A 113,437-nucleotide genomic window follows, 5' to 3' on the forward strand; every position below is an offset into this window, starting at 1 on the left:
GGCAACCTTGGGCTGCGGTTCTCCACCATCCGGATTCACCGCCGGAGTGGGCGTGTTGGGATCGGGCGGATTGGGATCGCCGACTTCGCACGACATGTTGGCGACGCGGCAGACCACGCCTTGTTCTTCGGAGCGGATGTAGTCCTTGCCGTTGTCGAGGCTGGTGCGGCTGTCGAAGCCGATGTCCTCCAGCCTAGGATCGCCGATATCGCGGCTCGGCCCGCTGTTCGCCTGGTCGGCTTCCGCTCGCCGTTCAGCCGGACTCAGGTCCGCCAACGGCTTGCTGGCAGCGGCTTCGCGCAGGGCAGTCGGGTTCTCGCTGTCGGGACGTGGAGCATTGGGGTCGGCGCTGTCCTGCGGCCGTGCGCCATCGCCTTCGGCATCGGGGCGAAGTGTTGCCCCACCATCTTCGCTGCCGCGCTGGTTTGGGCCATCGCCATCCGGGCGCGGCGCATCGGCATCGCCTTGCTGGCGTGAGCCGCCCTCCGCATCGGCATCGGCCTTGGGCACTTGCGGCGAAGTGTCGGGCCGTTCGACCGAGCCACCTCCATCGATGGTCGGCTCTCCGCCGGCCGGGGGCTGGTCGGCCCCGGGCTCGTCCGTACGGGCGCTGGCATCGGCATCGCTGGTGGCATCCGATTGCGGCTGGGGTGGTTCGGGCGGAGCCGTATCCATGTCGCGGCTGGGGGCAGGGGTATCGCCTTCGACAAGGTTGGGGCTGGGTCCTTCGGTGGCGGGAAGCTGGTTGTTGGGCGTTGGGGCATCCTGAGTTGGGGCATCAGACGGCGGCGGCCCTGCATCCTCGCGTGGCGGGGCAGGGGTCGAGGCGTCGGCATCGGGCCGCACGTCGCCGCCACCGGCGTCGGGCGCAGGGGTCGAGGTATCCGCATCGGCCGGGCGCGGCGCGCTGCCGTCGTCGGCTCTGGGTGCGTCTCCGCCCCCTCCACCCCCGCTTGTGGCATGCGCATGCGCTCCGTGGGCCATGCGCGCGACGCCGACCACACCGGATATGTCCTCTCCGGCCACCACTTCGATCGCGGCATCCTGCAGCCCTTGCACCACCTCCTGCCGCGCGACAGTGCGCACGCCATTGGTGGCAATGTCGTCGATCATGCCGGGGCCGCCCTTGGCCCCGAGGTAGGCGGTGCCCATCTGCATGGCGATATTGCCGGTCTGGCTGAAATCGTCGCTCAGCTGCTCTGTGTTCTGGACAAGATCCTCGGCAGTCTCTGCGGTCATCACATCGACGATGTTCTTGATGATCAGCAGCCCCTGGAAGTAGAGCGCCAGCAAGCCGACCGAGATCGTCCAGCCCCCGACGGTGATCCCCGCGCTGGCACACCAGGTCATCACCGAGGCGGCGGCAGCAGCGACCGGCGGGACCCAGAACATCAGAACGGCGATGGCGGCGGAGATCGCCGTGACCACGCCCAGCAGCGCGACGATGGAGCCGAGGATCACGGTGATGCCGGTCGCGATGTCGGCAGCTGACTTGAGCAGGTTACCGAGCGGATCGCGCGACCACTGATCCATGTCGAACAGGTTGAGCCCGCCTGAGGCGATCATCGACAGCCCGCCGATGATCCCGTTGAGTGGCCCGCGCGGATCGATGATGTTGAGCAACGCCTTGCCGACGCTGCCGGCCGACCAGTCGGGCCATTTGATGTTGGACGCGCTGGCAAACGCGTCCTGCATCATGAAGTCGAGCGCCAACCCGGCTTTGTCGAGCCCGTCCATCTCGTCGAAATTGCCGTAGGCGCCATCCTGGATGGCGCGGATGCGGGCGCGCCGGCGCTCTTCGGCCCGGGCGGCGGCTTCAGCCTGCTGCTGGCGCTGCTCTTCGGTCAGCGGCGGCCCCATCTGGAAAGTAGGCAGTTCAACCTTGCGCCGCCCTTCGTAGCCGCGCGGAGCGAAGGCTTGCGGGGCTTCGCCCGAACCGGCGGCGGGCGCAGCCGGGTCCTCGGTCCGCTGGATCTGGCCCTCGTTCTCTTCGGCGAGTGTCTCGGATCCCGGCACGCGGCCCATGTCGGCGACGAATTGCGATTGCGCGTCGCGCAGCTGGCCGGCCATGGTCTCGACGCGCTGGTCGGCGACAGCTGCCGCATCATCGAGCCGCTGCGCTTCGGCCTCGGCAGCATCGGGAGTTCCGGTCAGCGGTTCCAGCTCGCCGCGGGCCTGCGCGGTCTGGCCATCCATTTCGACCAGCTTGGCATCGATCTGGTCGGCCGAGCCCTTGGCCCCTTCGATCGCGGCCTTGGCGGTGGTGTTCTTCTCCTTGGCTTGCGCCGCATCGGCCTGCAACTGGACGGCCCTTTGCTTGGTGGCGCTGGCGGCCTGGTCCATCGACGCGGAGTCACCCGCGACCGAGCCCATCTGACCACTGGTTTCGCCTGATTTCTCTGCAGCTTCCGGATCGTCGGGCGTGTTGGCCTGGGCTTGCGAGGCGGAATCCGATGCTTCCGACGCCATCGGGCCGCTTTCGCCTTCGGCTTCGCCAGCCTCGGCTTCGATCCCGGGAGCTTCCTGGGCGACGGTATCGGCCTTCTGCTCCGAGGTTGCATGCGCGTTGTCGGCCTCGGCAAGCGCTTCTCGGCGCACTTCCATGTGACCGTGCGAGGTCGTGAGCCCGGCTTCGGACTCGGCAATGTGCTGGTCCGCAAGCGCCAGGTTGCCGCGCAACAGGATGGCATTGGCGCGCTGCTGCTTGGCCTTGCGCCGCAGCGCATAGGCTGCCTCGCGCGAGACCTGCAATTGCGCTGCCACGGCCTGCACCATGGCTTCGTTCTGCGCTTCCGGCGGCAGGGGTTGGCCATCGCCATCGACAGGTTGGGCGATTGGTGGGGCTTCGATCGGCTGGGGCGCTTCGGGTTCCGGCAGGCTCGAAATCTGCGCCATTGCATCGCCGATCGGATCAGCGGCGGCGGGTGGCTCTTCGGTTTCGGCACCCTCGGCATCGGGTTGTTCGCTTTGCCCGTCGACCATGTCTTCGGTCGGGCTGTCGGCTTCCTGCTTGACCTCGTTGGCGGCCTGCTCGACCTTGGGACCTTCCTGCGCAGGCCGGTCGGTATCGGGTTTGGCCTTGCTGACCAGCGGGCCCGCCTTAGATTGCTTCGCCGACTGGTCGACTTGCGGGACCGGATCGCCTTCTTCCCAGTCGCCACCGTCGTCCTCGTCGACATTGGCGATTTCCGCATCCATCCGCGCCTTGGGGGCGCTACCATCTTCTGGGTGCTGGTGATCGGCCGGGGCGCGCTGGACCAGGGCGGGACCCGACGAGCCACCTGCCTGCTGGACAGTGTGCGTGGCTTCATGCGCCATCAGCGCGGTGTCGTCGGCGCTCTGACCCGGGCCGAGCCAGATGTGGTTCTGGTGTGTGAACGCCTTGGCACCGATCGAGCTCGCCGCGTCGGCCGCGTCGCTGTCCTGGTGCACGCGGACATGGCCCAGGTCTTGCCCCAGCTCCTGCTCGATCGGCCCACGCGTGCCATCGGGGATGGGTTGCCCGGAGCCGGGCTTTGCCACCGCCTGCGCAACGCTGGCTGTCGGCCTGGGAGTCGAGCCTCCGCCTTCCTTGCGCTGGACCTTGGCAGCGCAGGCGGGGCAAGTCCCGCCGTCCTCGGATTCGCCACCGCAGCTGGCGCATTTGCGTTGGACAGATGGAGCGCCCGAGGTGTTCGAAACCGGCCCGGATTGGCCACCCGACGTCACTGCATCGGCGACCCGGTCCGCCTCTTTCTCATAGGCATCGCCGGGTGTGTTGATTTGCAGCTTGGCCTGGATCGCTGCCGCAGCGTCGTCCTGTTCCTCGTCGTCCACGGCATCGGGGAACGGATCCTGCGGCAAGCGCTGGATGGAGCCGTCGGGGAGGGCTTCCTCGTCTTCGATTTCCGGCGTGCCATCGACCGGCGCGCGCTGGAGGAAAGCCGGAGTCCCGCCTCCACCGGCCACGCCGCCAAGGAAGGCCGGAACCCCAACCTCGGCTTGCGGATCTGTTGCTTGCCGCCCTGTCTTGTGGGTCGCGTCTCCCTGGTCGGACGGCTTTTTCCGGAGCGCGGCGGATGCACTCATGGCGGCATGCTCGCGGTGTTCTCGAAGGTCAGCGTGACCCGGCGATTGGCCTGGTAGCTACCCTCGGTGTCGCGGAAGGCCGGATCGCTGCTCCCCTGCGCGCGCGAGGCGCTGGCGTTGGCCTCATCCCTGATGATCCGGTCTTCGGAGATTCCCAGCTGCAGCAGGTAAGTATGGACCGCGTTCATCCGGTCAAGCGCGAGCTGGCGGTTTCCGGGCCCATCGCCGCCTTGCATGTCGGCAGAGGCCGCCAGGCGGATTTGTGCTTCGGGATTCTCTGTCATGAAGCTGGCGACATCGCCCATTTTGCCGAACTCGCTGTCGGTCGGCATCGACTCATTGTACCCGAAGTAGATGATGATCGGTTCGTGCGTGTAAAATTCACGGAATTCCGACAATGCATCGTCGAACACGTCAGACCGATAGTCCTCTTCCGATCCCGATTGGAAGACGCGGGTGACGTCGAACCATTCGTTGCTGGTCCCGGTCGCTCCGTCGGTCTCGAACCCCCAGCGGACAGCGCCATATGCGGTCTGGTTGTCCCGCCCGAGGGCCACAGTTTCGAAAGTGTAGCGCAGCGGGAAGCTCGATTTCGGAAAGTCGTAAAGATGCGCCGAATGCCGATCGGTTGGAGAGCGGTTCCAGCCGAAGCGCTGATCGTTCGCAGGATCCTCGGGGTCCTCGGTCGGAAAGCCAGTCCAGTACCAAGGCTCCGAATTGCGTTCTGCAGGGAGCTCACCGTGCAGCATGTCGACGTTCGTGCCTTCCGGTGTCTTCACATGTTCACGATTGGATTCGTCTCCTGTCCAGACATAGTCGGGCTGGCCGGGCTGATTGACCCGTTCCATATCAACGGTTTGCACCAGTCCGATGCGGTTCGAATAAGGCGCTTCGGCATGGGGCATGAAGCCGAATTGCGCTTCCATCCCGTGGCTGGTTACGCCGCCTCTGGTCCGGGAGCCGGTCGTTAGAGAGACATCGAACAGGCCAAGACCGGTGTCTTCGCCAGGCGCATTGATGCTCATATCGAACTGCGCCGCACTGGCACCAAACTGGCGCTGTTGGGCGACGTGGGTCAGCTCGTGATCGGCAAGGTCTGCTGTCAGGCTTCGGCCCGGCGCAAGGTGGATGGCGTTGCCGTAAGTCATGGCATTGGCGCCGAAGGCGCCGGCCAGCGGGCTGTCCTCCGTCACCCGGACATCGGAGAAATCCTCCCCCAGTCGACCTTCGGTCTTTGAACGCTCGCGCGCTCCCAGCGGGCGACCGGCGTCGGGGCTGGCTTGCATCGCTTGCGCGGCCGCTGTCCCAAGGGGCGTCGCAACCGGCGCTTCGCTCACCTCATGCCCATGCCCTGCGCGGGCTTCCTTTTCCGACGCCGACGACACGTCCGCTTCGCTGGCACGGGGCTTGGCAAGGTAACGCGGCATTCCCTTGCCGACGCCCACCTGCGGGGCGACGCCTTCAGTGTTGCGTCCGCGCCGCCCCTTCTTGCGACGACCGGTGTGTCGCGCGGGGGAGTGCGGGCGAGCGCTCACGCGACCTTCCTCGCCACCGCCAGCTCCGACGGGACAGTCAGCCCGAGCTTGCGGTATTCGGAGCGCAATGCCTCGAGGATCAGCAGGTAGTCGATCACGCCGTCCTTGGCGCGGGCCAGCACAGCCGCCATCAGCACGACATTGCGGATGTGTCCGCCCGTAAGATCGGCGAAGGCGGCAAGGCGGCTGAGTTCCGAGCCGCTCAGCGCATGGGCGCTGCCCAGATGCGCCAGCCACAGGGCATAGCGCTCTTCCACTTCGGGCTGGTTGAAGTCCACAATGGCGTCGATCCGGCGAGTAAAGGCCTCGTCGAACCGGTTCTTGGCATTGGAGGTAAGGATCACGATCCCGCTGAAGGTTTCGATCCGTTGCAGCAGGTAGTTGGTCTGCGCATTGGCAAAGCGGTCGTTGCTGTCGGAGATGTCGGTGCGCTTGCCGAACAGCGAATCCGCTTCGTCGAACAGCAGCACCAGGTCCTGCTCCTCCGCCTTGGCGAGCAGTGCGGCGAGGTTTTTCTCCGTCTCGCCGATGTATTTGGAACTCACTGCGGCAAGGTCGACGCGGTAGATCGGCAGCATTAGCTTGCCCGCCAGCCAGCTGGCGGCGAGCGTCTTGCCGGTGCCGGAAGGTCCCGCGAAGAGCGACCGGACCCCGGTCTTGTAGCGCGCCTGCAGCGCCCCGCCGAGATTGTCGGTCAGTTTCTCGCGCGCACGGCAGCGGGCCACCAAGTGGCTGAGTTCGCGTTCGAGCGCGGGTGTAGTGATCATGCTGTCATCGGCGATGACATCGGTGATCGGCTGCGCCAGCGAACCCAGTCCGGCCCCTTCGGACGACCAGATCGCCGCTCGCAATGCTGCCTTGTCCGGCTTCTCCAGCCCGCGAATGACGGCCTCGGTCCGGGCATAGCGGCAGATTTCCGCGATCCGGCCGGCACTTTGCAGATGCTCGCGGCCTAGCTCGACGCACAGCGCTTCGTCGCTGAAGCCTTCGCGCCATAACCTGGCCCGCTCCTCCGGCTGTGGAAGTGGCAGGTGCCATTCGTTTGTCGCTCGCGCGTTGTCCCCGACAGAGCCTTCAGGGCCCATGCAGACCAGAACCGGTCCAGCATATCCCGCCAGCGTCGGCAGGGCGCGGAATTCGCCCGGCGGCACATCGGTTTCGAACACGGGCAGCAGGTTGGCGGCAACGAGAAAGGGTCCGAGGCCCGCCGTGTCGGTGCTGTCGAGATCGAACAGGGCGGCGGTCTTGCCGGTGGAGTTTGCCAGTCGGGCGGCGACTTCGCGGCGGTCCCCTCGTGACAGGCTGCGCAGGACCAGCAGAGTGCCGGGTTGCTCCTCGATCCCGCGGGCAACCGGCTCGAGCGCATCAGCCAGGCTCTGCGGCCAGGCAGGATTGATGGCCTGCGCCTGCTCAGTCAATCCTGGCCACTGCACTGCGGCGCTCGACAGGCAGGCGACCATCGGATCGCTCAGCCAGATGGCGCGCTCCGGGATGGGTCCGGCGTCATCCATCCGCAGCAGGCCGGCACGGATAGCAGGACCGGTGGCTAGTGCAGCGAGATCGGATTGCCCCCCAGCAAGCGGGGCAAGGATGCTGGCCAACAGGCCATGGGTCGGACGCGAGCCGCCGACCGGCGACTGGAGATAGGTGACGCAGCGCCCGGCCATGGGATCGCATTCGACGGCAAGCGCGAGCCCGATCGCCGCGCGTTCCTGCGGCGACAGGCCCAGCGCTGAGGCAACCCGTCCAAGCGGGCCGTCGGCTTCGCGGGCATTGGCAGCCGCGAAGCTGGCGGCATGGTTGCCGCCGATTCGGGCGCGAGCGCGCTTCAGATAGGTCGTTTCAGGAGAATCCTCGCTCCCGTCGGGCAAGGCGGCACCAAGCAGGCCCAGCGCCAGTTCGGCCATGGTCGGCGCCAATTGCGCCTGGATGGGGGCCGGATCAGTCGCCATCCTGCTCTCCAAAATCGTAGTGGATCGTCACCACCCGCCACAGCCAGGCGCACCAGCCCGGACTGACATCGAGCGCCCAGCGCCGGATGGTGAGGTCGATCACGCCGGCATCGAAGGCGATGTCGAGATGCGTTGGCGAATGCGCTAGCGTGCCATGGCGGCGCAACAACTGGGCTATCCGCAAGTGCGGACCGTTGCGGAGGAGACGGCGCAGTCCGAGCTCGCAGCTGGCGAGCATGGCTTCCTGTGAGAAGGCGCGGGGCGATCCGCGTTCGACCCGGTGCCTGCCGGCAAGAAGCGAGCGTGTTGCCGGGCCTGCGCGCCCGTGCCAGGCGGCAAGGATCAGCCGCCCCTGCATCGCCACGCGCCAGCCGGGATGGCCGGTGACTGGGTGGATGCGGATCGCCTGGGCGGTGTCCAGCAGCATCGAGGGCAAGAGCTGGAAGGCGCATGGCGTATCGGCGCTCTCGGGAGCTTCTCCCAGCGCGTCGAGAAAACACAGCGCGGGATCCTCGACATGCGGATCGAGCCGTTCGAGCATGCGCCGCAGCAACATTTGCCCGGTCGCTTGGGCGAGATGCTCGGGCCGGTTGAGCCAGCTGCCGAACACTCGCTCGATTAGTGCGATGGCATAACCGATCCCGGCGTGGCGGGTCGGCTCGAAGCCGGTGATCGGGGCGGGTTCGGGGTCCGCAGCGATCTCTGCCTGAGACTGCGCCCGGGCCGGTCTTTCGGCATCGGCTTGGCGCGACGGCATGCTTGCCGGGCGGGCCGTGCCAGAACCGGGAGCGGGCTCGACAGAGGCATCGGCAACCACCTTGGCGATTAGAGCTTCGAGGGTCGTTGCGCCGGTTCGGGCGTCGGCGGGTGCGTCCGGCGAGGCGGGCCTTGCTGCCATCGCGCCCAAATGGGCGGCAAGGCGTGCGAGCGGCAGCGGCGGGAAGGTGCTGCTGCGACCGGCCTCGGCCCAGTATCGCACGAGGTCCGTGACCGCTGCGACCCGTTCAGGGCTGGCGGCGCGCCCGCACTCGCTCAGCGCCAGTGCGAAGAGGATCGCCAGGGTCTGATGGTCGGGCAGGTCTGCGGGCCTGGCGCTCGTCATGGAAAGCGCGCTGACAGGATCTCGCAGCACAAGTGCGAGATCGCTTGCGAGCGCTTCGAGCTTCGGCAGAGTGGATGGATGAGCCACCCGGCCCAATCCCGCTGCGCCGTTCGTCAAGGCCCAGAGGATGGCGGCAGCTGTGGCGGCGGGAAGCCGGCGCAGATAGGCGGGCAGCTGTGCGCCCAGTTCCGGCAGCAGCCTGCGCAGCGCCGGGCCGGCCTGCGCCATGGCCAGTTGCCCCGTGACGATGGCTTCGAAAATGCGCTCGGGCCGGGCAAACAGCGTTTCCCCCAGAACAGCGCGATAGGGCCAGGATCGGGGAACCGGCTTGTCCCGGGCCATCGCCCTGAACACCGCCAGATGGGGGTCGAGCGGGTCAGGGAACAGGACAGCTTCCTGCTGTACCTCGCCATTCTCCGGCGGGATCACGGCATGGCGGGCCGCGTCGCGCAGGATCGCGGCGAGCCTGCGCTTGATCGCCAGCTGGTCCTGCCGCGACCCGATCGGGCCGAAATCGATATGGCGAATGACCAGCAGCCCGCGGCGCACCGCCGGGCCTGCGGCCGACAGCTCGGTCCGGAACGCATCCTCGATCGCGCTTTGCACCATCGGGATGCCGCGCCGCCCGTGCGCCTTCACGCGCAAGTGTTCGATGCGCGCGCCCTCATGCATCATTTGAACCCGACATCGGCCAGCTGGATGGCGACGGGTGCGGAGAAGGCAATCGGCTCGCTGGCTGAAAGGGCGACACGCGGCCCTTTGACTTCCGTCAGCCGCACCCGGCAGCGGGTGCCGACGATGTCTTCGATAATCCCGCGGCTCAGCGTAGGCCCGGTTCCGATAGTGGCAATCATCCCGATCTGCGGTCGCCCGAGCCCGACATCGACATCGAAGCTTTCGCCCGGACCGACATTCTTGGTCTCGACCACGGCTCCTTCGACGATCGAGCTGACCGGGGCGTGGCTCGCCATCAGCAGGCAGACCCGCACCAGCGTCGACATCATCGCTCGCGCCTGCTCGTTGTCGATGTCGATCCGGCCGAACAGCCAGCCATGCATGACTTCAAGCTCACGCCGCTGCTCCAGCGGGATGGCGGACCAGGCCGGGATGGCGACGAGATTGGCAAGGTCGATCGCCTGGTCATGCTCGCTGAGCTTGTCGGCCCAGGTGAGGCGGATTTGACCCGGCACTTCTCGCAGTCCGGCGAGGAAGCAGTTGGCGACTGCGCCGACCTGCTGCAGCATGCGTGCGCCCTTGCGTGCCACTTCGCGCCCCGCCTTGCCACCCTGTTCGAGGTCTTCGATCGACAGTTCGTCCATTGCGGCGCGGTGCAGCCCGCTCCAGCTCACGCCATTGAGGCTGTCCATGGTGCGCTGCGTGCGCAGCTGCAGCAGGCTCCGCCGCTGTGCGAGCAGTCCAGAGATTGCGCGATATACTCCGGTCGAGGCCTTGCCTGCTACCCGAGCTTGCGTCCCTGCATAGGCAAACCGCGGGGTCGGTTGGGCATTGCGTGCAAGCCACAACCCGGCGCGATCGATCCCGCGCTGCCATGCCCGGACATAGTGTTGCGGCCGGCGCAGCTTGGAAAGCTCCTTGGCGATATCGGGGTACCAGCCGACCGGCACGTCGGCCATCGCTTCGAGAATTTCCTCCAGCTCGTCGGGCAGGTCGGCGTCGCTTTCCAGGCAGGCCGGCAGGATCTCCGTCAGTGGGCGGTACAGCTTCATCCCCGGGGCCGGGCGCAGCCGGTCGGCGGTCATGGGCCGGGCAAAGGCGATGATATCTACATGTTTGTCGAGAATGTCGCGGCGTTCCTGGTTGATACTATCCAGCCGCGCCTGCTCTTCGACCTTCAACGCGAGCGCTACCGCACTGTCATGCACGGCCTCGTCGATTTCGGCCTGGGTGTCATCGACAATACCTTGCCACTTTTCCGCCAGTTCGATGGCCTGGAGCAAGGCCTTGCGGGCAAGGTCGAGGAAGCTGGCATAGGATTGCACCCGCCCTTCGAAAAGGCGCAGCATCGAGACTGCGGATTCCAGCGCGTCGACAGCGGCAGCGAAGAAAGCGGCCTCGTCGGCATCTTCGGGATCGGGGTCGAGCCGGTCAGCCAGGATCTGCCCGGCAAGGTTGGGATGCGCCAGGCTGATACGCTCGTTGTAGAACCGCGCTGCCACCGATTTGACCGCAGCGTAGATCTGCTTGTTGCCGACGGCATTGTCACCTTCATGCGGGAATTGCAGCAAGGTGTTCTTGAGCAAGTGCTTGTCGCTCAGCAGCACCAGCCCGTCTTCTTCGGGCATGGCATTTGGGTCGGCGAGGATGCCGGCAACCGAATCGTTTCCTTGCCCGCCCTGGTCGCGCAGCCGTGCCACTTCGGCATCGCGCACGGCCTTGGGAATGAGCGTGACCCGCGATGCCGAGACTGGCAGCAGGAGCCCTTCGAGATTGAGTCCCAGTTCCTGGATCCCGCGCACGATTTCGGCCTTGGTCGCGACCGAAGAATTCTTCGCTTCCTGCGCTGGCGAGGGCCGCAGGCGTTCTGCGACGGTTGCGGTGCGGATCGGGCTGCTCTTGCCGTAGATCAGGCTTTGCCACGCGATATCGCTGGCCTTGATGATGCTGTCCTGCAGGTTCACCTTGATCCCGGCGAGTCCCATGTCGGTGAACTTGGTCGGTGACTTCTCGAGATACTTGGTCTCGACTGGCTCGACCGGTGTGATGGACTTGCCGAACGACCCTGCGAGCTGTTCGGTATAGCCCTTGGTTTCGACCCGCGGCGCGATCGAGGTTTTTACGAAATCATTGGCGAACCCGATCGTGCCGGGCAGCCGCGAAGCATCGACCGACATCAGGGCCGACGTAACCATCATCAGTTGCGGCGCAGCGGCAAGCGCAGCTTCGCTCAATTGCAGTTGCGACTTTGGCTGGGGGTCTTCCTTGACGATTTTGCTGAACAGCTTGCTCGATTCGAGCCCGGTCGTGGTCTCGGCCAGGTTCGCGAGCACCGGCGATATCGCCAACCTTGTGGCATCGGATTCGCCCACCATTTGCTTGCGCAGGCGGAATATGTCCGATTGCAGCCGCAGGAAGCCCATGTCGGCGTGATCGTTTGATGTATCGAGCGTCTTGGCGAGCTGCTCGACATAGGGTCTGAGCCCGATGAACCCGCTTTCCGGCTCTTCCCCATTCTGTATGCCGATGACGGCTTCCTCGAACGAAGACGGAGAGATCTGCTGCGCCTCATCGTCCGCCAAGGGGACCGATGCGTTGTTCCTGGCGAGGTCGGCGAGGATTTCGATGGACCGCCCGGCGATGGCCGAAGCATCGCTTTCTTCGGGTACCGTAGTGATGGCCTTGCCGGTCGCTGTCGCCACATCGACTAGGGTCGTTACATGCGCTTCGACCGAATGCAGTTCCGCCAGTTCGTCGCGATACTGGGTCTCGCGCAGTTGCGCCTCATTGATGGCTTGCTGGAACAGTGGGGAGATTTCTTCCTGGATCAGCAAGCGCGGGTGGAACAGGTGATCGGGAACAGGGACCAGGATCTGCACATAGTCGCGCAAGGCGAGGTCGAACGGAGCCAGGCTGGCCCGCCGGGCAAGGATCGATTCCATCTGCGCCAGCTGGATCGGGGCCGCTTCGATCACATAGTTGTGCGGGAAGAAGCTGCAGGTGAGATTCACGCGATCGAGCTGGGCAGCCGGCAAGACGCCGACCGGCGGCAACTGGCGGAAGAAATTGGTCGCCGGTGCGAGTTCGGCTCCTTCCCCGCGCAAGGCCTGGATGTGATCGAGAAACTGGTCAAACCGGGCCCGCCGCAAGGATGTTGGCGTGCCGAGGCTTGAGCCGACTTCTGCTTCACGCACAGCCCCGCCGTCGCGTGAAATGGCGAAACGGTCTGCAAACAGCACTGCGCCGTCTTCCGTCACCTGGAGAATGCCGAGCGGCAAGCCATGTATCGACCAGTGCGGCCTTACTCCACTGCGAATATTGCTCTCTTCTTCCTTGATAAGCCGGTCGGCGACAATGCCGCGATAGATGCTGGTCGGCAGCGGCCACGGGTCGGGGTGGCCCAGCAGGGGTTCGGGAGGCATGAGCACATTGCTACTGCTGACCGGGCCGAGCACGGCGCGTTCGTCTGGCGCACCACCGATGGGTCGGACTGGACGAGTTGCTGCCGAAGGACTGGGTCGCTGTACCAGGTCGCCGGTGTCGAGCCGAGCCCACACCAGCATCACCGAGTCCTGCGTAACCAGGTCCTGGTAGGCATAAGCATCGGGATCGACCGGGCAGGGATCGGTAGGATCGAACAGGTTGGCAGTCTTCGCCTGCGCTGGCTTCAGGAACAGCCCGATGGTTCCGATCGGGACAATCGAATCCTCCAGCAGCTCTTCCGATACAGGGATATCCTGCAGGCGTGCAGTAAGGGTATGGGGCAGTTCGATCGGGTGACCAAGGTCGGTTATGCCTCTTCCCGCCGTAACTCTCACCCGGGCGCTACCGGGGGAGCCATCAAGCAGCTCGAGCTCCAAACCTTCGATGATGCCGGGATTGACTGCACGCCCAAGCAAAGCGGTTTGCGTGTGCCAGAACCGCCGTTCGAGATTGAGCGCATCCGCTGTCAGCGAACGCCCGGCGACGAAGTTCAGCCGCCTGACGAAGGGCTCGCCTACGCGGGAACTGAACCGTGGAGAGACCTCCACAATGCGTTCGTCGGGCACAAAGTCCTGAGTGGACGAATGAACCATCATCCGTTCCTTTCGAGCGATTTCCTGATGACGCTATCGACGCTCGCCGCTGTCGCACCGGACTTGTCGAGCGCAGGGACGACATCCTTGGCAAAGGCATTGAGCTTCGCTGCCTTGGCGCGATTCTTGTTGCCGTATTTGGCAACCGCCGGGAGCGACGAGGCTTGTGACAGCAGCGACACCCGCTTGTCGACGGTCGATGCCTGCACGCCGGCAAGGATACGGGCAGTCGCGGCCGGATCCCGACGCGCCTCGAAGACGCGGGCACCCGCTCCCCGGTTGATATTCAGGCCTGCCAGGCCACCGATGGCACCGCCGCGAATGCCGCCGCTGGGGCGCGGCGCAGGCGCGGGTGCGGGCCTTGGTGCCGGGGCTGGAGCCTCTTCGACCTTGAGTAACCGGTCCTCGAGTGCGTTGATACCCTTGACGAAAGTACTGTTGATCGCCCGCACGCGCTGGATGTGCGTGTTGGTGAGGTTGCCGCCGGAGGTCAGGGCGTTAAGCGCTGCACCGGTGGCAATGCGCGAGGTCGAGACCTTGGCATTGTCGAGCAACTTCACGAGTTCCTCACGCTGCGGCGTGGTTGCCTTGTTGAGCGCGGTCTTCATCCGTGCCTGGTCGCCGGAATGCGGCAGCGAGGCGATCAGGCGATCGGCAGCCTTGCGGGATTCGGCTTCGCGCCGGGCATTCTCCTCGGCAACAGGGTCGCGGCTTGGTTCGGGCGTCGGAGTGGGCGTGGGTGTAGGCGATGGAGTGGGTGCCGGACGATCGGCCTCTTCCCCTTGCTTTTCGATTTCCTTCACGAGCTCAGCGACAGCATCGTTTTCCTGGGCCTTGACCAGCTCTGCCAGTTTCAGCGTGAGTTCGCGTTGCAGTTCCGGCTTCAGCTTGGGCAGGGCGTTGGCCGTCCGCTCGAGCTGCGCGTCTTCCACCAGGAAGAATTGCAGCAGCTTGAAGCGCTCGGCGCTGACTTCGGTCACGCCTTGCCCGATCAGCCCGCTTGATAGCAGCGACCGGCCCTTCACGTCGGATTTGAGGATGGATTCCACCTGTTCGTCGAGCTTGGCCCTCGCATTAGCGGCGCTCTCGCTCATCCGTGCCACCAGAGCGGTAGTCGAGATGGTGTCTTCGACTAACGGGGTCTCCAGCACTGCCTTGGCAAATACTTCGGCAACGGACTTGTTGACCCGGCGCAGCTGGACTTCGGCGATCTTGGTGAGTTCGCCAAAGCCCGCCAGCTTGAGCAGCGCCGCACGCGCTTCGTCAAACAACGGATCCGGTGTCGGGGTCGGGGTGGGTTCCGGGGTCGGCTCGGGCACGGGGTCGACCGGCGACGGCACATCGGTGTCGTCAGCCGGATCGGTATTGCCAATGGCGACCAGCACGCTTTCGAGGTCGGCGCTCCGGCGCAACGTGCGGCGGCGCATGTACCACAAGGTCCGCCGGCCAGCGTCGCCTTCCAGCTTGAAATTGGTCAGTTCGGCAACGACGCTGGCCCATTCCTCTGCGGCAACGCTCTCGCTGGGGGCTCGATGGGCGGCAGCATCGGCCAGGCTGATCTTCATGGTCCCTAGCCGGTCCAGCGGCTTCTGCGGACCCTTGCCCAGCATGCTGAGCGGCCGCAGCGGCTTGCTGAGTTCCTGCAGGCTGACCAGCTTGCTCCGCAAGGCATGGCGCGGCATGGGCGCGACGATCATGACGGACAGGCTGTCGCGTTCTTCGACCGGACGGGTCAGGTCGATCGGCGGCAGGTCGAAGCTCTCCTCGATAAGCGCAGGAAGCTCGTCGTCGGGTATGACGGAAAGCTCGACTTCGACCTCGCCCGGGAAGAAGACCTGAGCCATCGCCGCCGGATCGACGGCGTCGGCCGGCATCGGGCCAGCCGGGGGCAGCAGCTTGAAATGCTGTTCAGCCGGGAACCGGGCCGGCTGGTTGCTGGCCTCGTAATGGTCCATCACATCCGACAGCGCGGTGCGGTACTGCTGGAAATGGGCTAGCCGCAGCTGGTCCTGTGCCAGGCCGAGGCCGAGGAAAGACCGCTTGGAAGTTACCAGGTCGCGCCGGACCAGGTCGATATCGATCCATTCGATCGCGCCATAGCGCAGCGACAACATGGCCAGCGGCAAGGCATAGCCTGGCAGCCCGTCAATCTTGCCCGTGGCAAAGATCCGGTGCGCCGCATCGGCGCGGGCATCGAGGCTGTTGGCAGCGAGGTCGGTCGGGGCAAACGGGGTAAGGGTTGCAGCAACCGCTTCCACCTTGTCGCCCATGTGGACCGTGCGCTCTCCGGTCACAGTGGTGGGGAAGCTGGTGGTCTGGTTGGCGGTGTATTCGACCGGGCGCAGCGACAGGACAAACAGGCCGCTGCGCGAATTCAGCGGCGGTGATGGATGAGCCGACAACCCCAGCTGCGCGTTGAGCGCACCTTGCACGGACAGGTCGGCCAGGTTGATGGTCATCTCGCTGGGCAAGTGAATGTGGGCACCGTCGAAGGCGAGGCCTTGCCCGGCGGCGATGCGGATGGTGTCCTGCAAACCGCTGCCTTCCCCAAGCCTGACTTCGAGGCCTTCGATGACACCGTTGCCGATCGATCGCCCGAGCGAGCCATGGCGAGACAGGAAATAGGATTGCTGGCGGTTCAGATCGCGTGCGGTCAGGAAACGGCCATCGAACCACAAGGGCAGGGTCCGGTCCGGGTTCATGGCGATGACGCCCAGTCGCTGCAGGTCCGAGGCGTCCTGCTCGCTGAGCTCCTGCAGCTCATCCGGTTTCACGAATCCATTCATCGGACCTCTCCTTTCAGCGGCTCAGCGCGATGAGGTCGGCGGTGGAATAGACCATCCGCCTCCCTTCGTTCTCGATGACCGGGGCAATGGTGGCGTTGAGCGTTGGCGGGTTGCCGCTCACTGCCGGGATCTTGATACGGGCAAGGAAGATATCGGCGGCCAGACCAGGGTCGGGATGTTCAATATCGGCGCGTAGCTCGCTGTCGAAATCGTCCCACCAGATGTCCTCGAGCCAACCGTCCTCGCGCTTGCTGGCGTCGAGGTTCCTGCGCCGGGCATTGAAATTCCCCCCGGTGACGTCGGGCACGGAAGGGCGCGGCAATGCGGGATTGTCCTCCGTTCGCAAGACGAGTGTCGCTTCGACGGCGTCGCGCAGGCGCAGCGGCGCGATTGAGCCCAAGGCATCGAACTCGCCGCCTTCGAAGGCGGGCCGCTTGGCGGTCTCGCATTCGCGGAAACCCAGGAAGATATCGGCCAGGATGTGGTCGGGATCGCCGCCAGAGCCGGTGTTGAAGGCGCGCTCGACCGCATCCGGGCTCTCGTCCAGCCGGTCTTCGTACCAGCGATCGATATCGAGGCAGAGTGTCAGCGGGCTTTCGATGATCCGCCCGGCGCGGTCGACACCAAGCCCGGGCTGGATAGCGATGCGACGGGGTTCTTCGACGTGCATTTCGACGTTGAGACCCACTACTGTGCCAGTGCCGTGGAGGTAGCGCGCCAGCATCGACAGTCGCCCGCGGTGATAGCTCTGTTCGACCTGGAAATCGGCCTGGTCGAGCAGCATGCCGTTGGTATAGGCGACCCGTTCGGCCCACAGGGCACGGCGCGGCGGCGCGTTGGATACACTCATGATTGCGGTCCTCCATAATCGGCGGCAGGGTCGAGCGAGGGCAGGGCCAGGATCTGGTCGGTCACGCCGAGTTTCGAATGATCGACAATGATCGGAGAGGTGCCTGGCCGTGGACGCAGGTAGCTGTCGACCCCGAGCAGCGAATATAACCCTAATATCAGTGGCTTGGATGCTCTCTCGACTCGCAGCTGGACATGCGCCGGTGTCATCTGTGCGGCGATTTCACGGATCAGCCCCAGCTGTGCCTCATCCACTTCATGGTGGACCAGCACAGTCAGGCGCCAGGCCAGCTGGGCAAAGAAATCACGCACTTCGTCGAGCTTGTCTGGATCGGTCGGAGCCCTGTAGAGCGCGGCAATCTCGACCTGTTGCTCAGCCGAGAGCATGGCCTGCCCCTCCTTGATCTCCTCCGCATCGGCGAGGTGCAGGGTATTGCCGACAAAGGAATTCCCGCTTTCGACGGGCCCGGCCAGCAGCGGATCGTATGCCGTGCCCAGGTCAGCCCCGAGAATTGTCGCCAACACTCGGCGCAGGCGGAAATCCTCGATGGCGACAATTCCGCCGCTGCCGACCTGTCCTTCGGTCGCGATATCCAGGGCCAGGTTGAGACCGGGCAGGGTCCCGCGGCGGCGATGAAGGCGCATGCCGTTGGCGATCATCACCCGCCGCTGGCGTTCGCCGAGTCCGCTTTTCATAACCAGCCCGATCCAGCCAGCGAGCCAGTCGAGCGCTTCGCTCGGAGCTGCCATTGGGTCCGTCAGTGCAGGAGCCGCTGCGACGCGATCTTCCATGGTGGTCAGGGCGCGTTCGAAATTGGCAGTGTAGCGGTCGAGGAAGTCCAGTGGGTGAGCGTCGCCGGGAGTAGCGCGTTCGGCCGGGTCGATCGGCGGCTTGAACACAGTTGGCAGGTAGTTGCTCACCAGCGAGAAGCGGCTTGCATAGAGCCGGATGGCAGCAATGGCGGGGCTCGCCTGGCCAGTGCCGAACAAGCGTACGGTTATGCGGGCGAAGCGACCTTTGACTTCGCGAGAAGCCGTTTCGCCATTCTGGACAAGCCCGGAGAAACAGCCGGCCCGGTTCTTTTCGCGGGCTCCATGGATCATGCCCGGATGGAGCGGGATTTCGCTCGCCAGGTCGAGCCAGGCCAGCCGGGGGGCGCCCGGCGGGATAGCGATCTCGCCGGCATAATGCGTGTGCGAAGCCGCTGCATCGAGATCCTCTTCCCGGTTGGCGACTTGCAGGTCGATGGCGATACCGGTGCCAGCTGGCAATTCGCCTTCGAACACCAGGCGGTGCCAGACCGTGGCGGATTGTTCGGCACGGATAGTGGCGCTGGCAATGGCCGTACCTTCGTTGCGATAGCTCGGCATTGAAAGTGCCTGCAACGCCCGCGGATGGGCCAGCGGGCGATCTTCGCCCTCGGCAAAGTGAACGACATGGGCCGGTGTAACCGTACCGCGACAGATCCGGGCCGATCCCGGCTGTATTAAAGGCGTACGGTTGGGCTCGACCGAGAGCGCGGGGTTCTCGCCCTCACTGACCTCGACCACGACGACGCGTCGGGAACCGGGATATGTCAGGGCGATCCTGTCTTGATCGATCCAGCCGATAGAGGAAGCGAAGCCTGACAGTTGTACATCGAGCCTTAGCCTTTCCCCCCGCAAGGGGATGAACTCGATCATGCTTTTCTTGCTGGGTCCCGACCCGACGACCAACACGGCCAGCGTCCCGTCGGCCCGGGCGGCGCAGTCGAAAATGCGCTCTGTCCCGACCAATTCGACCGGATCCTGTTCTTCGAGCCTGAGGGGATTGGCGTACTCCGGATCGGGCCGGAAGATATGGTCCGCGTAGCTCCGCACGGCGAGATCAGCGAGACCAGCACCGGCTTCGCGCCAGAGCCGGCCAGTGTTCCGCTCCATGAGCCAGCGACCGGCTACGCGGTCTGGCGCGGTACCGTCGATGAGGATTGCAACCGGGTCTGCCCACCGCCCGCGCAAGTCGACGAAAAACAAGCCCTCTTCACCCACGGTCATCCGACCGGCAATGCGGAGCACACCTTCTTCGTCGACACACATGTCGCGCACACGCGCGCTGGCTGGCAAGCCTATGATCGGGGAAAGCTCGCCGCCGTTGGTAGCTGCAAGAATGGAACCAGGCGCCGTGCCGAAAGGGACAGTGCGATCATAGACGGCCCAATCGTCGAAGTGCCCAACGGCAACTGGGGGCAGCGCGCTCGCGAAGCCTGCTTCCCTGCGGGCCTGGGCGAGCTTGGGGATGGCGATATCGCCGGACAGGTGCAGGCAATCGTTCGAGAACTGGCAGGTGCCATCGGACAGATCGAAGTCGTCCGGCTCAGCCAGCATCCAGAAGCGATGCCCGTTGGCGTCCATCAGCAGACCTCCGGCACGACGGGGATGGGGGTTCCCTGGCCGCCCCAGCCGCCACCGCCAATGCTTTCAACCGAGCCGGCGGGGCCGTTGGGGTCCTGCGACAGAACGACTTCGGCCAGGTCTGGCAGCATCCAGCGTTCCAGCGCCACCGACTGCAGCCCGCTGCCTTCCTGAGGAAGCAAGACCCACGAAGTCCCGTCGGAAGAGCGTTCGAACAGGTTCACGCCATAGACGGCTTCGATCCCGTCCAGCCGCGCAATGATGACTTCGAGCTCAAGGTTCGTGATCGTCCGTCCCAAAGCCCAGCCGGTGCCTTCGCGCCCACCGGGTTCCACAGGGGCCAGGAACAGTCGCAAGGATTCCTCAATCGCTGCCAGAACCTTGTCAGGCTCCGCACCATCCCGGACCTTGATTGCGGCACTGACAGAGACGGGTTTGTATTCCGGGCCGATCACATGCAGCTCGGTCCCGATCAGGCGGCGCGGATCGAGATAGTCCTGCACCGCCTGCAGCATAGCGCGGTCGGGCCTCGGGGTAGCAGCATTGAGGTGCTTGGGCCGAGGAACGACCATCACGGAAACCGCACCAGCGACGTTCGACAGGCGTTGATAAGGCTTGAACCGGGGCAACACTTCGACCCGGGCGATATCGACGCCGGGCGTTAGTGGTGCGAGGTCCTTGTAGTCCTTCTCTGTCACCGCCCGGTCGCCATGGCGCAGGAATCCCGGAAGGCGGGTTTCCGCCTGCGCAAGTGTTTCAGCGTCCTCACCGCCAACTGTCGGGGTTGGTTGTCCGGCGCTGAGACGCGGGTGGCTGATCGCATCGATCGATTGTGCGGGCAGGTTGCCTACGCGCCCACCGCCGTGGCGCAGCTGCGTGGCCCGAACCTTGGCACCGCGTGGCGGTACCTTGCCGGTGACGCCGTTGCCGAACCGGACCAGCCCTGCCTCGGCATCGAGCTGGTAGACCTGGTCGTGCCGAGCATGCCCCCCGAGATAGTCGGTCCGTGTCCATGTCTCGTAGGCTCCGTCAGCCCGCTGGACATCGAGTACGAAACTGTCGGCATCGACCTGCTGCGCGGGCAATTGCATCACCTGGTCCGAGCCGCTGGTGGTTGCCCCCAGCACGATATTGCGCAGCGAGCGCTGCTGTATGATCTCGACGCTGTTGATGCCCAGCCACGACAGGTTGAGTGTCTCGGCGCGTTCGCGCGGGGCCATGCGGATCCAGCCGACCAACCGCGCCGCAATGGCTTCGTCATCAATCCGCGGTGGCCGGTCGCCAACTCCGGCGAGGACATCGATATCAGGATCGTTCTCGGGCAAGCCGATGTCGCCGGCATCGGGCAGCACCATGCGCAACACGCCCGATTGTGTGAACCCACGCGTCGAATTGGCAATCGGCGGGGCTAGCGTGGTGTACGCAGGGAGGCCATCGGGCCGCACCTGTTTGGTCGGCATTTGCCAGACCCAGTTCTCCGCCCGCGGCTTGGGTGCATCGATCGACTGCGCTTCCAGTGGCACCTCGGCCTGCGGAGCGAAGCCGATGTTGAGCAATAGCGGTTGGTTGCCGTTGCGGGTGAAGACCCGGTCACGGAACGCCGCCTTGTCCTCCGGTGGCTCGGGAGCCAGCAAGGCGACCCACAGGCTCTGATCGAGCGTGTCGCGGGCGATGTCGAAGCCTTCGGGCTTGGCCTTGCCATTGGCGAACAGCGGTGTCGTGACATAGGGCGCGGAGCTTTGCAGGTCATAGACCGCCTGCAACGACTGCTGGATGCCTTCTACCGTGCTCGATTCCTCAGTGGTGGGCAGACGCTTGACGTAGACAGCGCCGCTAACCGGCAGGACATAGCCCGCGTCTACGGTTTCGAACTCGACCGGCCCTTTTACGAGCGTGCGTGCCGGGACCTCGGCGATGGCGGTGTCCTTGGGCGTCGCGTGCCGCAATTGCAGCAGCCCGCGCGCCGGGGTCGCCGGCCGCATCGGCATGTCGAGCAGGCGCAGGAACATCAGCCGCTGCCGTTCAGGCAACAGGTTGATGCGGTAGAGCAGCTTGTCGCCCATCCATGCGAACAGGTCGATCAGCGCGCGCCCGGGATCTCCCGGAGCGGGGTTGCGCCATTCCGGGGTATGCGCCGGAATCTGCCGGATCATTTCGTCGGCCAGCTGCTCGGCGGTCTGATCATGCAAATTGTAGAAGGGTATCGGCATGGCTCAGCTTCCCAAGGCAAAATCGAAATGGAATTGATGCGCGGTGCCTGTGCGCTTGATGCGATAGGCGAGCTCGACCCGCACGGCGTCGGGCCGGCCTTCGATCTCCCACACATCGACCGCGTCGAGCATGATCCGGCGCTCCCAACGGTCGACCGACTTCTGCACCAGGTCGCGGATGCGACGCCGCGACCCCAGGGTGTTGGGCTGATGCAGCATGACCTCGAGCCCGGCACCGAAGCTCGGCTGGAGCAGCATCTCGCCGGGCTGGGTAAGCAGGATCACCTTGATCTGGTCGCGGATCGAGCGGTCGAGATCGGGATAGAGCAAACTGCCTGCGATAGGCGTGGGCGACAGCGGCCAACCCAACTGGAGCCGGGGAAGATGCGAGGGGCGTGGGGCGAGGAGGGGCTTGGCGCTCATCTATCCACTCACCTTCTTCGGGAAGGGGATGCAGATGCGGATGAACGGCAACCACCAGAACAGGATGTGAAACAGCGACAGGAAGATCTGCAGCACTATGAACGCACAGATCGTGATGATCGGGATCGAGAAGCCGCAGATCATGCCCCAGCCGAGCTTGTCGGCTGGCTGTTCGCCTTCCATCAGCTTGTCGAGCTTGAGCCCCGACATGAACTTCTGGATGTCTTCCGGTACCTTGAATGCGACATTGGGCATTATTTTACCCTTGAGACCCGTAGGGCTTGGAAGTTCGATGATCTTGGGAGGGGCTTCGCCGCCTTCGTACCAGGGCACGATGGTGACGTCGGGGCGCGGCTCGGTCCACACCGTCTGCGGTGGGCAACCGCAGTCGGACCGATCGACCCGGACGAATGCCTGGAGTTCGTACTGCGCGTCGAGGTTCTGGTAGCGTGTTTCTCCCGGGCTCAGCTCGGCCCAGCGCGCTTGCACCGCCTCCAGCGCCGCTTCGACGATATCGGTCTCTTGCGCCTGGGTGAAGGAAGGCCAGCTGATCGGCAGCGGCTGGTGCGTGATGGCAGGGTTGCGCTCCACCAGCGACTGGTTGGCGGTCTTGAGGAAGTCATAGAAATCTGTGTTGGTGGTCTGCCCGTGCAGCTTGACGCTATAGCGCCCCAATTCAGTGCGAAGCGCAGCGCCGGGCGGGTCTTCGAGGAACAGGCCGGTTTCCTGCGAGAGATAGCGCAGTGCTGACAACACGACATCGAGCGAGGCTGACGGATTGGCGGCACTGGCAGTGAGGACTGTTTGATTGGCGGCTGGAGCAATCGGAGCTTCGTCATCCTTTCGCGCGGTGCTCCACAGCAAGCTGGGCAGGCGTTCGCGAATGTCGCCTTCCGAGAAGGGCGCAGACGGTGCCGCATCCTCTTCGGAACGCTCCTCAGACGTAACCGGCAGGTAGCCATAGAGGATGGTCTTGCCAAGCTTCCTGCAGAGTTCGTCAGGCGCAGCGAAGAGCGGGGTGAAGCTCTCGCTCGCGTCCTGCTCTTCGCTGGAGAGGCCGGTGGCTCTGGACAGTACCTTGCTGTTGCGGCCCTGAGCAGCAAGCTGTCGATATTCCGCAGAGACATCGGGGGCAAAGCGCCCAGTGCCGCCTGTCACAGGTCTCCAGCCGAGGATCTTTCCTTCGCGGGTCTTCCAGCCATAGAGGCCGGAGGCATAGGTCGCATAAGTGTCGCCCGGACCCGCAGCATTGGCTTCAGCCGCGCTGACATTTCGGCGCATGGTGACCCCAGCACCCAGGATCTTCTTCGGGTCGAGCCGCGGCATGCCTTCGACTTCGCAGGCGACTTCGACGGCCACGAGGTTGAAGGCCCGGTGGACCGGCTGAAACAACCGCCCGTTACGCGCGCCAAAGGCATCGCGAGGGCCGAGCGCCTGCCGCCCTTCGTCGGTTTCCAGGCGGGTCAGGAACCAGCCAAGGAAGTCCTGCTCGATAATCGACAGGACCGTGGGCCCGGAAGTATCGGAGGAAAGGCCAGGCAAAGACAGGCCGCGCAATATGACGGGATGCCCTACCATATGTTGCCCGCCCCCGGTGTGTAGGTGCTGGCGACGACTGTGGTCGCGATCATGGTGTCGCACTGGACGACGCCGGAGAACTTGGAGAGCCCGGCGTTGACTGTCACCATGCCGGAATTCACTTCGATCGTGCTGGCATCGATGGTGACCTTGGCTCCGGTCTGGACGCTGACGCCAGATGGTTCGATGATCATCGAGCCCGAGCCATTGGTAACTTCGACCTTGGTCCCGGCATCGGTCACCACGACCTTGACGCCACCGGCGGTCTCCATGGTGATTTCCGAACCACCGCTTTCGTCCATCAGGATTTGCGTGCCGCCGCTGCCGGTCAGCGCCCACCGCTTGACCGCGCCGCCATCGACGGGCTCCTCGGCCGGTGTGGCCTCGCCGGTGTAGAGTGCGCCCAGCACGATCGGGTAATTCCGGTCACCGGCAACGAAACCAACCACCACCTGATGCCCGACATCGGGCAACATCACCGCGCCGTGTCCATTGCCGGCAAATGGTGCGATCACCCTGGCCCAGATTGACGAGTCCTGGTTTTCCGGCCCGTCAAAGCCGTGGAGCTTGACCTGGACGCGATAGACGCCCTGTGGATCGTCGACATTGATCACTTCGCCATAGGCAAGCGACATACCGGCAATGGTGCTGGCAAGAGGGGTGTGGACGGTCATCTCATCCTCCCCAGAACGCGCATTCAGCGCGGAAATCGGTCACATAGCCGCTGCCGTCGCGGCTGAAGTGATGTTGGGCGTGAGTAACGTAGTAGGTATTCTCGAAGCGCGGGCCGACACCGGACACTTCGAGCAGCGTTCCGACCCGCAGGCTGGGATCGCCGGTGATCGTGCCTTCGGCGCAAACGAAGCGGCGCTGGCGGGCCGAGTGCATGGCATCGGCAATCGCTTGCCCCTCTTCCTGCGTTGAAACCGCAATCTCGCCGATGTGTTCGGAACGGGCAGAGAAATGCTCGTCGAGGAACTCGTGCCCCTTGCGGCCATGCCCGGCGCCGGACTGCACACCGGCACCACTGGTGACATCGAAGCCGGCATTGGCGGCATGATCCCAGCCCGACAGCGTCACTTCGCTGACCTGGTCGGCCAAGTCGGCGAGTGCGCGAAAGCACGTCAGTGTCTGGCCGAACTCGACTTCGCGCGTGCCGCGATCAACCAGTGCGCGCGGCGAGATGTGGAGTTCGGTACCGACAATCTGGAAGTCGACATCGAAGCGGGCGCACACGCGGCGCAGGAAGCCGAGGTCGGTCTCGTTCGCCTGCACTTCCTGCGGGATGCTCATGTCGAGTTCGGCAGCAACCACGGTCAGCCCGCTTTCCTGCGCGACGGCATCAACGAGGTCTCCAAGCGTTACGTCCGTGAATAACTTGGTCCGCCGCTGCAGCCGGGCGCTCTGGAGCTTGTCTTCGGCGAGCACGATCAGCTGAGGGGTGGTCGCACCGTCCATCACCAGTTCGAGGCCGGTGATCTGACCGTGGAAGATTTCCTGGGGATCGTGGTTGGGACCGGTCACCACCCGGATTTCAGCGCCCAGCGACAGCGTGGTGTTGGACGATGTTTCGAACGGCATCTCATTGCCAGAATTTTCGACATTGGCAGCGTTCTTGAAGCTCATTTCCAGCGACGACAGCCCGCCCTCGCTTTCCGTCATCTCCATCGCCTGCAGCAGCAGTGCGGCCATGACGTCTTCTTCGCCATCAACCTCCAACCGGGGGATGGCATTGTAGAAGAGGAGGGATTCGCTCGGTTGAGTCATGCCGCCCCCTCAATCCGCTCGCAGCCGCTGAGCGCGTGCTTCGGAACGGCGAATCTGGGCGATGATCCGCCGCGTTTCGACGGTGGCATCACCTGGTTGTTCGGTGGGTGGCTGGGCAGTCTTGGTCGGAGCCACCGGCTTGATGGCTTCGGCTGTCACTTCCTCGATGATTACCGGCATCGGCTCAGCCCTCCCCGAATGTAATGGATGTGCCGACCTTGGCCGACAGGCTGCCGCCGCTTTCCACCTTGAGCGCACCACCGAGCGAAGCGGAGCCGGTGGTGGCGGTCTTGGCGACAGTGACAGTGGGCAGCTTGACCGGTTTCAGCTCGAGCTTCGGTGGCTTGGTGGAGAGTCCGGAGAAGGCTCCCGTCGTGCCTCCTGCAGTAAATCCTGCGCCTGCAGACAGTCCCCCCCCGATGCTCGCGCCGGCGCTGGCTCCAAAACTTGCCCCTGCCGAAACACCCAGGCTGGCTCCTGCAGAGGCTCCGAAACCTGCCCCCGCAGACACGCCGAATCCGGCCCCTGCCGATGCTCCAAAGCCAACGCCTCCGGAGACACCAAAACCCGCCCCGGCCGATGCGCCGATCCCGATGCCGGCTCCCGCGCTAATACCCCCACCGATGCCCCCACCGATTCCGGCGCTGAGGCCTCCGCCGAGGCCTGCCCCAAGGCTCGCACCGGCTTGGGCGAAGGCAGCCGCGGCACGGCCGAGCTTGCCTGATTTCTCCGGCAAGGCGACCTTGTCGACATTGGGCTGGCGCGGGTCTTCGACCCCATTGGCCGCTGCGGCGGCATTGTCCATGGGGGCATTGGGATCGACCGATTGCTCGACCGCACCGGAGGCGAAGGGATCGTTGTTGACCGCATCGTTGGAATAGGGACCAGCGTCATTGCCTTCGCTGTCTTTCTTCTGGCGCGGGTCGAAACTGCGCTCCTGCTGGGTCAGCGAAATCGAGACTTTGGCCCGCAATGGCACGCCATCGTGCGAGAAGAATTCAAGCGTCTCGGAATAGCTGTCCATATAGCCCTGGAAGACAATCGCCCCCCAGTCGAACTCGACCACCATCGGCGGTGGCAGCGGGTCGCCGCGTTCGACTTCACGAGTGATGTCGAGTGGCTTGAGGAACTTGGCGACTTCATGCGTTCTCTGGCGAACATCGACCCCGGTGTCAGTGGTGTCGAACTGCAACTCCAGGCTCAGCTGGGCTGAGGCTTCGTCGACCAGCTGGGTCGGGCTGTCGCCGGAGCTTTCCTTGAAGTTGTTGGACAGCGAGATGTCGAGCGTTTCGGGGTTGAACTGGACTTCGATGGCCGCCGCATCCTTGTCCGCTTCGGACAGCTGGGCACCGTCCTGGTCGGTGACCGGCTTGAGCTTGGCGTGGACGACATTCACGCCCTGTCCGGCATCGTCGCTCATGCAGCGCTCCCTTCCAGCAGCTTCATGCCTTCATGATTGAGGTGCAGCTCCTCGATTCCGATCTCGCTGGAGGAGGAGGACAGGTCAGCGGCCTTGAGCTTGATCGGCAGGCAGTTGGCGAACTCCCAGCTCATTTGGCCCGAGCCGGTGACATCCTCGGCCGCGCCCAGCATCACCACGCGGGCATTGAGGCGATAGGCATAGGCCCCGTTCGCAACCCCCTGGAACCAGGTCCACAAGCCCCGGTCCGATGTCATCCCGCGCTTGAGCACCAGCGTGGCGAAAGTGGTCTTTCCGGCGCGGTGAATCTCGCCCCAGTTGCGCCCGCCTTCAGTAATGGTGTGCGGCTCCATGCTGGCATCGAAGCCGGCGACTTCGGAGAACTGGCCCGAGCAGATTGGTTGCGCCGCGCCCGAAGACGGATCGTCGATCGTAGTGCTGTGAAAATCGACCCGGAAGCGGAACAGCGGGAGAAAGCTCATGCGGCGATCCTCCCTTGCGCAGCCAGCCCCGGGGCAATGGTGCCATTGGTGGCGAGCAGGCTGACTTCGATGAACTCGATCGAATGGGCTGGGGCGAAGGTTACTTCGGCAATGGCCCGCCCGGCATCGATATCGGCCTGCGACATGGTGTCGCGGCCGCAGCGGACCTGAAACGCTTCTTCTTCGCGCTGGCCGCGCAAGGCACCGGCAGAATGGAGCTGGCGCAACAGCGTGGAGATCACCATGCGTGTGTCGCGCCAGAACAGCTCGCCATTGGCTTCGAAGACGACGCTTTCACCGCGGATGCGGGCTGCGCGCAGGATCAGGGCAGTGAGCCGCCGGATATTGGCCTGGTTGTAGGTGCCCAGCTCAGTCGTCCGGTCAGACAGGATCGTGGGCCCGCGCGCGCCGTAGCCGATCACGCTGATCTGTTCTGCCCGGTCGAAAGAGAGCTCCTCGAGCGCGCCATAGGGAAACTGGCTGGCGGCCAACCTGCGCCCGGCGACGGTTCGCCAGGCCCCAGCGGCCAAGGTGGAGGCTGCAATGTGCCCGGCCAGCAGGCCATCGGCGGGGGTGGCACCAGCCGGCAGGTCGAAGGCGAGGTCGGAAGTGATCCAGGGTGTGACCAGCTGCAGCTGGCGATTGGCCATCCCGGCGCCACTGTTGCCGTCAGTCACGACATCCATCGCGTCGAGTGCGGTCAAAGGGCCGGCGTCTTCATCGATCAGCGGCAGGGCGCACAACACCATAACCTCGGGCGAGATTCGCGCCACCTGTTCACCCGCCCACGCAGCGATCCGCGACCACAGTTCCAGCCCGTCGGCATCGACCGAAGCCGGCTTGGATTCGGCGAGCGCGCCTTGGACAAGCGCAACCGGTTCGGGCGCGCACGGCTGGAACGTCTCTGGTGGACGGGGCAATGCCTCGGCTTCGCGGACGAGGCCCGGTACGGATGCGACCAGCTCGGGCAGGTCCGGTAGCAGGACCATGGCGACATCGGGCAACCCAAGCAGATGGGCGAGACCATGCCACGGAGTGCGGGTAGGGAAGGCACCGGGCAGCTCAGGCACGGTATCGTCCAACAATTCCGCTATCGAAGTAGTGCTGTCGCCGAAGCCGTAGCCCACCAGCGTCGCAAGTGCGGCAACGCGATCGGCCTCGCTGCCATAGAGCGGCGGCGGATCGCCCATTCGCACGATCACCGCCTCCCTGCCACCTGAAGCGAAAAAGCTGCGTAGGGCGACGCCCATGGGTGCGCCCACGCCTTGCGACTGATCGAAGGCAGCGACCGGGAAGCCAAGGGCAGGATGGGTGGAAACGGTGAGCGACCCCGGAGCCGACGAGGCGCGGCGGAATTGCAGCGGGGCCTTGCCGCCAACTGCAGGGAGGATGCTGACCTCGACTCCGTCCAGCCCCGCCGCCAGCGCATCGCGTATGTCGGTCCGGGAAACGGTCCCCGTTGGCAGTTCGACCTGCTGGTCTTCACCATCGAGATTGACCACGAAGGTCGCGTCCACCGCTGACAGTTCGAATTCTGCCTCGAGCGGGCGCGATTCGATCGCCACCTGCCGGTCGAGCCGTCCGCCGGTATCGAACAGCAGCTCGACATCTTCGATCGAGCGCACCCGCACCGGCAGGTCGAGCAGGTCGGGTGAGGCCGGATTGGCCCGGTCTGCCCACCCCTGCTGCGCCAGCTGTGCGGTTAGTGCCAGGCGTGCAGCCTCCGCCTCGGCTCCCGCGCGCAGCGGCAGGAACCCCACGAACATGGCGATATCCATGCGGTTGGGGTCCGCCGCCACCGGCGCAGGCGCAGGCGGGAAACTGATGCCGGGCACGTCGACCATGGGGTTTACGCGACCTGTTCGTACTGGATGTCGCCAGGCGACAGCGTCAGCTCTTCCATCGCCACGTCGCCGCCGCCCTTGGCTGACAGCGAAGGACCGGTGTATTTGGTCGCGAAGCAGTCGATCAGGACCCACTTCTGGACCGCATTGGCCCCTGTCTCGTCCATCAGCGTGATGGTGACGGTCTGCTTGGCGTCATCGACCTTGCCGTCCTGCAAGTCCTTGAACATCTGGAACACGGCATCGGAATTGATGATGCCGCGCTTCAAGGTGATGTCGGTCACCTTGAACATGCCGGGGATCTTGGTGACGACGTTCCGCTTGTCGCTGCCGTTGCGATATTCAGCGACAGTGATCTCGGTCCCGAGGCCAGAGACTTCGGAAAAGCCGCCTTCAATATCCCCGTTGCCGAAAGCGACGGTGAAGTTGAACGCGTTATATGGAGAATTGCGATCAGGCATGGTGTCTCTCCTCAGCTGGTTGCGTCAGCGGTCTTCTGACCGATGCGGAAGATGACGAATTCGGCAGGCTTGATCGCCGCAATGCCGATTTCACAGATGAGCCGCCCGTTATCGAGATCGGCCTGGGTCATGGTCGAACGATCGCAGCGCACGAAATAGGCTTCCTCAGGGCTGGCCCCGAGCAGGGCTCCGGAGCGCCATTCGGCAAACAGGAAGGAAGAGATCGTGTCGGTGATATTCGACCACAGCGCCGGTCCATTCGGCTCGAACACGGCCCACTGGGTCGACCGGTCGATCGAGTTTTCGACATAGTTGAAGTAGCGCCGCACGTTGACATAGATCCATTCCGGATCGCTGCTGATCGTGCGCGCACCCCACACCCTGTTGCCGCGCCCGAAGAAGGTTCGCAGGCAATTGATGCCTTCGGGGTTGAGCACTTCCTGCTCGCCCTTCGACAGCTCGCGTTCGAACCGCAGGGCTCCGCGCACGACTTCGTTGGCGGGTGCTTTCCAGACCCCGCGCTGGACATCGTTGCGGGCATAGATCCCGCACATGAAGCCAGAGGGTGGCAGCGCAAGTTCCTTGGGGATGGTGTCGTCCGAGGGCCGGGCCGAAGGGTTGGGCACGATGACCCACGGATAGTAGAGCGCGGCGTGCTTGCTATCGAGCGCTGCGCGCACATCGCGGGCATCGCCGACCGACTGTGCCGGCGGCGTGTCGAGCACCGCGACACGATACTTCATCCGCTCGGCATGCGAGATCAGCGCATTATGCACGCCTTGCGACGCTGCCGTGGCAGAACTACCCGGAGCAGCGACGATGGAAATATCGTTCACCTCTTCCAGCAGCGCGAGCGCTTCCTCGTAGCTGAGGATTTCGTCATCGGTATCGCTGACGACGCTGGCGTTGCCGTCGAGCCCTCCGGTCAGCTGGTAGGGGACGCTTACCTCGGCATCTGACCCAAACATCGCCAGCCGCAGGGCGTGGGCGGTGGGATCGGGGTCGTCATCGAACCAGTAGGGTTGCGACAAGGCATTGCCGCGGCTGCTGGGAGTTTCGGATAGTGCATCGGGCAGTCGGCGCGGGTGGCCGGGGCCGAACCCGAGGCCTTCCAGAACGATCGGGCCGCCTTCGGCATCATCGGTCGAGCTTGTCGCACCTGGCCTGATTTCGAGATTGACTGTTACGAGCTGTGCGTCGGCGGGCACCGCCGCGAGATTTAGCGCGTCGGAACCATCACCAGCGGGGGTCTCGACATTCCAGACGCCATCGGCAGCCTTCACGAAATACGTGTTGCCACCGGTCTGAACCATCGATCCGGTAGGTGCCGCATTCAGCGTTGTAGCCGTTGCCGGAGTCAGTTTCTGGTAGGCAATGATGTAGCCGTTGAGACCGGTCCCGGGCGAACGGGCACGGAAGCTGGCAACCACGGCGTCGCTGGCATCGAGCACGTCGGCGCTGGCGGAATTCGCTGCGATCGTCCGGGTCGACGGGGTCGTGACCTGCTCCGCAGTGAAGGTGCGGGCAATATAGAGTCGTCCGCCGCCATTGTCGAAGAACGCCTTGGCCGCATGGGCCACAAAGTTCGTACCCGGTGTCCCACCAACCGACAGATTGGCGAGCCCGCCATAGATCCGCTCGAACTCACCGAAGCTAGTGATGACATCGGATGCCATGCCGAGCGGTCCCTTGCGGGTCGGGCCGACGAAGGCGGTGGTGCTGGTGCCCACCCCCTGGATCGATTTGGCGCGAAAGCTAGTCTCTTCGACATACACGCCAGGAGCTAGATATTCAGGCATTGTGAGACCTCCGTTCCTATGTCTCAGGTTCGAGCAGGAAGCTGAGGCCGTCCGCGAGGATGCGGCCTGTCTCCAGCTCCAGTGTCGGCAGGTCCCCGGCAACGGGCACCCAAGTCTGGCCGCTTGCAGTTATGGCGTCCGGGTCGGTCGGCCATGGCAGGCCCGGGGCAGTTTCGATTTGGAGCCGCGTGGCGACTTTCTTGGTCCCGACCGGCGCTGGGGCCGGTGCGGGCGTTGGTGCCGGGGTCGGCACCGGAGCGGGGGTCGGGGATGGCGTCGGGCCGACCGTGAAATCGATGATCGGGATGCCGACCGCGAGCGCCAGAACTTCGCCGCGAGCATCCGAGATGCCGCTGCCCAGCAACTGGTCGTCGCTGTCGCGCACCAGGCCGACACGAGCGCCTGCCAGCGGGATTTCGCCGCCGGGAACCTGTTGTCTCAGCGTTGCTCGGATTCCCGACCAGTTCTGGCCGACCGGCCCTGCAGGCGAGAGGAACATCTCGACCGGGATCGGGTTGCCAGCCTGCGCCCCGCGCGGCAGGCCGATGGTGTGCGTACGGGGCAGGTAGCGGCCGGTCGGATCGGCGATCTGGATCGGGAAGTCGATGGCACCATCGGCGAGCCCGCCCGGCGCTGCATCGAAGGCGTCGAGGTGATTGCTCAATTGCTGTTCCTGCAGAGTACGCGGAACAAGTCCGTTGACGACATGAAGCCCCGAGCGATTGCGCACGAAGCGCAAGCTGGGCGAAGACAGCAGCATGGGTGCAGTGATCCGCTCGCCCGTCGCTGCATCGAGCAGTTCCAGCGCCCCAAGCACCCGGCGGTCGATCAGCGAGCGGGACGGGGCGAGCATCAGGCCTGCTCCTCTTCCAGCTGCGCATGTTCGAAGCGGGTCGCGATGACATTAGCGGCATCGGCCAGTGGCGGGGCATCGATATGGACAACCCGCGCGACATAAGTCGTGGAGAGCCGATAGGTCGGCTCCATCACGTCCCAGATCCGGCACAGGTCTTCCTGGGTAATATTGGTCGGCGAGATCTGGATGCTCTCATCCTTGCGCCAGCCGCCGACCTGCATCAGCGTGGAAGCGTCGAGATTGGGGCTCCAGTGCAGCTGCGCCATTACCCAGGCCATCAGCAGCTGCTCGGTGTGTTTGCTGTCGCTCCAGACGGTGACCATGTAATGCAGGTCGAGCGGCAGCGCGCGCGAGGTTGGCGGGGCATTCCGCCGCGCTCCTGCGGGATGCAGGTACTGCGCAATCGACATGCGATAGAGAAACAGCGAGATGGTGTTCTCAGTGAAGCTGTCGGCCTCGGAGAAATCGGCGCTCTTGGCCAGTTCGAACCGGCACGGATGGTCGTCCCGCAGTTCGGTCGGGTAGATATTGCGCAGGTACTGGACCAGCGATTCACCGACCGAATAGGCTGCCGAGAAGCCTGCCATCGCTCAGTTCCCTCCCTTGCTGCGGCCGAGGCCATAGGTCTCGTCGTAGCGGCGGCATTCGGCCCGGATGAGGTCGCCCAGCTGGCGGAAATAGGCTGGCGATGTGCGCAAACGGCTTTTCACCCGCACTGACTGGTCGGCTTCCGATGCTTGTCCGAAATCGAGTTCAGCGGTGGAAAGCGAAAGGGTCACAGCGCAGTGGTTCACGTAGACGGGATCGGGCAGGTCGCGCGCTGCGCTCTCCCCGCTGGTCGGTTCATCCCGGTCACCCTCGTCTGACACGCGGTGTCACTCTCCCTATCGCGCGCAGCATGCGCGGGCCTTGGGAAGCAAGCGGTGTGCCAGAAGTTATGAGACTGTTTCTAAATGATAAAATCTGAATCTATGTATCGGACAAGGTGTCACTTGTTACACATGGCAGTGACACTGGGTTACAGGTGGTACAGCTTGCCGGGCACTGGTCCGGCGACCAGTGTAGAGCACACCATCGCAGGGACAGTTCCGTGCATATCTTGTAGTGTCTTGGGGTTTTCAGGCCTGCTGGAGATGACGGTAGAGCGTCATCCTCGAACAGCCCAGAGTCCGTGCAGCGGCACTCTTGTTGCCATCGCATTCTCGTAGCGCCTCTGCGATTGCCGAGCGGGTCAGGCCCTGGCCATTGGCCGCAGTTTCGACCTGTGACTGCTGGGGAACCGATGGGCTGTTGCCGGGAAGTGACAAGTCTTCGGCGTAGAGCATGCCGCCCTCGTGGCTGATCAATGCCACTTCGATCACGTTGCGTAGTTCACGGGCATTACCCGGCCAGGAATGCCCCTGCAACGCGTCGATCGCACAAGGTGACAGCGTCGGGGCTTCAAGTTTCGACGCCGCCGCCATCTCCCGCAGGAAAAACTCCGCCAGGGGCGCGATGTCATCCCTGCGCTCTGCCAGTGCCGGTACTTTGATCCGCGCGACTGCAATCCGATAGTACAGATCGCTGCGGAAACGACCCGCAGCGACTTCGCTTTCCAAGTCGCGATTTGTAGCGGCTACGATGCGCACATCAAACGCGAGGGGCTCCCTGCCGCCCAAGCGATAGCATTGCCGGGCTTCGATCGCGCGCAAGAGTTTGACCTGTCCAGCCAGGCTCAGCTCGCCAATCTCGTCGAGGAACAACGTGCCGCCATGCGCCAGCGCCAGCTTGCCGGGATAAGAATTCACCGCTCCGCTGAAGGCACCTTTTTCATAGCCAAACAATTCGCCTTCGACGAGGTCGTCGGGAATGGCTCCGCAATTGACTGCCACAAGTGGCCCGCCACAGCGGGCACCACAATTGTGCAGGCCCAGCGCGACCAGCTCCTTGCCTGCACCGGTCGGTCCTTCGATCAGGCAGGTCGTATCGCTGTGACCGATCTTGCGGACCAATTGCCTGAGCCGGTCGATAGCGTTGCTTTCTCCGGCAAGCCCAACCGGATCCTCGAATCCTTCGCTGGTGGAACTCGGCTTGCAACGACCGAAATGGGTGTGGAGGCGGTCTAGCGATTCCGGATGCGAGAGGTCGGCCGGCACTACATCACTGGCCCCGGCCCGCATGCAGGCGATGATGTGGTCGGCGCGTTCGCTGTCGCCGAGTACGATGGTGGTCATGTCTGGTTGCTGCGCTGTCAGGTCGCGGACAAGCTCGGCGTCGCGGTCGCTTTTGATCAGCGCCAGCTGTGCGGGCGGTGCCTCGCCGACAGCGTAGCTGCGCGGATCGATACGGGATGCCTGCAAGTGATGCGCCTGGGCCAGTCGGCACAGATGCCTCGCGTGCAATGCATCATCGTCAATGATAACAATATCGGGCGTATCGCGTGTGCCCATAGATTCCCCACCAAACAAGACCTGCCGGGCCCGTTTCGCTGAATGGAATCCCAAGGATATCCAGCCTTGGCAAACTGTCAGAAACGAGCGTTGTGCGACCTCGTCCTGTTGTGGTCCCCGCGATCGACATTCACAGCGAAAGACAACCAACGCCCTGTCGGAACCACCAATGACATTCTTTTGGAATGCGACTCGGATTTACATTCAAAATGGATTGAGTCCAAGCACAATGACGGTCGAGTGCATGGTGTTCGTGCGGTTAATCACTCAACTGGGCGCAGAACCTCGGATAATATTCAGTCGAATCTAAGCCAGTTCATTGACCCGCGACCAAGCGACTTCGCTATCGTGGATGGAATTGTTCCATGACCAGGAAAGGATTGGTGCGGTCGAGAAGACTCGAACTTCCACGGGCGTTAGCCCACAACGACCTCAACGTTGCGCGTCTACCAGTTCCGCCACGACCGCACACAGTCAGGACCGCCAATTGCAGGTCCCGGGGTAGGTAGGAGCGCGCCCCTAGCAGCGAGTCTTGGAGCCTGCAAGCCGGTTTGCGCGATTGGGTGCGCGCGGCGCGAAAAAGTCAGCTGGGGCTCCAGCCGATGCGTGCCGTCCGGGCGCGCTTCGGCACTTCGTTATTGGCTTCGTTGATGGATACGCTCTCACCTGGAGCCAATGTTTCCACGGGCGGGACGATCTCCCAGCGATACACCCGCTGGTTGCTGGCATCGTAGAGCGCGATCAGCACGTTGGGCACGCGCCGCGTCTCACGCCCGACATTTGTGATCGTGCCGCTCACAGCAAACAGGATGCTGTCATTGGGAAGCGTACGCCGGTCTTGCTGGTCGGGTGGGAAATCGAGCACGAGGTCGGGCTGGTCGAGCCCGAACGTCGGCTTGCTGACCGGCAGCCAGTCAGGCGGCCCATAATAGGATACGAAGCCAATCGTTCCGACTGCCAGCAGCGCGAAGACGGCGGCGACTGCGGTCCATATCTTGAGCGGGTTGCGACGCGGCTTGAACGGGGGTTCGTAGTCGAACTGCGAATAGTCCGCATCGGGCTCCGGCATGGGCGTCGGTGGAGGGGATGGTTCACCAACTGGCGGGGGACCTTCCAGCGCTCCGCTGTGATCGGGTTCATCCTCATAACCCTCATCGTAAGCATCTTCTCGCTCGACGTAGGGGTCTTCTCTCTGTGGCTCCGGGGTTACTTTGACACCGTCCGCCTCATCCGGTTCGGGTGATGGCGCGGGTGGGGGCGGAGGAGGCGCGGGCGGCGGAGGCGGCGGCGGTGATGGTTCGACTTCCTGGTCGCCTGTCAGTTCCAGCTCGGGCCCGTCCTGGAACCAGCTATGCTTGCATTTGGCGCAGCGCACCGTCCGGCCTTCGATACCGATGGCGCTATCGGGCACCACATAGCGGGTGGAACAGGCAGGACAGGCGATGATCATCGGAATACCGCCTTACGCCGTCGAAGGAATCGCTGGCAAGGTCGCGTGCGGTGGATGCAATTGTGCTTGCCGCTTTTTTCCACATGGAAGGGCCGCTATAGCCCTCGTAAGTCCATGTCCCGTGCCGCCACGCCCCAAATTCGAGAGGTCCGATAATGTCCGAAGGTGACGAAGAGGTCGTGACCTTCGACAATGTCGGGCTGCGCTATGGCACCGGAAAGGAAGTGCTGAGCGATGTCAGTTTTACATTGTGGCCTGGCAGTTTCTACTTCCTCACCGGGGCGAGTGGTGCCGGCAAGACCTCACTGCTCAAGCTGCTTTACCTTGCCCAGCGGCCGTCGCGCGGCGTGATTCGCATGTTCGGCACCGACGTCATTACCCTGCCGCGAGCGCACTTGCCCAACTACCGCCGCCGACTGGGGGTCGTGTTCCAGGACTTCCGGCTCGTTCCTCACCTGTCGGCTTATGACAATATCGCGCTGCCGCTGCGCGTGTCCGGGGTTTCCGAGGCCGAGCTGACCAAGCCTGTCACCGACATGCTCGAATGGGTCGGCCTTGCGCATCGGGCCGAAGCGCGACCGGCGACGCTTTCGGGCGGCGAGCAGCAGCGCGTCGCCATTGCACGGGCGGTGATTGGCCGACCGGACTTGCTGGTAGCAGACGAGCCAACTGGGAACGTCGATCCAGACATGGCAGTCAAGCTGTTGCGCCTGTTCGAAGCGCTGAACCGTCTTGGCACCACGGTCGTTGTTGCCACACACGATCTGCACTTGCTGCAGAAGGTGCCACAATCGATGATCATGCGGCTCGACAAGGGGCGCCTGTCAGACCCGACGGGTGTGCTGCGCAACCCGCCACGTCGGCCGGGCCGCGAGGCACCGATACGATGACCGCCGCTCCACCGACCGAACGCCGCAAGGTCCGGCGTGGACTGGTGCCGTTTCGCGGCGACCGGGCCAATCAGTTGCTGCCACAAGGTAGCCTGGCCGGGCCAGTTCCGTGGGTGATCGCGATCATGGTCGCGCTGACAGTTATCGCGACGGCGGCAGGGCTTGCCTTGAGCAATCTCGCAGACGGTGCCCGGGCCGAACTGTCAGGCGGGGCCACAGTGCAGGTCGTGCAGGCCGATCCGACCGAGCGGATGCGCCAGGCAGAACGCGTGGAACAGATGCTGGCGAATTTCCCGGAAGTAGCGACGGTCCGGCAAGTCCCCGAAAGCGAACTCGAAAGCCTGCTCGAGCCATGGCTCGGTGCAGGGGTCGATGAGGAATCTGTGCCGATCCCGGCGCTGATCGACGTCCGCTTGCGCGAAGAGGCGACACCGGACAAGTTGCGGCGCATGCGTGCGGCGATCCTGCAGGTTGCCCCGGATGCGAGGATCGATGCCCAGTCGACTTGGCTCAGGCCGGTCTTCTCCGCCATCACTTCGCTCCAATATCTCGCGATTGCGCTGGTTGTTCTGTTGGCAGGGACCAGCCTTGCGGCGGTTTTCCTGGCCGCGCGCAGTGCGTTGGGTGCAAATCGCGAAACGATCGAGATCGTCCACCTGCTGGGCGGGACGGATACTCAGATTGCACGCGTCTTCCAGCGGACGGTCGGGGTCGATGCGACCATTGGCGGCACTGCCGGGTTGGTACTCGGCATGGCGGCGGTACTCTTCCTCGGCCGGCAGTTCGCTGCGCTCGACAGCGGTATGGTCGGGGGAGGCGGTCTCGGCTGGCTGGACTGGGTAGCCATTGCTGCAGTTCCCGTAATCACTGTCGCGCTGGCGATGGTCACAGCCCGGCTGACGGTCGTTGCGGCCTTGCGGAAGATGTTGTGATCTGGCGCGGCTTCCTTTTGGTGTTTGTGGCATGGGCGCTTGGCTTCATGTGGTTTGCCGTGTCGCTGCCGGTACCTGTGGCACAAGGTGACACCGACGCGGTGATCGTACCGACAGGAGGGGCAGGTCGCATTCCCCACGGGTTGGAGATCCTGGACGAGAAGAAGGCGCGCCTAATGCTCGTCACTGGCGTCGATACGGATGTTCGGCCAGCCGAATTTGCCGCCGAGTTCGAAGTCTCGATGGAGCGCATGCAGTGCTGCGTGGCGCTGGGCTTCGAAGCACTGGACACTCGTGGCAATGCAGCGGAAACGGCTGACTGGGTTGCTCGTAACAAGATCAAGTCGTTGCGGCTGGTCACGTCGGACTGGCATATGCGGCGTGCTTCAAGCGAGCTGCGCCGCCAGCTGCCGACCAATATCCGTATTGTCGAAGATGCCGTGGCGACCGAGCCTTCGCTCTTCACGCTGTTCCTTGAATACAACAAGCTGCTGGCGAGCTGGCTCTCCGGCGCATTGCCGATCTGAGCCAGAGCCATGCTGGTATTGCGCAACCTCTGCTTCTATGCCGCCTACTACATCGGCAGCACTTTCTACGTCATCATCGCGCTGTTGGCTTTCCTCGCCGACCGCAAGCTGTTTCGCCGCGTGGTCAAGGGCTGGGGCGGCTATCATCGCGATTGCATGCACCTGTTCCTGCACATCGAGATCAAGATGGAAGGCGGCCCGATCGATCAACCGGCACTCTATGCCATCAAGCACGAGAGCTTCTTCGAAGCGCTCGATGCGCCGCAGATGTTCTCCTTCCCGGTGGTGTTTGCGAAGAAAGAGCTCTTCCGCATCCCGGTGTGGGGATATCTTGCGGGCAAATATGGACTGGTGCCGGTCGATCGTAGCGCCGGGGCCAGGGCATTGATGCAGATCATGCGCGAGGCCCGGCAAAAGGCCGACGAGGGGCGTCCGCTGGTGATTTTCCCTGAAGGAACGCGCGTCTCGCACGGTGAACAGCGGCAGCTCCAGTCGGGCTTTTCAGGTATCTACAAGATGGTGAAGCTGCCGGTCGTGCCGGTCGCGGTCGACAGCGGGCCGCTCTATCATCGCCGTCTCAAGAAACCGGGCACCATTACCTATCGATTTGGCGAGCCGATCCCGCCGGGATTGCCACGCGAAGAGGTGGAAGCGCGTACGCTCGCCGCAATCAATGCGCTCAACGGCTAGTGATCGCGGCCGAAGTCGGGGCTTGCGTCGTCCTGGCCTTCGTCGATGATCGAGCGGCGAATGGCGCGGGTGCGGCTGAACAGGTCGTGCAGCGTCTCACCATCGCCTGACCGGATCGCGCGCTGGAGGGCGGTCAGGTCCTCGGTGAAGCGGCCCAGCATCTCCAGCACGGCATCGCGATTGTTGAGGAAGACATCGCGCCACATCACCGGGTCGCTGGCGGCGATGCGGGTGAAATCGCGGAAGCCGCCGGCGGAGTACTTGATCACTTCGCTGCGGGTGACGTCTTCCATGTCGGAGGCCGTGCCGACGATGGTGTAGGCGATCAGGTGCGGGATATGGCTGGTGACCGCAAGCACGAGGTCGTGGTGGTCGGCATCCATGATCTCGACCTTGGCGCCGAGCGTTTGCCACAGCGAGGAAAGCCGGTCAGTCGCCTCTGCAGGTGCGCCTTCGGGCGGGGTTAGGATGCACCAGCGCCCTTCGAACAGGGAAGCGAAACCGGCCTCCGGCCCGCTTTGCTCGGTCCCGGCGACAGGGTGGGCGGGAATGCAAATGTGATCCGGCAGCGCTTCGGCAAGCGCCTTCTGCACTGAGCGCTTGGATGAGCCGACATCGCTGATGATCGCGCCGGCGGGCAGGGCGTGGGCGATATCGCGCGCGGCCTCGGCCATCGCCCCAACGGGTACGCACAGCACGACGAGGTCGGCCTCGGCGACAGCTTCGGCGGCGGTTTCGCAGACGGCCCCGACCAGCCCGCGCTCGGCGGCGCGCTGGCGGGTGGCGGGATCGCGATCGTATCCGGTGGTCGCGACGGCGGGCAGGTGTTCTCGCAGCGCGAGGCCTAGCGAACCGCCGAGCAGGCCGAGGCCGATAATGGCAACCCGCTGGAAGCTCCCAGAACCGCTCATTGCGCTGCCTCCGCTGCTGCAGCGATGGCGGCAGTGATGGCGTCCATGTCGGCCGCGGTGCCGATGGTGATGCGCAAGGCCTGCGGCAGACCCTGCCCGGGCAGGTGGCGCACGGCGTATCCTGCCTCGCCGATCGCTGCGAGTGCAGCCTCGGCGGTAAGCGCGCCTTCGAACAGCACCAGCACGAAGTTGGCCTTGCTCGGCATCGGGCGGATGCCGTGGTTGCCGAGCGCGGCCATGGCATCGGTGAAGCGCGCCAGTTCGCGGGCATTGTGCTCGCGGGTGGTAGTAATGAAATCCTGGTCGTCCAGCGCCGCCACGGTGGTCGCCTGCCCGGCGTTGGTGACATTGAAAGGCCCACGGATGCGATTGAGCGCGTCGATGAGATGCGGCGCTCCGGTGGCCCAGCCGATCCGTTCGCCGGCAAGGCCATAGGCCTTGGAGAAGGTGCGGGTCACCAGCACGTTTTCGTGCGACGCAGCGAGGTCGAACCCGCCATCGTCCTCGCCGGGAGCGAGGTATTCGGCATAGGCCTGGTCGAGCACGAACAGCACATCGCGTGGCAGCCCGGCATGCAGGCGAGCGATGTCAGCGCGCGTTAGGAAGCTGCCGGTCGGGTTGTTGGGATTCGCGACGAAGACCACGCGGGTCCTGTCCGTCACCGCCGCCAGCAGCGCATCGACATCGGTGGCGTAGTCGGCATCGGGTGCTTCCACCGGGGTCGCCCCGCAGCGGCGGGTAGCGATATCGTAGACTGCAAAGCTGTAGCGGCTGAACAGCACTTCGTCGCCCGGCCCGGCAAAGGCCTGCACGGCGAGGTTGAGCAGTTCGTCCGAACCGGTGCCGCAGACGATCCGGGCCGCATCGAGACCGTGGAGCTCGGCCAGCTTCGCCCGCAACTTTGCCGAATCCGGGTCTGGATAGCGCTCGGGCCCGGCATTGGCGCTGAGTGCCTCGAGCGCTCTGGGCGAACACCCGAGCGGGTTCTCATTGGCCGACAGCTTGACCAGCGCACGCCCCCCGGCCCCGGTGGATTTGCCGGGGACATAGGCATGGATCGCTTCGATCCAGGGCTTGATGGTGGGGCGTTGTGACATTGCGGCTTTCGGCCCTTAAAGAAATACGGCCCTTCGACAAGCGCGAGGGCAGCGGTTAAGGGAAGGAAATTCTTTCCCTGTCCCTGTCGTGGCAATCCCATCCGTGTCCAATCCGCATACCACACTGACACTTCCCGAACCCCTGCCGCTCGACAGCGGGCAGGTGCTCGAGCGCGTGGAGATCGCCTATGAGACCTATGGCGAACTGGCCGCAGACCGCTCCAACGCCATCCTGATCTGCCATGCGCTGACGGGTGACCAGTATGTCGCCAGCACCCACCCCATCACCGGCAAGCCCGGCTGGTGGGAACGGATGGTGGGTCCGGGCAAGCCGATCGATACCGATCGCTACCATGTCATCTGCGCCAATGTGATCGGCAGCTGCCTGGGCTCTACCGGTCCGCAGAGCCTTGCGAGCGATGGCGCGCCCTATGCCATGCGTTTCCCCGTCATCACCATCCGCGACATGGTGCGCGCAGCTGTCGGCCTGCTCGATGCGCTGGAGATTGCGCAGCTGCATGCCGTCGTAGGCGGCTCGATGGGCGGGATGCAGGCCTTGAGCCTTGCCGCCAATTTCCCCGATCGCGCCGCGCGCGTGCTCGCCATTGCCACCACCGCGCGGCATTCGGCGCAGAACATCGCGTTCCATGAAGTCGGGCGGCAGGCGATCATGGCCGATCCGGCCTGGTGTGACGGCGACTACTATGGCGAAGACACCGCGCCCGATGCCGGGCTCGCGGTGGCGCGGATGGCGGCGCATATCACCTATCTCAGCGAAGAGGGGCTGACGGAGAAGTTCGGGCGCCGCTTGCAGGCCAAAGAAGACGGAAGGCCCGGCGAAAAGACCTTCGGCTTCGACGCCGATTTCCAGGTCGAAAGCTACCTGCGTTACCAGGGCAGCGGCTTCACCCGCCGCTTCGACGCCAACAGCTACCTCTATATCACCCGCGCGATGGACTATTTCGACTTGGCTGAAGAGCATGGCGGGACACTGGCCGATGCCTTCGCGAGCTCGTCGGCCCGGTTCTGCCTTGTCAGCTTCGACAGCGACTGGCTCTATCCCACGGCGGAAAGCCGCCATGTCGTCCACGCGCTCAATGCCGCGGGCGCACCGGTCAGCTTCGTCGAGCTTTCCGCGCCGTTCGGGCATGACAGCTTCCTGCTCGAAGTGCCCGCGCTAGACCGGGTGGTGAAGGGGTTCCTCGATGGCTGAACCCTCCGTGACCTTGCGCCCCGACCTTGCCACCATCCTCGAGCGGATCGAGCCGGGCAGTCGCGCGCTCGATATCGGGTGCGGCGACGGCGCGCTGATGGCGGCGCTGCGTGACAGCAAGCAGGTCGATGCGCGGGGGATCGAAATCGATGGCGGGCTGGTCGCCGAATGCGTGGCGCGCGGCCTCAGCGTGGTGCAGGGCGATGCCGACCGCGACCTCGCCTTCTATCCAGATGGCGCTTTCGACTATGCCATCCTCAGCCAGACGCTGCAGACCGCCGCGCGGCCTGACCATATGCTGGCCGAGCTGCTGCGTGTCGGCCGCCGCGCCTTCGTCAGCTTCCCCAATTTCGCATACTGGCGGATGCGCTGGGCGCTGGTCAGCAAGGGCCGCATGCCAGTGACGCGGCACTTGCCGGTCAGCTGGTACGAGACCGCCAATATCCACCATGTGACAGTCAAGGATTTTGAGGAACTGGCTGCCAGCCTCGGCATCGCGATCGAGAACCGCTGGTTCTTCACCCGCGAACGCGAGATTGCTCCCGGCGGCTCCAACTGGCGCGCGGAATACGCCCTGTTCGAGGTCAGCAAGGGCTGATTCTTGCGGGCCTGCCGGATGACCCCGGGCCTGCAGAATCGTAAAATCGGGCAAAGCTCCGGGCCACGGCTCATCGCAAGGAAGGCCCGCGCTGCCCCTGTCCTGACCCCTGCCACGGGTCGCGTTCATCTGCGGGCAAGGCGCATCTGAACAGGCGCAGCGTGAGTTTCCGCACATCTGCGTGCGGGGGAATTTCGGGGGCATTGGCAGCCGGGCGCGCTTTACCTTGGGGGCGACCCAGAGTTAGGGTCGCGTGGAAGCGGTTCCGGTTGATTGAGGTCGAAGGAGTACACCAATGCGTATTATGACACAGGGCCCGCGCGCCCTTACCGCCATCGCCGCGCTGTCGCTGGCGATCCCAACAATTGCTTCCGCCCAGGGGCAGGAACTGCCTGTGGACGAGGATGCGACGATGAACGCCGACGGCTCGCTGACTGTCAGCGGGATGGTTCCGGCCGATCTGGAAGGCCTTGCCAAAGGTCCTGATATCGAAGGCATGATCTCCGCCCGCGATGGCGAGAAAATGCAGGTCACCACTGTTGGCGGCAGCAAGACCATCGTCTTCATCAGCCAGGGCACGGAAATCCGCGCCAAGGGCGGGTTCCTGGGGCTTAGCCGCACCAGCCTCGGTCCAAGCGCGCTGCTCAACGGCCTGCCGGTGACGATCGAGACCGTGCAGTGGGGCCAGGGCCTTATCGCCAGCCGTGTCCGGGTCAGCAACAATGACCTCGAAACCGCGCAGATGATCCAGGCCGGGACTGACCAGCGTTTTACTGCCAACGAGCAGGCAACCGAAGCCCTGCGCGGCCGGGTCGCCGATATCGACAAGTACAACATCAAGGGCACCACCAACGTCTATTTCGACACCGGCAAGTACAACCTCTCCGGCAATGCGCAGGCCGAACTGTGCTCGGCCGCGGCGCAGGCTGATGCGATGGACAACGCCCTGCTGCTGGTGGTCGGCTACACCGATTCTACCGGCACTTACGAGATCAACCAGGTGTTGAGCGAGAAGCGCGCCGCGCGGGTGGTCAATTACCTGCAGCAGCAGTGCGGCTGGAAGCCGTGGCGCATGCTGACCCCGACCGGCATGGCCGAAGCCGATCCGGCTGCGGACAACACCACCGAATGGGGCAAGCAGCAAAACCGCCGCGTGGCGGTGAATATCCTCGTCAGCAAGAGTGTGGACGGGATGTAATCATGAAGGTTCGGGGTGGGTTGCGGCTCACCCCAGCCTTTCCGCATGCCACTTCACATGCTCGGCCATGAAGGTCGAGATGAAGTAGTAGGAGTGGTCATAGCCCTCCTGCAGCCGGATCGTCGGTTCCATCCCGGCCTTGGCGCAGGCCATCGACAGTAGGCCGGTGCGCAGCTGTTCGTCGAGGAAACTGTCGGCGGTGCCCTGGTCGACCAGCAGGTGATCGAGCTGCGCGCCGTCTTCGATCAGGGCGACGGCGTCATAGTCGCGCCATGCCGCGCGGTCGTCCCCGAGATAGCGGCCCAATGCTTTCTCGCCCCACGGCACCTGGCTCGGCGCGACGATCGGGCTGAAGGCGCTGACCGAGCGGAAGCGGTCGGGGGTGCGCAGCGCGATGGTCAGCGCGCCGTGGCCGCCCATTGAGTGGCCGGTGATCGACTGGCGCGCCACATCGACCGGGAAATTGGCGGCGATAACTTCGGGCAGTTCGCGCTCGATATAGCTGCGCATGCGGTAGTGCGCTGACCATGGCTCCTCGGTCGCATCGACATAGAAGCCAGCGCCCTTGCCGAAGTCATATTCGTCAGCCGCGTCGGGCACGTCGTCTCCGCGGGGCGAAGTGTCAGGAGCGACGAACACGATGCCATGCTCGGCGCAGGCAGCGCGAAACTCGCCTTTCTCCGTGACATTGGCGTGGGTGCAAGTGAGGCCCGAGAGATACCACAGCACCGGCAGCTTCGCGCCTTCGTGATGCGGCGGGACGTAGACGGAGAATGTCATCTCCGTCCCGGTTTCGCTCGACTGGTGCGAATAGACGCCCTGCGTGCCGCCGAAAGCGCGGTTGGTGCTGATGGTTTCGATGGTCATTGGTCTTCCTTGGTCGGTATCTCGGCCACCAGTGGTTCATGCCCCCAATGTTCCAGCAGCCGCAACACATCCGCGCCGGACAGGCCGGTGGTCACGGTGTTGCGCAGCGGGTGGACATTCATGCGGTCGGCTTCCGCCAGGCTCTTGTCGATAACCACAGCAATGGTGCCGGGCTGGGCGTTGATCATCGCCAGTGGAGTGACCGAGCCGGGCTGGATACCGATCAGCTGCACCATCTCCTCGGCCTTGCCGAAACTCACGCGTTTGCAGCCGATCACTTCGGGCAGGCGTTTCAGGTCGACGCGGATATCGGCCGGTACCGTGACCAGCCAGAACGCTCCACCGGCGTCTTTCAGGAACAGGTTCTTGGTGTGCTCGCCGGGAATGGCGGCCCTGACCCCGGCACTTTCCTCGACGGTGAAGACCGCCTGGTGCTCGTGCGTTTCGAAAGAGATACCATGCGCGGCGAGGTCCGCCATGAGGCCATCCTCGCCGCGCATGGTCATGCTCACATCCGGTGAAGGGCGCAGAGCTTGTTGCCGTCCGGATCGCGCAGATAGGCGAGATAGAGCTTCATGTCGCCGTTCTCGCGCACGCCCGGCGGGTCTTCGATCGCCGTGCCGCCATTGGCAACGCCGGCGGCGTGCCAGGCGTCGGCCTGTTCCGGGCTCATGGCAAAACCGATGGTGCAACCATTGCCGTGGGTGGCCGGCTGGCCATCAATCGGCGGGGTGACGAGGAACACGCCGCCATTGTGCATGTAGACAAGCCGCCCCTTGGGATCGAGCATGCCTTCATTGCCGCCCATCGCCTTGAAGGTGGCGTCGTAGAATGTCTTCGAGCGCTCGATATCGTTCGAGCCTACCATCATGTGACTGTACATCGTCGTCCTCTCCTTATTCGCCTTCGGGGAGCTGGCAAAAAGCGCACAGCTTGTTCCCGTCGGGATCTCGCAAATAGGCACCATAAGCATTGCCCGGCGCATTGGGCCGCTTCCCCGGCCCGCCTTCGTCGCTGCCACCATTGGCAAGACCGGCAGCATGCCAGGCATCGACCGCTGCCGCATCGGCAGCCTTGAGGCCCAGCGTATGTCCGTTGGAGACAGTTGCTGCCTCGCCGTTGGCAGGCGTTGCCACGATCAGCGAGCCGGCAGCGCTCGGATAGACCGTGCCATGCGGCAGTGGCGCACCCTGGTGGCCCAGGGCACCCATGGTCGCGTTATAGAATTGGCGCGACTTCTCGATGTCGTTGGTGCCCAGGAAGGTGTGATTGAACATGCTCTTCTCTCTCCTAGATTTCGACCGCCTCGGTGGCCGTTGCTTCATCTCCGGTATTGGGCGTGCCTTCAGCATCCATGACGAAGACCTTGGCTTCGCCGCTGGTTGCGCGGGGTCGGTGCTGCGTGCCACGCGGAACTACTATCATCTCGCCGGCAACAAGGCTTTCAGTCCGGTCTTCGAAGTCGATATCCAGCGTGCCTTCGATGACAAGGAACATCTCGTCGGTATTGTCATGCTGGTGCCAGTGGAACTCGCCTTCGAGCTTGCACAGGCGCACTTCGCTATTGTTGAACCGGGCAACGATCTTGGGAGACCATTGCTCGCTAAATGCCGCGAACTTTTCGGCCAGAACCACTTTCTGGGGCGCGCCAGCACCCATCAATAGACTACCACGGCACGGATGCTCTCGCCCGCGTGCATCAGGTCGAAGCCCTTGTTGATTTCCTCAAGGCTCAACCGGTGGGTGATCATCGGGTCGATGGCGATCTTGCCGTTCATGTACCAGTCGACGATCTTGGGCACGTCGGTGCGGCCCTTGGCCCCACCAAACGCTGTGCCGCGCCAGTTGCGTCCCGTCACGAGCTGGAATGGGCGGGTGGCGATTTCCTTGCCGGCCTCGGCCACGCCGATGATGATCGAAGTACCCCAGCCCTTGTGGCAGCACTCCAGCGCATCGCGCATGACGTCGGTGTTGCCGGTGCAGTCGAAGCTGTAATCCGCGCCGCCATCGAGCATGTTCACCAGCGTTTCGACGACATTGCCGACCTCTTTCGGATTGACGAAATCGGTCATGCCGAACTTGCGGCCCCACTCTTCCTTGGAAGGGTTGATATCAACCCCAACGATGCGGTCGGCACCGGCCAGCTTGGCCCCCTGGATCACGTTGAGCCCGATCCCGCCGAGCCCGAACACCACCACGTTGTCGCCCGGCTGCACCTTGGCCGTATTGGTCACTGCGCCCACCCCTGTGGTGACACCGCATCCGACATAGCAAGTGGTGTCGAACGGCGCGTCTTCGCGGATCTTGGCGACGGCGATTTCAGGCAACACGGTGAAGTTCGAGAAGGTCGAGCAACCCATGTAGTGGTAGATCGTCTCGCCCTTGTAGCTGAAGCGCGACGTGCCGTCGGGCATCAGGCCCTGACCCTGAGTGGCACGGATCGCGCTGCACAGGTTTGTCTTGCCGCTGAGGCACATTTTGCACTGGCGACATTCGGGCGTGTAGAGCGGGATCACGTGGTCACCCGGCTTTACGCTGGTAACGCCCGCACCGACTTCGCGCACCACGCCGCAGCCTTCATGGCCGAGGATCGACGGAAAGATACCTTCGCTGTCGAGTCCGTCGAGCGTGTAGGCATCGGTGTGGCAGATGCCGGTCGCCATGATCTCGACCAGCACTTCGCCGGCTTTCGGCCCTTCCAGGTCCAGCTCGACGATCTCAAGCGGCTTCTTGGCTTCGAAGGCGACGGCGGCGCGGGTCTTCATGGATAGCTCTCCCTATCGATTCGTTTGCGGCTTCCTAGCCGATCTGCCGCGAATTGTATGTGTAGCTTACGGTTCGCCGACTCAAGCGGTTTCGTGGACGGTCTTGCTGACCATACAAGCGGTGACGCCATCGGCGCCATCCTCGAGGCCATAGCCTGACCATTTGACCCCGCCGAAGGGGGCATCTGCGGCGCTCACTGTGCCGCCGTTGATCGCGATCATCCCGGCTTCGATCTCGCTCGCCAGCCGCATCCGGCGCTTGCTGTCCTGCGTCCAGGCATAGGCGGCAAGGCCGTAGGGCAAGCGGTTGGCTTCCTCGATCATGGCATCATAGCCCGGCATCGGGTTGATGATGGCGACGGGTCCGAATGGCTCCTCGTTCATGATCGCGGCATCGATCGGCACTTCGCTCAGCACCGTTGGCTGGTGGAAAAAGCCCTGGTTGCCGATCCGCTCTCCGCCCGCGAGAACCTTTGCCCCGTGCTCGCGAGCATCGGCAATCTTGGCCTGCAGCCCATCGGGACCGCGGGCATTGGCCATCGGACCCATCTGAGTGTCGGCTTCCATGCCATTGCCGACCTTCACCGCCTTGGCCCGCTCGACGAAGCCGTCGCGGAAACGCTCGAACACGTCTTCCTCCACCAGGAAGCGGGTAGGGCTGACGCAGACCTGCCCGGCATTGCGGAACTTGTTGCCGGCCATGGTGTCGAGCGCCTTGTCGATATCGGCATCGTTGAACACCAGCACCGGGCCGTGCCCGCCCAGCTCCAGCGTCGTGCGCTGCAGGTTCTGCGCCGCGAGCGCAGCAAGGTGCTTGCCCACCGCTGTCGAGCCGGTGAAGGTCATCTTGCGGATGACGGGCGAACCGAGCAGGTGCTCGCTTATATCTGACGGAACACCAAACACAGCCTGGCAGACATCGCCAGGTACGCCTGCGTCATGAAGGGCCTGCACCAACGCGAGGCCGCCGGCTGGCGTCTCTTCGCTCGGCTTGACGATGACGGAACAGCCCGCCGCCAGTGGCCCGCCGATCTTGCGCATCACGTTGAGCGCGGGGAAATTCCACGCGCTGAAGCCCGCCACCGGGCCGACCGGCTCGTGCCGGACCTCGACCCGCTGCCCGTCCGGGCGAACCAGGGTCTTGCCATAGAGCCGCTTGCATTCGCCGGCGTAGAATTCGAGCAGCATGGCGCAATAAACCGTCTCGCCGATCGCTTCCTTCACCGGCTTGCCCTGTTCGCGGGTGATGGCTGCGCCAATCTGTTGCGAGCGCTCGCGGATCAATCCCGCCGCTTTGCGCAGTATCGCTTCGCGCTCATCGGCCGACGTGGCGCGCCACTTGGCAAAGCCTGTCCTGGCGTGTTCGAGCGCGGTATCGAGATCACCCGCTGTTGCGCTGGGCAAAGATGCGATAGCCTCTCCAGTCGAAGGGTCGAGTACCTCGATCATCTCACGGTCGGAGGAAATAGCTTCGCCGCCGATCAGCAGGTGCAGCGCAGGGTAGTCACTCATGTTTGGGGGCCTCTCGCACAGGGATTCGTTGCTGACCCACTTGGGCTTCGCGTCAATGACAGTAAAGGGGCAGCATTCATTCAGCTGGGCGGTTATACGGGGCCATCATGTCTACTTCGATTTTCATGGGCGCACTTGCGCTGGCCTTGCAGCCGGCCCTGCCCCCGACGCCTGAATTAAGCCTCGAGCAACGCACCAGCCTGCGCTGTGCCGCCGCATTCGCCATCGTCGCCGAAGGGCAGGCCAACGGCAATGCGGAGGCACTGGCATGGCCAGCTGTTGGCGAACGCGGCAAGGAGTTCTTCGTCCGCGCCAGCGCGCAGGTGATGGACCAGGCCGGGCTGAACCGTGACCAGATCAGCGCGGCCCTTTCGGCCGAAGCACAAAAGCTTTGGGATGAAGGCAACATCGATGATGTCATGCCCGGATGCCTGCTGCTGCTCGAAGCGTCGGGAATTTGAGCCGCAGCGTCGGATAACCGCGCTGCCAATATTGTCCCGAATCCTCGATTGCTGCATTGGAAAACACAGTATGTGGCGCCTCTATCAATTCCCCCTCTGTCCCTTCAGCCGCAAGGTCCGCTTGCTGATGAGCGAAAAGGGCGTGGGCTACGAGCTTTGGCGCGCAGACCCATGGGATGCCGACGATGAATTCTGGGCCATGAACCCGGCCGGGCGTACCCCGGTGCTGCATGACCCCGACCGCAGGATCAGCCTGGCTGACAGCCGGGCGATCTGCGAGTATTTCGAGGAAACAGTCGACAAGTCGCCGATGATCAATGGCACCGCCACCAATCGCGCTGAAATCCGCCGATTAGTGGCACTGTTCGACGAGAACTTCTTCAACGATGTCACGCTTCCGCTACTGCACGAGCGGATGAAGAAACGCCTTATCCTGCGCCAGCCGCCCGACAGCCGGATGCTGCGCGAAGCCATGAAGCTGGCGCATGGACATCTCGACTATATCGATTACCTGATCGACACGCGCCCGTGGCTGGCAGGGCCGCAGATGAGCCTGGCCGACCTCGCCGCCGCTGCGCAGATTTCCGTCGCTGACTATCTCGGCGGCATCGACTGGGACGGGCACGAACAGACCCGCGAATGGTATGCCGTGTTCAAGAGCCGTCCGAGCTTCGGCCCGCTCCTGACAGAGCGGATGGAAGTGATCCAGCCGCCCAAGCACTATGCCATGCTGGATGGGTAGCAGCTCACCCTGATCCAAGCTTCGCTAACGCGCTACGCGCGCAAGCTGCGTCTTCCTTCTCCCATTGGGAGAAGGATACGGACGCTTGGCGCTTTAGCGCCTAGCCGCAGTAGGATGAGGGTTCGCAGTGCTTGAGCATTGGCGCAGGGCGCACCATATCTCCGTCGAAGGAGATCTCGCATGACCGATCCGAAGTCCACCACTGAGCAAGAGTGGCGCGAAAAGCTGTCGCCGGAACAGTTTCATATCCTGCGCGAGAAAGGGACTGAGCGTGCATTCACCGGTGCGTACGACAAGTTCTACGAAGACGGCGAATATTACTGTGCGGGCTGCGGGGCCAAGCTGTTCGAAAGCGCCGCCAAATACAACAGCGGCTGCGGCTGGCCGGCGTTCACCAAGCCCAGCGAAGGCGAGGCAGTGGCTGAACACCGCGACACGTCGCATGGGATGATCCGTACCGAAGTGACCTGCGCCAATTGCGACGGGCACTTGGGCCATGTCTTTCCGGATGGTCCGCCGGACCAGGGTGGCATGCGCTATTGCATCAACAGCGCAGCACTCGACTTCGAAGCTGGCGACAAGACCGAATAACCCGTTCACGGCGGGTTATGCTTGGCCTATGCTACAGGCCAGATGGAGAGGTGTGCCCGCGCGGTGCACGGCATGACGGGATAGCTCGACTGTAATGGCCAAGCGTGGCAGCCGCCGGAAGGCAGCGGAACAAGCAAGGAAGAAAGCTGCGGCCAATCCGCCAAGCCGCCTGCGGTTGTGGCTGAAGCGCGCCGTCTTCTGGGGCGGTGCGCTGGCACTGCTGGGGGCGCTGTTCCTCGGACTTGCAGTCATGTTTGCCGCGCGTTCACTGCCGAGCTTCAACCAGCTGAAAGCGACACAGAACGCGCAGACCATCGTGGTGCGCGCGCGTGACGGGACGGAGATCCTCGAGCTTGGGCCCAGCTTTGGCCAATGGATCTCGCATGAAGATATCCCGCAAGTGATGAAGGATGCGATGATATCGGTCGAGGATCGCCGCTATTATTCGCACTTTGGCGTGGACCCTTACGGGCTCGCGCGTGCGCTCTACGAAGCGGCGACAGGTGACGGGCGGATCTCGGCAACGTCGACCATCACCCAGCAGCTGGCCCGCAATGTCTTCCTCAACTCCAACCGAACGCTCGATCGGAAATTGCGCGAAGGGGTGCTGGCGCTGGCACTCGAGACCAAGTTCTCGAAAGAACAGATCCTCGAGCTCTATCTCAACAAAGTCTATTTCGGTGGTGGTGCCTACGGTATCGACAGCGCCAGCCGGAAGTTCTTCAGCCATCCCGGGACCGAGCTGTCGACCGCTGAAGCGGCAATCATTGCCGGGCTGGTCAAGGCACCCAGCCGCTACTCGCCGACCGCCGATGTCGATGCGGCGGTAGATCGTGCCAAGGTGGTGTTACGGTTGATGCGCGAGCAGGGGCGGATCAGCGCCGACCAGGCCTCGGTCGATATCGATGCGGTGAAGCTCAAGCCCGAAGCGGGTCAGAACTCGGTTCGCTATTTCACTGACTGGGCGCTGCCGCAGCTCGATATCCTGCTGCCCGAGACTTTCGAGCCGATTACGGTTTGGACCACGATCGATGTCGGCATGCAACGTGCGGCGCAGACGGCAATCGAAGCAAATTCGCCCGCTGGTGCGCAAGGCGCGCTGGTCAGCCTCGATCGTGATGGGGCCGTGCTAGCGCTGGTCGGTGGCAAGGACTATGTCGAGACCAGTTTCAACCGGGCGACCACGGCGATGCGCCAGCCCGGCTCGTCATGGAAGCTGTTCGTCTATCTCGCCGCGTTAGAGAAAGGCTACACGCCAGAGGATCGCGTCGTCGATACCCCTGTCACCATTGACGGCTGGAGCCCGCGCAATTCCGGTGGCGGCTATGCCGGCGAGATGGATTTGCGCAGTGCATTTGCCTATTCGAAAAATACCGTTGCCGCCCAGCTGGGCCATGAGGTCGGCTTCGGCACTGTTGCGTCGATGGCGCGTCGGTTCGGCATTACGACCGAAGTCTCGACCTTTCCGGCCATGGTGCTGGGGTCCAGCGAAGTGCGGCTGATCGACATGACGCGTGCATTTGCTGCGGTCTCGGCAAAGGGGACGAGCATAGAGCCCTACGGTATCGTCAAGGTCACCACCGCGGATGGTGAGACGATCTACCAGCATGAGAAAGCGCGCGAAGTGAAGCTCGTGCCCGATTATGTTGCGGCTGGGATGACCGACCTTCTCCAGGCTGCAGTCCAGACAGGCACGGGCCGCGCGGCGCAGATCGGGCGTCCGGTGGCCGGCAAGACTGGTACCACCAGCTCCAACAAGGATGGCTATTTCGTCGGTTTTTCGAGCGGGATCACCACCGGCGTGTGGATGGGGCGCGACGACAACAAGGCAGTCCCGGGCCTGCAAGGCGGACGCGCTCCGGCGCAGGCATTCGCGGCCTTCATGCGGTATGCGGTCAAGGATCGCCCACCGGAGAAGTTCGATACCGACCTGCAATTGCCGGAGTGGCAGCTCGAGCCCGACGACGAGTTCTATTTCGGCGATCCGGAAGACTACTACTATATCGACGAACAGGGGAACCTGATCGAACCAGGTCGGATCGAGGGTCCGCGCGGCAATTTCCCGATCGAAGGTGAGAATCAACCGGGTGAAGTGGATCGTCCGAGACGCCCGCCCGAACCGGCGGCCGATGGCGCACCACAGGCGGCGAGCGACGATTTCCTCGACCGGGCGACTGGCGGAACCGAGCCTCAGCCGAGGCAACCTTCACCGGCTCCCCGGCCGCCAACACCGAACCAGCAATAACGACGGACAAATGAAAACCCCCGCCGGTTTCGCTCCGGCGGGGGTATTCGTGATCTTGACTGAAGCCGGTTGGGGCAGGCCTACTCCTGGATGCGGACGGCGCGGAAGAACTGCGTTCCCCGACGTTCGACCGTCAGCAGCACTGCATCGCGACCGGCCTGTTCGGCTTCTGCGATGACCGCTTCCAGTTCGGCAACGGAGCCGACCGGTTTGTAATTCGCGCCAACGATGATGTCGCGCCGCTGCAGGCCTTTGCGGGCAGCATCCGAATTCGGGTTCACCACTGCAATGGCGAGGCCCTTCTGGCCGGCGTCTGCGCCGAGCTGGCGCGCGATCTCGGGTGTCACTGGCAACACGCCAAGGCCGAGCTTGTCCGCGATAACTTCGCTGTCGCTGACATCGCCCGACCCATTCTCGTCTTCCGCCTCGTTATCGGAGAAGACTTGTGACTGGCGGATCTCCTCTTCGCTTGGCCGTTTGCCAACCGTCACATTCAATGTGCGGCGGCTACCGTCGCGATAGACTTCGACGGGTACAGTTGTTCCCGGCGAGATGTTGGCGATAAGGAATGACAGCGTCTGGTCTGGAGTGACGTCCTTGCCATTGATCTTGGTGACAATGTCGCCCGGCCTGATACCGGCCTTCGAAGCGGCTTCGCCATCGACAACTGTCTGCACGAACTCGCCGCGGTTCTTGGGCAGGCCTAGCGAAGCGGCGACATCTTCCGTCACCGGCTGGATCTGCACGCCCAGATAACCGCGCTCGATCGTGGCACCGCTGCGCAGCTGGTCTACAATCGGTGCAGCAATGTCGGCGGGAATAGCAAAACCGATACCTACGCTGCCGCCCGACGGTGAGAAGATGGCGTTGTTGATACCGATGACATTGCCCTGCATGTCGAACAGCGGACCGCCCGAGTTACCACGGTTGATGCTGGCATCAGTCTGGATGTAGCGGTCGTAGGCGCCACCACCGGTGTTGCGCAGCTGCGCTGAAACGATCCCGCTGGTGACCGTCCCGCCAAGACCGAAAGGGTTGCCAATGGCAATGACCCAGTCGCCGGCGCGGGTCTTGGTCGAATCGCCGAATTTCACGAAAGGAAACGGCTGCGGTCGGTTGACCTTGAGTACGGCAAGGTCGGATTGCGCATCGGCGCCAACCAGCTCCGCTTCGTACTCGGTCCCGTCGGGCAGCGTTACGGTAATTTCTTCCACTGTGCCGCGCCCGGTAGGGCTGACGACGTGGTTGTTGGTCACCACATAGCCATCCGACGAAATGAAGAAGCCTGAGCCGAGCGACTGCGCCTCGCGCGTTTGCGGCTGAGCCGGCTGGCCGCGACGCTGGTTGAACAGATCGGCAAAGGGCGTGCCCTGGAACGGGTTGCGGCTTTGCACTTCAACCCGCTGGCGGGTGGAGATGTTCACCACAGCGGGGGCGAGCTGGTCGGTCAGGTCGGCAAAGCTCTCCGGCGCGCCGGCGCGGGGAACGATGCTGGTCATGGCGCGGTCGTCATTCTGAGCAACCTGGGCCCCGGCGGGGTGACCGGTCACCAGCGATACCGTAGCGCCACCCAGAAGCAGCGCTGTGCTCAGGCCATATGCATATCGCACGGGTTTCACCTTCTTTCGTTCCTCTTCTCAATCTTGCCACCAGATACGCATTCAATGCGAGTCCGGTTTCATGCGGTCCACTCCGCGATTCAGCGTTTCGCCACTGAACGGACCTTTAACGACATCTGTAATCGAAGCCGTTCGTCGAGCGGTTTCAGCCCTTCGTCAACGGCCCCGGAATTGGCGCAGGTATTCATTGTCGGGTGACAGAATGATGGAGCTCTCACCCTTGTTCTGCCCCTCTGCCGCCGGAGCGAATGTAGTATCATAGCTCTGCATGGCGCGGTAGAAGTCGTAAAAGCTGGGGTCCTTACCGAAGCTCTCTGCATAAATGCGCGCAGCCTCTGCGTCGGCCTCTGCGCGAATCACGACGGCATCACGCGCGCCTTGGGCCCGGATGGCTCGCGCTTCTCGTTCACGATCCGATTCCATCCGGCGGAAGGCCGACTGCAGCGGGGCATCCGGCAGGTCGGTGCGCTTGATCTGCACATCGACGACTCGCGCACCATACTGGCGGGCCTGACGATCGAGGTTTGCCCGGACATTGGCCAGAGCAGAACCGCGCTCGGCGGTCAGCATGGCCTGGAAAGTCCGGCGTCCCAGTTCCTGTCGCAGCACGGAGTTGAGAATCGGCTGCAAAGCAGTGCGCACCCCGTCGGTCGAGCTGGCGGCTCGCACCATCCGCACCGGATCGACGATCTGGAAACGGGCATAGGCGTTGACCAACAGGCGCTGCTGGTCGTTCGACAGCACTTCCTCATCTGTCATTTCCAGATCGAGCAAGCGCTTCTCGATGCGCACGACTTGTTCGAAAACGGGAATGCGGAAATGCAGGCCAGCCTTGTAGCTGCCTTGCGGAGTGTTCAGCGTTCGCACCGGTTCACCCGTTCGGATGATCACTGCCTGCTCTTCTTCGGGCACCACGAAGGCACTCGCGAAGAAACCCACAACGGCAAGCGCAACGGCAATGATGGAACCTTTGTGATTGTCCCAGAGATCCTGCATGATCACTGCCCTCCTGTTGCGGTTGCTGCCGGTGGCGGGACTTGCTGCGCTCTCCGCCGAACCTCGGGTAAAGGCAGGTATGGGGTAACCCCGCGTGGTTCGACGATGGTCTTGTCAGTGCCGCTGAGCACACGCTCCATGGTCTCGTAATAGAGACGCTGGCGGGTCACTTCGGGGGCGAGGCGATACTGTTCGTAGACCTTGTCGAAAGCCTCGGCTTCACCTTCTGCGGTGGCGAGTACTTGCTGGGCATAGCCACGCGCCTGGTTGCGCGCTGCGTCAGCGTTCTGCTCGGCCACCTGGACGTTGCGGAAGGCATCCACCACGTCCGAAGGTGGATCGGCTTTTTCGATTTCGACGCCCAGGACATTGACTCCGGCATTGTAGGAATCGAGCGTGCGTTGCATGCGCTGGCGAACATCCTGCTCGATCGTAGCACGGCCTTCGCCTGAGAAGGTCTCATCGAGCTCCTTCTCGGCCACTGCCGCGCGCATGGCTGCCTCGGCCGCTTCGTTCACTGTTTCGACCGGTTCGACGAGCTCGAAATTGAAGTCGCGCAGGTCTTTGATATTCCAACGGATAATGTAGCTCAAGTCGACCAGGTTCTGGTCCTGGGTCAGGATCAGCTTCTGTTGCTGCGAGCCGCCCGGAATCTGGACAGCGCGCACACCCTGCACGTCCTCGATATCGACGGTCTGAAGCGGGAACGGCAGGGTCCATTGCAAGCCCGGGTCGAGCGTGCGTGAGTATTTGCCGAGCGTCTTGACGACTGCCTGCTCCTTTGGGCCGATCTGATGCACCGATGTCGCCAACAGGCCTATTGCGATCAAGCCACCGAAGATGACGGGAAACCAGCTCTTGCCGCCGGGGCGCTGCGGCATGCGAAAACTTCCGCCACCACCGCCGCCACGACGTGGACCGCCCGGGCCGCGGCCTTTGAAAATGTCTTCGATATTGGCCGAACGGCGGGGTTCGTCACCGCCGGAGCCCGGCGGCAACCAGGGGTTGCGCGGCCCGTCAGAGTTGCCCGGCGAACCCTTGTCACCATCGTCACTGTTGCCATCGTCGGATTTGCCGCCGCCGTTTCCGCCCCACGGGCTCTTGCCGGCCATGGCCAATCCGATCCGTTCCCGGATGCTGTCAAAACTCTCCATGCCAACCTGTATAGGTACCCCGGACCAGAAAAACAGGGGTTGCCGCTGCAAATTTGCTGCTAGTGACGCCCCCGTGATGGATGAGATGGTTCTGCGGGCAGCCTTGCCCACGACAATTGCCGATCGGCTCGGCTCGCTCAAAGCCGGCGAAAGCGTGGTGACAGCAGTGCTAGATGGCACCGGGCTGACTGGTCGACAGCGCGCGGACCTGCAACAGGCGGCCAAAGACGTGCTGGAAAGCCAGCCCGGAGTGAGCGAAGCGCGGGTGGCGATCATGGCCGACAAGGTCGCGCGGCGCTTCATCGCGGTCGGGTCGGGCAAGGGCGGGGTCGGCAAGTCCACCCTGACCGCCAATCTCGCGGTTGCCCTCAAGCGGATCGGTCATGCCGTGGGTGTGGTCGATGCCGATATTTACGGTCCCTCGCAGCCCACTTTGCTGGCGAGCAAGAATGCCAAGCCCGAAGCAATCGACGACAAGTTGCAGCCCGTCCTCGGGACACTAGACATCCCGATGTTGTCGATGGGGCATCTGGTGGCACCCGGCAAGGCGCTGGCGTGGCGCGGACCGATGGCTGCTGGTGCCTTGTCGCAGTTGATCGAAGCCGACTGGGGTGCGGCGGACACAATCCTGCTCGATTTGCCGCCGGGAACGGGTGACGTGCAGTTGACGATGGTCCAAAAACACAAGCCCGACGGTGCAGTGATTGTTTCCACTCCCCAGGACCTCGCGCTGATCGACGCCGCACGGGCCGGGCAGTTGTTCGAAACTACCGGGGTGCCGGTGATCGGGCTGGTTGAAAACATGGCCGGGTACCAGTGTCCGCACTGCGGCGAATTCTCCGACCCATTCGGGCAAGGCGGTGTGGAAAGCATTGCCGAGCGGCTGGATTTGCCGTTCCTGGGGCGTATCCCGCTGACCATGGAAATACGCACTGCCAGCGATGCGGGCACGCCGCCCGCCGCCGAGGATGGATCGGCGGGACAGGCCTTTGCCACCGTGGCGCGAAAAGTGTCGGACTGGCTTGATCAGGAACAGCGCAGCTGATGGTGCTGGTCAGCCGCCGCGGATTGCTCGCCGGGGCAGCAGTCGGGGGAGGCTTGCTGGTGGCCTGGTCGCTTTGGCCAAGGGACTATGCTTCTCCGTTGGAGCCCGCCGAAGGTGAGGCTGCCTTCGATGCGTGGATCAAGATTGGCCTCGACGGGATCGTGACAGTGGCGGTGCCGCAGCTGGAAATGGGGCAGGGCATCTCCACCCTGCTGCCACAGATCGTTGCGGTCGAACTGGGAGCCGACTGGAGGCAGGTCGCAGTGCAACCCGCGCCGGTCAGCGGGGCCTATGCGAATGTCCCGCTGGCGGCCAAATGGGCCCCGCTATGGATGCCCGCAAGGTTGCCGAATTTCGTGGAGGTTGGACCTGACGATTTCGTCGCTCGGCGCTTCGCCCAGTCCAGTCGTTTCATGGTTACGTCCGACGGCCAATCGCTGGCTGCCTACGAACAGCCCTGCCGCGAGGCTGCAGCCTCGGCGCGGGCGATGCTGTGCCAGGCCGCTGCCGGCCGATGGGACGTAGCCTGGGAAGAATGTGAAACCCAGGCAGGCTTCGTAGTGCACGGTGACAAGCGGTTGCGGTTTGGCGAGTTGGCAATGGAGGCCGCCGAGCTTGAGCCGCCCGATCCCGCGCCGCTAAGGGTGGAAGCCGCTTTCGAAGAGCCCTTCGCCGGGCAATCGGATCCAGCCACTTCCTATCCGAGGCTCGACTTGCCTTCGAAAGTCGATGGCACGCATCTGTTTGCCGGTGACATCAGGCTGCCGGGTATGGTGTTCGCATCGATCCGTCACGGGGCCTTGGATCAGTCGCGGCTGGCGAGTTTCGACGCTGCGGCCGCGCAAACTGTTGGCGGCGTGGTCGGCGTGATCGAAGGCAAGCGCTGGCTCGCCGCAGTGGCGGAAAACTGGTGGGCGGCGGAGCAGGCACTCAGCGCTATGAAGCCGCGTTTCACCACGGCCAGCCGGGTCCATTCGCCGGTTATCGAATCGCGGCTGGAAAAGGCGCGGCGCGAGGACGATAGCTATCGCATTGCCCAGCGCGGCGAAGGGGCTGACGCGATGGAGCGGCCCGACCTGACGCTGGTCTATGACATCGCCCCGGCCCAGCACCAGCCGCTCGAAACCGCAAGCGCCACGGCGTGGCTACGCAACGGCAGGCTGGAGCTGTGGCTGGCCACACAGGCGCCCGAGCATGCCCGCCGCGCCGCTGCGCATGCAATCGGGCTGAGCGCGGACGATGTCATCCTTTACCCCATGCCCGCCGGCGGCAGCTTCGATGCCCGGCTGGAGCATGCCCACGCCATCGAAGTGGCACTGATCGCGCGCGAAGTGGACCGCCCGGTCCAGCTGGTGTGGTCGCGCTGGCAGGAAACGCTGGCCAGCTATCCGCGCGCGCCGGTCTCGGCCCGGCTCAGCGCAAAGCTTTCGCCCGACGGCACCATCAGCATCCTGCGCACGCGCCTCGCCACTGCTTCCTGGGGCCGCGAATTCGGTGCGCGCCTGTTCGACAACCGCACTAGCTGGGCAGCGATCGAAGACAGCAACGGAAAGCCCGATCCGATGGTCGGCGAGGGCGCATTGCCGCCCTATGCCATACCCAATGCCGTGGTCGACCATGTCCCGGTCGAGACGGGATTACCGGCGGGTAAGATGCGCGGGCAGGCGCATGGCTACACCGCGTTTTGCATTGAGAGTTTCGTCGACGAAGTCGCCCATCGCAATAATCGCGAGCCGCTGTCGTTCCGGATAGAGATGCTCGGGCAGGATATCCGCCTTGTCGAATGCCTGCAGCGCGCCGCTAGACTGGCGGAATGGAACGGGGGGGCCAGCGGTAGCGGGCAAGGAATCGCCTGCCATCGGATCGGTTCGGCCGAAGATGGTGGTCGGATTGCTTGTGTTGCAACAGCGCGGCCAGATGAAGGCGGCGTTCGAGTTACGAAGTTGCACACGGCCGTTGATATTGGGCGGATCGTCAACCTCGATATCGCGCGCCAGCAAATCGAAGGCGGGCTCGTTTTTGGCCTGTCGTTGGCATTGGGATCGACCAATCGCTACGAGCGTGGCCTGCCGGTAGGCGGGCGCTTGTCAGATCTGAACCTCCCTTTGCTGGCAGGCTGCCCGGAAATGGAGATCGAATTCGTGTCCAGCGATGCTCCGGCCTTCGATCCCGGGGAACTGGGCGTTGCCGTGGTCGCGCCGGCTATCGCCAATGCGCTGTTCTCTGCGACCGGGCTGCGGCTGCGCAACCTTCCTTTGCTGTCCGGCGGGCTCTAGGGCACCGCCAAGTGTTTCGTGCATTAAGGCTGCTATGACCTGGCAAACCTCATCTCTTCCCAGCGATCACCCGCCTGTCCAAAGCGGCAAGGTCGGCGTGTTGCTGGTCAATCTCGGCACGCCCGATGCGCCCGATACCAAGTCGGTCCGGCGCTACCTCAAGGAATTCCTGTCGGACCGGCGGGTAGTGGAGATCCCGCCGCTCGTATGGCAGCTGATCCTGCGCGGGATCATCCTCAACACACGTCCCCAGAAGAGCGCGCGCGCCTACCAGAAGGTGTGGATGGACGAAGGCTCGCCGCTGGCGGTCATCACCCGGCGGCAGGCCGAGGCGCTGTCGGCACAGCTAGGCGACGGCATGCATGTCGACTGGGCGATGCGCTATGGCGAACCCTCGATTCCCGACCGGCTCGATGCCATGATGAAGGCAGGCTGCGAACGGATCCTGTTCGCACCGCTCTATCCGCAATATTCCGGTGCGACGACGGCAACGGCGGTCGACAAGGCCGCTGATGCGCTGAAGGACATGCGCTGGCAGCCAGCGCTGCGGATTCTGCCCGCCTATCACGACCATCCGGCCTATCTTGATGCACTGGAAGCGGACACCTTGCGGCAACTGGACGCGCTTGATTTCGAACCTGAGGTCCTGCTGCTCAGCTTCCACGGCATGCCCTTGCGCACGCTGGAGCTGGGCGATCCGTACCACTGCCACTGCATGAAGACCGCACGTTTGTTGCGCGAACGGCTGGCGCAGTCGGAACGATGGTCAAAACTGCGGGTCACGGCGACGTTCCAGTCGCGCTTCGGCCGGGCGCAATGGCTGGAGCCGGCGACCGACGACACCATCATTGCCGAGGCCGAGGCCGGGACGAAGCGCATGGCGGTGGCCATGCCGGGCTTCTCAGCCGATTGCCTGGAGACGCTGGAAGAGATCGCCATGGAGGGCAAGGACGAGTTCGTGGGGGCGGGCGGCGAGCGCTATGCTGCGCTGGCATGCCTCAATGACAGCGCTGCCGGGATGGCCATGCTGGAAGCCCTGGTGCGGCAGGAACTCGCGGGCTGGATTTGAAGGCTTGATTAACTTACATTGAGGTAAGTAACCGCAACTGCCAACCTGCGAGAACATCATGGCCACGCTTGCTGCCGATCCTGCCGAAGTCGCCACCCCCAAGCACTGGACCGAGGGCAATCCCACCGACGCCGACCTCGCACATATTCCGGGTGAGGGCGGCTGGCCGATCGTCGGCAACACCTTCACCATGCTGGCCGATCCGCATGCCTTTTCGCGGCGGATGTATGAGAAATACGGCAAGGTATATCGCAACCGCGCCTTCGGCGGCTGGAATGTCGCCATGATCGGGGCTGAAGCGAACGAGCTGATGCTGTTCGACAAGGGCAAGATCTTTTCCAGCGAGCAAGGCTGGGGGCCGGTGCTAGACCAGCTGTTCCCGCGCGGGCTGATGCTGATCGATTTCGACCATCACCGTGCAGATCGCCGGGCGCTGTCAATCGCATTCAAGCCGGAGCCGATGCGGCATTATGCCGGCGCGCTCAATCGCGGCATCGCCAAGCGGATGGCCGAATGGGGAGAAGGCGACCTTCAGTTCTACCCCGCGATCAAGCAACTGACGCTCGACTTGGCCGCCGACAGCTTCCTCGGCTTGCCGTTCGGGCCCGAGGCCGACGCCATCAACGAGGCGTTCGTCAACATGGTGCAGGCCTCGGTCGCGCCGGTGCGCAAGCCGCTGCCATTTACGCTGATGAAGAAGGGCGTCGACAGCCGTGCCTTCCTGGTCGACTATTTCACCGGGGAAACCCACCGCATCCGCGCCGAGGGCGGCGGGCAGGACATGTTCAGCCAATTCGCCACCGCCGAGTATGAAGACGGCAGCCAGATGCCGGTCGACGAGGTGGTCGACCACATGAACTTCCTGATGATGGCCGCGCATGACACCATCACTTCCAGCGCTACCTCGCTGGTCTACCTGCTGGCGAAGAACCCGGAATGGCAGGACAAGCTCCGGCAGGAGCTGACCGCCATCACCGGGGGCGAGGGCAAGGATCTCGCCTATGACCAGCTCGGCGCGCCGGAGCTGACCGAAATGGCCTTCAAGGAAGCGCTGCGGCATATCCCGCCGGTTCCTTCGATGCCGCGGCGGGCTCTCAAGTCTTTCGAATATGCCGGTTACGAGATTCCGGCTGGGGCGCATGTCGGGATCAATATCCACATGGTGCATCACATGGAGGAGTATTGGGACAATCCCTACAGCTTCGATCCGATGCGCTTCACGCCGGACAAGGTGAAGGCGCGGCACAAATATGCCTGGGTCCCGTTCGGTGGCGGCGCGCATATGTGCCTGGGGCTGCATTTCGCCTATATGCAGATCAAGATCCTGATGGCGCATATGCTGACGCGCTATCGCATTGAAATTTCAGAAGGATATGATCCGGCGTGGCAGGCGTGGCCGATCCCCAAGCCCAAGGACGGGCTGAAGATCACGTTGAAACGATTGTAATTTCGTCGCGGAGCACGGCGCGTAGCGCTGCAAGCGCGACTGCGCGCCCGCAGCGATTGGGCCGCGAGGCCCCTTGAGCGAGGATTTCGCGCGCCGGATGGCGTGCGGGAAACAAAGTGTCTCTAGAAATCGATCGCGATGCCGTCCTTGACCCAGTCGCCGTAGCGGGTCGGGCTGAGCTCTTCCTCGTCCTTCGCTTCAGCCGGCTTGGGCGGCGGGTCGTTGGACCAGTGCTCGGGCTTCTGGAAGCCGTCGGGGCGTTTGGTAGCGCGCTTCATACGCATAAAATGCGCGCACTGGCGCTTGGTTTCAATACCAGCGCTTTTGTGGTCGCATCGCGAAAAGCGAAAAACCGCTTCACACTTTTTCGCGCGATGCTCTAGGCCGCCGCACAAATGGTTCAACCGACGGGAATTCACGCGCGCCGCGCCGCGCTGCACATGCTCGATGGCGTTTTGCGCCGGGGCGAGACGCTGGAACAGGTCGAAGGCCCGGCCCTGCGATCGGTGCGCAGCGGGCCGGACAAGGCACTGGCCCGTGCGATCGCCAACGAGACCTTGCGCTGGCTGACCGATTTCGATTCCTTGATCGACAGTGCGACCAAACAGCGCCTGCCCGATGATGCCAAGGTGCGCACGGTCCTGCGGCTGATGCTGGCGCAATGGCTGCGGCTCGAGACGCCACCGCATGCGGTGATCGCGACGGGCTTGCCGCTGCTGGCCGGTGGCCCGCGGCGGCTGGCGCATGGCGTCTTCTCGACCTTGTCGAAGCAGGCGGCGAGCTTGCCCGATGTCCCGACCATGCCCGAGGCGGTGCGAGCACGCTGGGGCGACCGGGCTGCCGATGTTGCTGCTGGCCTTGCCGAGCCTCCACCGCTCGACCTGACGTTGCGCGATCCTTCCCAAACGCAGCATTGGGCCAACCAGCTTGCGGCTGACAGCTATGCCCCGGGTCACCTGCGCTTGCCGCGTGGTTCGGCGGTGGAGACGTTGCAGGGTTTCAAGGAAGGCGCGTGGTGGGTGCAGGACCTCGCGGCGTCGCTCCCCGCCCGGTTGCTCGGCCAAGGCGAGGGGCGTCATGCGCTCGACCTTTGCGCGGCGCCGGGCGGCAAGACGCTGCAGTTGGCGGCTGGCGGCTGGCAAGTTACAGCGCTCGACATCAGCAAGCGCCGGCTAGGCCTGCTCAAGGACAACCTCAAACGCACCGGACTCAAGGCAGCGCCGGTCCGCGCCGATGCGCTCAGCTGGGAACCGAAGCACCAGTTCGATGCCATCGTGCTCGATGCGCCGTGCACAGCCACCGGCACCTGCCGCCGCCACCCCGATGTGCTGCACCGGATCGGCCCGCGCCAGATCGCCGAAATGACCGAGCTGCAGGCGGCCCTGCTGGATCGGGCATCAGGCTGGCTCAAGCCCGGCGGAACGCTGGTCTACGCCGTCTGCTCACTCGAGCGGGAAGAAGGCGAGGACCAAGCCTCAAGTGTTGCGCTCTCGCCCCATCCTGTGCTTGCTGAAGAACTACCCGCCGGGTTGCACCCAACGGAAGAAGGGTGGCTCCGCACCCATCACGGCCAGTTGGCCGGGCAAGGCGGGCTGGACGGCTTCTTCATCGCACGCTGGCGTAAGGACTAGGACAGATGCCCAATCGCACTGACAAGACCCTCTTCATGCTTGGCCTGTTCTCCTACCTGTGCGGGCAGGTCTGGATCGTTTCCACGGGTTCGATGACCAAGGAACAGAGCGTCATCGACTGGATCCACTGGCTGATGTTCATCGGGGCAGCGTTAATGATCCCCTTCGCCGCTCGCTTGCCCCGCGCGGGGCTATCCATGGTGGCGGGACCGCTGCAAGTAATCGGCTGCATTCTCATCATCGGGATGTGCATGATCGATTTCGTACTTTGGAGCTTTCCCGACCCAGACTTGCGCAAGCAGGTCGTCGGCGGGCTCATCAATACGCCAGCAGTGTGGCAGCCGTTCATTGCTTTCGCCGGGCCGGTGTTTACAGTGGCCTTCGGCCTGGTTGGGCTGACATTCTGGCGCGTTTCGAAGATCGGGACCGCCTTGGCCGTGCTTGGTGCTATCGTCGTCGGCGCTTGGGGCATCGGATCCAATCCCTACGGATATACGATTGCGCTCGCCGGATTTGCCGTGTGCTTCTGGACCGAGCGAAAGGCAGAAAGCAGCCCGGAGTAACTTCTTACCGACTACCAGCGGATCGGCAGGTATCCCGTCAAGACAAGCATGCAGCAAGAGAGGGTATAATGAAGCGCATCCTGATCCTCGCCATTACCCATCTCGCCGCTCTGGGCGTCGGTTTCGGCCTCGGCATCTACCTGTTGCCGATCCTTACCGCCGAATCTGCGCCTGCGGCCGACGTCCTACAGGCCGAGGTTGCGAAGGCCGCCTACTCCGCAAGTTTGACCCGCGACCTGCGCGGCAGCGACACGCTCCACTGGGGTGAAGGCACCATCAGCGTTTCGCCGGAGACCATCGCACACCAGGGCAAGCTGGCCCCGGGCCCGGATTACATGGTCTATCTGACCAAGGATTTCGTCGAGCATGAGGACGAATTCGAGCCAATCAAGGCCGAGGCGGTTCGGATCGGTGCGGTCAGGAGCTTCGACGGCTTCCTGCTTGACGTGCCGGAAGGCGTGAACATCGAGGACTATACAACGGTCGTGGTCTGGTGCGAAAGCTTCGGCGAATTCATCACCGCCGGGAAGTATCGCTAGAGTCGTTCGAACCGAAGCGAAATCGTCGCTCGATCCTTGTCGAGCTGGCTCAGCGCGAGCGTGATGGCATCGTCATCGCTCGCTTCGATCACGAGCCGGAACGGGCAGCCCAATTCGATATAGCGGCGCATGTCCATCTCACCCCCGGTCACGCGGAACGGAGCGCCTTCCAGAACAAGGCTGGCGACCTGACGCGCGGCTTCGGCAAGGTGCGTCGAGTTCACATGGTCGCCCGAACCGCTGAAATAGGGGTGCCCCGGCGGCAAGCCATTGGCCTTGGTGATCAGCGCCTCGGCGTTGTCGACCACTAGCGGCCCTACGAGCGGCTGCTCGCGCTCGGTCAGGTTGAGCAAGGCGCGATCGGCATAGGTGAAGTCCGCATGAGGTGCCTCGACCTCGGTTTCGTGCTTGGCCTCGTCACGCCACTGCTCGAAATTGCGGGTGCGGAACACCACGCCCTTGCCCAGCATGGTGGCGATGGTGCGGTCGGCCGCGTCGAACAGAACGATCTGGAAGGCGAGCTTGTCGTCGTCCAGCCGTGTCGTCCGGTAGTGGCCGCGCACCGCCGGTCCGCAGTCAGGCGGGCCGCAGACCCAATCGGTCCAGGTCAGCGCCGACCACTTGTCCGGATCCATGTTGCCCAGCGCGTCGGAGGCCCCGATACTGGACCAGAAGTTCTGCGTCTGCAGCACGATCGGATGCTGCGGCGGCAGCGCCAGCCACGGCCACAGCTCCACGTCGGTCGAGCAGGCGAAATCGACCGATCCATCGGCGTTGACCTCATGGCCTGAGGTATATTGCGGGCCGGGCGGCTTGGGCATGGTGCCCTTGCCTTAGTCCGCCTTGACCTTGTCGGCAAAGCTCTTGCGCAGCTTCATCAACTTGGGCGGGATCACCGCCAGGCAATAGGGGTTCCGCTGGCCTTCGCCTTCCCAGTATTCCTGGTGGTAGTCCTCGGCCGGATACCACTCGGCAGGCCCTTCGATGGTGGTTACTGCCGTCTGGCCGGGATGGTCGGCTTCCCAACGGGCGATGGCGGCTTCGGCATCCTCGCGCGCAAGATCGCTGTTGAGGAAGATCGCACTGCGATACTGCGTGCCGACATCGTTGCCCTGCCGGTTGAGCTGCGTCGGGTCGTGAGTGCCCATGAACACGTCGAGCAGGTCGCCCAGCGCCAGCACCGCCGGGTCAAAGGTCACCCGGATTGCCTCGGCATGGCCGGTCGCACCGCTGCACACTTCCTTGTAAGTCGGGTTCGGCTTGTCGCCGCCGAGATAGCCGCTTTCGACATCGCTGACGCCGACGACGTCCTTGAACACTGCCTCCGTGCACCAGAAGCACCCGCCGGCGACAATCGCTTGCTGTGTATCGGCCATAAAATCACCTTTTGTCTCGTGGATACGGGATCGCATTGGCTCCCTTGTCCGTTGTTGCCCTATCTAGGGTGTGAATCTGCCAAATCAAAAGGGGACTCTTCCATGCGTACGACAATTGCCATCCTGGCCGGAGCCACGGCGCTTTCGCTCGCCGTTTCGCCGGCGGTGGCGCAAGAGCAAAGCCGACCGAGTGCCAGGGACATACTTGGCCGGGTGCTGGAAGCCGTCCTCGGTGACGAGGAACAGCCGGAGCAGGACGCCGCCGCCGAGGCGGTGGTCGATGCCGTTCCTGCGCCTACGCTGGAAACCGTTCTGGCCCATGAGCGCCGAAATGCGGACCGTGCGCGCGATCAATACCGCAACCCTGCCGCGACCCTTGCATTCTTCCAGATCGAGCCGACTCAGACGGTGGTCGAGTGGGGGCCCGGTGGCGGTTGGTATACCCGCGTGCTGGCTCCCTATCTTGCTCAGGAAGGCGCGTATGTCGCGGTCAACGGCGACAGTGACGGGCGGACCTATCCCAATCGCAATGCCGAGCTGCGGGCGAAGGGGTGGACGCAGCGGTTCAGGAAAACCGTTGCAGAAATGACCGGCGTGACTGCGGATCAAGTTGCGGCTTATGAGCTCGACGAAGTGCCTGAAGGACTCAACGGCACTGCTGATCGCGTCCTCATTTTCCGCTCGATGCATGGGCTATGGAACGCCGACGAAGCCGACGAAGTCCTTGGCGGTCTGCGCAAACTGCTGGCTGATGAAGGAATGGTGGGTGTCGTGCAGCACCGCGCTCCTGCCAATGCCAGCTGGAGCGATGTCAATCCGGCGCGTGGTTACATGCGCCAGACCGACATAATCAAGCTGTTCGAACTGCATGGTTTCCGACTGGTGAGCACCAGCGAAGTCAACGCCAACCCGCGCGATCCTGCCAATTGGGAGCGCGGCGTATGGACCTTGCCTCCGGTCCTCACCACCGGTGAAGACGATCCGCGCCGCGACGAGTATCTGGCGATCGGCGAAAGCGACCGGATGACGCTCCTTTTCAGGAAGGTCGACTAAGCCTAAAGGGCGGCGACATGAGAGAGATCACTGTCGCCGCCCTCCAGCTGCCGCTCGGCAGCGATGACGAGGCCGAGAATATCGCCGCCGTCGGCGAGCTGGTCGAGCAGGCCGCTGCGCGCGGGGCTGAGATCATTCTGCCGCCCGAGCTCTTTTCCGGCCCCTATTTCTGCCAGGTCGAGGACGAGGCGCTGTTCGCGCTCGCCCGCCCGACGCTCGAGCACCCTTCGGTCATCGCCATGCGCAAGCTGGCGGCGAAGCTCAAGGTCGCGATCCCGACCAGCTTTTTCGAGCGCGACGGGCATCACTATTACAACACGCTGGCGATGATCGGGTCCGATGGCGCGGTCATGGGTACCTATCGCAAGAGCCACATCCCCGACGGGCCGGGATACGAGGAAAAGTTCTATTTCCGCCCCGGCAACGACGGGTTCAAGGTGTGGGATGTTTGCGGCGCGCGCATCGGCGTCGGCATCTGCTGGGACCAGTGGTATCCCGAATGCGCGCGGGTGATGGCGCTGATGGGGGCAGAGCTGCTGTTCTATCCCACCGCGATCGGCTCCGAACCCTATGACGCCGAGCTCGACACCAGCCGGATGTGGCAGCGCGCGATGCAGGGGCATTCGGTCTCGAATTGCATGCCGGTCATCGCCGCCAACCGCATTGGCACCGAAGGCGAGGCCAATTTCTACGGCCACAGCTTCGTCACCAACGAATGGGGCGACAAGGTCGTTGAGTTCGGCGCTGGCGAGGAAGGCGTGCTGGTGGCGACGCTCGAACTCGACCAGGCGGCGAAGCATCGCGCCGGGATGGGCTTCTTCCGTGACCGCCGCCCGCAGCTCTACACCCGCATCTGCGAGGACATTTGAGCAGCACCTATCTCGTCGCGCTCGGTTCCAACCGGCGGCATCACCGTTACGGCGGGCCGCGCGCAATATTACATGCAGCGATGGAGGAATTGGCGGCGCTGGGTACGGTGACACAGCGGTCACCGATATTCGCGACCGCCCCGATGGGAGCGGCGCAGCGCCGCTTTGCCAATGCCGCTGCCCTGGTGGAGACCGAACTCGATCCGCAGGCGCTGCTTGCTGCGCTTCAACGGATGGAGCGCGAATTCGGGCGCAGGCGCTGGCGACGTTGGGGCGACCGCGTGCTCGATCTCGATATTGTGCTCTGGAGCGAGGGGACCTTCGTCGCGCCAGGCCTTGCTGTCCCCCATCCCGAGTTTCGCAAGCGGGCCTTCGTACTGGCTCCGGCCAGTGCCATCGCTGCCGATTGGCGCGACTCCGAAACCGGCTTTTCACTACGCCAGCTAAAAGCCCGCTTGACCCGCCCGTATCCGCTCCCCTAGGGGAGCGCTCCGTGGCGGGGCGCAGGAGTCTCCGCGCACATCAGGTGGGCCGTTAGCTCAGTCGGTAGAGCAACTGACTTTTAATCAGTAGGTCGCAGGTTCGACCCCTGCACGGCTCACCACCTTTTCTCCTCTCTTGGCGGTGGTATCTCGTTTGCGACTGCGCTAACAATTGTTAGCGAAGCGAGAGAGGATTGCGCTGCCCCCATGGCCGATAGCCAGACCCGGATTACAGAAATCTGCGCCGCCCATTCCGGGCGCGAAGGCGCGCTGTTGCCGATCCTGCACGAAGTGCAAGTGGAATTCGGCTGTGTGGACGAAACGGCCGAGCGGGCGATTGCCTCCGCGCTCAACCTGACCCGCGCCGAAGTGCATGGGGTGGTCAGTTTCTACCACGATTTCCGCAGCGCGCCCGATCCGCGGCCCGAAGTGCAGATCTGCCGTGCAGAGGCGTGCCAGGCACGCGGGGTCGAGGCGCTGGTCGATGGCGCCAGGGCAGCGGCAGGCGAGCGGGTGCGGCTGAAGACGGTCTACTGCCTCGGCCTGTGCAGCGTCGGCCCCAACGCGCGGGTCGGCGATGCCAAGCATTCTCGGCTCGACGCTGAGCGACTCGCGAGGTTGATCGAGGGCGTATGACGACGGTTCGTATCTCGGACGACAGCCTCGCCAAGGCCTGCGGGGCAGAGGGTGTCGCGGCGGCCTTCGCTGAGGCCGGGGCCAGCGTCGAGCGCGTCTCCAGCTGGGGCATGCACTGGCTCGAGCCGCTGGTGGAGATCAATGGCATCGGCTGGGGTCCGGTGACGCCCAAGCGGGTGGGAGAAATCCTCGCTGGCGGGGCCGATGATCTCTGCATCGGGCCGATTGCCGCGCATCCCTTTATTGCGAGCCAGCTGCGCCTGACCTTCGCCCGCGCAGGCAAGACCCGGCCGCTGAGCTTGGAAGACTACGAAGCGACCGGCGGCTGGGCGGGCCTCAATCGCGCGCGGGCTATCGGATCGGAGCAGGTGCTCGAGGAAGTGACGCAATCAGGCCTGCGCGGTCGCGGCGGGGCGGGCTTCCCGGCGGGGATCAAGTGGCAGACCGTCGCCAGGGCCGAAGGCGCGCGCAAATACATCGTCTGCAATGCCGACGAAGGCGACAGCGGCACTTTTGCCGACCGGATGTTGATGGAAGGCGATCCTTTCGCGCTGATCGAAGGCATGGCGATTGCCGCTGAAGCGGTCGGAGCGCAACGCGGCTATATCTACCTGCGCAGTGAATATCCGGACGCGATTGCCAAGATGGAAGCGGCCATCGGTTTGTCGGCCAGCATCATCGCTCCGTTCGATCTCGAGGTGCGCGTGGGCGCAGGTGCCTATGTCTGCGGTGAAGAAACCTCACTGCTCAACAGCCTCGAAGGCAAGCGCGGCGAAGTCCGCGCCAAGCCGCCGCTTCCGGCGCTTGAAGGCGCATTCGGCATGCCGACCGTGGTCAACAATGTGCTGACGCTGGCGGCAGTGCCGCATATCCTCTCCGAAGGCGGCGCGGCGCTGTATGAAAGCCTCGGTATCGACCGCTCCAAGGGCACCATGCCGGTCCAGCTGGCGGGCAATATAAGGCACGGCGGGTTGTATGAGACCGCGTTCGGCATCACGCTAAGCGAGCTCGTCAATGACATAGGCGGCGGCACCGCATCGGGCCGCCCGGTCAAGGCGGTGCAGGTCGGTGGGCCATTGGGGGCCTATATCCATCCCGACCGGTTCGACCTGCCGTTCGATTACGAAGCCTTTGCCGCTGCCGACGGGCTGATCGGCCATGGCGGGATCGTGGTGTTCGACGATACAGCGAACATGGGCCGCTTGGCCCGCTTCGCCTTCCAGTTCTGCGCCGCGGAAAGCTGCGGCAAGTGCACCCCTTGCCGGATCGGCGCGGTGCGCGGGGCTGAGATCGTCGACCGCATCCGCGCCGGCGGGCGCGAGCCGGACCGGCTGGAGCTGGCCCCGCAGATGCACAACACCGTCAAGGCCCCGCGCGACCAGGCCGAGCAGGTGCAGCTGCTGGAGGACCTGTGCGAAGTCATGCGCGACGGATCGCTGTGCGCGCTGGGCGGGTTCACGCCGTATCCGGTGCTGAGTGCATTGAAGCATTGGCCGGCAGATTTTGGTATAGAGAAGGCGGAGATGATCGATGGGATTTGAACGCCAGCCCGATTTTGGCACCCCCGCCAGCCGCTCGGACGAGACCGTCACGCTGACCATCGATGGCCGCGACGTGACAGTCCCGGCTGGCACCAGCGTGATGCGTGCGGCGCGTGAATGCGGCGGCGACATACCGAGCCTGTGCGCGACCGACAGCGTCAAGAGCTTCGGTTCGTGCCGCATGTGCCTGGTCGAGATCGACGGGCGGCGCGGCACGCCCGCCAGCTGCACCACGCCGGTCGAGGACGGCATGGTGGTCCACACCCAGACCGACCGGCTGGCGAAGCTGCGGCGCGGGGTGATGGAGCTCTATATCTCCGACCACCCGCTCGATTGCCTGACCTGCAGCGCCAACAATGATTGCGAACTGCAGGACACCGCCGCCGAAGTGGGCCTGCGCGATGTGCGCTATGGCTATGACGGCGCAAATCACCTCGGCACCAAGCCCGACCTCTCCAACCCCTATTTCCTGTTCGCGCCGGACAAGTGCATCGTCTGTTCGCGCTGCGTGCGCGCCTGCGACGAAGTGCAGGGCACGCTGGCGCTGACCGTCGACGGACGCGGCTTCGCTTCCAAGATCAGCGCCGGGGTGGAAAGCGACGACTTCCTCTCCAGCGAATGCGTCAGCTGCGGAGCGTGTGTGCAGGCCTGCCCGACCAGCGCGCTGATGGAGAAGAGCGTCAAGCAGCTCGGCAAGCCGGAGCGCAGCGTCGTCACGACCTGCGCCTATTGCGGGGTCGGCTGCACCTTCCGCGCCGAGATGAAGGGCGAGCAACTGGTCCGCATGGTCCCCTACAAGGACGGCAAGGCCAACCGCGGGCATTCCTGCGTCAAGGGGCGCTTCGCCTGGGGCTATGCCAACCACCAGGACCGCATTACCCAGCCGATGGTGCGCGACCATATCGACGAGCCGTGGCGCGAGGTGAGCTGGGACGAAGCGATCGCTTTCACCGCTGGCAAGCTCACCGCTATCAAGGCCGGGCACGGGCCGCGCGCGCTGGGCGGGATCACCTCCAGCCGCTGCACCAACGAAGAAACCTACCTCGTCCAGAAGATGGTCCGCGCGGTGTTCGGGGCCAACAATGTCGATACCTGCGCCCGCGTGTGCCACTCGCCGACCGGCTACGGGCTCAAGACGACCTTCGGCACCAGCGCCGGGACGCAGGATTTCGACAGCGTCGAGGATTCCGACGTGATCCTCGTCATCGGGGCCAACCCTACCGACGGGCATCCGGTCTTCGCCAGCCGCATGAAGCGGCGCCTCAGGCAGGGGGCCAAGCTGATCGTTATCGACCCGCGCCGGATCGACCTCGTGCGCATGCCGCATGTCGAGGCCGACTATCACCTGCCGCTGCAACCCGGCACCAATGTCGCCGTGCTGACCGCGATGGCGCATGTCATCGTCACGGAAGGGCTGGCCGACGAAGCCTTCATCCGCGAGCGTTGCGACTGGGATGAATACCAGGACTGGGCCCGGTTCGTCGCCGACGAACGCCATTCGCCCGAGGCACTCGAACCCGTCACCCGTGTTGCGGCGAAAGAGCTGCGCGGGGCCGCCCGGCTGTTCGCCACCGGCGGAAACGGGGCGATCTACTATGGCCTCGGCGTGACCGAGCATTCGCAGGGCTCGAGCACGGTGATGGCGATCGCCAATCTCGCCATGGTGACAGGCAATATCGGCCGCCGCGGCGTGGGCGTGAACCCGCTGCGCGGCCAGAACAATGTGCAAGGCAGCTGCGACATGGGCAGCTTCCCGCACGAGCTGCCCGGCTATCGCCATATCTCCGACAGCGCGGTGCGCTCGGCATTCGAGGACGACTGGCAGGTCGCGCTCGACCCGGAGCCGGGCCTGCGCATTCCCAACATGCTCGATGCTGCGGTCGATGGCACCTTCAAGGCGCTCTACGTGCAGGGCGAGGACATTCTGCAGTCCGATCCCAACACCAAGCATGTCTCGGCCGGGCTGGCGGCGATGGACTGCGTGATCGTCCACGACCTGTTCCTGAACGAGACCGCCAACTACGCGCATGTCTTCCTGCCGGGGAGCACTTTCCTCGAGAAGAACGGCACCTTCACCAATGCCGAACGCCGCATCCAGCCGGTGCGCAAGGTGATGGAACCGGCCAACGGTTACGAGGACTGGGAAGTGACCCAGCTGCTCGCCAATGCGCTGGGGGCGGGGTGGAACTACTCACATCCGAGCCAGATCCTTGATGAAATCGCGCGGCTGACGCCGACCTTCGCCGGGGTTTCGTGGGAGCGGCTGGAGCGCGAGGATTCGCTGCAATGGCCGGTCAACGAGGCCGCGCCTGACGGCAGCCCGATCATGCATGTCGACGGCTTCGTGCGCGGCAAGGGCAAGTTCGTGGTGACCGACTATGTCCCCACCGACGAGAAGACCGGGCCGCGCTATCCGCTGCTGCTGACCACCGGGCGCATCCTCAGCCAGTACAATGTCGGCGCACAGACTCGGCGCACCGCCAACACTGTCTGGCACGAGGAAGACGTGCTGGAGATGCATCCGGTCGATGCCGAGAACCGCGGGCTCAAGGACGGCGACTGGACCAGGCTCGCCAGCCGCACCGGCGAGACGACGCTGCGGGTGACGATCACCGATCGCGTTGCGCCGGGCGTTGTCTACACCACCTTCCACCACCCGGCGACGCAGGCCAATGTGGTGACGACCGAATATTCCGACTGGGCCACCAATTGCCCCGAATACAAGGTCACAGCCGTGCAGGTCACGCCGTCCAACGGTCCGACCGACTGGCAGGAAGACTATGCCGAGCTGAGCGAGCGGGCGCGGCGGATCGCCGACGAGAAGGAACCGGCGGAATGAGCGGGACGCGTGAATCGGTCATCCGCATGGCGAACCAGATTGCGCGCAACCTTGAGGTGCATGGCGAGCAAGCGGCAATCGAGGAAACCGCCGAGCACATCCGCCTGTTCTGGGATCCGCGCATGAAGGCACAGGCCTTTGCCCTGCTGGCGGAGCCCGATTGCGGCTTCTCGAAGGAAGCCCGCGCCGCACTGGCAATGCTGGCTGAAGAGGCGGACCATCGCGCCGCCTGAACCCGCGCGGGAGGTCGCGCGCAGCGGCGGCTCGCAATCCGTCGCACGCCCATGGGTGCCTGAGGTCCCGGTGGCGTTGGAATTCAATGGGCTTGCCTATGCGGTGATGATGGCGACCCCGGCGGACCTTGAGGATTTCGTTTGCGGCTTTGCCCTGACCGAGGGACTTGTGGAGAGCGTTGGGCAGGTCGACGAGATCGCGCTGGCCGAGACCGACAGGGGCTGGATCGCACGGGCGACCATCGCCGGGCTCGGCGTCGAGCGTTTGATGGAGCGGGTCCGGGGCCGCGTGGCGGAAAGCTCGTGCGGGCTGTGCGGGATCGAAAACCTCGAAGCGATTGCGAAGCCGCTACCCAAGGTTCCCGCGCGCACAGCGCCGGCATCGGACGCCGTGTTCGCCGCGCTCGATGCGCTGAAAGATCGGCAACCGCTCAACGCTGCGACCGGCGCTGCGCACGGCGCGGCTTTTGCCCGGCCCGACGGATCATTGCTGCTGGTGCGCGAGGATGTCGGGCGGCACAACGCTATCGACAAGCTGGTGGGCGCCATGGCGCGCGATGGGCAGGGCCTCGAACAAGGGTTCGTCGTCTCGACCGCGCGCTGTTCCTACGAGATCGTCGAGAAGGTGGTGCGGGCAGGGGCCGTGGCGCTGGTCACGGTCTCGCTGCCGACGAGCATGGCGGTGGAGCGGGCAAAGGAGGCGGGTCTCTCGCTGGTCTGCCTCGCGCGCGACGACAGCTTCCTGCAGCTTACCTAGTCGAACAAGGCGGCGACACCTTCGAGGATCGCCACCAGTTCGTCCGGGCGCGAGAGGAAGGGTGAGTGGTCAGCGTCGAGCACCGAAATTTCTGCGCCCGGAACCAGCTCCTGCATCGTCTGCTGGCTCGAGAGTGGGATAGTCTGGTCCTCGGTACACTGGACGTAGTGCCGCGGCAGCGAGCCGAAGCGTTCGGGCGACAGGCGCAACTTTTCCGAGCGCGGTCCATGCGGTTCGGCCACCAGCCGCTTCATCGCCGGGTCGACCAGTTCGGGCGGCGAGAGCTGGGCGAAGATCGCTTCGGGATGCTCGCCCACGATCACCGTGCCATGCCCGCCCGGCGTGGGCTTGATGACATCGTCATAGATCGGGTTCTTGACTTCCAGCGCCTTGAAGTCGGCCCGCGACATGCCGTCGGGCAGCATCATGGCGCAGATATAGACCAGCGCATCCATCGCTTCGGGATCGGTTTCCGCCGCCTGGCTGACGACGATCCCGCCGCGGCTGTGACCGGCGAGGATCACCGGTTGCTGGGTCGCCTGGCGGCATTGCTCGATGGCGAAGTCAGCCCAACCCTGCAGGGTCACGGCAGCGAGTTCGTCTTCATCGCCGCCCATGCCCGGGAGGTCAGGCGCGATCACTTCGTGCCCGCTCGCCTCCAGCCGGCGCTTGATCTCATCGAAGCACCAGCCGCCGTGCCAGCTGCCGTGGATGAGGACGAATGTTGCCATCGTGCGCCTAGTGGACTTCCCCGGTCCAGGTCCGCAGCGCCGGGTTGGTGTGGTCGGGCATTTCCAGCGCCGCCTGCACGCCGGGGCGGGCATTCATGCGTTCGCGCCAGTCGATCAGGCGCGGGTAGTTGGCCGCCACTTCCAGCTCGGGGAACATCCGCTCCACCATCATCCCGCACATCGAGTAGAAATTGATGTCGGCGGTGGTGTACATGTCGCCGGCGAGCCAGGCGTTGTCTGCCAGGTGGTCCTCGACCTTCTTGCAGGCGTAGATGATCTTGTCGGTGGCGTGCTGCAGATCGGCTTCGGAAAAGCCCGAGCGCGCGGTCTTCCACTTCTGGCGCTGGTCGGGCAGCGGGATGCGCTCGACCAGCTTCTCGAACTCGCCGCTTTCGATGCCGCGCGCGATCACGCCGACCATGCGGTGCCAGCCGTGCATGGAGACGTAGTTCATCACATGCTCGTCGACGAACTTGTTCCAGTAGCGCATCCGCGCCTTGCCGACCGGATCGGCCGGGCGCAGCGGCGTATCGGGGAAGACATCCTCGAGATACTCGTTGATGACCGTGGTCTGCGTGATCAGGTTGCCATCATGGTCGAGCACCGGCACCTGGCCTTCGGGATTGATCGCTACAAACCATTCCGAATGCTGCTCGAACTTGTGCAGGTCGACATAGATGCTCTCGAATTCCAGCCCCTTTTCCTTAAGCGGGATCATGGACTTGAGCGAATTGGCCGCGGGTTCGGCGTGATAGTATTTGAGCGCCATGGTTGGTCCTTTCAGGGAATGAGCGTGCCCAGCAGGCCGCCGTCGACCGCGATGGATTGCGCGGTGATATGGCTGGCGGCATCGGACAGCAGGAAGCTGACGAGCTCGGCGGTTTCCTCGGGCTGGCCGACGCGGCCCTGCGGCACCCCTTTGCCGAGCTGCTGCATCGTGCCTTCGATATCGTCACCGCCGATGTTGTGCAGCAGCGGGGTCTCGATGAAGCCGGGAATGAGGCAATTGACGCGGACATTGTGCGGCGCGGCTTCGGCCGCTGCGGCCCGCGCCAGCCCGAGCACGCCGTGCTTGGAGGCGACATAGCCCGCGTTCATCGGCATCCCGCGCTCGCTGGCGAGGCTGCCGGTGACGACGATGCTGCCCTGTCTCGCCGCGATCATGCCGGGCAGGACCTTGCGGATCGACAGGAACACGCTGGTCAGATTGGTCGCGATCAGCGCGTCCCAATTGTCATCGGAATAGTCGGTGAAGGGTGCGAACTGGCCGCCGAAGCCGGCGTTGGCGAACAGGCCAGAAGCCGGGCCGAACGCCTCGGCGGCAGCATCGAAGACGTCGGACAGCGCAGCGCGATCGGACACATCGGCGGTGAAACCCTTAGCCGTGCCGCCTCGGGCTGCAATCTCGTCAGCCAACGCATCGAGCTTGTCGCCGCTGCGGGCGATCAACGAGACCTTCGCCCCGCGTGCGCCCAGCATCAGCGCCGCGGCCCGACCGATCCCGGTCGAGGCGCCGGTGACGACGACATGGCGGCCCGAGAAATTCACAGGGCGAAGTCCATCACGCCAGCCCGAGCAGCTTGGCGGCGTTGTCCTTCATGATCAGCGGCATGACCTCGTCCTTGAAGCCTACTTCCTTGGCCGCCTTGACCCACTTGTCCGGGTGGATAAGCGGGAAGTCACTGCCGAACATCATCTTGTGACGCAGCTGGGTGTTGGCATACTGGATGATCTGCGGCTGGAAATACTTCGGACTCCAGCCCGACAGGTCGATGAAGACATTGTCCTTGTGCAGCGCCATCGACAGGCTCTCGTCGACCCATGGCCAGCTGGGGTGGGCAAGGATGATCTTCATGTCGGGGAAATCGACCGCGACGTCGTCGATGAGCATCGGCTGGCCATACTTCAACCGCACGCCGCCGCCGCCGCGCATCCCCGTGCCCATGCCCGAATGGCCGGTGTGGAAGATAGCGGGGAGGCCGTATTCGGCGATCACCTCGTAGATCGGATAGCCCATGCGGTCGGCCGGGTGCGCGTTCTGCATGATGCCGTGGAACTTGAAGCCCTTGACGCCATAGTTCTCAATCAGGTCGCGCGCCTCGCGGGCGCCGTACTTGCCCTTGTGCGGATCGATGCTGGCGAAGGCCATGCAGATGTCGTCGTTCTTCGCGGCGAATTCGGCCACTTCGTAGTTGGAGACGCGCTTGGCCCCGATCCCGCTCTCGCAATCGACCGTGAAGATGCAGAAGGCGATGTTGGTCTCGCGATAAAGCTCGGCGATCTCGGGCATCTTGGGCCGCTCGCGCGGAGCCTTGAAATAGGCGCTGGCAGCATCGAAGAACTTGCCCATCACCGGGTCTTCCGGATCGTGACAGCTGACCTCGGCATGCACATGCACGTCGATGGCGCGAATCTTTTCAAGGTCGATCGGCATCCGCTTTCCTCTCCCATGGCCCGCATACCGCATGGCGTTCTTCGACGCCTGTCGGATATTTGGCCCAGCGGGGCGGCACGCGCACGGTTGTGCGTAGACTCCGCCCCAAAAATTGTTAGTAATACATACAATCTTGATTGGCCGATGCAACTGCAAAGCAGGCAGGCGAGCGGGAGGAGGATTGGATGGAGACTGGAAGCGGGTCAGCCCCCGCAGACGGCAACTGGCGCCGCAATTCGCCCGGCTACCAGTTCCTGCTGGTGTTCCTGCTGAGCCTCAACTTCGGGATCGTCTTCTTCGACCGGCAGGCGCTCAATGCGCTGATGCCTTTTGTCGAACCGGAGCTCCAGCTCTCGCAAACCGAGATCGGCCTGCTCGCAGCCGGTCTCAGCTTCAGCTGGGCGATCGCTGCGTTCTTTGTAGGCAAACTGTCGGACAGCCTCGGCAAGCGCAAGTTGCTGCTGATCCTCGCTACCATTGCTTTCTCGCTCTGTTCGGTCATGTCGGGCCTTGCCACCAGCTTCCTGTTCCTGTTCGCCGCGCGGCTACTGATGGGGGCGGCCGAAGGCGGAGTGATGCCGATTAGCCATGCGATGGTTGCAAGCGAAGTCGATCCTGCCCGGCGCGGGTTGGCGCAGGGCGTGGCGCAGAACCTTGGTTCCAACCTGCTGGGCAGCTTCCTTGCCCCGGTTGTGCTTGTTGCTTTCGCCACGACCTTCAGCTGGCGCGAAGCGTTTTACCTCGCGGCTTTGCCGGGTTTGCTCAGCGCGGCGCTGATATGGTTCCTGCTGAAGGAGCCGGAGATGGCTACGCCTGACACGGGCAAGGCCGCCGATGCGCTGCCGATCCTCGATGCGCTCAAGGTCCGCAACATGTGGATCTGCGTCGTGGTCGGCGTGCTGATGGTGGCGCATTTCGTCATCACCTGGGCCTTCATGCCGCTCTTCCTCGTCCAGGGGAAAGGATACAGCCCGGAGACGATGAGCTGGGTGATGGGCGCACTGGGCATTGCGGCCGCGCTTTACAGTTTCCTTGTTTCAGGCCTGTCGGACATCATCGGGCGCAAGCCTGTGATGGTGGCCTTGCCGTTCCTGTCGGTGATCGGGCCCCTGGGAGCGCTCTATTTCGAAGGCTCGGCGCTGGTCATGGCGGGGATCTTCTTCGTCGGCTGGGCCGTCAATGGCATCTTCCCGATCTTCATGGCGACGATTCCATCCGAAACCTTTGAACCGCGCCATCATGCCACGGTGCTGGGGCTGGCGATGGGTTCGTGCGAAGTGCTGGGCGGGGTGTTCGGGCCACCGGTCGCCGGGATGCTCAACGATGCGTTTGGCTTGTCGACCTTCCTGTGGGTCCTGATGGGGCTGGCCCTCGTCAGCGGCATCGTCGCACTGGGCCTGAAAGAAACCGCACCGCTTGTTTTGCAGAAAAGGGCGCAACCGGCAGCGGCGTGACCGCTGACCAAGTGCTCAAAAGGATAGAGGAGAACTGAAATGGCCGACAAAATGAAAGCCCCCCCGTCCGCGCTGGCGGAAATCGTCGACGTGGGTTTCGAACACAAGCACCTGGTGGACCGGCTCAGCCCCGGCGGGCGCTATATCGATGCGCAGACCGACGTCGACAGCCCCTGGGTCCCATTTGGCGACAATGCCGCGATCAAGCATTTGGCCTTCGATGTGCGGCAGGGGATCTTCTCCAACATCCTGTGGGTCAAGGAAGCCGCTGCCATCGGCACGCATTTGCACCGCGGAACTATCGTCATGGTCTGCCTCGAAGGCACGGTGCGCTATCTCGAATACGACTGGGTCGCGACGCCGGGCGGGCTGATCCTCGAGGTTCCTGGCGAAAGCCACACGCTGGTGACCGAGCATCCGGAAGGCTGCAAGCTGTTCGGCTGGATGCAGGGCCCGATCGAATTCTTCGACGAGAACGGCGAGAACCCTATGACCGCCGACGTGTGGTGGTTCATCGACCACTACGAAAGCTACTGCAAGGAACAGGGCATCCCGATCAACGAGAAGCTCTATCTGTAACGGCAGGAGGCCAGCATGTATCTGAAGAACGCCTGGTATGTCGCCTGCTGGAGCCACGAGCTCGGTGAGGCGCTGGAAACCCGGACCATCTGCGAGCTCCCGGTCCTGCTCTACCGCAAGGAAAACGGCGATCCTGTCGCCATCGGCAACCTCTGTCCGCACCGCTTCGCTCCGCTGCACCTGGGTCGGCGCGAAGGTGACAATGTCCGCTGCATGTATCACGGCATGATGTTCGGCGAGACTGGCGCTTGCGTCGAAAACCCGCACCACGGTGGGGTCATCTCCAAGGCCATGTGCGTGCCCAAATACCCCGTGGTCGAGAAATTTGGCCTGATCTGGGTCTGGACTGGCGAAGCCGAGGCCGACGAGAGCCTGATCCCCGATTTCGGCTGCTACAGCGCCAAGGGTTTCAAGACGCTGCACGGGCTCATGGATGTGCAGGCCAACTACCAGCTGATCACGGACAACCTCCTCGACCTGACCCATGCCGATTTCCTGCATGACGGCACGCTGTCGAGCGAGGCGATCACCGTCAGCAAGCTGGAGACCATCGAGCAGGGTTCGACCGTGTGGGCCAACCGCTGGTGCCCCGATGGCGATCCGCCGCCGGTGTGGGGCCAGCTGATGGAAAGCCAGATGGGCATGACCACAGACGACAGGATCGACCACTGGCTCTATATGCGCTGGGATGCGCCCGCACACCTCTTGCTCGATGTCGGGATCTCGCCGGTCGGCAAGCCACGCGAGGACGGGGCCTGGGTCTATACCGGGCACCATTTGACCCCGGTCTCGCCGACGCGGACGCTGTATTACTGGACCGTGGTGCGCAACCACGCGATCGACGATCCCGAAGTCGATGCGTTCTGGCAGGGTTCGATCGACTATGCCTTTGGGGTCCAGGACAAGCCCATGATCGAGGCCCAGCAGGCCGCTATCGGTGATCGCGATATCGACACCATGCGTCCGGTCGCGATCCCGGCCGATGTCGCCGGGGGCAAGGCCCGCCGGAAGCTCGCCCAGCTGATGAAGGGCGAAGCCAATGGCGAACGTCCGATCCCCGGGGCATCACCGCTCGACGAGCTGCTCGCGAAGAGCGCCAATAGCGCCGCGCCGGTGCTGCCGGTCGTATGAGCGAGCCGGCCAGGACACTCGCGCAGTTCGATATCGCCGGGCGCAGCGGTTTCGTCACCGGGGCGGCTTCGGGCATCGGGCTTGCCTATGCCGAAGTGCTGGCCGAGGCCGGGGCACGGGTGACGCTGACCGATATCGATGCCGAGGGTGTACGGCGCGAGACCGAGCGGTTGCTGGCAGCAGGGCATGATGTGCGCTGCAATGTGCTCGACGTGACCGATCGCGCAGCCTGCGGGGCCGCCGTGGATGCCCATGCTGCGGCTTTCGGCGGGCTCGACATCTGCTTCGCCAATGCGGGGCTTGGAGAAGGGCCGGGTTGGGTCAGTCCAACCGGCGAGCGTGTACCCGATGGGCAAGTCGATTCCTATGACGATGCACTGTGGGATCGCTCGATCGCCATCAACCTGACCGGTTCCTACAACACCATGCGCCATGCCGCGCGGGTGATGAAGGCGGGCGGAAAGGGTGGTTCGATCATCGCCACCGCGTCCAACGCCGGCATGATCCTCGAGCCGATCGTGCCGATGCCGTATCATCCGGCCAAGGCCGGGGTGCTGCATATGGTCCGCGCGTTGGCGCTGGAGCTGGCGGCACACCGGATCCGGGTCAATGCGATCGCGCCGGGACCCTTCGTCACCAATATCGGCGACGGCTGGGCTAAGAAGGACCCGGCGGTGAAGGCCGCTTTCGACAAGACCATCCCGCTCGGCAGCATGGCCGAAACGTACCAGATGAAGCCGCTGGCGCTCTATCTCGCCAGCGATGCTTCGAGCTTCATGACCGGGTCGACCCTGCTGATCGATGGCGGCGTGGCGCTGGGCGCGGTGCAGTGAAAGCCGCCGTCTTCCAGGCGCTGCACCAGCCGCTGGCGTTCGAGACCCTGCCTGATCCTGAGCCGGGTGAAGGCGAAGTCGTGGTCGAGGTTGGCCGTTGCGGCATTTGCGGAAGCGATCTGCACATGAGCGAGGACGAGGCCTTCGGCGCGCAATGCGGCGATGTCTTCGGGCATGAGTTTGCCGGTGAAGTGGTCGAGCTTGGGCTGGGAGCGGAAGGCCTCTCCAAGGGCGACCTTGTCTCTGTCATCCCGCTGATGAGCTGCGGCACCTGCGAGCATTGTCGCCGCGGCGAAGTGCAATGGTGTGAAGGGTTCGGGCTGCAGGGCGGGGGCTATGCAGAATATGCCGTCACACGGCCTAACCAGTGCGTCGTCCTGCCCAAGGGCGTCAGCCTGGCCGATGGCGCGATCATCGAACCGCTGGCGGTGGCGCTCCACGGAGTGCGATTGAGCGGGCTTGCCAAGGGCGACCGCGTGCTGGTGCTGGGTGCCGGCCCGATCGGCCTGTCGGTGGCATTCTGGGCCCGGCGGATGGGGGCGGCGCAGGTGGTGGTGCAGGATGTTGCCATGCATCAGATGGAGCGCGCGCTGGAAATGGGGGCGCACGATTTCGTCGTCGATACGCAGGACCCGGCAGGTGCCTCGTCACTGGTGCTGGGCGGCGGGGCCGACATCGTGTTCGAATGCGTCGGCATTCCCGGCCTGATCGACCAGGCCGTGCAGCAGGTCCGCAATCGAGGCACGATCCTGCTGCTGGGCCTGTGCACAAGGCCTGACAGCATCAATTCTTTCGCCATGCTGAGCAAGGAAGTGCGGCTGGTAACCAGCGCCTTCTTCACCCGTAGCGATTATGAAGAGGCGCTCGACGCGCTGGCCTCTGGCGCTGCCGAACCGCCCGCGCTGGTGACCGGCACCATTGGCCTTGCTGAGACTCCGGATGTGTTCGAAGCGCTCAAGGCGCGAACGGACCAGTGCAAGGTACTGATCGCGCCATAGGGGGCAGTGCGGCAATAAGGAAAGGGCGCGACCGTGAGGCCGCGCCCTTTCTTTGTGCTTCGGGCTATTCGGGCAGCTAGCTGCCTTCGAGCGCCTTGTCCTCGTTGGCGCGCTTGATCAGGTACTGCCGGATCGCTTCGGCATCGCCCGCCTGCAGCGCCTTCGCGAAGGAGACCATGCCGTTGTGCTGCAGCGCGCCGTCGATGACGATGGCCTTGATCGCATCGCTTGAGCCCAGCGTGGCCGAATGACGCAAGTCGGGATTGAGCGCCCCGGCCACGGCTGCATCGCCGTGGCAGACCGAGCAGTAGCGACCGTAGAGGGTGCTGCCGAGCTTGACCTGTTCTTCGGTCCCGGTGAAGGCGGGCGGATCGAGCACCATGTCGGCCAGCGCCGGCGGTGCGCCGAGTTCGCCCTTGGCGCCGAGCTTGAACACCAGCAGGCGGCTGATGTTGCGCATCGGGCCGCTCTTGTTGGCCAAGATACCGGTGGCGACATCCCACACCCCGCCCCAGCCGGCGAGGACAGCGACATATTGTTCGCCATCGATCGAATAGGTCATCGGAGCAGCGATTACCCCGGACTGGGCGTTGAAGCTCCACAGCTTGCTGCCCTTGTCGGCGGTGAAGGCGGCGAAGTCACCGCGGGCATCGCCCTGGAACACGAGGTTGCCGGCGGTGGCCAGCGTGCCGCCGTTCCAAGGGCCGACATAGTCGACCCGCCAGGCTTCCTTCTGCGCCACCGGGTCCCACGCGACAAGCGCTCCGGTGGTGGCCGACAGGATCTCCTGCTGCACTTCCTTGATCGCAGGCATTGCGACTGCAGCCGAAGCCTGGCCGGTCTGGAAGCCGATGTCACTCTCCGCCCATTCGTCGTCAGCCATGAAGGGGAAGGCTGCGAGATTAACCGGAATGTAGACCAACCCGGTATCTGGGCTGAAGCTCATCGGTTGCCAGCTGTGCGCGCCGCCGGCACCGGGCAGGCCGATCCATGGCGCGCCTGAATTCTCGTAGCGGGCTTCAGGATTGATGGTGGGCTTGCCGGTCTTCGGGTCTATCCCGGTGGTCCAGTTCTGCGGTGCGAAGCTGCCAGCGCTCAGGAATTCGCCGGTTTCGGCGTCCAGAACGTAGAAGTAGCCGTTCTTGGGAGCATGCAGCGCCACGTGGCGCAGCTTCCCGTCTATCTCGAGGTCGGCAAGGGTGATCTGTGCGTTGCTGTCATAATCCCAGCGGTCTTCCGGAGTCTCCTGGAAGTGCCAGCGGTATTCGCCGGTATCGGCGTCCACAGCGACGATCGAGCCGGTATAGAGGCTGTCACCGCTGCCGCGGTCATTGGCACCCGGGTTCCAGGGTTCGGCATTGCCGGTGCCGAACAGCACGAGGTTGGTCTTGGGATCGTAGGTGATCGAATCCCACACGGTGCCGCCACCGCCCAGCTTCCACCATTCGCCGCCCCATGTTTCTGCGGCCTTCTCCATGGCTTCATTTTCGAAGCCGTCGGCCGGGTTGCCGGGAACGGTGTAGAACTTCCATACTTCCTCGCCGGTGCCATGGTCATAGGCGGCTATGTAGCCCCGCGCCTTGTACTCAGCCCCGCCGCTGCCGATCAGGACCAGTCCATTGGCGATCCGCGGCGCACCGGTGATGGTGTAGTCTTCCTGGTTGGGGACGACGGTCTTTTCCCAGTCGACCTTGCCGGTCTCGCGGTCGAGCCCCACCAGCCGTCCGTCGAGCGTGGCGACGAATACCCGGTCGCCATAGATCGCGACGCCGCGGTTGACCGCATCGCAGCAGGCCCGGACCAGCGTATCGCGCGGAACTTCGGGGTCATATTTCCATTTCAGCTCACCGCTCGCCGCATCGAAGGCAAACACCTTGCTCCAGGCGCTGGTGATGTAGAGCGTGCCGTCATGCATGATCGGCGTCGCTTCCTGCCCGCGCGCAGTGTCGAGATCATACGACCACGCCAGGCCCAGTTCGCCGACATTCTCGGCATTGATCTGCGTCAGCGGCGAGAAGCGCTGTTCGCCATAGTCGCGGCCGTAGGACAACCACTCCGCATCCGGCGCGGCTGCGATCATCGCGTCGGTTACACCTTCAGTGGCGGGGTCGCTCCGTTCAGGTCCACTGCTGCAGGCAGCGAGTGCGAGTGCAGTAATGGCGGCGATCAATTGGTGGCGCATCGGTGCTGTTCCTCTCCCAGCGGTCAATGCCGCGTCGTGGTCCAGAATTGCGGGGGCAAGGCCATTCGTCAATCGGCCTGTTGCCCATGGCTTCAAAAAGCAGGCCGCCCCGGAACGTATTGTCCCGGGGCGGCCAATTGTCATGTCGATCAGAAGTTACGCTTGACCGTCAGTGCCCAGGTCCGCGGCTTGCCGGGCGAGCCGTAAACCGTGCCCACTGCAAAGGCGTCGTTCACCTTGGTGGTCAGGTAGTACTTGTCGAGCAGGTTCTGCACTTCGAGCGCTACGCCCCAGTTGCCGTCGGCGGAATCCCAGCCGATGCGGGCATTGGCGAGGAAGTAGCCGTCGATCCGATTGTCGGCGACCAGTGTCTGGATCGGGCCGCCACCGCCGGACAGGCTGAACGGCGGGGTCGCCGCAACATTGTTCGGCACCAGCAGCTGGTCGACATTTCCGGCCTCGGTGTAGATCTTCGACTGGTAAACACCGTCGACGCGGAACATCAGGTCACCGCCCCAGACATCGTAGACGTCGTACTGGATGCCGAAGCTGAACTGCACTTCCGGCGTGTACGGCGTGATGTCGTCGATGGCGACGCCGGTGCCGGCGTTCGGGTCGATCGTCTTGTACTGGAAGTCGAGATAGCTGAACGAAGCATCGATCGTCAGCGGATCGACCGGGTTCAGGCTAAGCTCTGCTTCGAGGCCCTTGACCTTGGCGGAACCGACGTTGGTCGGACGCAGACACGGCGAGGCCTGGCCCAGCGGCAGCAAGTCTTCGCAGAAGGTCGAGAGCAGGACGATGTCCTGGTAATCGAAGTAGAACGCCGCGACGTTGAGGCGAGCCCGACGATCGAAGAAGTCGGACTTAAAGCCGATTTCATACGATGTGATCGTTTCCGGAACATGTGGCGTTGCCTGGCTCGGGAAGAACGGCCGCGGGTTGAAACCACCGGCGCGGTAGCCGGTAGCGATCTGGCCGTAGATCAGGAACTCGTCGGAGACCCGGTAGTCCGCCGCGATGCGCCAGTCGGTCTGGCTGTTCTTGAAGGTAGCCGTCGTGCCATCGATCCCGAACAGCAGGCAGTTCGGCTGGTTGCCGATGCCCGTCGGGCCTGCGGTGAGCGGGCCGGGAATGACGCCTGCGAGCTGCAGGAAGAACACACACGGACCCTGGATCGCAGAACCATCCGGATTGGTGCGGACGTAGGCATAGTCCTTCTGGTCCCAGCTCTGGCGGATACCACCCGTCAGGCTGAACGAGTCAGTGACGTCGAACGTGGCGGTAGCGAACAGTGCCTTGCTTTCCGACGGGGTCGGGTCCGGACCGTGGATGAAGTCGAGCTCGGCATAAGCGAGGTCGATGCGGCCGGTGTAGAAACCGTCGGAGGTGAAGTAGAACCCGCCGAGCGTGAAGTTCAGGCGGCCATCGGCCAACTCGCCGCTAAGCCGGAGTTCCTGTGACCACTGCTCGTTGGTCTGGTTCTGGTTGAGCATGTTCGGTGCCAGCGGCGAACCGTCCAAGTCATAGGACCAGTCGGATTCGTACTCGCGCCAGGCGCTGATCGACTTCAGTGCCAGCGCGCTGCTGAGCTCGAGGTCGATGACCATCGACACGCCATAGTTGTCGAGGTCCGAATGCGGATCGAGCGCGAGCGGCTTGTAAGGGAACTGGGAGTCGCCCGGATAGGAATCCAGGAAGGTGGCATACGAGACGTAACGCGGATCGTACCCGGTCAGCGTATCGCAGCTGTTCTGCCCATAGGGGACGAACTGGCAGTTGAAAGGCACTGGGTTGCCATCGGTGCCGACCAGCCACGGACGGGTCGGATCTTCGTTGAGGAAGCCCGAAGCGTTGGCATAGAGCAGCGTGGCAACACCGGCTTCGTTGCGCTGGCGGGTGTAGTCGCCAGAGAGATTGATCTCGAGCGTGTCTGTCGGCTGCCAGTTGAAGGCGATCTTGGCTGCCACTTCGGCCTTGCCGCCGAGCGTGCCGAGCACTTCCTTGCCGCCTGCTGCCTGCGTCGGGACATTGCTGCCCGGGTGAGTCAGGGCGTAGTCGAGACGCTTGATATATCCGTCTTCATTACGGCTGATGCCTGAAATGCGCATGGAGAGGGTATCGGACAGGCCGATATCCATCATGCCTTTGACATCGAGCCGGTTGAAGGAACCATAGGTCAGCGACAGCGAACCGGTGTTGTCGCCGCGTGGCTTGACCGAATAGATCTTGATGGCGCCACCGATCGAGTTGCGTCCGGCCAGCGTACCTTGCGGACCGCGCAGGACCTCGACGCGTTCCACGTCGGCGAGATCGAGCAAGGCACCGGTCAGCGTCGGCAGATAGACGTCGTCGATATAGATGCCGACGCCGGGTTCGAGCGCGAAGTTCGGATCATTCTGGCCGATACCGCGGATATAGGCGATCAGGCCTGAACCATATTCCTGGTTCTGTGCCGCCAGCGTCACGTTCGGCGCTTGCGAAGCGACTTCGGCGATATTGGTCTGGCCGCGTGCTTCGAGCAGGTCGGCGTTGACTGCAGTAATCGCGAGCGGCGTATCCTGCAGGTTCTGCTCGCGGAACTGTGCCGTCACGATGATCGTATTGCCTTCTGTGCGCGAGGTATCGGCATCGCCGCCCTCGCCATCCTGGGCCAGGGCAGGTTGGCTGGCCATGGCCAGAGCCAAGGTGGCTGACCCGACCAGAAGGGATCTAGCTGTTAGTCTCATCTTTCCTCATCCTCCGAATGTGCCTCCAATTGAACGTGGAGCTCACTGGTTAAAATTTAGCCGCATCGCTTCGCTGCAATGTCGGCCCCCTCTCGTAATGCCTGCAATTTCTTCCAAGTGACCTGCGGATCGATCTTGCCGTAACCGGCGAAGGTCCCGAAGCCGCAATCCGTGCTCGCAATGACCCGGTCCGCTCCGACAATGCCGATGAAGCGTTCCAGGCGCTGGGCGATCAGTTCAGGGTGCTCGACATAGTTGGAGCAGGTGTCGATCAAACCCGGCGCGAGGATCTTGTCTTCCGGCAGGTCGGTTTCTGCCCAGACCTTCCATTCATGTTCATGGCGCGGGTTGGCGCCTTCGAACAGGATCGTGGAAGGTCGCGCGGCCAGGACGATGTCGATCACCTTCTCTAGCGCGATGTCGCAATCGTGCGGGCCTTCGTAATTGCCCCAGCAGACATGCATGCGCAGCTGCTCGGCCGGGATATTCGCGGTCGCAGCATTCAGTGCTTCCACATTGGCGGCCGCTATAGTGCGGAATTCCTCGTCGCTCGCATCCTGGTAGCCAGTGTGTCGGCTCATCGCGAGATCGGGGCAATCGAGCTGCAGCTTGAACCCGGCGGCTGCAATCGCTTCGTATTCCGGGCGCATCGCGTCGACGAGATCGGCCAGGTAGGCTTCGTGCGACTTGTAATACTGGTTGGGCTGGAATGCCGTGATGAGGCCCGGCGATGCCGCGTTCATGAAGGCATCGGTCTCATGGCCTTCCAGCGCGGCCTTGAACCGGCGAATGTCTTCATGTGCGGGCTCTAGGTTGACCAGTTCGACCTTGTCGACACAGGCGGCACGAACGAATTCCTGATCACCCATGACAGCAGCCAGCTTCTTGCGGAATTCGGGGAGCGGAGCGAGATCGAGTGCGGGCTTGCGCGGTACATCCCCGCCAAAGCCGGAAAGACGCTCGGTGATGTAAGTCGAGTAGCCGACCTTGCCCAATTCGCCATCGCTGACGATCGAAACACCGGCTGCAACCTGTTTGTCTACGGCGGCCTTGATGGCGGCCGTCACGACGGAATCGAATTCCGCTTCATCATAGGCCTCGCCGTGGTCGCGCGCGAGCAGCAACGGCACCAGATCGGCGCCGCGCGGAAGGCTGCCCACATGCGTGGTTGCGATCTCGCTCATCATCTCCCCCAAACAAGACCCGGCCACTGAATCACGGGTCTTGATTTTTGTATGTGTTACTTACAAAAGGCGTGCCACACAAGAGGCAAAGGAGCATTCAGCTCCGAATCACTGGGAGAAGGACGCAATATGTCCGAAAATCTGAGCAGCATTCTCGCCGCACAAGGCGATATCGTCGAATTCCTGCGCAACCAGCAGGTCGGACCCAATGTCTATCCCGGCGTTCCGGCGGAATTTTCCAACTGGCGCGACGAGCAGCGCGGCTGGATGGAAACTTGCGTGCTGTTCAACCAGTCTTACCACATGGCTGAGCTGATGGTGGAAGGCCGCGATGCCTTCGCTTTCCTCAACCGACTGGGCATCAACAGCTTCAAGGGTTTCACTGTCGACAAGGCCAAGCAGTTCGTGCCGGTCACGCCCGAAGGCTATGTCATCGGCGACGTGATCCTGTTCTACCTCGCCGAGAACACTTTCAACCTGGTCGGCCGCGCCCCCACGCTCAACTGGGTCCGCTACCATGCGGAAAAGACCGACGAAGACGTCACTGTCACCTATGACGAGCGCACCGCCGCGCGGCCCGATCCGGAAAACCGCCGCCACTATCGCTTCCAGGTGCAGGGGCCGAACTCGAACAAGGTGATCGAGGCCGCCACCGGCGCGCCTGCCCCCGATCTCAAGTTCTTCAACATGTGCTGGATGACCATTGGCGGCAAGCAGGTCCACGCGCTGCGCCATGGCATGGCCGGGCAGCCCGGCTACGAGCTGATGGGTCCGTGGGAAGACTACGAAGCGGTCCATTCCGCACTGGTCGAAGCCGGGAAACCGCATGGCATGAAGCTGGTCGGCGGCCGGACCTATTCCTCCAACACGCTCGAATCGGGCTGGATCCCGTCGCCGCTGCCGGCGATCTACACCGGCGACTCGATGAAGGATTTCCGCGACTGGCTGACCGCCAACGACTATGAAGCCAAGTGCTCGATCGGTGGCAGCTATGTGCCCGACAGCGTCGAAGGCTATTACCTCACCCCGTGGGACCTCGGCTATGGCTTCTTCGTCAAGTTCGACCATGATTTCATCGGCCGCGAAGCGCTGGAAAAGATGGCCGCCGGGCCGCACCGCAAGAAAGTGACCATCGCGCTCGACGATGCCTCGGTTTCGGAAGTCATCTACGGCCAGTTCGGAAAGGGCGAACTGCGGCCCAAGTACATGGAACTCCCCAGCGCGGTCTATTCCATGCACCCGTTCGACCGGGTCGAAAAGGACGGTCAACTGGTCGGCCTTTCCACCTGGATCGGCTACACCGCCAATGAAGGCAAGATGCTGACGCTGGCGATGGTCGATGAAAGCGTGGCCGAGCCCGGCACCGAGATCGAGCTGGTCTGGGGCGAGCCCGATGGCGGCACCAGCAAGCCGACGGTCGAGCCGCACAAGCAGGTCAAGATCACCGGCGTGGTCGCGGCCGTGCCCTATTCGGAAGTCGCGCGCACGCAATACGCCCCCAGCTGGCGCAACCAGTAAGGGCGACGGCGATGGACGCGATCCAACGCATGCTGGACGAGCGGGCGATCGAACGCCTGCTGGTCCAGTACGCGGCGGATAACGATTCCGGTGACTGGGACGCCGTCGCTGCGACCTATGTCGACGAAGGGCGCATGAGCCGCCCGACCGCGCCAGACGATTTCATCGAAGGACGCGAGGCGATTCTGGCGGCGTTCAAGGATCGCCCCGCGCGCGCCTCGCGCCATGTCGTCGCCAATATCCGGGTCGATGTGGCCGCCGACGGGACAGCGAGCGCAGTCAGCCAGATCCTGCTGTTCCTCGAACAGAAGGCTCCGCCGCTGGTCGGCTCCTATCATGACCGACTGGCCAGGACTTCTGCGGGCTGGCGCTTCACGGAAAGACGCGGGAGCCTCGATTTCACCGATTAGCTCGCAGTCTGGGAGAGGGACAATGAGCGCAGCCACCGACGCCATCGACGTCGAAATCCAGTACCTGAGGCCGACCAGCCTCATCAACCGGCGGTTCTGGGCGCCCGGTGCGGAATACAACACCGGCGAGTATGATCCCTATCCGGTCACCATCCGCAACGCGCGCAAGGATGGCCCGTTCAACCTTGACGAGCATGGCTTTACGCTCGCCAAGCACGAGACGGCGATCACCGATTGGGAAGCCAACTACGCCGGTGACAGCGCCTATGCCGCCGAGGTGCGCGAGCAGGTGATGAAGATGACCGGCGCGGACATGGTCGTCACCATGGGCGGCATGGTCCGCACTTCGGGCCAGACCAGCAGCGTATGGCAACCGCCAGCAGGCGAGGCCCACGTCGATTTCACCACCAAGTCGGCCCAGCGGCTGGCCGAAATGCTCTATCGCAAGGAACGACCCGATGGCGCGGGCTATGATCGCTTCATCTGCTTCTCGCTGTGGCGGGTGATTTCCGATCCGCCGCAGAACTGGCCGCTGGCGCTGTGCGATGGATCCAGCGTGCGCGACGACGAAGGCACGCACAACACCAAGGTCGACGTCGATGAAATCCCCACCGGCGAGGCACTGTTCGCGCCGATCGAAGGCGAGGAGGACATGGTCGCGGCAACCATCTTCCATCACTCGCCCGATCACCGCTGGTACTATTATCCCGACATGACGCGCGACGAAGTGATCTTCATCAAGTTCCATGACAGCGACCATTCGCGCGTCTGGCGCTGCCCGCACACGGCTTTCCACGACACCACAAGGCCCGATGCGAAGATCCGCAAGAGCATGGAGTTCCGCGGCGTGGCCTATTTCACCCGCGATGGCAGCGCCGGAGAACCGGCATGAGCGCGCTTCCGCCCACCAGCGACGATGGCGCCTTCTGGCACCTCTGGCTTTCGCCCTATTTCCTGCCCGTAGTCACGGTGGCCGATCAAGTCGGGACCTTCGCGGCAATTTCCGGCAAGGCCAAGGACACCGGCACGCTCGCCCGCGAACTCGAAGTCGATGAACGCGCGCTGGGGATCCAGCTGGGCCTTTTGGCCGCGCTGGGCATGGTCGAGCGGCGGCTCGGGAAATGGCGCGCAACCGCGATGGCGCGGACCTGGATGCATCCCGATGGCGCGGGCTACTACGGCCCGCTGCTGGGCGGCTTCAAGAACAACTACCCGCTGCACCAGCAGATGCTCTCGGCGCTCCGTTCGGGCGAGGCGCAGGGGCGCGAGGGGCACGCGAGCAATGTCGAGGAATGGGAACGCGGCGCGCTGCCGCTGGAACAGGCTCGGGGCATCGCCGCCTTCATGCATTCGCACAGCGTTGCCAATTCGCTCGCCGTGGCGCGGATGCCGCTGTGGGACGGGGTGGGCACACTTCTCGACGTTGGCGGTGGTTCGGGCGTCTTCGCGATCGAACTGGCAAGGCAATGGCCCGATCTGAAGGCAAAGATCCTCGAGATCGACACCATGTGCGAAGCAGCGCAGGCTTATATCGACAGCGCCGGGATCGGCGAGCGGGTCGATACCGTCGCGGTCGACATGTTCCGGCAGGACTGGCCCACGGGATACGACGCGCATTTCTTCTCCAATATCTTTCACGACTGGTCGGAGAAAACCAACCGCCTCTTGGCGAAGAAGAGTTTCGATGCGCTGCCTTCGGGCGGGCGGATCGTGCTGCATGAAATCCTCATGGACGATGACGGGACAGGCCCGCTGATCGCCGCTGCGTTCTCCGTCCTCATGCTGCTCGGCACCCGCGGCAAGCAGTATACGCTGCGCGAGTTCGAGGACATCCTCGAAGGGGCCGGATTCGTCGATGTCGAGGCTCAGCGCACTGGCGGCGGGTACTATTCACTGGTCACTGCAAGGAAGCCGTGATGGACTATTCGACCTATTCCACACTGGAGCAGCCGCATCTCGAATTCGCCTTCGAATGCAGGTTGATGTTCACCCGTGTTTTCCAGATCCCCGACGTTCCCAATGGCGGGATGCGTACGGCGGTGCTGGTCGATGAAGGCCGCTTCGAAGGACCTTCTTTGTCGGGCAAGGCGATCCCCAACTCGGGCGGCGACTATGCCCATTTCCGCGACAACGACACCGGTGTGTTCGATGCGCGCTACCTGCTCGAATGCGATGACGGGACCATCATCCTGATGCAGAACCGCGGTTATATATGGGGGCGCAAGCCCGATGCGATGCAGCGGCTGCGCGCCTGGGCCTTCGAAGGCGGGCCGCCGGTCGATCACGGCGATTACTACCTGCGCGCCCAGCCGACCTTCGAAACCACGCAGGGCAAGCACGACTGGCTCAACCGCCATGTTTTCATCGGCGTCGGCGAGCGCCGGCCCGATGGCAATTTCGTCCGCTACTTTGCTCTGACCTGAGGAACCGAAATGGCCGAACGCGACATGGAAGACTGGCAAGGCAAGACCGGTGACCGCTGGCTGGCCAATATCGACAGTTTCGAAGGGATGCTGTCGTTGCTGCACCGGCGGCTGGCGGAGACGATCGACCCGGCGTCGGGCGAGACCATCCTCGATGTCGGCTGCGGGGGCGGGCCGCTGTCGCTGCTGCTGGCGGAAAAAGTCGGGCCGGAAGGGCACGTCACAGGCCTCGATATCGCGCCACAATTGATTGAACTGGCCCGAAAGCGGGCTTCGGCTGCGGGCCATGCCAATCTGGCCTTTGCGACCGGCGATGCTTCTTCGGCGACTCCTGCGAGCGCACCCTATGACCGGATCGTGTCGGCCTTCGGGGTGATGTTCTTCGATGACACCGCAGCGGCCTTCGGCCATTTGCATGCCATGGCCAAGCCGGGTGCGGGATTGAACTTCTATGCCTGGGCGGCGCCTGACCTCAACCCGTGGATGGGTATCGTGATGGGCACGATGAGCCAGTTCGTCGAACTGCCCGAGCGCGACATGGACGGGCCCGGGCCATTTCGCCTGTGCGATACCGCAGCGACCACGGCCATGCTGGAGGGGGCAGGTTTCTCGGATGTCTCGGTCGAGACCATCGAGCAGTTGCAGCCGCTCGGCGGGCCGGGGGCGAGCCTCGATGATGCGGCGGATTTCGTGATGTCGGCGCTCGATGTCGGGGCGATGATGGACGAGCAGGGCGTCGACCGCGCGGCGCCGATGGCGGCGCTGAAGGAAGCGCTGGCCCCCTTCGCCGGCAAAGAGGGCGTGATGTTGCCCGGCTGCGTGCTCTATTACTCTGCGACTGCCTGAGCCGCTGCCTGCAGCATTTCGGCGTTTTCCTCGATCATCTGCCGGGTCGAACGGGCAGGCCTTCCCGTCAGCCGTTCGACGTCGTTGGTGCACACTTCGAGGAAGCCCTCGCGGATGGCCTGGCCGAAAGTGACCATGTCGTCCGAATTCCACGGGATGCCGTTGACGGACTGGTCGTCTACCGGGCGGCGCGGGATGCCCATGGCGTCGAACATCGCATATTGGGCGTCGTCATCGACGGCAACATATTCGACCGGCACGCCCGTCACCTCCGCCATGGTCGCCGCGACTTCGGCGAAGGTCTCCAGCTTCGGACCGGTGATGTTGTAGATTTTCCCTTCGTGCCCGTCTCCGGTCAACACGGCTAGGGCACAGTTGACGCAATCCTCGCGCCACACCATCGCTTCGCGCCCACTGCCGGCATTACTGATCCATTTCCCGGTCTGCATCACACCCGGCCCGGCCATGACGATCATGGCATCGGCATAGTGGGCATCGCGCAGCATGGTCCACTGCATGCCCGATGCGCGGATGAGGTTTTCAGTTTCGATATGATCGTGCCGGACCTCGGCAGGATTGGCCGGATCATCGATGCCGATGAAGCTGGTATAGGCAATGTGCCGCACGCCTGCCGCTGCCGCTGCGTCGATGGCTGCCTTGTGCTGCACCACCCGCGCGCCGACCCGCGTGCCTGAGATCAGCAACATCCTGTCCGCTCCGGCAACGGCTGCGGCCAGCGTGTCGGGCTTGTCGAAATCGCCATAGCGCACAGTGCAGCCTTGCGCCTCGCGCTCCGCCAGCTTGGCCGGTGTACGGGTGATGAGGATCAATTGCTCGGCGAGGCCAAGCGCGACGAGCTTGTCGGTGAGCAGCGACCCGTACTGGCCCGAGGCCCCGGTAATGACGATCCGGCTCATTGCTTGTCGGAGCCGCCCGGCACGCCCTTGCTGATCCGCATCTCGTATTCGGGATCGTCTTCTGGCCGCGCCAGCGCGCCCATCACCTCGGCCTGCAGGTCCTCCAGCGGAGCGCGGAATTCGGGGTAGGGCAGGATGTAGAAGCGGTTGGCTTCGACTGCTTCCATCACGTATCCGGCGAGCCGCTCTGGCTCCATGCCGTGCTCGATCACCGCTTTCAGCCGGGCCTCGTCTTCCTCGGTGCCGGTGTAGAAGCCGGTGTCCTTGAGATGCGCCGGCCGCGCGCGCAGGCTCTGGTGGATATTGGTGTTCACTGCCCCGGGGCACAGCAGCGAGACGTGGATATTGGTCCCTTCCAGGTCCCAGGCGAGGCTTTCGGTCAGCCCGCGCTGGGCCATCTTGGTGGCGGTGTAGATCCCGCACCCGGGCAGCGAGAGGAAGGCCGACATGGAGGCGGTGACGATGATGTGGTTGTCATCGCCGCGCTCCAGCATCCGCGGCAGGAACACCTGCAGCGCATGGATCGTGCCGTAGAGATTGACGTCGATCTGCCAGCGCCAGTCATCCATCGTCGCCGCCTGCAACGGGCCGAATTGCGAGACCCCGGCGGTGTTGAACAGCAGCTGGATCGGTCCGTACTCGGCCTCGACCGCATCGACCACGCCGCGGTAGGCATCGAGATCGGTCAGGTCGAGCCTGACCGCGACCACCGGCGTTCCTGCGGCTTCGAACTCGGCGCAAACCGCATCGAGCCGGTCCTGCATGATATCGGCGATGACGACCCGCGCCCCGCGCCGGAGCAGGGCCTTGGCCTGGCCCAGCCCGACGCCCGAGGCGCCGCCGGTAACGAAGGCGAGCTTGCCCGAAATCGCTGTCATCGTGCCGCCTCCAGCTGCTCGCGGCTGACCCACCAGCCATGGATCTGGACCCGCTGGCGGCGCGGGATTGTCACGCGTGCGACCGGACCTTGCCCCGGATCGCCGGCAGGAATGATCCAGCATTCATGCTCGAAATCGTCCGGCCCGGTCTGCCGGTCGACGACGGTCAGCATGTAGCCTTCGTGCCCTTCCTCGTTCGAAGGCACATGCACCGCTTCATTGAAGCATTCGTTGGGCGCGAGCACCAGCGCGCGTGGCGGGCCGCCGGCCATATCGATCCGCATCAGCACGTTGAACATGGCCCCGACAGGGCCGCCCAGCACCGGCGGACCCTGCATCTCGGGGTTCATGGTCAGCATCCAGCCGTGGGAATAAGGGCGACCCTGCCGGTCGGCGGGGATCATCGGCATGTCACCCGGCGGTCCAATCACCGTCTCTGTCACTTCGCCGCCGTTGGCCTTGGGATCGACTGTCCAGCGGGCGAGCCGCCCGTTGAGCTCCCACGGTTGCAGGTGGATGCCGGAAGCTTCGCGGATGAAGGGGAAGGCATTGCTGTCTGACAGGCAGGCATCGAAATGCAGCATGCCGTCGGCATCTTCCCAGGAGTTCATCATGTGGAACGAGTGGACGCCTACCGGTCCCTTGAACCATTTCATGTCCGCCACATCGCCATCGCGGGGCATGACCCCCAGCCAGCTCGGCCAGTCCTGTTCGTGATACCAGTGGTCGCCGCCAGCGCGCATCTCTTCGAGATAGGCGGTGGTCGGATAGACCGGGAACAGCGCGTAGTTCTCGCTGATGGTGAAATCATGCATCATCGAGCAATAGGGGGCTTCGAACATCTGCTCGCTGCGCAGCGACCCGTCGGGATTGACGACGATGTAGGAGATCATCTTCGACGCCAGCCCGTCGGCCTCGTAGCCATAGGCGTACATGGTGCCGGTTGCAGGATCGATCCGCACATGCGCGGTCATGGTTTCCGACTTGAGCGCGCCGTCGAAATCGTGGCTACCCAGCGTTTCCAGTGTTTCGGGATCGACGCGGTAAGGCCGCCCGTCCTCCTTCGCCATCAGCAGCATGCCCGCGTGCCAGACCGGAGTGGTGTTGGCGACTGTCCGGTCCATGCCCTGCACTTGGGGCTTGTCAGTGAAGGGGTTGCGATACTTGCCAAACAGCGCGTGACCGGCCTTCACTTCCGCGACATGGCGGGCGGTATCGACATATTTGTTCTGGATCGAGGCCTTGCCGTTCTCGAACCTAATGGCCGAAACCAGCCCGTCGCCCGAAAGGCTGGCGGCGCTGTCAGGAATGAAAGGCGGGAAAGCCGGATCGGGCACGGCGCGGAAGAATGTCCCGTCGACTTCAGGCGGAATCGTGCCTTCGACCTCAAGGTCGTCGATGCGGTATTCCTGCCCTTGCGGCGCGTTCAGCCCGACATAATCGGGGATGCTCGGAAACCCGGCTACCTCGCCCATTGCTCTCTCCCATACTAACTATTGTTAGCATCATGCGCCCGTGGGGCGCGGGGTGCAAGCGCGGAATCAGGCGTACCAGAAGGCCAGCGCGCGCATCTCCAGGCTGGCGCGTGGCGGGGCATCGGGCGGGGCCAGCGGATTGTCATAGGCGACATGCGGGGCCGGGTTGTGGTGCTGCGAATCGCTGCTCTTGAAGATCAGCGCTTCGTCGCGGGTCATCATCGGGAAAGCGGTCCAGCGATGCGCCGGGTTGTGGGCCAGTAGCCAGCTTTCGAAACCCCACTCGGGCGCACCGCCGGGCGGATCGAAGATGGCATCGGCCACCAGCAAGTCGTCCTCCACCAGCGAGCGGTGATCGCACAGTGCGAGGCCGACGTCCTGCGGGGCCCCGCTGAAGGCTCGCCAGACGTTGTAGTGGGCGTAGCGCGCGACGGTGCGATCCTTGGGTGCGGCTTCCTCGGCGAAGCGTCTGGTCGTGTCGGCGGTGCTGTCGACGTGGACGAAGCGCGCCGGATGCGAATTGTCCGACGTGCCCGCCAAACCGGATTTCTCGCTGAAGCGCAGGATGCCGGGCGCGGTCACGCGGACTTCATCGGCCCCGGTCTCGCGCAGCAGCAGCTCGACGATCTCATCGGGGTGGACCGTGGCGACCTGATCGCGGTCGCGGAAGTCGCTGACCCGGCTCACATGCGGCACCAGCTTGAAGCCTTCGCGGTCGAGCGAGCAATCCTGCGTGCGGCCATCGGCAATCGGCATGTCATGCGGATCGAGCACGACCGTGTCGCGGCTATGATTGTTGGCGTAATACCGCTGCTTGAAATCGGTCCGCGCGGCATAGGCGATGCTGGCTGTCACGCTCATCGAACTCTCCCTTGCTAGAGAATGTTATGCTGCCTAACATTGCGGCGCAAGCGAACTTGCGAGGGTGCATGACGTCACAACCGATCAGACTGGATACGCTGCCGGGCTATGCCTTGCGCCGTGCCGCCAACGCGATGATGGCGGAACTGGGCGAGCGGCTGGCACCCATGGGTCTGCGGATTTCCGATGTGACGGCGATGATCCTCATTTCCACCGGCAGCGACGTGACCGCGAGCGACCTCGCCCGGATGCTGGATATCAAGCGCACCAATATGGTGCCGCTGCTCAAGCGGCTGGAGGATGCGGATCTGGTCCATCGCCGCGCGCTCGACGGCAAGTCGCAGGCAATCGATCTGACGGAAGCAGGTTCAAAGGTACTCGAACAGGCCCAGGCCGAGATCGAAACCTTCGAAGCCGGGCTGTTGCAGCGTGTGCCGGAAGAGCACCGGGAGCATTTGCTGCCGGCCTTGCAGGCGCTCTACCACGCCGCTTGACCGCAGCGCCCGCCTGCAGCAAATTGTAAGCAACACAAACAATTTTCGAATCGCGTCGGGAGAGGACTTGCGATGGCTCAGAACAACACGATCACCTTCTATGACCTGCAACATGCCAGCGGCTGCACCACCAGCCCGTTCGTGTGGGCGACCAAATATGCGCTCAAGCACAAGGGTTTTGATCTCGACGTGGTCGATGGCGGGTTCACCGGGATCATGGACCGCACCGGCGGGCGCAGCGAGCGCTTGCCCGCTATCGTCGACGACGGCGAATGGGTGCTCGATAGCTGGCTGATCGCGGAATATCTCGACGAGAAATATCCCGACCGGCCGACGCTGATTCCCGATCCCAGCGTAAAGCCGCTGATCGAATTCCTCGAAGGCTGGCTGTGGCAGACCGCCGTGGGGCCGTGGGCGCGCGCTTTTGCCGTGCAATATCGCGACCGCTGCAAGCCGGAAGACATCGACTACATCGTCGACAGCCGCATGCGGATGTGGGGCGCGCCGATGGAGGATCTGGCCAAGGGCCGCGAGGACGTGTTCCCCGAGGTCTTGCCCAAGCTGGAGCTGCTGCGCACGGTGCTGCGCGGACGCAAGTGGCTCGGCGGCGACGAGCCCAACTATGCCGATTACCGTGCACTGTGCGTCTTCCTGTGGTGCGCCAGCGTCGCCGATGTCCCGCCGATGACCGAAGACGAGCCGCTGCGCGACTGGATCGACCGCGGCTTCGACCTCTACGGCGGGCTGGGCCGGATCGACGGCATGAGCCCGCTGTTCGGGCACAAGGTGCGCGAAGGCGATCCGGAACCCTTCGTGCGCAATCCGCCCGATTTCGGGCTGACCAAGCGTAACACCGGCCCGGCCTCGACCTCGGCCGAGACCAAGCGGATCACCGGGCAGGACTAGTCGCGATAGCGGCCGAAATCGGGCAGCGGCTCGATCCGGTCAGGAGTGGCGTCGAGTACCGCCTTGGCGCGGGCGCGCTGCGCATCCTTGAACACGCCGTGGGTGACGAGATAGGTCTCGTTGGCAAGGATGCCGTCGCATACCAGCTTGCCGACTTCCTCCGGCTGCATCCAGTCGTCGCCGACGATCCGGCGTGACAGGCGCTCTTCGCTGGCGTCGTAGCCGCTGCCTTCGCGGAACTGCTCGGGGCGGTTGTCCTTGCACTCGTGGATGCGGCTGGCGACCGGGCCGGGCAGCAGGATCGAAACACCGATATTGTGTTCCGCCAGCTCGCCGCGCACGGCCTCGCAATAGTGGCACACCGCCGCCTTGCTCGCGGCATAAATCGCCATGTGTGCGGGCATGACCACCTCCGCCGCTAGCGAGGCGGTTGAGACGATATGTCCGCCGCGCCCATGCGCGCGCATCTGCGGCATGAACTCGACGAAGCCGTTGATCACGCCGCCGAAATTGACCGCCATGCCGAAGTCGTAATCGGCATAGGTCGCATCGAGGATCGGTCCTTCCAAGCCCACCCCGGCGTTGTTGACGAGGATATCGATGCCGCCGAACTCGTCCTGCATCCGCTGTGCCGCGTCGCGATAGGCCGCGCGGTTGGAGACATCGAGCACAAGCGCGCTGACTGCATTGCTCTGCGCCCCGCCGGCGAAGGAGGCGAGGGCATCCGCGATATGATCGGGCCGCAGGTCGGCAATGACGACTTTCGCGCCGCGCTCCACCAGCACTTTGGCAATGCCGAGGCCAATGCCTGAAGCACCACCGGTGACGAAGGCTACCTTTCCTTCGAAGCTCGAAATGCCCATCGGATCAGCTCCTTCTCTTCAGGCTCCAGCGGAACAGGTGCGCCTTGCCGGAAAGCGGCGCAGGGATCGGGTTGTCGCGGTGGAAACGCCAACCGCGGGCCTCCAGCTCGCCGCGGACGCTGACCCAGTCGCTCCAGCCGGTAAGGCCTTCCACCTCGCTCGCTTCTGGCAGTGCTCCTCGCAGCATCGGCCAGCCCTGCTCGTCGGCGCAGGCGATGTCGACGAGGCGCATTTCCTTGCGACGTTCGGCGGCGAAGCTCGCGCTTTCGGGGATGCGGCTGTCGAAGATCAGCACGGTATCGCCGGATGGGTGCGATGCCCTTGCCGCAACTGGAACGCCAATGGCCGCGCTCGCCGCGGCACTGCCCTTGATGACGGTCCTCCGGTCCATCGTCATAACTTGTCCTTCGCCAGGAAGGCGGCGATCGCATCAAGCTCGGCATCGGTCGCTTCGACGCGGCTCAGCGGCGGCATGGCAACCTTGCCATTGCGGACCACTGCCTTGACATAGTCGACCGTCAGGTCCGTGCGGTTGGTGAGCAAGCCCATCTCCGGCGAGTTGCCGGCTTTCATCTGTTGGACGGTCAGCAGGTTGGTGCCCATCCCGCCCGCCAGGTGACAAGTGCCGCAGCGGTTGGAATAGAGCGTCTCGCCCTCGTTGCTTGCGGCAAGGCGGTTTCCTTCAGGCAGTTCGGCCCGCAGCTGGTAGGGCGGCGGAGGGGGAGGCCCCCCTTCGGGCGCACCTGACGGGGCCTCTCCTCCGCAGGCCGCCAGTGCCAGCGGCAGGGCGATCAGGGCAAGCTTCTTCATGCCTGTCCCTCCTTCTTCATGTCGCGGAAGGCGGCCGGCCACACGCCCTGCTTGCCCGGGCCGATGATGCCGTTGGGATCGATGGCGTCCTTGACCGCTTCATTGAGCCGCCGCTGGATTCCATTGTTGAAATCGTAGGTCGCGTTCACCTCGTCCATCCAGCCCAGATGCGTGCGATATTCGCCATATCCGGCCTTGGCGGTCTCCGCGATCAGGGTCGAGAACAGCTTGCGCATATTGGCGACCTGGGCGGCATTGTCGCGGTCATACATCAGCATGTTGATGTTGGTGGCGAAGCGTCCGCCGATAGTGAAGCTGGCGTAGAAGTCGACGTCATGATCGGCGATGATCTTGCGGCTGCGAGCGAGCTGGTCGAGCACGTTCTTGCCGGTTGCCGGGACGACGGGCGAAAAACCCATGTGCCCGCTGCGCCCGCCGACCCAGTCGCCCATCTGCAAGGCAATGGCAGAGGGGACGCCCACGGTCGGGTCATACTGGTTGCGCTCTTCGCCCTGACGCCACCAGTCCTCGCGGGCGGGCGCATCGAGATGCTGCTTGAAGGCCTTCTTGATCACTTCGGCGCGGGCCTTGTTGACACCTTCATCACCATAGAGCCGGACCTGCACCTGCCAGTATCCCAGTCTGTGCTCCTTGAGCAGTTCCTGCACCCGCCATTCGGGGATGGCGCTGTCCTTGTCCCAGAAATCCTTGCGCTGGCCCTTGAGCACGATCTTGCCGAGCCAGCTGGGGATGAACACGTTCTGGTCGATCACGCCCGCGAGCTTGAGCGGGGTGACTGTGTCGATGACCCAGCCGATGTCCTGCTCTTCCGGGATATCCCAGGTCAGCTGCAGCGAAGTCTCCGGTTCGGGCTGGAGCCACAGCCCGGCGCTGGTGACGACACCCATGTTCGACTGAGTGAACATATGCGTCCAGTCGGGGCCATAGCTGAGCGGGAAAAGATGCGCACTCTTATTGCCGGCCATCGCCCCCATGCCGGTGTGCATCAGCTCGCCGGAGGGTAGCACGACCTCGAGACCGCACAGGTTCTTCGCGTGCTGGCCATAGGGGGTGTAGCCCATGCCATGGTCGAGCGCATTGCCCAGCACCGAGCCCCAGCCATTGCCCGGCACGCTCATCCACAACGACGCTTCGGCGCGGGTCAAGTGGTCAAACATGTCCATGAAGCTGACGCCCGGCTCGATCACGGCATAGGCGAGCTCGGTATCGAGTTCGCGCACCGCCATCATCCGCGACAGGTCGAGCACCACCGAACCCGGCATGCGCGGGGCAGCGGTGCCATAGCCGAGGTTCTTGCCGCGCGAGACCGGCCACAACGGGGTCTTGTGCCGGTTGGCGAGGCGGACGACCTCCTGCACTTCCTCGGTCGAGGCCGGGGCGACAGCGGCGGAGGCCGGCCACTGGCTGGAGGAACCCGGCGCGTAGATATCCGAGTAGGCATCGCGGTCCTGGTCGGTCGCCAGCACCCAGCCGCGCCCGATCGCGCTTTCGAAATCCTTCAGCGCGGCATCGAACGCGCTCGGGCTGATGCGCGGTGGCAGGGTCAGCTCCATGGTGTCTTCCTCTCCATCAATATCCCGACAGGATCGTGAGGCCGGGGGCGTCGAGCGGGATCCCGCGCGCCTGCTTGGCCTGTTCCTCTGCCCTGAGTTTTCCCTGTTCGTCGATCAGCCAGGCGTGGATCGCGGCGGTCTCTTCTTCGCTCAGCAAGTCGTCCCAGCGCGGCATGCCATTGCCCACCAGCAACCCACCGCGCACGATCTGGTCGAACGCCCTGTGGCTGCCAGGCGCCATCCGGCGCAGGTCCGGCGTCATCGAGCGCGGCTGGTTCGAATGACACAGCGCGCAGCCGATCGAGTAGAACAGCTGCTGGCCCCTGGCGATTGTCTCCGGCGTGACCCCTGCGGCTTGCGCGGGCGCTTCGGGCGCGACAGCCAGTGCAGGGCGCTCGGCGGGCAGCTCCATTTTCGCGGTCCCGCCCAGCTTGAACACCAGCAGCCGTCCTTCGTTGCTGCGGTTGTAGGCGGCGGCATAGCGCGGGACGTAGGGATATCCGCCCCCGCCCCATGCCGCCATGACCGCGACATATTGCACGCCATCGACCTCATAGGTCATCGGTGCGGCGAGGATCGAGGTGCCGGTGTCGATCTCTTTCAGCAGCGTGCCGTCCGCCATGTCGTAGACGCGCAGCTTGCCGGCGAGGTTGCCTTGGAACAGCAGGCCGGAGGCAGTGGTCAGTACCCCGCCGCGATCCTGCCAGCCTTCCATCGGGACGGTCCATTTGGCCTTGCCGGTGAGCGGGTCGATCGCACGCAGCTCGCTGGAGAAGGGCAGGCGCTGGACTTCCTTGAACGCGGGCAGTGCGCGCACCGCCTCCTGCATCGGTGGTGGGAAAGTCGCCAGCGCGGCTTCGATATCTGGGCCAAAGATCAGCGCGGCATCATTGTTGATCGCCTTCTTGCGCAGCGGTTTCGCGCCCGGGGTCATGAACATCAAATTGCCCATGTCCTGCACCGGGGCAAAGTATAGCCCGCTGGCCGGATCGTAGCTCGCCGGATGCCAGTTGCGTGCGCCCGGGGTGGCGGGGAAGATGATCTTCGGCCCGGTCGAATAGTCTGCGGCTTCGGGATTGGGGATCGGCTTGCCGGTCTTGGGGTCGATGCCCTTGGTCCAGTTCTGCCGCGCGATCGGCTTGGCGCTCAGCAGTGTCCCGTCACGCCGGTCGATGATGTAGAGGAAGCCGTTCTTGGGCGCGTGGAGCAGCACCGGCCGCTCTGCCTCGCCGCCAATCTCCATCCGGGTCAGGATCATCGGCGCGGTGGCGGTGTAATCCCAGTCGTCGCCCGGCGTCTCCTGGTAGTGCCATTTGACCCGCCCGGTCTCGGCATCGAGCGCGACGAGCGAGGAGAGGTAGAGCTGGTCGCCGCCCGACGGGCTGCGCTTGGCGGTGTGGTAGGGTCCGCCATTGCCGGTGCCGACGATGACATAGCCGGTCAACGGGTCGTAGTGGATCGCGTCCCAGGCCGTGCCGCCGCCGCCGACGTCCCAGCGGCTCTCGGGGTCCCAGGTCTTGACCGCTTGATCGAGATCGGGGTGGTCTTGTGGCCCCAGCGCCGGGTCGCGCGGCACGGTGTGAAAACGCCACACCAGCTCGCCGCTGTCGAGATCATAGGCGCTGACATAGCCGCGCACATCGTATTCCGCGCCGCCATTGCCGATGAAAACGACATTGCCCGCAACTTCGGGCGCGCCGGTCGAATGCACGCCGCGTGCGGGGTCATCGACGGTGTCGGCCTGCCACACGACCGTGCCTGTCTTCGCGTCGAGCGCGTAGAGCTGCGCGTCGAGCGCGGCGACATAGACCTTACCATTCGCCACCGCGACGCCGCGATTGGCCATGTCGCAGCACGTCGTGCGGTTGACCTGCATGTCGACCTCGGGCTCGAACCGCCACAGCTCCTTGCCGGTCACAGCGTCGAAGGCATAGGCGCGGCCCGCAACTCCGCTGGTGTACATCACCCCGTCGACGACCACAGGTGTCGCTTCCAGCACGCGCTGTGTGCCGAGGCGGGCTTCCCATGCCAGGCCAAGCTCGCCGACATTCTCCTTTGTGATGCCCGCCAGGGTCGAATGATGCGTCTTGCCCGCGTCACCGCCGGGATTGGTCCAGTTGGCGGCGGCCACCTCCTGCTGCGGAGGTGCAGGGTCGGTTCCGCCAGAACAGGCGGCCAGCAGCAACAGGGCGAGGGGAACCAGCCGCTTCACTGTCCGTCCCACGGGCTTTTCATGTGGTAGGGCACGGTGATGAAATTGGCTTCGATCTGGCAGATCATGCCGTGATCGATCTTGAAGATCTCCGCGAGATAGAATGAGTGCGGGCGGCGGATGAAGCTGTCGACCCATTCGCCATTGGTCAGCTGGTAACGGTCGAGCCTGCCGCAATGATCGATGAAACCATGCGCCAGCACGATCCCGCGCTGTTCGTCGACCAGCGGGAAGCGCCGCCCGCGCAGCCGGTCATCATAGCGATACCACCCCAGCGCGAACTGCTCCTCGCAGCCCATGCGGGTGGTGGGCATGAAGTCGGAGGTCGAATTGGTCGACTGGAACCCGTTCTCGACCCGATTGCAGTCGGGGTGAAACCTGGTGTGGATCCCGCCGTCGTTAAGCTCGAGCGTCTCGAAATAGCCATCGGCAAGGCGCACCATTTCCTCGCGCGATACCGGGGCTTCGGCGTCGGATTCGAGGATCGGCTTGGTCCAGAACTTCGGATCGGGCAGCACCAACCCGCTGTCCGAATTGCGCACGATCACCATTTCGCTCTCGGAAACGCATCCGTCATCCTCGACCCTAAGCCGCAGGCTGAAGGCCGATTCCTCGCCCGGTTCGATGATAGTGCCGAAATAGCCGACCCCGCCGGTCTGCTCGTCGGCGAACCGCAACTGGTAGTCACCGATCCGCTCGATCGTCTGCCACACGCCGTCGCCGGGCTCGAGCATGACGTTGTTCTCGGAATGGCGCGCGCCTGCCGCCCAGCGCACTGCGCCAGCGTCTTGCCGGCCCAGCGCTGCCAGATAGCCATCCAGTGCCGCGTAAAGTGCGCCCCGATCCAAGCAGGCTCTCCCTTCCCAACTCCCGAGTCGCAGGATACACATACTAACAATCGTTACAATCAAAAGGGGAGAGGCCATGGCGCATAGCGAACAGGAAAGGGCCAATCTGGCGCATGTGCTGGACATGTATCGCGATGTGCTGATGGCGCTCGATAGCGCGGCGGTCGACCGTTATATTTCCCCGGAATACATCCAGCATTCCTCGCTCGCGCCGCCGGGGGTGCAGGCGCTCAAGGACTGGCTCGATGCCCGGGCCGAGGATTCGCCGGACGCGGTGCAGACGATCCACCGCAGCTTTGCCGATGGCGACCATGTCATCTGCCATGTCCATGTCGTGCGCTGGCCGGGCGATCCCGGCTTCGCGGTGGTCGATATCTTCCGGCTGGATGACGGCATGATTGTCGAGCACTGGGATGTGCTGCAGGAAGTGCCGACCGATCCGGTCAACCCGAATTCGCTGTTCTAGGAGAGGAGACTGCCATGCGTATGTTTTTCATTCCGCTCGCCATGCTGGCGCTGACCGGTGCGAGTGAGCCGGTCGAAGTTGCTGCCGAATGCGGGCTGACGCCCAAGGAAGTCGCGACGACCTTCATGGAGCGGTTCTATCTCGACAAGGACGTGCGCGGGGCGTTCGAGACCTGGGTCGCCCCGGACTATATCCAGCATAACCCGATGGCGGCGACCGGGCGTGATGCAGCGATCGCTTTCCTCGAACCCTATTTCAAGCAGAACCCCGATATCCGCTACACCATCAAGCGCGTGATCGCGGAAGGCGACCTGGTGGTGTTCCATACGCTGTGGCAGCAAAACGCCGATGATCGCGGCGCGGCGGTGGTCGACATCCTGCGGGTCGAAGGCTGCAAGGTCATGGAGCACTGGGACGTGATCCAGCCGGTTCCCGAACAGTCCGCCAACAGCAACGGGATGCTGTAGTGCGGTTTGACGGGAAATGCGTCGCCATCCTCGGCGGCAATGCCGGGATCGGGCTGGCGGCGGCGCGGATGTTCCATGCCGAAGGGGCCAAGCTGGCGCTGACCGGGCGCAACACGGCAACGCTTTCTGCCGCTTCCGAGGAAGTCGAAGCGCTGGGCATCCGTGCCGACATGGGGGTGCCGGCCGAAACCGATGCGGCGATGGTGGAGATCGAGGAAGCGCTGGGCGGGATCGACATTTTGTTCGTCAACGCCGGGGTCGGCGGCTTCGCCCCGGTCGATCAGGTGACCGAGGAGTTCTGGGACAGCGTCCACGCCGTCAATCTGCGCGGGGCGTTTTTCGCGGTGCAGAAGGCGCTGCCGCTGATGCGTGACGGGGGCAATATCGTCATCACCGGCTCGATCGGTTCGGTCTCGGCGGTGCCGGGTAATGTCGTCTACGCCTCGGCCAAGGCGGGGCTGCGGGCGGCAGCGCGGATCCTCGGCAAGGAACTGCTGCCGCGCCGGATCAGGGTCAACATGGTCAGCCCCGGCCCGACCGATACCGAAATCTTCAAGCGCGATGCGAGCGCCGAAGAGATCGCCGGGATGCGCGAAATGCTTGCGGGCGTTGTGCCGATCGGGCGGATGGGGACGCCGGAGGAGGTCGCCCGCGCCGTTCTGTTCCTCGCCAGCGAGGAAGCGAGCTTCATCAACGGGGTGGACCTCTACGTCGACGGCGGCTGCGTGGAGCTGCTCTAGACCGGGTCTTCGATCCCTTCGGAGCGGATCCCTGCGGCTCGCTCGGCCGATTGCAGCGTGTTTTCCAGCAGCATGGTCACCGTCATCGGCCCGACCCCGCCCGGTACGGGCGTGATCGCCGCGACCTTCTCCTTCAGCCCTTCGAAGTCGACATCGCCGCGGATGCTGCCGTCTGGCATGCGGTTGATCCCGACATCAATGACGATTGCCCCGCGCTTGACCATCTGCGGGATGATGAGGCCGGGGACGCCGGCCGCGACCACCAGGATATCGGCGAGGATGGTGAACTGGGCGAGGTCGCGGGTGTGGATGTGGCAGATCGAGACGGTCGCCCCGCGGCTCATCAGCATCAGCGCCATCGGCTTGCCGACGATGTTGCTGGCGCCGACCACCACCACGTTCTGGCCCTGGATTTCGATCCCTTCGGCTTCGAGCAGCTTGACCACGCCATAGGGCGTGCAGGGCGAGAAGATCGTGCTCCCGGTCACCAGCCCGCCGACATTGTAGAGATGGAAGCCGTCGACATCCTTCTCCACCGCGATCGTTTCCAGCACTCGCGCCATGTCGATATGATCGGGCAGCGGGAGCTGGACGAGGATGCCGTGGATTTCCGGATCGGCGTTGAGCGAGACGATCCGCCCGAGCAGTTCGTCCTGCGTCACCTCTGCGGGGAAGCGGATGGTCCTGGAATGGAACCCGACCGCTTCGCAGGCGCGGATCTTGTTGCCGACATAGACCGCCGAGGCGGGGTCCTCCCCAACCAGGATCACGGCGAGGCCGGGGGTGATGCCCCGCTCGGCCAGCGCTGCCAGCCGCGGCGCCATCTCGTCGCGCAAAATGCGGGCCAGCTTGCGCCCGTCGATCAGCCGTGCAGACATTCCTCATCCCTCAAATATTGTAAGTGTTGCATACAATATTTGAGGCGCGCGGCAAGCTGTCAGAGGATGAAATGATCCCCTGCGCCGCGCACGGTGACATCGCTGATCGAGACGCCCCAGGGCTGGTCGATCACATGGATCACGGCATCGGCAATATGCTCGGGCGCGAGGCTGGCATAGTCGATGTTGTCCGGGTCGAGCCGCTCGGCGGGGAAGGTACCTTCAGCCAGCTGGCCGAGCATTTCCATGAAATCGGGCATGTTCTGGCCAAGGATGCCGACGCCCGCCGCCTGGTTCACGACGGTGGCGGAAAGGCCGGTGGTGGGGACCCCTGTCGGGCGGATCGTGGTCACCTTGATCTTGCCGCGCGATTCGACCCGCAGCGATTCCGACAGGAAGCCCACCGCCGCCTTGGTCGCGCTATAGATGCCCGCCCCCGCGACCGGGAAATTGCCATAGATGCTGGCGATATTGATCACCTGCCCGCGGTCCTGCGCGATCATCTGGTCATGCACCGCGACGATCCCGTGCATGATCCCCTTGAGGTTGATGTCGATGCAGCGGTTCCAGGCGTCGAGCGCCGCCTCGTGGTCGGCCCAGAAGGCGAGCGGCATGATGCCGGCGTTGTTGAGCATGACGTCCACGCCGCCGTAGGCATCGACGCTGGCGGCGACTGCTGCCCGCACATCCCCGACCTCCCGGACATCGCAGGCCACCGCCTGCGCTTCGCCGCCGGCTTCGCGCACGGCCCCGGCGGTCGCTTCGGCAGCGGCGAGGTCGATATCGGCGCAGGTCAACTTCGCTCCGCGCGCCCCAGCCTTTTCGCACACGAGACGGCCGAAGCCGCCTCCGGCACCGGTCACGACGATGGATTTCCCCGCAATATGGTCGGTCATGCTGGTGTGCTCCCTGTCACAGATGGCCGGGCATGGCGTCGATCAGGATGGTCTTGCTTTCAAGGCATCCGAGCAAGCCCTCCGGCCCGCCCTCGCGGCCGATGCCCGATTGCTTGAATCCGCCGAAGGGCAGGCCGAAATCCATTCGTAGGCCGTTCTGCCCCACCGCGCCCGAACGGATGCGGCGAGCGATGCGATAGGCGGCCTCGGCGTCCTGCGTCAGCACCGAACCATTAAGACCGTAGTTGGACTCGTTGGCGATACGGATGGCGTCTTCCTCGTCCTCGCACGGGATCAGACACAGCACCGGGCCGAAGATCTCCTCCTGCGCAATGCGGCTGGTGTTGTCGACATTGGCGAACAGCGTCGGCTCGATGAAATAGCCCCGGTTCATGTGGCTGGTGCGATTGCCGCCGGTCACGAGATCGGCGGTCTGCTTGCCTTCCTCGATATAGCTCTCGACCCGTTCCAACTGCCGCTTCATTGCCAGCGGGCCGAGCTGGGTTTCGGGATCGTCGCTATGGCCGATGCGGATCTTCTGCATCTCGCCAGCGATGGCGTCGGCGATCTCGTCATGCCGCCGGCGCGGGACGATCGCGCGACTGAGCATGGCGCAGACCTGCCCGCTCATGATGGTGATGGTGTTGGCGAGCAATCCCGCCGCCGCCTCGGTCGGGAAATCGTCGCGGATGATCGCGGCCGACTTGCCGCCCAGCTCGAGCGTGCAGCGGGCGATGCGCTCTCCGCAGACGCTGGCGATGCGCTTGCCGGCGAGAGTCGAGCCGGTGAAGCTGACCTTGTCTACGCCATGGTTGCAGACGAGATGATCGCTCGCCTCGCGTTCTGCAGGAACGAGGTTCACCACGCCGGGCGGGATCCCGGCAGCTTCCGCTGCCTCGGCGATGATATAAGCTTCGAGCGGTGTTTCGGGTGAAGGCTTCATGATCACTGTGCAGCCTGCCAGCAGCGCATAGGCGACCTTGTTGGCCATGATCCCGAACGGGCCGTTCCATGGCGCGATGGCGGCCACCACACCGACGGGCTCGTAGGCGATCAGCCCGACTTCGGCACCGATCGTGGGGCGATGCTCGACGAATTCGAAGGCCTCGGCAAAACCGGCGATCCCGTCGAGCGTGGCGATGCTGCCTTGGTGCATCGGCCCTGCAAAGCTGGCGAGGCCGCCGACCTGCGCGGTCCATGCCGCCGCCAGTTCCCCGGCGCGCGGGCGCATGTGCTCGACCATTTTGCGGAAGGCGGCAATGCGCTCGCCCGGCGGCATCTGCGGCCATGGCCCATGATCGAACGCCTCGCGCGCGGATGCGACTGCAACATCCATATCCTGCGGCCCGGCTTCGGCGGTATGGGCGACGACTTGCTCCGTATTGGGCGAGACGATTTCCAGTTGCCGACTCGATTGCGGTGCCACCCACGTGCCACCAATATAGAGCTTGTCAGGATGGGCGATCGAAACGCCTTGGGGCAGCAGCATGGTCAACTCCGGCAATCGTGTTTCATGAAACAAGAAGGGCGGCCCCGCAGGACCGCCCCCTGTTGTCCGATCCGGTGGGCGGATCAGAAGTCCTTGCGGACCGTCAGTGCCCATTCGCGCGGTGCAGCGGGCAGGGCCTTGTCGAAGCCGGCACCCGCACCCAGCAGGTTGAAACGGCTGAGGAAGTAGTACTCGTCGGTTATGTTGGTCACTTCGAGTGAAACCGACAGGTCCTCATTTGCGTTGCGCCAGGTCAACCGGCCATTGAGCGTGGTGAAGCTCGGCATGAAGTTAAGCGTGCGCACACCGTTGAGCGTGGTCGGGCCGGTGTATTGCTTGTCCTGGTAGGCCAGGTCGAGGCGCGGGGTAATGCTGCCCGAGCCGCCGAGGTCGGCCTTGTACTGGATGCCGGCGTTGAACTTCCACTGCGGCACCGCTGGCGGATCGGTCGGTACTACGCCCGCAGGGTTGGTGCCGAAGACGCCGGGCGAGATTTCCACGCTCGGGTTGGTAGCCGCCGGATTGAGTGAGCTCGTCTTCAATTCCTGATCGATGTAGCTGACAGCGGCATCGATATTGAGCCCGTCGACCGGTTCGGCCACGAACTCAAGCTCGATCCCCCAAACCTCGGCATCGCCGGCGTTCAGACGTGCCGCGCAAGGTGCGGTGGGGCAGGCCGAAACCGGGATTTGCAGGTCGGTGTAGTCGTTCATGAACACCGCCCCGTTGAGGCGCACCCGGTTGTCAGCGAAGTCGCTCTTGAAGCCTGCTTCGAAAGCGGTGACCTTTTCCGGGTTGAACGGGATCAGCTGCGCCGCGTTAAACGGACGCGGATTAGAACCGCCGCCCTTGAAGCCGGTCGAGACCGAGATGTAGGTCAGCAGCGCGTCCGACCAGCGATAGTCCACCGCGACACGGTAATCGAGCTTGTCTGCGCTGTAGCTGGCGGTGTTGCCAGTGAGCGCGCCCGGTGTCCCGGCACCGTTGATGGCACCCAGCGGGTCGAGGAACGGGTTGATCGTGCCGTCGAGGTTGAGACGGAAATAGGTCTGGTCCTTCGATTCGTCGGTGTAGCGGACACCGGCATTGACGGTTAGGCGATCCGTCAGCTCCCAACCGATGTTTCCGAACACGGCAATAGCTTCTGCCGCGGTCGGATCGGGCTGGCGGAACTGCAGCGGGAAGACCGAGACATAGCGGATGTCCTGGAAGGAATCGTAGACCGAATCCTGCTCGAAATAATACCCGCCGACGGTGATGTTGATCCCATCTGCCGGCTCGATATTCAGGCGCAGTTCCTGGCTGAAGCTCTCATTCGAGAGGAAGTTACGGCCGAAATTGGTGTTGATCGGTGTCAGGTCGTCATCGGTATAGAACTCGGTATCGAACTCGCGATAACCGGTGATCGAAGTCAGCTGCACATTGTCGCTGATATCGAGCACCATGTTGAGCGAGACGCCCCAGCCTTCATAGATGCTGCGGTCGTTGCCTGAGGTTGCTGCCAGCGGCGTGCCGGCCGCGCCGAGCGGGTCGATATAGAACGGCGGGTTGCCAGGAGGGGCAACGTTGAGTGCGGGCTGCCAGGTGATTGCCGGCTGGCCAGTGGTGGCATAGTTACAGAACGGGCCGCAGATGAACTGGTTCGACAGTTCCACCCCGTTGACTGCGGTATTCGGTGCCGGGACCGGCCCGGT

The 113,437-nt window shown here is 64.0% G+C and carries 102 protein-coding genes and 2 tRNA genes (2 of these 104 only partly in view); 43 read left to right on the plus strand and 61 right to left on the minus strand.

What is annotated here, in order from left to right; all coding sequences use genetic code 11:
• From QPW08_RS02810 to QPW08_RS02930, 25 genes are all read right to left on the minus strand, one after another.
• Positions 1-4,068, minus strand: the 5' portion of a protein-coding gene (locus QPW08_RS02810) for an eCIS core domain-containing protein (protein ID WP_284124224.1). The gene continues 1,185 nt to the left of window position 1, outside the view; 4,068 of the gene's 5,253 nt are visible here — the first part of the coding sequence; the start codon lies at positions 4,066-4,068; its stop codon lies beyond the left edge, outside the window.
• Positions 4,065-5,603 carry an eCIS core domain-containing protein gene (locus QPW08_RS02815; RefSeq protein ID WP_284124225.1) on the minus strand — a complete coding sequence of 513 codons (1,539 nt, stop codon included), beginning with the start codon at positions 5,601-5,603 and terminating at the stop codon, positions 4,065-4,067. The genes QPW08_RS02810 and QPW08_RS02815 overlap by 4 nt, the downstream gene beginning before the upstream one ends.
• Positions 5,600-7,555 (minus strand): ATP-binding protein, encoded by a 1,956-nt coding sequence (locus QPW08_RS02820; RefSeq protein ID WP_284124226.1) that lies wholly within the window; start codon positions 7,553-7,555, stop codon positions 5,600-5,602. Before QPW08_RS02820 ends, QPW08_RS02815 begins: the two co-directional genes overlap by 4 nt.
• Positions 7,545-9,332, minus strand: coding sequence for a type IV pilus assembly protein FimV (locus QPW08_RS02825; RefSeq protein WP_284124227.1), 1,788 nt, complete (start codon positions 9,330-9,332; stop codon positions 7,545-7,547). The genes QPW08_RS02820 and QPW08_RS02825 overlap by 11 nt, the downstream gene beginning before the upstream one ends.
• A complete protein-coding gene (locus tag QPW08_RS02830; protein WP_284124229.1) occupies positions 9,329-13,408 on the minus strand; it encodes a hypothetical protein in 4,080 nt (1,359 codons plus the stop codon). Before QPW08_RS02830 ends, QPW08_RS02825 begins: the two co-directional genes overlap by 4 nt.
• Entirely contained in the window at positions 13,408-16,194 is a 2,787-nt protein-coding gene (locus QPW08_RS02835) for a hypothetical protein (protein WP_284124230.1), read from the minus strand. Before QPW08_RS02835 ends, QPW08_RS02830 begins: the two co-directional genes overlap by 1 nt.
• A gap of 13 nt (positions 16,195-16,207) precedes the next feature.
• Complete coding sequence (locus tag QPW08_RS02840; protein WP_284124231.1) at positions 16,208-17,044, minus strand: hypothetical protein; 837 nt, start codon at positions 17,042-17,044, stop codon at positions 16,208-16,210.
• Positions 17,041-19,434 carry a phage tail protein gene (locus QPW08_RS02845; RefSeq protein WP_284124232.1) on the minus strand — a complete coding sequence of 798 codons (2,394 nt, stop codon included), beginning with the start codon at positions 19,432-19,434 and terminating at the stop codon, positions 17,041-17,043. Before QPW08_RS02845 ends, QPW08_RS02840 begins: the two co-directional genes overlap by 4 nt.
• Positions 19,434-21,644: a putative baseplate assembly protein gene (locus QPW08_RS02850; RefSeq protein ID WP_284124233.1), complete on the minus strand. Its 2,211-nt coding sequence runs from the start codon at positions 21,642-21,644 to the stop codon at positions 19,434-19,436. The genes QPW08_RS02845 and QPW08_RS02850 overlap by 1 nt, the downstream gene beginning before the upstream one ends.
• A gap of 3 nt (positions 21,645-21,647) precedes the next feature.
• Positions 21,648-22,067, minus strand: a complete 420-nt coding sequence (locus QPW08_RS02855) for a GPW/gp25 family protein (protein ID WP_284124234.1) — start codon at positions 22,065-22,067, stop codon at positions 21,648-21,650.
• Complete coding sequence (locus QPW08_RS02860) at positions 22,068-23,645, minus strand: hypothetical protein (RefSeq protein ID WP_284124235.1); 1,578 nt, start codon at positions 23,643-23,645, stop codon at positions 22,068-22,070.
• A complete protein-coding gene (locus QPW08_RS02865; RefSeq protein WP_284124236.1) occupies positions 23,639-24,319 on the minus strand; it encodes a phage baseplate assembly protein V in 681 nt (226 codons plus the stop codon). The genes QPW08_RS02860 and QPW08_RS02865 overlap by 7 nt, the downstream gene beginning before the upstream one ends.
• A gap of 1 nt (position 24,320) precedes the next feature.
• Positions 24,321-25,412 (minus strand): phage late control D family protein, encoded by a 1,092-nt coding sequence (locus tag QPW08_RS02870; RefSeq protein WP_284124238.1) that lies wholly within the window; start codon positions 25,410-25,412, stop codon positions 24,321-24,323.
• A gap of 9 nt (positions 25,413-25,421) precedes the next feature.
• Positions 25,422-25,592 carry a hypothetical protein gene (locus QPW08_RS02875; protein ID WP_284124240.1) on the minus strand — a complete coding sequence of 57 codons (171 nt, stop codon included), beginning with the start codon at positions 25,590-25,592 and terminating at the stop codon, positions 25,422-25,424.
• Positions 25,593-25,596: 4 nt separating this feature from the next.
• Positions 25,597-26,832 carry a CIS tube protein gene (locus QPW08_RS02880; protein ID WP_284124241.1) on the minus strand — a complete coding sequence of 412 codons (1,236 nt, stop codon included), beginning with the start codon at positions 26,830-26,832 and terminating at the stop codon, positions 25,597-25,599.
• On the minus strand, positions 26,829-27,314 hold the full coding sequence (locus QPW08_RS02885; RefSeq protein ID WP_284124242.1) for a phage tail protein: 486 nt from the start codon (positions 27,312-27,314) through the stop codon (positions 26,829-26,831). Before QPW08_RS02885 ends, QPW08_RS02880 begins: the two co-directional genes overlap by 4 nt.
• Positions 27,311-29,158, minus strand: coding sequence for a hypothetical protein (locus QPW08_RS02890; protein ID WP_284124243.1), 1,848 nt, complete (start codon positions 29,156-29,158; stop codon positions 27,311-27,313). The genes QPW08_RS02885 and QPW08_RS02890 overlap by 4 nt, the downstream gene beginning before the upstream one ends.
• A gap of 5 nt (positions 29,159-29,163) precedes the next feature.
• A complete protein-coding gene (locus QPW08_RS02895) occupies positions 29,164-29,619 on the minus strand; it encodes a phage tail protein (RefSeq protein ID WP_284124244.1) in 456 nt (151 codons plus the stop codon).
• A gap of 11 nt (positions 29,620-29,630) precedes the next feature.
• Complete coding sequence (locus tag QPW08_RS02900; RefSeq protein ID WP_284124247.1) at positions 29,631-31,418, minus strand: phage tail sheath subtilisin-like domain-containing protein; 1,788 nt, start codon at positions 31,416-31,418, stop codon at positions 29,631-29,633.
• A gap of 16 nt (positions 31,419-31,434) precedes the next feature.
• Positions 31,435-32,271, minus strand: a complete 837-nt coding sequence (locus QPW08_RS02905) for a hypothetical protein (RefSeq protein WP_284124248.1) — start codon at positions 32,269-32,271, stop codon at positions 31,435-31,437.
• The gene (locus QPW08_RS02910) at positions 32,271-32,861 is read right to left on the minus strand and encodes a DUF4255 domain-containing protein (RefSeq protein ID WP_284124249.1); all 591 of its coding nucleotides are present in this window, start codon (positions 32,859-32,861) and stop codon (positions 32,271-32,273) included. The genes QPW08_RS02905 and QPW08_RS02910 overlap by 1 nt, the downstream gene beginning before the upstream one ends.
• Before the next feature lie 3 nt (positions 32,862-32,864).
• Positions 32,865-33,143, minus strand: coding sequence for a DUF3467 domain-containing protein (locus QPW08_RS02915; RefSeq protein WP_284124250.1), 279 nt, complete (start codon positions 33,141-33,143; stop codon positions 32,865-32,867).
• Positions 33,144-33,392: 249 nt separating this feature from the next.
• Positions 33,393-34,703, minus strand: a complete 1,311-nt coding sequence (locus QPW08_RS02920) for a sigma-54 interaction domain-containing protein (RefSeq protein WP_284124251.1) — start codon at positions 34,701-34,703, stop codon at positions 33,393-33,395.
• 381 nt (positions 34,704-35,084) lie between these two features.
• A tRNA-Leu gene (locus QPW08_RS02925) sits at positions 35,085-35,171 on the minus strand.
• Between the two features lie 115 nt (positions 35,172-35,286).
• The gene (locus QPW08_RS02930) at positions 35,287-36,153 is read right to left on the minus strand and encodes an MJ0042-type zinc finger domain-containing protein (RefSeq protein ID WP_284124252.1); all 867 of its coding nucleotides are present in this window, start codon (positions 36,151-36,153) and stop codon (positions 35,287-35,289) included.
• 155 nt (positions 36,154-36,308) lie between these two features.
• On the opposite strand from QPW08_RS02930, the gene ftsE reads away from it, so the two are divergent.
• Genes ftsE through QPW08_RS02950 form a run of 4 tightly spaced genes read left to right on the plus strand, consistent with a single transcriptional unit; the run spans position 36,309 to position 39,192 of the window.
• Positions 36,309-37,043: a cell division ATP-binding protein FtsE gene (gene ftsE / locus QPW08_RS02935; RefSeq protein ID WP_284124253.1), complete on the plus strand. Its 735-nt coding sequence runs from the start codon at positions 36,309-36,311 to the stop codon at positions 37,041-37,043.
• Entirely contained in the window at positions 37,040-37,975 is a 936-nt protein-coding gene (locus QPW08_RS02940; protein WP_284124254.1) for a cell division protein FtsX, read from the plus strand. Before ftsE ends, QPW08_RS02940 begins: the two co-directional genes overlap by 4 nt.
• A complete protein-coding gene (locus tag QPW08_RS02945; RefSeq protein ID WP_284124255.1) occupies positions 37,972-38,502 on the plus strand; it encodes a YdcF family protein in 531 nt (176 codons plus the stop codon). Before QPW08_RS02940 ends, QPW08_RS02945 begins: the two co-directional genes overlap by 4 nt.
• 9 nt (positions 38,503-38,511) lie before the next feature.
• Complete coding sequence (locus QPW08_RS02950; RefSeq protein ID WP_284124256.1) at positions 38,512-39,192, plus strand: lysophospholipid acyltransferase family protein; 681 nt, start codon at positions 38,512-38,514, stop codon at positions 39,190-39,192.
• Here the strand turns inward: QPW08_RS02950 and QPW08_RS02955 are convergent.
• Positions 39,189-40,103, minus strand: a complete 915-nt coding sequence (locus QPW08_RS02955) for a prephenate/arogenate dehydrogenase family protein (RefSeq protein ID WP_284124257.1) — start codon at positions 40,101-40,103, stop codon at positions 39,189-39,191. The two genes, QPW08_RS02950 and QPW08_RS02955, sit on opposite strands and share 4 nt — an antisense overlap.
• Complete coding sequence (gene hisC / locus QPW08_RS02960; RefSeq protein ID WP_284124258.1) at positions 40,100-41,200, minus strand: histidinol-phosphate transaminase; 1,101 nt, start codon at positions 41,198-41,200, stop codon at positions 40,100-40,102. Before hisC ends, QPW08_RS02955 begins: the two co-directional genes overlap by 4 nt.
• Positions 41,201-41,303: 103 nt before the next feature.
• Between hisC and metX the strand changes: the two genes are divergently transcribed.
• The 3 genes from metX to QPW08_RS02975 all read left to right on the plus strand — a co-directional run bounded on the left by metX (position 41,304) and on the right by QPW08_RS02975 (position 44,209).
• Positions 41,304-42,413 carry a homoserine O-acetyltransferase MetX gene (gene metX, locus QPW08_RS02965; protein ID WP_284126287.1) on the plus strand — a complete coding sequence of 370 codons (1,110 nt, stop codon included), beginning with the start codon at positions 41,304-41,306 and terminating at the stop codon, positions 42,411-42,413.
• On the plus strand, positions 42,406-43,011 hold the full coding sequence (gene metW / locus QPW08_RS02970; protein ID WP_284124259.1) for a methionine biosynthesis protein MetW: 606 nt from the start codon (positions 42,406-42,408) through the stop codon (positions 43,009-43,011). Before metX ends, metW begins: the two co-directional genes overlap by 8 nt.
• 295 nt (positions 43,012-43,306) lie before the next feature.
• Positions 43,307-44,209 carry an OmpA family protein gene (locus QPW08_RS02975; protein ID WP_284124260.1) on the plus strand — a complete coding sequence of 301 codons (903 nt, stop codon included), beginning with the start codon at positions 43,307-43,309 and terminating at the stop codon, positions 44,207-44,209.
• Between the two features lie 27 nt (positions 44,210-44,236).
• Here the strand turns inward: QPW08_RS02975 and fghA are convergent, their stop codons facing one another.
• The 7 genes from fghA to QPW08_RS03010 form a co-directional block, all read right to left on the minus strand.
• Positions 44,237-45,076 (minus strand): S-formylglutathione hydrolase, encoded by an 840-nt coding sequence (gene fghA, locus QPW08_RS02980; protein WP_284124261.1) that lies wholly within the window; start codon positions 45,074-45,076, stop codon positions 44,237-44,239.
• Positions 45,073-45,582, minus strand: a complete 510-nt coding sequence (locus QPW08_RS02985; RefSeq protein ID WP_326521296.1) for a prolyl-tRNA synthetase associated domain-containing protein — start codon at positions 45,580-45,582, stop codon at positions 45,073-45,075. The genes fghA and QPW08_RS02985 overlap by 4 nt, the downstream gene beginning before the upstream one ends.
• A 2-nt stretch (positions 45,583-45,584) precedes the next feature.
• A complete protein-coding gene (locus tag QPW08_RS02990; RefSeq protein WP_284124262.1) occupies positions 45,585-45,959 on the minus strand; it encodes a VOC family protein in 375 nt (124 codons plus the stop codon).
• A gap of 13 nt (positions 45,960-45,972) precedes the next feature.
• The gene (locus QPW08_RS02995) at positions 45,973-46,353 is read right to left on the minus strand and encodes a VOC family protein (protein WP_284124263.1); all 381 of its coding nucleotides are present in this window, start codon (positions 46,351-46,353) and stop codon (positions 45,973-45,975) included.
• Positions 46,354-46,366: 13 nt separating this feature from the next.
• A complete protein-coding gene (locus tag QPW08_RS03000) occupies positions 46,367-46,735 on the minus strand; it encodes a cupin domain-containing protein (protein WP_284124264.1) in 369 nt (122 codons plus the stop codon).
• Positions 46,735-47,841, minus strand: coding sequence for an S-(hydroxymethyl)glutathione dehydrogenase/class III alcohol dehydrogenase (locus QPW08_RS03005; RefSeq protein WP_284124265.1), 1,107 nt, complete (start codon positions 47,839-47,841; stop codon positions 46,735-46,737). Before QPW08_RS03005 ends, QPW08_RS03000 begins: the two co-directional genes overlap by 1 nt.
• Before the next feature lie 81 nt (positions 47,842-47,922).
• Entirely contained in the window at positions 47,923-49,353 is a 1,431-nt protein-coding gene (locus tag QPW08_RS03010; RefSeq protein ID WP_284124266.1) for an NAD-dependent succinate-semialdehyde dehydrogenase, read from the minus strand.
• Positions 49,354-49,460: 107 nt separating this feature from the next.
• Between QPW08_RS03010 and QPW08_RS03015 the strand changes: the two genes are divergently transcribed.
• The 4 genes from QPW08_RS03015 (at position 49,461) to QPW08_RS03030 (ending at position 53,392) form a co-directional block, all read left to right on the plus strand.
• Entirely contained in the window at positions 49,461-49,814 is a 354-nt protein-coding gene (locus QPW08_RS03015; protein ID WP_284124267.1) for a hypothetical protein, read from the plus strand.
• Between the two features lie 70 nt (positions 49,815-49,884).
• Positions 49,885-50,556 carry a glutathione S-transferase family protein gene (locus tag QPW08_RS03020; protein WP_284124268.1) on the plus strand — a complete coding sequence of 224 codons (672 nt, stop codon included), beginning with the start codon at positions 49,885-49,887 and terminating at the stop codon, positions 50,554-50,556.
• Positions 50,557-50,736: 180 nt separating this feature from the next.
• On the plus strand, positions 50,737-51,147 hold the full coding sequence (gene msrB / locus QPW08_RS03025; RefSeq protein ID WP_284124269.1) for a peptide-methionine (R)-S-oxide reductase MsrB: 411 nt from the start codon (positions 50,737-50,739) through the stop codon (positions 51,145-51,147).
• A gap of 94 nt (positions 51,148-51,241) precedes the next feature.
• Positions 51,242-53,392: a transglycosylase domain-containing protein gene (locus tag QPW08_RS03030; RefSeq protein WP_284124270.1), complete on the plus strand. Its 2,151-nt coding sequence runs from the start codon at positions 51,242-51,244 to the stop codon at positions 53,390-53,392.
• 80 nt (positions 53,393-53,472) lie between these two features.
• Here QPW08_RS03030 and QPW08_RS03035 read toward each other — a convergent pair whose 3' ends face one another.
• The 3 genes from QPW08_RS03035 to hflK all read right to left on the minus strand — a co-directional run bounded on the left by QPW08_RS03035 (position 53,473) and on the right by hflK (position 57,161).
• Positions 53,473-55,002 (minus strand): Do family serine endopeptidase, encoded by a 1,530-nt coding sequence (locus QPW08_RS03035; RefSeq protein WP_284124271.1) that lies wholly within the window; start codon positions 55,000-55,002, stop codon positions 53,473-53,475.
• 165 nt (positions 55,003-55,167) lie between these two features.
• Entirely contained in the window at positions 55,168-56,007 is an 840-nt protein-coding gene (gene hflC / locus QPW08_RS03040) for a protease modulator HflC (RefSeq protein WP_284124272.1), read from the minus strand.
• A 2-nt stretch (positions 56,008-56,009) separates the two neighbouring features.
• A complete protein-coding gene (hflK, locus tag QPW08_RS03045) occupies positions 56,010-57,161 on the minus strand; it encodes a protease modulator HflK (RefSeq protein ID WP_284124273.1) in 1,152 nt (383 codons plus the stop codon).
• Between the two features lie 76 nt (positions 57,162-57,237).
• Here hflK and QPW08_RS03050 point away from each other — a divergent pair, with 76 nt between their 5' ends.
• From QPW08_RS03050 to QPW08_RS03065, 4 genes are read left to right on the plus strand one after another with little or no spacing between them, the layout of a single operon-like run.
• Positions 57,238-58,206 (plus strand): Mrp/NBP35 family ATP-binding protein, encoded by a 969-nt coding sequence (locus QPW08_RS03050; protein WP_284124274.1) that lies wholly within the window; start codon positions 57,238-57,240, stop codon positions 58,204-58,206.
• Complete coding sequence (locus QPW08_RS03055) at positions 58,206-60,482, plus strand: xanthine dehydrogenase family protein molybdopterin-binding subunit (protein ID WP_284124275.1); 2,277 nt, start codon at positions 58,206-58,208, stop codon at positions 60,480-60,482. The genes QPW08_RS03050 and QPW08_RS03055 overlap by 1 nt, the downstream gene beginning before the upstream one ends.
• Positions 60,483-60,516: 34 nt before the next feature.
• The gene (hemH, locus tag QPW08_RS03060) at positions 60,517-61,551 is read left to right on the plus strand and encodes a ferrochelatase (protein WP_284124276.1); all 1,035 of its coding nucleotides are present in this window, start codon (positions 60,517-60,519) and stop codon (positions 61,549-61,551) included.
• A gap of 58 nt (positions 61,552-61,609) precedes the next feature.
• A complete protein-coding gene (locus QPW08_RS03065; RefSeq protein ID WP_284124277.1) occupies positions 61,610-62,998 on the plus strand; it encodes a cytochrome P450 in 1,389 nt (462 codons plus the stop codon).
• A gap of 122 nt (positions 62,999-63,120) precedes the next feature.
• Here the strand turns inward: QPW08_RS03065 and QPW08_RS03070 are convergent, their stop codons facing one another.
• Positions 63,121-63,276 carry a DUF1674 domain-containing protein gene (locus QPW08_RS03070; protein WP_284124278.1) on the minus strand — a complete coding sequence of 52 codons (156 nt, stop codon included), beginning with the start codon at positions 63,274-63,276 and terminating at the stop codon, positions 63,121-63,123.
• 117 nt (positions 63,277-63,393) lie between these two features.
• On the opposite strand from QPW08_RS03070, the gene QPW08_RS03075 reads away from it, so the two are divergent.
• The 3 genes from QPW08_RS03075 (at position 63,394) to QPW08_RS03085 (ending at position 65,731) form a co-directional block, all read left to right on the plus strand.
• Positions 63,394-64,629 carry an RsmB/NOP family class I SAM-dependent RNA methyltransferase gene (locus QPW08_RS03075; protein ID WP_284124279.1) on the plus strand — a complete coding sequence of 412 codons (1,236 nt, stop codon included), beginning with the start codon at positions 63,394-63,396 and terminating at the stop codon, positions 64,627-64,629.
• A gap of 5 nt (positions 64,630-64,634) precedes the next feature.
• Positions 64,635-65,192, plus strand: coding sequence for a hypothetical protein (locus tag QPW08_RS03080; protein WP_284124280.1), 558 nt, complete (start codon positions 64,635-64,637; stop codon positions 65,190-65,192).
• A gap of 68 nt (positions 65,193-65,260) precedes the next feature.
• Complete coding sequence (locus tag QPW08_RS03085) at positions 65,261-65,731, plus strand: DM13 domain-containing protein (RefSeq protein ID WP_284124281.1); 471 nt, start codon at positions 65,261-65,263, stop codon at positions 65,729-65,731.
• On the opposite strand, the gene QPW08_RS03090 is transcribed toward QPW08_RS03085, so the two are convergent.
• Positions 65,728-66,552 (minus strand): hypothetical protein, encoded by an 825-nt coding sequence (locus QPW08_RS03090; RefSeq protein WP_284124282.1) that lies wholly within the window; start codon positions 66,550-66,552, stop codon positions 65,728-65,730. The genes QPW08_RS03085 and QPW08_RS03090 overlap by 4 nt on opposite strands.
• A gap of 12 nt (positions 66,553-66,564) precedes the next feature.
• Positions 66,565-67,107 (minus strand): peptide-methionine (S)-S-oxide reductase MsrA, encoded by a 543-nt coding sequence (gene msrA / locus QPW08_RS03095; RefSeq protein ID WP_284124283.1) that lies wholly within the window; start codon positions 67,105-67,107, stop codon positions 66,565-66,567.
• A gap of 102 nt (positions 67,108-67,209) precedes the next feature.
• On the opposite strand from msrA, the gene QPW08_RS03100 reads away from it, so the two are divergent.
• From QPW08_RS03100 to fdhD, 9 genes are all read left to right on the plus strand, one after another.
• Entirely contained in the window at positions 67,210-68,160 is a 951-nt protein-coding gene (locus QPW08_RS03100) for a class I SAM-dependent methyltransferase (protein ID WP_284124284.1), read from the plus strand.
• A gap of 17 nt (positions 68,161-68,177) precedes the next feature.
• Positions 68,178-69,029: an N-carbamoylputrescine amidase gene (aguB, locus tag QPW08_RS03105; protein WP_284124285.1), complete on the plus strand. Its 852-nt coding sequence runs from the start codon at positions 68,178-68,180 to the stop codon at positions 69,027-69,029.
• A complete protein-coding gene (gene folK / locus QPW08_RS03110) occupies positions 69,026-69,511 on the plus strand; it encodes a 2-amino-4-hydroxy-6-hydroxymethyldihydropteridine diphosphokinase (RefSeq protein ID WP_284124286.1) in 486 nt (161 codons plus the stop codon). Before aguB ends, folK begins: the two co-directional genes overlap by 4 nt.
• A gap of 46 nt (positions 69,512-69,557) precedes the next feature.
• A tRNA-Lys gene (locus QPW08_RS03115) sits at positions 69,558-69,633 on the plus strand.
• 85 nt (positions 69,634-69,718) lie between these two features.
• Entirely contained in the window at positions 69,719-70,147 is a 429-nt protein-coding gene (locus QPW08_RS03120; protein WP_284124287.1) for an NAD(P)H-dependent oxidoreductase subunit E, read from the plus strand.
• Positions 70,144-71,688, plus strand: a complete 1,545-nt coding sequence (locus QPW08_RS03125) for an NADH-ubiquinone oxidoreductase-F iron-sulfur binding region domain-containing protein (protein WP_284124288.1) — start codon at positions 70,144-70,146, stop codon at positions 71,686-71,688. The genes QPW08_RS03120 and QPW08_RS03125 overlap by 4 nt, the downstream gene beginning before the upstream one ends.
• On the plus strand, positions 71,678-74,527 hold the full coding sequence (gene fdhF, locus QPW08_RS03130; RefSeq protein WP_284124289.1) for a formate dehydrogenase subunit alpha: 2,850 nt from the start codon (positions 71,678-71,680) through the stop codon (positions 74,525-74,527). Before QPW08_RS03125 ends, fdhF begins: the two co-directional genes overlap by 11 nt.
• The gene (locus QPW08_RS03135) at positions 74,524-74,760 is read left to right on the plus strand and encodes a formate dehydrogenase subunit delta (RefSeq protein WP_284124290.1); all 237 of its coding nucleotides are present in this window, start codon (positions 74,524-74,526) and stop codon (positions 74,758-74,760) included. Before fdhF ends, QPW08_RS03135 begins: the two co-directional genes overlap by 4 nt.
• A complete protein-coding gene (gene fdhD, locus QPW08_RS03140; protein ID WP_284126289.1) occupies positions 74,747-75,517 on the plus strand; it encodes a formate dehydrogenase accessory sulfurtransferase FdhD in 771 nt (256 codons plus the stop codon). Before QPW08_RS03135 ends, fdhD begins: the two co-directional genes overlap by 14 nt.
• Here the strand turns inward: fdhD and QPW08_RS03145 are convergent.
• From QPW08_RS03145 to QPW08_RS03160, 4 genes are read right to left on the minus strand one after another with little or no spacing between them, the layout of a single operon-like run.
• On the minus strand, positions 75,514-76,248 hold the full coding sequence (locus QPW08_RS03145; RefSeq protein WP_284124291.1) for an alpha/beta fold hydrolase: 735 nt from the start codon (positions 76,246-76,248) through the stop codon (positions 75,514-75,516). The two genes, fdhD and QPW08_RS03145, sit on opposite strands and share 4 nt — an antisense overlap.
• A gap of 7 nt (positions 76,249-76,255) precedes the next feature.
• On the minus strand, positions 76,256-77,017 hold the full coding sequence (locus QPW08_RS03150) for a glutathione S-transferase family protein (protein ID WP_284124292.1): 762 nt from the start codon (positions 77,015-77,017) through the stop codon (positions 76,256-76,258).
• 11 nt (positions 77,018-77,028) lie between these two features.
• Positions 77,029-77,796 carry an SDR family NAD(P)-dependent oxidoreductase gene (locus QPW08_RS03155; RefSeq protein ID WP_284124293.1) on the minus strand — a complete coding sequence of 256 codons (768 nt, stop codon included), beginning with the start codon at positions 77,794-77,796 and terminating at the stop codon, positions 77,029-77,031.
• 13 nt (positions 77,797-77,809) lie between these two features.
• Positions 77,810-78,682, minus strand: a complete 873-nt coding sequence (locus QPW08_RS03160; protein ID WP_284124294.1) for an amidohydrolase family protein — start codon at positions 78,680-78,682, stop codon at positions 77,810-77,812.
• Between the two features lie 185 nt (positions 78,683-78,867).
• On the opposite strand from QPW08_RS03160, the gene QPW08_RS03165 reads away from it, so the two are divergent.
• Genes QPW08_RS03165 through QPW08_RS03185 form a run of 5 tightly spaced genes read left to right on the plus strand, consistent with a single transcriptional unit; the run spans position 78,868 to position 83,677 of the window.
• Positions 78,868-80,136: an MFS transporter gene (locus tag QPW08_RS03165; protein ID WP_284124295.1), complete on the plus strand. Its 1,269-nt coding sequence runs from the start codon at positions 78,868-78,870 to the stop codon at positions 80,134-80,136.
• A 39-nt stretch (positions 80,137-80,175) separates the two neighbouring features.
• Positions 80,176-80,715, plus strand: coding sequence for a 2,4'-dihydroxyacetophenone dioxygenase family protein (locus tag QPW08_RS03170; RefSeq protein ID WP_284124296.1), 540 nt, complete (start codon positions 80,176-80,178; stop codon positions 80,713-80,715).
• A gap of 15 nt (positions 80,716-80,730) precedes the next feature.
• Entirely contained in the window at positions 80,731-81,846 is a 1,116-nt protein-coding gene (locus QPW08_RS03175) for an aromatic ring-hydroxylating dioxygenase subunit alpha (RefSeq protein ID WP_284124297.1), read from the plus strand.
• Positions 81,843-82,679: an SDR family NAD(P)-dependent oxidoreductase gene (locus QPW08_RS03180; RefSeq protein ID WP_284124298.1), complete on the plus strand. Its 837-nt coding sequence runs from the start codon at positions 81,843-81,845 to the stop codon at positions 82,677-82,679. Before QPW08_RS03175 ends, QPW08_RS03180 begins: the two co-directional genes overlap by 4 nt.
• Entirely contained in the window at positions 82,676-83,677 is a 1,002-nt protein-coding gene (locus QPW08_RS03185; protein WP_284124299.1) for an alcohol dehydrogenase catalytic domain-containing protein, read from the plus strand. Before QPW08_RS03180 ends, QPW08_RS03185 begins: the two co-directional genes overlap by 4 nt.
• Before the next feature lie 76 nt (positions 83,678-83,753).
• On the opposite strand, the gene QPW08_RS03190 is transcribed toward QPW08_RS03185, so the two are convergent.
• The 3 genes from QPW08_RS03190 to QPW08_RS03200 form a co-directional block, all read right to left on the minus strand.
• Positions 83,754-85,859 (minus strand): PQQ-dependent dehydrogenase, methanol/ethanol family, encoded by a 2,106-nt coding sequence (locus QPW08_RS03190; RefSeq protein WP_284124300.1) that lies wholly within the window; start codon positions 85,857-85,859, stop codon positions 83,754-83,756.
• Between the two features lie 149 nt (positions 85,860-86,008).
• A complete protein-coding gene (locus tag QPW08_RS03195; protein ID WP_284124301.1) occupies positions 86,009-88,534 on the minus strand; it encodes a TonB-dependent receptor in 2,526 nt (841 codons plus the stop codon).
• 110 nt (positions 88,535-88,644) lie between these two features.
• On the minus strand, positions 88,645-89,772 hold the full coding sequence (locus QPW08_RS03200; RefSeq protein ID WP_284124302.1) for a cobalamin-independent methionine synthase II family protein: 1,128 nt from the start codon (positions 89,770-89,772) through the stop codon (positions 88,645-88,647).
• Positions 89,773-89,901: 129 nt separating this feature from the next.
• On the opposite strand from QPW08_RS03200, the gene desA reads away from it, so the two are divergent.
• The 6 genes from desA to QPW08_RS03230 are packed head-to-tail and all read left to right on the plus strand — an operon-like array spanning position 89,902 to position 94,969.
• A complete protein-coding gene (gene desA, locus QPW08_RS03205) occupies positions 89,902-91,290 on the plus strand; it encodes a syringate O-demethylase (protein ID WP_284124303.1) in 1,389 nt (462 codons plus the stop codon).
• Between the two features lie 11 nt (positions 91,291-91,301).
• Positions 91,302-91,700 (plus strand): nuclear transport factor 2 family protein, encoded by a 399-nt coding sequence (locus QPW08_RS03210; protein WP_284124304.1) that lies wholly within the window; start codon positions 91,302-91,304, stop codon positions 91,698-91,700.
• A 22-nt stretch (positions 91,701-91,722) separates the two neighbouring features.
• On the plus strand, positions 91,723-92,592 hold the full coding sequence (locus tag QPW08_RS03215) for a CmcJ/NvfI family oxidoreductase (protein WP_284124305.1): 870 nt from the start codon (positions 91,723-91,725) through the stop codon (positions 92,590-92,592).
• Complete coding sequence (locus QPW08_RS03220; protein WP_284124306.1) at positions 92,589-93,617, plus strand: methyltransferase; 1,029 nt, start codon at positions 92,589-92,591, stop codon at positions 93,615-93,617. Before QPW08_RS03215 ends, QPW08_RS03220 begins: the two co-directional genes overlap by 4 nt.
• On the plus strand, positions 93,617-94,123 hold the full coding sequence (locus QPW08_RS03225) for a DUF3237 domain-containing protein (protein WP_284124307.1): 507 nt from the start codon (positions 93,617-93,619) through the stop codon (positions 94,121-94,123). Before QPW08_RS03220 ends, QPW08_RS03225 begins: the two co-directional genes overlap by 1 nt.
• 9 nt (positions 94,124-94,132) lie before the next feature.
• Entirely contained in the window at positions 94,133-94,969 is an 837-nt protein-coding gene (locus tag QPW08_RS03230) for a class I SAM-dependent methyltransferase (RefSeq protein WP_284124308.1), read from the plus strand.
• Here QPW08_RS03230 and QPW08_RS03235 read toward each other — a convergent pair.
• The 4 genes from QPW08_RS03235 to QPW08_RS03250 all read right to left on the minus strand — a co-directional run bounded on the left by QPW08_RS03235 (position 94,951) and on the right by QPW08_RS03250 (position 99,100).
• Positions 94,951-95,886, minus strand: a complete 936-nt coding sequence (locus QPW08_RS03235) for an NAD(P)H-binding protein (protein WP_284124309.1) — start codon at positions 95,884-95,886, stop codon at positions 94,951-94,953. The genes QPW08_RS03230 and QPW08_RS03235 overlap by 19 nt on opposite strands.
• Positions 95,883-96,764, minus strand: a complete 882-nt coding sequence (locus QPW08_RS03240) for an SDR family NAD(P)-dependent oxidoreductase (protein WP_284124310.1) — start codon at positions 96,762-96,764, stop codon at positions 95,883-95,885. Before QPW08_RS03240 ends, QPW08_RS03235 begins: the two co-directional genes overlap by 4 nt.
• On the minus strand, positions 96,761-98,239 hold the full coding sequence (locus QPW08_RS03245; RefSeq protein ID WP_284124311.1) for a carotenoid oxygenase family protein: 1,479 nt from the start codon (positions 98,237-98,239) through the stop codon (positions 96,761-96,763). The genes QPW08_RS03240 and QPW08_RS03245 overlap by 4 nt, the downstream gene beginning before the upstream one ends.
• Positions 98,240-98,305: 66 nt before the next feature.
• Positions 98,306-99,100 (minus strand): CmcJ/NvfI family oxidoreductase, encoded by a 795-nt coding sequence (locus tag QPW08_RS03250; RefSeq protein WP_284124312.1) that lies wholly within the window; start codon positions 99,098-99,100, stop codon positions 98,306-98,308.
• Between the two features lie 68 nt (positions 99,101-99,168).
• On the opposite strand from QPW08_RS03250, the gene QPW08_RS03255 reads away from it, so the two are divergent.
• Together QPW08_RS03255 and QPW08_RS03260 are read left to right on the plus strand one after the other, a co-directional pair.
• Positions 99,169-99,594 carry a MarR family winged helix-turn-helix transcriptional regulator gene (locus tag QPW08_RS03255; protein ID WP_284124313.1) on the plus strand — a complete coding sequence of 142 codons (426 nt, stop codon included), beginning with the start codon at positions 99,169-99,171 and terminating at the stop codon, positions 99,592-99,594.
• Positions 99,595-99,666: 72 nt separating this feature from the next.
• A complete protein-coding gene (locus QPW08_RS03260; RefSeq protein WP_284124314.1) occupies positions 99,667-100,500 on the plus strand; it encodes a beta-etherase in 834 nt (277 codons plus the stop codon).
• Here the strand turns inward: QPW08_RS03260 and QPW08_RS03265 are convergent.
• The 6 genes from QPW08_RS03265 to QPW08_RS03290 are packed head-to-tail and all read right to left on the minus strand — an operon-like array spanning position 100,497 to position 106,807.
• The gene (locus QPW08_RS03265) at positions 100,497-101,363 is read right to left on the minus strand and encodes an SDR family NAD(P)-dependent oxidoreductase (RefSeq protein ID WP_284124315.1); all 867 of its coding nucleotides are present in this window, start codon (positions 101,361-101,363) and stop codon (positions 100,497-100,499) included. The genes QPW08_RS03260 and QPW08_RS03265 overlap by 4 nt on opposite strands.
• 4 nt (positions 101,364-101,367) lie before the next feature.
• On the minus strand, positions 101,368-101,754 hold the full coding sequence (locus QPW08_RS03270) for a hypothetical protein (protein ID WP_284124316.1): 387 nt from the start codon (positions 101,752-101,754) through the stop codon (positions 101,368-101,370).
• 2 nt (positions 101,755-101,756) lie between these two features.
• Positions 101,757-102,173, minus strand: a complete 417-nt coding sequence (locus tag QPW08_RS03275; RefSeq protein ID WP_284124317.1) for a c-type cytochrome — start codon at positions 102,171-102,173, stop codon at positions 101,757-101,759.
• Positions 102,170-103,747 carry an FAD-binding oxidoreductase gene (locus tag QPW08_RS03280; RefSeq protein WP_284124318.1) on the minus strand — a complete coding sequence of 526 codons (1,578 nt, stop codon included), beginning with the start codon at positions 103,745-103,747 and terminating at the stop codon, positions 102,170-102,172. Before QPW08_RS03280 ends, QPW08_RS03275 begins: the two co-directional genes overlap by 4 nt.
• A gap of 16 nt (positions 103,748-103,763) precedes the next feature.
• Entirely contained in the window at positions 103,764-105,971 is a 2,208-nt protein-coding gene (locus QPW08_RS03285) for a PQQ-dependent dehydrogenase, methanol/ethanol family (RefSeq protein WP_284124319.1), read from the minus strand.
• Entirely contained in the window at positions 105,956-106,807 is an 852-nt protein-coding gene (locus QPW08_RS03290) for a hypothetical protein (protein WP_284124320.1), read from the minus strand. Before QPW08_RS03290 ends, QPW08_RS03285 begins: the two co-directional genes overlap by 16 nt.
• 76 nt (positions 106,808-106,883) lie before the next feature.
• Between QPW08_RS03290 and QPW08_RS03295 the strand changes: the two genes are divergently transcribed.
• From QPW08_RS03295 to QPW08_RS03305, 3 genes are read left to right on the plus strand one after another with little or no spacing between them, the layout of a single operon-like run.
• Positions 106,884-107,273, plus strand: a complete 390-nt coding sequence (locus QPW08_RS03295; RefSeq protein WP_284124321.1) for a nuclear transport factor 2 family protein — start codon at positions 106,884-106,886, stop codon at positions 107,271-107,273.
• Positions 107,274-107,287: 14 nt separating this feature from the next.
• The gene (locus tag QPW08_RS03300) at positions 107,288-107,740 is read left to right on the plus strand and encodes a nuclear transport factor 2 family protein (RefSeq protein WP_284124322.1); all 453 of its coding nucleotides are present in this window, start codon (positions 107,288-107,290) and stop codon (positions 107,738-107,740) included.
• Positions 107,740-108,480, plus strand: coding sequence for an SDR family oxidoreductase (locus tag QPW08_RS03305; RefSeq protein ID WP_284124323.1), 741 nt, complete (start codon positions 107,740-107,742; stop codon positions 108,478-108,480). The genes QPW08_RS03300 and QPW08_RS03305 overlap by 1 nt, the downstream gene beginning before the upstream one ends.
• Here the strand turns inward: QPW08_RS03305 and folD are convergent.
• From folD to QPW08_RS03325, 4 genes are all read right to left on the minus strand, one after another.
• On the minus strand, positions 108,477-109,358 hold the full coding sequence (gene folD / locus QPW08_RS03310) for a bifunctional methylenetetrahydrofolate dehydrogenase/methenyltetrahydrofolate cyclohydrolase FolD (RefSeq protein WP_284124324.1): 882 nt from the start codon (positions 109,356-109,358) through the stop codon (positions 108,477-108,479). The two genes, QPW08_RS03305 and folD, sit on opposite strands and share 4 nt — an antisense overlap.
• 59 nt (positions 109,359-109,417) lie before the next feature.
• Positions 109,418-110,254 (minus strand): SDR family oxidoreductase, encoded by an 837-nt coding sequence (locus tag QPW08_RS03315; RefSeq protein WP_284124325.1) that lies wholly within the window; start codon positions 110,252-110,254, stop codon positions 109,418-109,420.
• A gap of 16 nt (positions 110,255-110,270) precedes the next feature.
• Positions 110,271-111,743, minus strand: coding sequence for an aldehyde dehydrogenase (locus QPW08_RS03320; RefSeq protein ID WP_407674544.1), 1,473 nt, complete (start codon positions 111,741-111,743; stop codon positions 110,271-110,273).
• A gap of 83 nt (positions 111,744-111,826) precedes the next feature.
• Positions 111,827-113,437: the 3' portion of a TonB-dependent receptor gene (locus tag QPW08_RS03325; protein ID WP_284124326.1), read on the minus strand. It continues 810 nt past the right edge of the window; only the last 1,611 of its 2,421 coding nucleotides appear in the window; the start codon falls outside the window, past its right edge; its stop codon occupies positions 111,827-111,829.

It is taken from the genome of Parerythrobacter aestuarii, assembly GCF_030140925.1.
Classification (GTDB): Bacteria; Pseudomonadota; Alphaproteobacteria; order Sphingomonadales; family Sphingomonadaceae; genus Parerythrobacter; species Parerythrobacter aestuarii.

What these genes read in the sequence shown, in the direction of transcription:
- QPW08_RS03260 (WP_284124314.1), top strand. Translation starts at nt 99,667, where the DNA reads ATGGCTCAGAACAACACGATCACCTTCTATGACCTGCAACATGCCAGC.
- QPW08_RS02900 (WP_284124247.1), bottom strand. Translation starts at nt 31,418, where the DNA reads ATGCCTGAATATCTAGCTCCTGGCGTGTATGTCGAAGAGACTAGCTTT.
- QPW08_RS03065 (WP_284124277.1), top strand. Translation starts at nt 61,610, where the DNA reads ATGGCCACGCTTGCTGCCGATCCTGCCGAAGTCGCCACCCCCAAGCAC.
- QPW08_RS03215 (WP_284124305.1), top strand. Translation starts at nt 91,723, where the DNA reads ATGAGCGCAGCCACCGACGCCATCGACGTCGAAATCCAGTACCTGAGG.
- QPW08_RS02880 (WP_284124241.1), bottom strand. Translation starts at nt 26,832, where the DNA reads ATGAGCGACGATGCCGGACAGGGCGTGAATGTCGTCCACGCCAAGCTC.
- aguB (WP_284124285.1), top strand. Translation starts at nt 68,178, where the DNA reads ATGAGAGAGATCACTGTCGCCGCCCTCCAGCTGCCGCTCGGCAGCGAT.
- QPW08_RS02990 (WP_284124262.1), bottom strand. Translation starts at nt 45,959, where the DNA reads ATGTACAGTCACATGATGGTAGGCTCGAACGATATCGAGCGCTCGAAG.
- QPW08_RS03275 (WP_284124317.1), bottom strand. Translation starts at nt 102,173, where the DNA reads ATGAAGAAGCTTGCCCTGATCGCCCTGCCGCTGGCACTGGCGGCCTGC.
- QPW08_RS03165 (WP_284124295.1), top strand. Translation starts at nt 78,868, where the DNA reads ATGGAGACTGGAAGCGGGTCAGCCCCCGCAGACGGCAACTGGCGCCGC.
- QPW08_RS03200 (WP_284124302.1), bottom strand. Translation starts at nt 89,772, where the DNA reads ATGAGCGAGATCGCAACCACGCATGTGGGCAGCCTTCCGCGCGGCGCC.
- QPW08_RS02950 (WP_284124256.1), top strand. Translation starts at nt 38,512, where the DNA reads ATGCTGGTATTGCGCAACCTCTGCTTCTATGCCGCCTACTACATCGGC.
- QPW08_RS03295 (WP_284124321.1), top strand. Translation starts at nt 106,884, where the DNA reads ATGGCGCATAGCGAACAGGAAAGGGCCAATCTGGCGCATGTGCTGGAC.
- QPW08_RS03280 (WP_284124318.1), bottom strand. Translation starts at nt 103,747, where the DNA reads ATGGAGCTGACCCTGCCACCGCGCATCAGCCCGAGCGCGTTCGATGCC.
- QPW08_RS03320 (WP_407674544.1), bottom strand. Translation starts at nt 111,743, where the DNA reads ATGCTGCTGCCCCAAGGCGTTTCGATCGCCCATCCTGACAAGCTCTAT.
- QPW08_RS03210 (WP_284124304.1), top strand. Translation starts at nt 91,302, where the DNA reads ATGGACGCGATCCAACGCATGCTGGACGAGCGGGCGATCGAACGCCTG.
- msrA (WP_284124283.1), bottom strand. Translation starts at nt 67,107, where the DNA reads ATGGCCGATACACAGCAAGCGATTGTCGCCGGCGGGTGCTTCTGGTGC.
- QPW08_RS02930 (WP_284124252.1), bottom strand. Translation starts at nt 36,153, where the DNA reads ATGATCATCGCCTGTCCTGCCTGTTCCACCCGCTATGTGGTGCCCGAT.
- hflC (WP_284124272.1), bottom strand. Translation starts at nt 56,007, where the DNA reads ATGCAGGATCTCTGGGACAATCACAAAGGTTCCATCATTGCCGTTGCG.
- hisC (WP_284124258.1), bottom strand. Translation starts at nt 41,200, where the DNA reads ATGTCACAACGCCCCACCATCAAGCCCTGGATCGAAGCGATCCATGCC.
- QPW08_RS02835 (WP_284124230.1), bottom strand. Translation starts at nt 16,194, where the DNA reads ATGAATGGATTCGTGAAACCGGATGAGCTGCAGGAGCTCAGCGAGCAG.
- QPW08_RS03010 (WP_284124266.1), bottom strand. Translation starts at nt 49,353, where the DNA reads ATGAGTGACTACCCTGCGCTGCACCTGCTGATCGGCGGCGAAGCTATT.
- QPW08_RS02855 (WP_284124234.1), bottom strand. Translation starts at nt 22,067, where the DNA reads ATGAGCGCCAAGCCCCTCCTCGCCCCACGCCCCTCGCATCTTCCCCGG.
- QPW08_RS03150 (WP_284124292.1), bottom strand. Translation starts at nt 77,017, where the DNA reads ATGGCGCTCAAATACTATCACGCCGAACCCGCGGCCAATTCGCTCAAG.
- QPW08_RS02860 (WP_284124235.1), bottom strand. Translation starts at nt 23,645, where the DNA reads ATGGTAGGGCATCCCGTCATATTGCGCGGCCTGTCTTTGCCTGGCCTT.
- QPW08_RS02820 (WP_284124226.1), bottom strand. Translation starts at nt 7,555, where the DNA reads ATGGCGACTGATCCGGCCCCCATCCAGGCGCAATTGGCGCCGACCATG.
- QPW08_RS03050 (WP_284124274.1), top strand. Translation starts at nt 57,238, where the DNA reads ATGGATGAGATGGTTCTGCGGGCAGCCTTGCCCACGACAATTGCCGAT.
- QPW08_RS03240 (WP_284124310.1), bottom strand. Translation starts at nt 96,764, where the DNA reads ATGACAGCGATTTCGGGCAAGCTCGCCTTCGTTACCGGCGGCGCCTCG.
- QPW08_RS03235 (WP_284124309.1), bottom strand. Translation starts at nt 95,886, where the DNA reads ATGAGCCGGATCGTCATTACCGGGGCCTCGGGCCAGTACGGGTCGCTG.
- QPW08_RS03070 (WP_284124278.1), bottom strand. Translation starts at nt 63,276, where the DNA reads ATGAAGCGCGCTACCAAACGCCCCGACGGCTTCCAGAAGCCCGAGCAC.
- QPW08_RS02850 (WP_284124233.1), bottom strand. Translation starts at nt 21,644, where the DNA reads ATGCCGATACCCTTCTACAATTTGCATGATCAGACCGCCGAGCAGCTG.
- msrB (WP_284124269.1), top strand. Translation starts at nt 50,737, where the DNA reads ATGACCGATCCGAAGTCCACCACTGAGCAAGAGTGGCGCGAAAAGCTG.
- hemH (WP_284124276.1), top strand. Translation starts at nt 60,517, where the DNA reads ATGACCTGGCAAACCTCATCTCTTCCCAGCGATCACCCGCCTGTCCAA.
- QPW08_RS03160 (WP_284124294.1), bottom strand. Translation starts at nt 78,682, where the DNA reads ATGCCGATCGACCTTGAAAAGATTCGCGCCATCGACGTGCATGTGCAT.
- QPW08_RS03180 (WP_284124298.1), top strand. Translation starts at nt 81,843, where the DNA reads ATGAGCGAGCCGGCCAGGACACTCGCGCAGTTCGATATCGCCGGGCGC.
- QPW08_RS02985 (WP_326521296.1), bottom strand. Translation starts at nt 45,582, where the DNA reads ATGACCATGCGCGGCGAGGATGGCCTCATGGCGGACCTCGCCGCGCAT.
- QPW08_RS03000 (WP_284124264.1), bottom strand. Translation starts at nt 46,735, where the DNA reads ATGGGTGCTGGCGCGCCCCAGAAAGTGGTTCTGGCCGAAAAGTTCGCG.
- QPW08_RS03270 (WP_284124316.1), bottom strand. Translation starts at nt 101,754, where the DNA reads ATGGACCGGAGGACCGTCATCAAGGGCAGTGCCGCGGCGAGCGCGGCC.
- QPW08_RS02890 (WP_284124243.1), bottom strand. Translation starts at nt 29,158, where the DNA reads ATGGTCGACGTGCCCGGCATCAGTTTCCCGCCTGCGCCTGCGCCGGTG.
- QPW08_RS02825 (WP_284124227.1), bottom strand. Translation starts at nt 9,332, where the DNA reads ATGATGCATGAGGGCGCGCGCATCGAACACTTGCGCGTGAAGGCGCAC.
- QPW08_RS03230 (WP_284124308.1), top strand. Translation starts at nt 94,133, where the DNA reads ATGGCCGAACGCGACATGGAAGACTGGCAAGGCAAGACCGGTGACCGC.
- QPW08_RS03145 (WP_284124291.1), bottom strand. Translation starts at nt 76,248, where the DNA reads ATGGCAACATTCGTCCTCATCCACGGCAGCTGGCACGGCGGCTGGTGC.
- QPW08_RS02975 (WP_284124260.1), top strand. Translation starts at nt 43,307, where the DNA reads ATGCGTATTATGACACAGGGCCCGCGCGCCCTTACCGCCATCGCCGCG.
- QPW08_RS03055 (WP_284124275.1), top strand. Translation starts at nt 58,206, where the DNA reads ATGGTGCTGGTCAGCCGCCGCGGATTGCTCGCCGGGGCAGCAGTCGGG.
- QPW08_RS03175 (WP_284124297.1), top strand. Translation starts at nt 80,731, where the DNA reads ATGTATCTGAAGAACGCCTGGTATGTCGCCTGCTGGAGCCACGAGCTC.
- QPW08_RS02845 (WP_284124232.1), bottom strand. Translation starts at nt 19,434, where the DNA reads ATGGACGCCAACGGGCATCGCTTCTGGATGCTGGCTGAGCCGGACGAC.
- QPW08_RS03120 (WP_284124287.1), top strand. Translation starts at nt 69,719, where the DNA reads ATGGCCGATAGCCAGACCCGGATTACAGAAATCTGCGCCGCCCATTCC.
- QPW08_RS03225 (WP_284124307.1), top strand. Translation starts at nt 93,617, where the DNA reads ATGGACTATTCGACCTATTCCACACTGGAGCAGCCGCATCTCGAATTC.
- QPW08_RS03100 (WP_284124284.1), top strand. Translation starts at nt 67,210, where the DNA reads ATGCGTACGACAATTGCCATCCTGGCCGGAGCCACGGCGCTTTCGCTC.
- desA (WP_284124303.1), top strand. Translation starts at nt 89,902, where the DNA reads ATGTCCGAAAATCTGAGCAGCATTCTCGCCGCACAAGGCGATATCGTC.
- QPW08_RS03170 (WP_284124296.1), top strand. Translation starts at nt 80,176, where the DNA reads ATGGCCGACAAAATGAAAGCCCCCCCGTCCGCGCTGGCGGAAATCGTC.
- QPW08_RS03265 (WP_284124315.1), bottom strand. Translation starts at nt 101,363, where the DNA reads ATGGGCATTTCGAGCTTCGAAGGAAAGGTAGCCTTCGTCACCGGTGGT.
- QPW08_RS02920 (WP_284124251.1), bottom strand. Translation starts at nt 34,703, where the DNA reads ATGGGCACACGCGATACGCCCGATATTGTTATCATTGACGATGATGCA.
- QPW08_RS02885 (WP_284124242.1), bottom strand. Translation starts at nt 27,314, where the DNA reads ATGAGCTTTCTCCCGCTGTTCCGCTTCCGGGTCGATTTTCACAGCACT.
- QPW08_RS03195 (WP_284124301.1), bottom strand. Translation starts at nt 88,534, where the DNA reads ATGGCCAGCCAACCTGCCCTGGCCCAGGATGGCGAGGGCGGCGATGCC.
- QPW08_RS02830 (WP_284124229.1), bottom strand. Translation starts at nt 13,408, where the DNA reads ATGGTTCATTCGTCCACTCAGGACTTTGTGCCCGACGAACGCATTGTG.
- QPW08_RS02870 (WP_284124238.1), bottom strand. Translation starts at nt 25,412, where the DNA reads ATGACTCAACCGAGCGAATCCCTCCTCTTCTACAATGCCATCCCCCGG.
- QPW08_RS02840 (WP_284124231.1), bottom strand. Translation starts at nt 17,044, where the DNA reads ATGAGTGTATCCAACGCGCCGCCGCGCCGTGCCCTGTGGGCCGAACGG.
- QPW08_RS03135 (WP_284124290.1), top strand. Translation starts at nt 74,524, where the DNA reads ATGAGCGGGACGCGTGAATCGGTCATCCGCATGGCGAACCAGATTGCG.
- QPW08_RS02895 (WP_284124244.1), bottom strand. Translation starts at nt 29,619, where the DNA reads ATGCCTGATCGCAATTCTCCATATAACGCGTTCAACTTCACCGTCGCT.
- QPW08_RS02910 (WP_284124249.1), bottom strand. Translation starts at nt 32,861, where the DNA reads ATGGCAGGCTTCTCGGCAGCCTATTCGGTCGGTGAATCGCTGGTCCAG.
- QPW08_RS03015 (WP_284124267.1), top strand. Translation starts at nt 49,461, where the DNA reads ATGTCTACTTCGATTTTCATGGGCGCACTTGCGCTGGCCTTGCAGCCG.
- QPW08_RS02995 (WP_284124263.1), bottom strand. Translation starts at nt 46,353, where the DNA reads ATGTTCAATCACACCTTCCTGGGCACCAACGACATCGAGAAGTCGCGC.
- folD (WP_284124324.1), bottom strand. Translation starts at nt 109,358, where the DNA reads ATGTCTGCACGGCTGATCGACGGGCGCAAGCTGGCCCGCATTTTGCGC.
- QPW08_RS03125 (WP_284124288.1), top strand. Translation starts at nt 70,144, where the DNA reads ATGACGACGGTTCGTATCTCGGACGACAGCCTCGCCAAGGCCTGCGGG.
- QPW08_RS03190 (WP_284124300.1), bottom strand. Translation starts at nt 85,859, where the DNA reads ATGCGCCACCAATTGATCGCCGCCATTACTGCACTCGCACTCGCTGCC.
- QPW08_RS03090 (WP_284124282.1), bottom strand. Translation starts at nt 66,552, where the DNA reads ATGCCCAAGCCGCCCGGCCCGCAATATACCTCAGGCCATGAGGTCAAC.
- QPW08_RS03020 (WP_284124268.1), top strand. Translation starts at nt 49,885, where the DNA reads ATGTGGCGCCTCTATCAATTCCCCCTCTGTCCCTTCAGCCGCAAGGTC.
- QPW08_RS03315 (WP_284124325.1), bottom strand. Translation starts at nt 110,254, where the DNA reads ATGACCGACCATATTGCGGGGAAATCCATCGTCGTGACCGGTGCCGGA.
- QPW08_RS03250 (WP_284124312.1), bottom strand. Translation starts at nt 99,100, where the DNA reads ATGAGCGTGACAGCCAGCATCGCCTATGCCGCGCGGACCGATTTCAAG.
- ftsE (WP_284124253.1), top strand. Translation starts at nt 36,309, where the DNA reads ATGTCCGAAGGTGACGAAGAGGTCGTGACCTTCGACAATGTCGGGCTG.
- fdhF (WP_284124289.1), top strand. Translation starts at nt 71,678, where the DNA reads ATGGGATTTGAACGCCAGCCCGATTTTGGCACCCCCGCCAGCCGCTCG.
- QPW08_RS03080 (WP_284124280.1), top strand. Translation starts at nt 64,635, where the DNA reads ATGCCCAATCGCACTGACAAGACCCTCTTCATGCTTGGCCTGTTCTCC.
- QPW08_RS02940 (WP_284124254.1), top strand. Translation starts at nt 37,040, where the DNA reads ATGACCGCCGCTCCACCGACCGAACGCCGCAAGGTCCGGCGTGGACTG.
- QPW08_RS02865 (WP_284124236.1), bottom strand. Translation starts at nt 24,319, where the DNA reads ATGACCGTCCACACCCCTCTTGCCAGCACCATTGCCGGTATGTCGCTT.
- metW (WP_284124259.1), top strand. Translation starts at nt 42,406, where the DNA reads ATGGCTGAACCCTCCGTGACCTTGCGCCCCGACCTTGCCACCATCCTC.
- QPW08_RS02955 (WP_284124257.1), bottom strand. Translation starts at nt 40,103, where the DNA reads ATGAGCGGTTCTGGGAGCTTCCAGCGGGTTGCCATTATCGGCCTCGGC.
- QPW08_RS03075 (WP_284124279.1), top strand. Translation starts at nt 63,394, where the DNA reads ATGGTTCAACCGACGGGAATTCACGCGCGCCGCGCCGCGCTGCACATG.
- QPW08_RS03085 (WP_284124281.1), top strand. Translation starts at nt 65,261, where the DNA reads ATGAAGCGCATCCTGATCCTCGCCATTACCCATCTCGCCGCTCTGGGC.
- QPW08_RS03255 (WP_284124313.1), top strand. Translation starts at nt 99,169, where the DNA reads ATGACGTCACAACCGATCAGACTGGATACGCTGCCGGGCTATGCCTTG.
- QPW08_RS02875 (WP_284124240.1), bottom strand. Translation starts at nt 25,592, where the DNA reads ATGCCGGTAATCATCGAGGAAGTGACAGCCGAAGCCATCAAGCCGGTG.
- QPW08_RS03300 (WP_284124322.1), top strand. Translation starts at nt 107,288, where the DNA reads ATGCGTATGTTTTTCATTCCGCTCGCCATGCTGGCGCTGACCGGTGCG.
- QPW08_RS03245 (WP_284124311.1), bottom strand. Translation starts at nt 98,239, where the DNA reads ATGGGCGAGGTAGCCGGGTTTCCGAGCATCCCCGATTATGTCGGGCTG.
- hflK (WP_284124273.1), bottom strand. Translation starts at nt 57,161, where the DNA reads ATGGAGAGTTTTGACAGCATCCGGGAACGGATCGGATTGGCCATGGCC.
- fghA (WP_284124261.1), bottom strand. Translation starts at nt 45,076, where the DNA reads ATGACCATCGAAACCATCAGCACCAACCGCGCTTTCGGCGGCACGCAG.
- QPW08_RS03220 (WP_284124306.1), top strand. Translation starts at nt 92,589, where the DNA reads ATGAGCGCGCTTCCGCCCACCAGCGACGATGGCGCCTTCTGGCACCTC.
- QPW08_RS03030 (WP_284124270.1), top strand. Translation starts at nt 51,242, where the DNA reads ATGGCCAAGCGTGGCAGCCGCCGGAAGGCAGCGGAACAAGCAAGGAAG.
- QPW08_RS03005 (WP_284124265.1), bottom strand. Translation starts at nt 47,841, where the DNA reads ATGAAGACCCGCGCCGCCGTCGCCTTCGAAGCCAAGAAGCCGCTTGAG.
- QPW08_RS02905 (WP_284124248.1), bottom strand. Translation starts at nt 32,271, where the DNA reads ATGCTCGCCCCGTCCCGCTCGCTGATCGACCGCCGGGTGCTTGGGGCG.